Genomic DNA, 112,117 nt, shown 5'->3' with positions numbered 1-112,117 from the left:
ACACGCAGCGGCTCACTGCCATCCTTCGCCGCTAGGACCGGGAACTATCCCGAAAACACGCGTGGCCGCCGCCCTCCGGGGCGGCGGCCACGCTCACTTAAGCGGCTTGGCGGCTAGCTTCCGGGGTAGCGCGACGGTTCCGCCTTCGCCCCCACGGCGGCCGCCGCCTCGCTGGCTCCTGCCGCAGCGGTGAGGTCCCGTCCGGTCACCTGCCCGCCTGCGTCATGCGAGGTGTAGCGGATGAAGACGCGGTTGTAGCGCCAGTCCAGGTCCGGGTGGTGGTTCTGTTCCTCAGCAATGCGTCCGACGGCGGCAATCAGCTCGAGTGCGGCAGCCGCCGTCGGCGTCTTGAAGACGGTGACCAGCCCGCCGTCGTGGTACCGCCAGTCGGGCAGCCCGGCGAGGGCCTGGTGGATCTGTTCCTGGGGAAGGGCATCTTTGCCGGCCACTGCTGCTCCTTGCTTGAGGGGCATCAGCCGGCACGGTCCCGGCCTAGAGGAACTCGGCCCGGCCTTCCATTGCCGACGATGCCAGCGCGTGTTCGCGGCGGGGAATGCGGCCCGCCGCTTTCGCCAGCCTACCGGCGATGACGGCGTGTTTGAATGCCTCCCCCATCAGGGCCGGATTCTGCGCCCGCGTGACCGCCGTGGCCAGCAGCACGGCGTCGCAACCGAGCTCCATGGCCAGGGCGGCGTCGGAGGCCGTACCGATCCCGGCGTCCAGGACCACCGGGACGGAGGCGCGGGAGACGATCAGCTCGATGTTGTGCGGGTTCAGGATTCCCAGTCCCGTGCCGATGGGCGCTCCCAGCGGCATCACGGCGGTGGCGCCGAGGTTCTCCAGCCGCAGCGCCAGGACCGGATCATCATTGGTGTACGCAAACACCTTGAAGCCGCGGTTCACCAGCTGTTCGGTGGCCTCCACCAGCTCGACGGCGTCGGGAAGGAGGGTGTGCTCGTCGGCAATGACCTCGAGCTTCACCCAATCCGTTTCCAGCGCCTCGCGGGCGAGTTCGGCAGTGAGGACGGCGTCCCGGGCAGTGAAGCAGCCGGCGGTGTTCGGCAGTACCCGGATGCCGTGGTCCACCAGGAGCTGGAACAGCGAGCCCGTCTCCGCCGTCGAGTAGCGCCGCATTGCCACGGTGGTCAGGGACGTGCCGGAGGCCAGGAGTGCTGCGCCAAGCCCGTCGAGGCTCGGGGCGCCCCCAGTCCCCATGATGAGCCGGGACGCCAGGGGCACCCCGTCGATAACCAGGGCATCGTCCAGGTTGGCAACGGCCGTGGTGGTCAGGGTATCGGATTCGGTCATCGTGTCAGCCTCCCTGCACTGCCGTGACAAGCTCGACGTCGTCACCGTCGGCGAGCGCCGTGGCGAACCATTGGCTCCGGGGAACAACCTGTGCGTTGTGCGCCACGGCGACACCCAGCCTGTTCCCGTCCTTGGCCTGGCCGTCAGCCCCCACGGTACGGCCGGTGACCTCGCTGATGAGGGTGGTGATGGAGGCCCCCTCAGCCACCGTATGGTGGTTTCCGTTCAGGGTGATATTCATGCTGTCTCCTTGATGTTGACGCTTGCAGCGGAGGTTTCGCGGCCGGAGAAGCGGCCAGGGTCGAACGTTTTCCAGCGGGGGTCCGCGGTGCCGTCCATCAGGTCCCGGCAGATGGCGCCGGCTGCGGGTGACAGGAGGACGCCGTGCCGGAAGAATCCGGTGGCCATGATCAGGCCGGCGATGTGCCCGCCCGGGTTGGAGCCCGGAGCGGCGGGCACCCTGCCCAGCAGCGGGGCGTTGTCCGGGGTCGCCGGCCGGGCCCGCGCCGTACATTCAAGCAATTCCAGCTCGGCCACGGCCGGGACCAGGACCTGCGCGTCCCGGAGTAGCTGATAGACGCCGCCTGCGGACACCGTTCCGGCAGCGGACCGGAGGGCTTGCGGGGGTACGGCACCGGCCCCGGCGAGGGCATCCTCACGCTGGGTGGCTCCGATCACCACCGTTCCGTCCTCCCGGGGGACGATGTACACCGGCACGCCGCGGACCAGGCCGCGGACGGTGGCCGTCACCAGCGGCCGGAGGTGCTGCGGTACGGCGAGGCGGAGGATGTCCCCGTAGACCGGCCGCAGCGGCAGGTGCAGGCCCGCGGGCAAGTCCATCAGCGCAGCGGCATCCAGTCCATTGGCCACCACGGTTTCTCCGGCCAGCACTGTGCCGCCGCCGGCGAGCCGGGCTCCCGCAACAGTGCCATCAGCCCACAGCAGGCCCAAGGCCCTGTCCGGCACCGCGTAGCCTTCCGCTGCGCCCGCAACTGCGGGGCCGCGGCCGGCGGCTTCCCCGGCGAGGGCGTTGCGAAGGCAGGACACCAGGAGCCGGGGATCCACCTGGTGGTCCGCGGGGGTGTCGAGGGCACACGCGATGGCGGGGCTGAGCAAAGGTTCCCGCCGCCGCGCCTCGCGGACGGTCAACGGCTCAACAGCCAGGCCATTGGCCTGCTGGACCGCGCGCAGGTCCATCAAAGCCCGGCGGTCGGCGGCGTCGGCACCCACGGCGAGGGTCGGCGTCGTCAGGTACCCGGTTTTCTCCCCGGACGCACAGGCCAGGTCCGCGATGAAGCCGGGCCACCGGGCGGAAGAGGCCAGCATCAGGTCCAGGAGGTCCTCTTCCTGGTAGTGCAGCTCGCTCACCGGTGCGAGCATCCCGGCGGCCGCCCAGCTGGCGCCGGAGCCGGGGGCGTCGTCGATCAGCGCGACGCTGCGGCCTGAGCGCTGTGCTTCCCAGGCGATCGCGTGGCCCACCACTCCGCCGCCGATGACTGCGACGTCGGCCCTGATGGTGCCGTTGGGGGGCTGCGGGGGTGCTGTGTTGGGGGTGCCCATGTGTCTCCTTCCCTACGCCGGAATTACCCGGATCAGGTCAAGCGGTCGGCTCTGACGCCCTCTCAGCCCGGCGCTTTATGACAGCTGCCGCAGGCTCCCGCAGTACGAGGCAAGTGTAGAGGAACTAGGCTTGCAGCCATGAATGTGTCCCACTCCGCTGCCGCTGCCGGCGCCTCCGCAACCGATGCCTTCACCACCGCCGAGGGAACCGCAGGGCTCAAGTCTGCCCGCCTCTATCTGTGTACTGACGCCCGCGCTGACCGCGGTGACTTCGCGGATTTCGTGGATGCCGCCTTCACCGGCGGAGTGGACATTATCCAGCTCCGCGACAAGACCATCGAGGCTGCCGAGGAGCTGGAACTGCTGGCCGTCCTCAGGGAGGCTGCGCAGCGCCATGGCCGGCTGTGGGCAGTGAATGACCGCGCCGACGTCGCGGTGTTGTCCGGCGCGCCGGTGTTCCACATCGGGCAAAAGGACCTCCCCCTGCCCGCGGCACGCACCCTGCTGAACGGCAACGCCGCCATTGGACTCTCCAGCCACACCCCGGAACAGGTTGATGCCGCACTCGTTGCCGCCGCAGGGCCTGCCGGATTGGACTATTTCTGCGTGGGGCCGGTCTGGGCCACCCCCACCAAACCGGGCCGGGCCGCCGTGGGACCGGAGCTGGTGAAATACGCTGCGGCAGCCGCGGCCAAAGCCGGCAACGAGGTGCCGTGGTTCGCCATCGGCGGCATCGACCACTCCAATATCAGCGAGGTGGTGGAAGCGGGAGCCCGGAGGATTGTGGTGGTGCGGGCCATCACCGAAGCGGCGGATCCCGCCGCGGCGGCGGCCTCACTCCTGGCCGTTTTGGACGCTGCCGCGTCCTGACCTGCCGGTGGGGCAACACGGCCCTGCCTTCTATCCCGCCAATGGCCTGCATATTCGGCGGTCTTCGGGCTAGGCTGATTTTCGTGTCACACCATCGGCTGGCTCCCAACGTCCATGAGCACAACAACGCGCTGGAAGAGGCCCTGGGCGCGCTGCGGACCGAGCTGGAGCTGCCCGGGCCATACCCTGAGCACGCGGTCCGGGACGCCGAAGCGGCCGTGGCCGCGCTGGAGCTTCCGTCCCACGACCTGACCGGGGTCGAATTCATCACCATCGATCCGGCCTCGTCCACGGACCTGGACCAGGCGCTGTTCATAGAGGCCGACGGCGACGGCTACCACGTGTTGTACGCCATCGCCGACGTTCCGGCCTTCGTGAAGCCGGGCGGACCGCTGGACCAGGAAACGCGGCGCCGCGGGCAGACCTTCTACGCCCCCGACGGCCGGATTCCGCTGCATCCGGAGGTCATCAGCGAAGGGGCGGGGAGCCTGCTGCCTGGCCAGGAGTGCCCGGCCTTCGTCTGGGACTTCCGCCTGGACGGCAATGCCGAAGTCACCTCTGCCACAGTCAGACGGGCACGGATGCGCAGCCGCGCCAAGCTGAGCTACAAGGGCGCGCAGGCCCAACTTGACACCGGTACCGCATCCCCGGTCCTGCAGCTGCTGAAAGAGGTTGGCCTCAAGCGCGTGGAGCTGGAACGCGCCCGTGACGGCGCCAGCCTGAACATGCCGGAGCAGGAGATCGTCCAGCTCCCCGACGGCGGATACCGCATCGCCGCCGCGCCGCAGCTGCCCGTGGAGGACTGGAACGCCCAGATTTCGCTCATGACGGGCATGGCTGCCGCGCAGCTCATGCTGGACGGCAAGGTGGGCATCCTGCGGACCATGCCCGCGCCGGACGAACGCTCCCTGAACCACTTCAAACTCCAGACGGAGGTGCTGGGGAAACCGTGGGACGGCGAGGTCAGCTACGGCGAGTACCTGCGCAGCCTGGACCCCACCGAACCGCGGCAGCTGGCAATCATGCACTCGGCGGGGATGCTGTTCCGCGGAGCCTCCTACACCGCTTTTGACGGCAGCGTACCGGAGGCTGCTGTGCAGGCCGCCATCGGCGCGGCCTACGCGCACACCACCGCTCCCCTGCGCCGGCTGGTGGACCGCTTTGTGCTGGTGATCTGCGAGGCTCTCAGTAACGGCGGCAACGTTCCTGGCTGGGCGCGGCAGGCCCTGCCGACGCTTCCCGAGATCATGGCCGGCTCGGACCAGCTGGCGTCCCGGATGGAGCGGATGGCGCTGGATACCGTGGAGGCCGCGCTGCTGGTCAACCATGTGGGCCAGGAGTTCGATGCCATCGTCATCTCCGGCTCGAAGCCCCAAAAGGACAACGGCAACGGCGGCAGCCCCCGCAATGGGAATGGGAAGAACGGAAACGGGAAGAACGGAAACGGCAACGGCGGTTCCGGCATCATCCAGATCGCCGAACCTGCCGTAACAGCCCGCTGCGCCGGCGACCTGGAGTCCGGCACCAAGGTCCGCGTCCGCCTGCTTTCCTCCGATATTGCCACCCGCGAGGTCCACTTCGAACTGGTCGCCTGACGCCCGTTGCGGGCCCGGCTTCCCGCCCCGAAGGGTGCAAAAGCCGGTATTGCGGCACTGTACGGCTAGACTGGAGAAGTAGAAATGGATGCCCGGTCGTTGATTTCCTTGATTTGAAACCAACAAGCCCGCCCCTACGCGATCTTGAGATTTGCCCGCTGGTCACCAGTGCCAGCATTAGATAGCCCGCGATCGGCTTCCACTGGAAATGCTTGTGCGCCCGAGCGTGCTCCGGACCGGCCTTGCGGCCGGCCCGTCGAGCAGGCAGCGCCAATGCCCAAATGAATAAGGAAACTCCCTGTGAGTGAATTGCATACCCACCAGCTTCTGACGGACGAGACCGGCACCGAGGTGATTGAGCCGGAAGAGACCATCATCTCGGACGAGAAGCCGCACGAAATCGCGGAGAAGTCCTTCTCCGACTACAACGTCCGCGAGGACATCGTCGAATCGCTTGCCGACGCCGGGATCACCCACCCCTTCCCCATCCAGGCCATGACCCTGCCGGTGGCACTGTCCGGGCACGACATCATTGGCCAGGCCAAGACCGGCACCGGCAAGACCCTCGGTTTCGGCATCCCCGCCCTGCAGCGCGTCATCGGCCAGGACGACCCCGGCTACGCCAAGCTGGCGGTCCCGGGTGCACCACAGGCCCTGGTGATTGTCCCCACCCGCGAACTGGCAGTCCAGGTGGCCAACGACCTGCAGACCGCATCCCGCAAGCGCAACGCGCGCATCGCCACTATCTACGGCGGCCGTGCCTACGAGCCGCAGGTGGAAGCGCTGAAGCAGGGCGTGGAGGTTGTGGTGGGCACCCCCGGGCGCCTTATCGACCTGTACAAGCAGAAGCACCTGAGCTTGAAGAACGTCAAGATCGTGGTCCTGGACGAGGCCGACGAGATGCTGGACCTCGGGTTCCTGCCCGATGTCGAGACCCTCATCGCCGCCACCCCGGCCGTCCGGCAGACGCTGCTGTTCTCCGCCACCATGCCCGGCCCGGTCATCGCGATGGCCCGGCGATACATGACGCAGCCCACCCACATCCGCGCCGCCGATCCGGACGACGAGGGGCTGACCAAGCGCGATATCCGCCAGCTGATCTACCGCGCTCACAGCATGGACAAGACCGAAGTGGTGGCCCGCATTCTGCAGGCCCGGGGCCGCGGACGCACCATCATCTTCACCAAGACCAAGCGCACCGCCGCCAAGGTGGCAGAGGAACTGGTGGACCGCGGCTTCGCCGCCGCCGCCATCCACGGCGACCTGGGCCAGGGTGCCCGCGAGCAGGCCCTGCGCGCCTTCCGCAACAACAAGGTGGACGTCCTGGTGGCCACCGACGTAGCGGCCCGCGGCATCGATGTGGAGGACGTAACCCACGTCATTAACTACCAGTGCGTGGAAGACGAAAAGATCTACCTGCACCGGGTGGGCCGCACCGGCCGCGCCGGCAACAAGGGCACCGCCGTCACCTTCGTGGACTGGGACGACATGCCGCGCTGGGGACTGATCAACAAGGCCCTGGGGCTGAGCGTGCCCGAGCCTGTCGAAACCTACTCCTCCTCGCCGCACCTCTACACCGACCTGGACATTCCCGAAGGCACCAAGGGCCGGCTGCCGCGCGACAAGCGCACCCTTGCCGGTGTGGACGCCGAGGTCCTGGAGGACCTGGGCGAAACCGGGAAGAAGAACAGCCGCGGCGGCGGCCGCGGGGACGGCCGTGACCGTGCCGGGCGCGGACGCCAGGATTCCGGCAGCCGCGAAGGTGGCCGTGAAGGTGGCCGTGGCGGCGAGCCCGCTGGCCGCTCCGGTGAGCGCCGTCGTCGTACGTCAGGCCCGGCGGCAGCCTCCGCGCCCGCCGGCGAAGCTGGACAGAACGACGGCGAGCAGCCCACGCGTGCCCGCCGCCCCCGTACCCGCACCCGCCGCCGCAACGGCGAAGTGGTTGCCGGCACTGACAAGGGCGCACAGCCTGGCACCGAGGGCTAACTGCCCCGATGACTGACACTGTTTGGGCGCCGGACGGCGGCAGCCTGGTGGTGCACGCGGACAACGCGGAGTACCTCCCCACGCTGCCGGACGGCGCCTTCACACTGATTTATGTGGATCCGCCCTTCAACACCGGCAGGCCACAACGGCGCCAGGAAACCAGGATGGTGGCCAACGCCGAGGGCGGCGGCGACCGCGTGGGCTTCAAGGGCCGCTCCTACGACACCATCAAGGGTGCTTTGCACCGTTACGACGACGCGTTCAGCGACTACTGGTCCTTCCTGGAGCCGCGGCTCGTGGAGGCGTGGCGACTGTTGGCCGAGGACGGGACGCTGTACCTGCACCTCGACTACCGCGAGGTGCACTACGCCAAGGTGATGCTGGATGCCATCTTCGGCCGGGAATGCTTCCTGAACGAGATCATCTGGGCTTATGACTACGGCGCCCGCGCCAAAAACCGCTGGCCCACCAAGCACGACAACATCCTTGTGTACGTCAAGAACCCCGCCAAGTACCACTTCGACAGTGCCGAGGTGGACAGGGAACCGTACATGGCTCCCGGCCTCGTCACCCCCGCCAAACGGGAACTGGGCAAGCTGCCCACGGACGTCTGGTGGCACACCATCGTCTCCCCCACCGGCAAGGAAAAAACCGGCTACCCCACGCAGAAGCCGGAGGGCCTGGTCCGCCGCGTCGTCGCCGCTTCAAGCCGTCCCGGCGACTGGTGTCTGGACTTCTTCGCCGGCTCCGGAACCCTGGGTGCGGTGGCGGCCAAGCTGGGCCGCAAGTTCGTCTGCGTGGACCAGAACCAGCCCGCGGTGGACATCATGGCGAAACGGCTGGGCGCGCACGCCACGCTCGTCAGCCGGCAGCCCGGCTAAGCGTCAGGAACGGACGACGGCGGTCCCCGTACCCAGTTCCTCGATCCTGGCCAGGGCTTCCGGGGACGTGAGGTTCTCGCCCAACAGGTTGGGTTTGCCGGTGCCGTGGTAATCGGAGGAACCGGTCACCAGCAGGTCGTGCTTCGCGGCCAGCCGCCGGAGGAAGGCCCGCCCTTCCTCCGCGTTGTCCCGGTGGTCGATCTCCAGGCCTGCCAGGCCGGCGTCGATCATCTCCAGGTAGGTGCGCTCCCCCACGGTCCTGCCCCGAGCGGTCGCCACCGGATGGGCAAACACCGGGACGCCGCCGGCGGCGCGGACAAGTTCGACGGCGGTGGCGGGGTCGGGCGCGTAGTGCTGGATGAAGTAGCGCGACCGCGAGGTGAGGATGGTGGCGAAGGCCTCGGAGCGGTCCTCCACCACACCGGCGGCCACGAGGGCGTCGGCGATGTGGGGACGGCCGAGGGTGGCGCCAGGCGCCACATGGTGTATGACGTCGTCCCAGGTGAGCGGATAGTCCTCGGCAAGGAGCGTGACCATCCGCTCGGCACGCGTGAGGCGGGCGTCCTTGGCCTTGGTGATTTCCTCCAGCAGGCCGGCGTGTGCGGGGTCGTGCAGGTAGCTCAGGAGGTGAACGCTGATGCCTTCAGCGGTCCGGCAGGACACCTCCATCCCGGGCACCAGGGCCACGCCATGCTCAACAGCCGCCGCGGATGCTTCCTCCCATCCGTCTGTGGAGTCGTGGTCAGTCAGTGCCACCACGTCCAGCCCGGCGCGGGCGGCGGAGGCCACCACGTCGGCGGGTTTCTCCGTGCCGTCGGAAACATTGGAGTGGGCATGCAGGTCAATCCTCACCTGTCCAGACTAGTAGACCCGGCACCGCCCCCGGCGGAAGCCCGTTCGCATCGCCGCGGAGCTGGTGAGACGATGGTCCCGTGAACGATGCCGATAACACCCTGAACTCTGCTTCCCAGCCGTTGGAAGAGCGTGTCAACAACCGCTCGCAGCGGCCCAGTTCCGACGCCTTCAAGGCCTTCATGGCCAGCAACTGGGCACCGGCCAGCGAGGAGCTGCCGGGTCGTGATGCTGTTGCTGCTTATGCCGCGACCCGCCGCAAGACCATTTCCGCCAAGTTCAAGGGCGAACGCCTGGTGATCCCCGCGGGCCCGTTGAAGGTCCGCTCCAACGACTGCGACTACCGGTTCCGCCCGTATTCCGGTTTCGCGCACCTGACGGGCCTGGGCCTGGACCACGAGCCGGACGCCGTCCTGATCCTTGAGCCAGTTGAGGAGGGAAAGGGCGACGACGGCGGGCACCACAGTGCCACGCTCTACTTCCGTCCGTTGGCCGGCCGCGACACGGAGCAGTTCTATGCCGACGCGCGGTCAGGGGAATTTTGGATCGGCGCCCGGCCCACGCTGGCCGAGTTTGAGGCACGCTTGGGCCTGGCGACGGCCCACATCGACCAGCTGGAGACGGCCGTCACCAAGGATGTTGGCGCCCCGGAAATCGGCGGCATCTCCATCCGGCTGGTTCGCAAAGTGGATGAAAATATTGACGCGCTTGTGGACACCGCCCGGTACAACACCGCCAGGGATCCGGAAAACCTGGATCTGGGCGTGTTCGACGCCCTGGACGAAAAGCTCAGTGAGGCCCTCTCCGAGCTGCGCCTGCTCAAGGACGAGTGGGAGATCGAACAGATGAAGACTGCGGTGGCAGCCACCGTTGAAGGTTTCGAGGAAGTGGTGAAGTCACTGCCCCGCGCCCTTACCCATGCCCGGGGTGAACGGGTGGTGGAGGGAGCCTTCTTCGCCCGGGCACGCGAGGTGGGCAACGAAGTGGGCTACGACACCATCGCGGCAGCCGGCAACAATGCCACCGTGCTGCACTGGACCCGCAACACCGGGAAGGTCCACGCCGGCGAACTGCTGCTGCTGGACGCGGGCGTGGAGGTGGATTCCCTGTACACAGCGGATATCACGCGCACCCTGCCGGCCGGCGGGGTTTTCAGCGACGTGCAGCGCAAGGTCTACCAGGCAGTGCTGGACGCCGCGGATGCAGGGTTCGCCGCGGCCCGGCCCGGCACCAAGTTCCGCGACATCCACACTGCCGCCACCACCGTGCTGGCCGAACGGCTGTCCGAGTGGGGCCTTCTGCCTGTCAGCGTGGAAGAGGCCATCAGCCCCGAAGGCCAGCAGCACCGGCGCTGGATGCCGCACGGCACCAGCCACCACCTGGGTCTGGACGTCCACGACTGTGCCCAGGCCAAGCGGGAACTCTACCTGGACGGCATCCTCACCGAAGGCATGGTGTTCACTATCGAACCCGGCCTGTACTTCAAGGCCGAAGACCTGGCGATCCCGGAGGAATACCGCGGCATCGGTGTCCGGATCGAGGACGACATCCTGATGACCGCCGACGGCCCGGTCAACCTCAGCGCCGCCCTGCCCCGCAAGCCGGAGGACGTGGAGGACTGGATGGCCGGGATCTATCGCGACGCGGAAAGCGGCCAGTAGTACCGATCAACAAAAGCGGGGCCACCCGGCGGGGACTGGATCAGTCCTTCACCGGGTGGCCCCGCTTCTTGCTAAAGGGACGGGCCTACTGGCGCGGATCCGCCGGCCGCTGCGGGCCCTCGGCGCCCTGGCTGCCCTCGGTGCCCGGCAGGTTCTCACCCTGGGCTGTTTCGTCAGGTTGTCCGGACACGGGAGCGGTACCGGGCTCGGCGGCGGGAGCCTGGGGCAGCCGCACGCCGTACTGGGGCCGGCCATCCGGGAGGTCCGGGTAACGGACCGAACGCGCAGGCGCAGGGGCGGGCGTCTCCTCCTGGCGCGGGCCGCCGTCGTAATTCTGGCCGCCCTGCTGCTGGCCGCCGGGGTAGCCGCCGTTCTGCACGGAAGACCCCGTGGACTGGCCGTACGGGTCCTGCCAGCCGGACGGGCGCGCAGGCCCCTGCCCCGGCTGCTGGTGGTGCTGGTCCTGCTGGTACGGCTGGTTGTAGTAGTCACGCTGCGTGTACGGTCCGCTGCCCGCTGCCGCATCGGAACGGGTCATCGGGAGCTGCTGCAGGAGCCGGCGGGCCTCATGGGCGGCCTCCGGCGAAACGACGACGTCGTAACTGGTGGCAACCACCTGGCTGGTGGACGTGAAGTCCCGCTTGCCGCGCTGCATGGCGTAGGTGACGATGCCAAACAGCATGAAGAACGCGGCGCCCATCAGGACGGAGGTAAGGATGGAGAAGTACCCCGGCGACGGCGCGAAGAAGGACAGCAGCACACCGACGAACAGGCCGAACCACATGCCGCTCAGCGCCCCCGAGAGAGCCACCCGGGGGTAGCTCAGGCGCCCCGTCACCCGTTCCACCATCTTCAGTTCGTTGCCCACGATGGATACCATCTGAACCGGGAACTGCTGGTCGGCGAGGTAGTCCACCGCCTTCTGGGCATCCAGGTAAGAGGTGTAGGAGCCGACGGTGTCGCCGGTGGGAACGGCCCTGGCTTCGTCCATGCCGTTGGGGCCACCTGCCTTGGGAGCACCAAAAATGTTTGCCATACCCCCATTCTTGCCCATCACCATGGATGCTGCCTGGGAATTCAGCTAAAAGAGAGCAGACTCGGTAGCCTGTAGGAGTGAGCACAACACCTACCCGAGTCTTCGTTGCGCGCCTGCTTGGACTCGACGTCTTCGACCCGTTGGGTGACCGGCTGGGCCGGCTGCGCGATGTTGTTGTGCTGTCCCGCGGAACCCAGGGAGCCCCGCACGTGGTGGGCATCGTGGTGGAGGTTCCGGGAAAGAAGCGTGTGTTCGTTCCGATGACGCGCATTACCTCCATCGACCAAAGCCAAATCATCTGCACCGGCCTGGTGAACCTGCGGCGCTTTGAGCAGCGCGGCGCGGAAACGCTGGTGGTGGCCGAGATGTTCGACCGCCGCGTTACTCTGCGTGACGGCAGCGGCGATGCCACCATCGAAGACATCGCCATGGACCAGAGCCGTTCCGGTGACTGGTTCGTCAGCAAACTGTTCGTCCGGCGTGGACATTCGCTGTCCCCCCTCAGCCGGCTGCGCCGCAACGAGACCCTGATCATTGACTGGGCAGACGCGCTGCAGGGCCCGCGCACGGAGCCGCAGGCCGCCACCCAGTTCGTGGCAAACCACGAGGACCTCAAGCCCGCGGACTTCGCCGAGGCCCTCCAGGAAATGAGCGACAAACGCCGCTTCGAGGTGGCCAGCGAGCTTCAGGACGAGCGCCTGGCCGACGTCCTGCAGGAACTGCCCGAAGACGACCAGGTGGAGATCCTCTCCGCCCTGGACGTCCAGCGCGCCGCCGATGTGCTGGAAGAGATGGACCCGGATGACGCCGCCGACCTTCTCGGCGAGCTTCCCTCCGCGCAGGCGGAGGAGCTCCTGCAGCTGATGGAGCCGGAGGGCGCCGAGGACGTCCGGCGCCTGCTGGAATACGACGAGGACACCGCGGGCGGCCTGATGACGCCGGTGCCCGTCATCCTGCCACCGGAGGCCACCGTGGCAGAGGCGCTGGCCCATGTCCGCCGGGAGGAATTGTCTCCAGCCCTGGCCTCCTCCATCTTCATTTCCCGGCCGCCGTTGGAAACCCCCACCGGACGTTTCCTGGGCGTGGTGCACATCCAGCAGCTGCTTCGCTTTCCCCCGTACGAGCCCCTGGGAAACCTGGTGGACAAGAACCTGGAGCCTTTGTCCGACCAGGCGCATATCAGCGAGGTGGCCCGGACCCTCGCAACCTACAACCTGAACTCCCTCCCGGTGGTCAACCACACCGGCCGCCTTGTGGGGGCGGTGACTGTTGATGACGTCCTTGATCATCTGTTGCCGGATGATTGGCGCGCCCATGATGGCGAAGCCCCGATAAGAAAGCTCGGTGGACGCATTGGCTGACAACAGCGCTCCAAAGAACCCCAACCAGAGGGTCCCCGGCCGGGGTGCGGCAAAGGGCGGCAGCCTGGACACGCCGCTGAGTGGACGCCAGCGGATCCTGCCCAAGTTCTCCCCGGATCCGGACGCCTTCGGCCATGCCACCGAAGGTTTCGCCCGTTTCATGGGAACGCCGCAGTTCCTGGTGTACATGACGGTGTTCGTCGTCGTCTGGCTTGCCTGGAACACGTGGGCGCCCCTGGAGTGGCAGTTCGATTCCAAGGACCTCGGGTTCACCCTGCTGACCCTGATGCTGTCGCTGCAGGCCTCGTACGCGGCGCCGCTGCTGCTGCTGGCCCAGAACCGGCAGGACGACCGGGACCGGGTCTCCCTGCAGCAGGACCGCCAGCGTGCCGAACGCAACCTGTCCGACACCGAGTACCTCACCCGGGAACTGGCGTCGCTGCGGATCGCACTGCGTGAAGTGGCCACCCGCGACTACGTCCGGGCCGAGCTGCGGTCGCTGCTCGAAGACATCCTGGACGCGCAGGAAGAACTGCGCAGCCACGACCAGACGGGCCCGGGCAGCCACGAGTCCCCGAAGGACAAGCTGCGGGAGCAGCGCGACCGGCAGCGCAATCCCAGGACGCAGCAGATCCCCAGGATCAAACCCGGCCACTCCAACCAGGACCGTTAATGAATGAACGTACCGCCAGCCCCGGGTTGGCCGAAGCAGTCACGGCTGCGCTTTCCACCGTCATCGACCCCGAGTTGAGGCGTCCCATCACGGAACTGGGAATGGTGGACTCAGTGAAGGTCTCCGACGACGGCCGGGTCAGCCTGACCGTCCTGCTCACGATTGCCGGCTGCCCCCTCAGGGATACCATCACCGCCGACTCCGAAAAGGCGCTGGGTGCTGTAGCGGGTGTCACCGCCGTCGACGTGGACCTGAAAGTCATGGACCAGGCGCAGCGGGACGCACTGAAGGAAAAGCTCCGCGGCGCCGGCGGTCAGCGTGGCATCCCTTTCAACCAGCCCGAGTCCCTCACCAAGGTCTTCGCCGTGGCAAGCGGAAAAGGCGGTGTGGGGAAGTCCTCGGTCACTGTGAACCTTGCCTGTGCCATGGCCGCGCAGGGCCTGCGGGTGGGCATCGTGGACGCGGATGTCTACGGCTTTTCCGTTCCTGCACTGATGGGAATCAGCCAGGCGCCCACGCGCGTGGACGACCTGATCCTGCCGCCAGTCGCCTACGGCGTGAAGGTGATCTCCATCGGCATGTTCGTCACCGGCAACCAGCCCGTGGCCTGGCGCGGGCCCATGCTGCACCGCGCCCTGGAGCAGTTCCTCACGGACGTCTACTTCGGCGACCTGGATGCGCTGTTCCTCGACCTTCCGCCGGGCACCGGGGACATCGCCATTTCGGTGGCCCAGCTGCTGCCCAAGGCCGAGATCCTGGTGGTCACCACTCCCCAGGCCGCTGCAGCGGACGTCGCGGAACGCGCCGGCGCCATCGCAACCCAGACGGGCCAGAAGGTGGCGGGCGTCATCGAGAACATGTCCTACCTGGAGATGCCCGACGGCGGCCGGATGGAATTGTTCGGAAGCGGCGGCGGCGCGGTCCTCACCGAAAGGCTGACGGCCACCGTGGGTGCGGAGGTGCCGCTGCTCGGACAGATTCCCCTCGATATCCAGCTCCGTGAAGGCGGCGACACGGGTGTTCCGATCGTTATCGGCCAGCCCGGAACTCCTGCGGCTGCTGCGCTGTCAGGGATCGCCGGCCGGCTGGCATCGGTGCCGCGGGGCCTGGCGGGCATGAAACTCGGGCTTCAGCCGCGCTGACCGGCTGGCCGGTTCCTGGCCCTGGCAGGGGCTACGCGCGGGTGGATTCCTAGGTGGCTTCGGTATCGTACGGCGCAGCTTCGCCTGCGGGGAGGGACTGCACCACTCGCTGCGGCCGTGCCGGAGCCCCCTCCACGGCGGCAACGGCGGCCGCCCCTGAGACAGCAGCCACTGCGGCGGGTGCTCCTGCGCTGACGGGTTTGGCATCGTCCTCGAGCAGCGCTTCCTTGATGATGCGCCGGGGATCGTACTGGCGGGGATCGTACTTCTTCCAGTCGACATCGTCGATGTCGATGCCCACTTCTTCCTTGATCTGCTCACGGGCGCCGGACGCCATGCGGCGGACTTCCTTTACCAGGTTCGCCAGTTTCTGGGTGTATTCGGGCAGCCTTTGGGGGCCGATCACCAGGATGCCGATGAGCAGCAGAAGAAAAAACTCCGGGCCGTTGATTCCAAACACTTTAGGAAGATTACCCTCTCCGGGCTGCCGGTGACGATTTCCGTCCCGCGGGTACGGACCATGCCTGTGTCACCGGGTAAAGAGGGCCACGATGTTGTTGATCCCGCGCTGCATCCGGGCGCCCAGGGACTCCTCCGGCCCGGACCCGTCCGGTTCGTGGACCGCGGCGGCCACCCCGGCAGTGGACTGGCTGGCCAACCGCTGCAGGATCGGCACGGCGTCGTCAGCCTGGTCTGCCGGAAGGTTGGACTCGTATGTGAAGGTGCGGGCGGGTGTCCTGTAGGTGGCCGTCCACGGGGAGGTCCCGCCCAGCTGCAGCGGGCTGTCCAGCTGGGCGGATACAGCCTGGCCCTGCGTGCCGGTAGCGTGCTGCTCGGTGACGGTGGCGTAGTGCGATCCGTCGGTGAGTCGAAGTGACACAGCGGGCTGGCCGTCGATGACCACGGCCCTGGCCGATTCGAGCTGGAAGCCCATTGCCTCCAGTTCCGGGCAGGCCCAGCCCTCGGCGCGCAACCTGCCGAGCTGTTCCTTCGTGAGCGTACGGCCATCCGCGGGGGTCTGCGAGGAGACTTGGGAAAGCGCCGCCGAGGTAGCTGCCCCTGCTGCGGTTTCGGGGTCGCCGGCGGCAGCAAAGGCGCCCACGGCGAGGACGCCGGCGGCGGCGACGGTACTTCCGGCCGTCACGGCCAGCATCCGGACTGCCGTCCGCGGCGGAGGAATGTGGGCGGCGGCAGGCAGTGGCTCTGCAGCCAGCACCGATGTGCGGGCCAGTAGGCGCGCCGTCAGGTCGTCACTGGCCGGGGGGATGGGTGCCTGGCGCAGCCGCTCCAGGTACTGGCGTTCGCGGCGCATGGCCGAGGCACACTCCTGGCACTCCGAAAGATGGCCGGGGGTTCTCTGGTGCCTGCCGCCGAGAGGGAAACGGGACCTCATGCGCCGATCAGAGGATGCCCGCTATGCGCGGCATGGAAAGCTTGCGCCGCGTCTGCTGCGGACGCGGGTCCCGGTGGGCAAGCTTTTCCCGCAGCATGGTGCGGCCGCGGTGGATGCGGGACCGGACGGTTCCGAGCTTCACGCCGAGCGCCTCCGCTACCTCGTCGTAAGAGAGCCCCTCCAGGTCGCACAGGACCACGGCGGCCCGGAAGTCCGGCGGCAGTTCTTCCAGCGCGGCCTGGACGTCCAGGTCCAGGTTGTTCAGCTCAAAACTCTGCTCCGGTCCCGGCTCTCGCCCCGGCAGGCGCGACTCCGCGTCTTCGGCCAGCGCATCGAACCGGATGCGGGTCTTGCGCCGCGCCTGGTCGAGGAACAGGTTGGTGGTGATGCGGTGCAGCCAGCCGTCGAGTGTTCCAGGCTTGAAGTTGTCCAGCGACCGGAACACACGGACGAACACCTCCTGGGTGAGGTCTTCGGCGTCGAACTTGTTGCCGGTCAGGCGGTAGGCAAGCCGGTACACTTTGGCCGAGTGGTTGGTGACTACCTCTTCCCAGGTGGGACGGACCCACTCGGTGTCGGGATTGTTTGTTGCAGGGACAGGTGCCACAACTGAAGATGACATCGTCCACTCCCCTCGTGGAATGCTAACGCCCGGATACTGTTGACATCACTGATTCGGCGCCGATCACCTTTTGGATGAGCGGATAATAATCATTTCAAACTTGGCTGGGAATTTCCTGACTGCCGGACATTTCAGCCGTGGGCGCAACAGCCCGGTTCCACTGCCGTTTCGCCCGGACACAGTAGGCTGTAGGAGACATTCCCCCCTTCCGCCCAGAAAGCGAATATTCATGAGCGCCGACAAGTCCATCAGCTGGTCCTATGCAGAAGATCTGCCCGCTGAGGATGAGGTCATGCTTCGGGCACGGGAGCGCTCCTTCGAACTGGGGGTCACTGCCATCGGGCCGGGAGTCGGTGCTGTCCTCACCGTCCTCGCTGCCGCCTCCAAGGCGCAGACCGCCGTCGAAATCGGCACCGGCGCAGGGGTGTCCGGCGTATGCCTCCTTCGCGGGCTGGGGCCGCAGGCAGTCCTTACCACCATCGACGTCGACGTCGAACACCTCAAGGCTGCCCGTGAGGCTTTCACTGAGGCCGGCAGCCCCGCCAACCGCACCCGGACCATTTCGGGCCGCGCCGGTGACGTGCTGCCGCGGCTGACGGACGCGGCCTACGACCTGGTGTTCATTGACGCGGACAAGCCGGGCCTGCCCGGATACGTGGAGCAGGCCATCCGGCTCCTGAAGCGGTCCGGACTGCTGATCATCAACGATGCGCTGGACAAGGACAAAGTGGCGAATCCGGCCGGACGTGAGGCAACCACGGTGGTCCTCCGGCAGGTGGGTAAGGCCATCCGCGATGACGAACGGCTGGCCTCGGCAATGCTTCCCACCGGAGACGGCCTGCTGGTGGCCGTCAAGAAATAACGTCCGGGGCAGACCCAAAGGAAAGGACAGGGTCCGCAGCCCGGAGCTGCGGACCCTGTCCGGCACGATTATTCGGTAACGCCTACCAGGCATTCCTTGAGGTTTGCCGCTTCGGCAGCGTTCAGTTCGACCACAAGGCGCCCGCCGCCTTCGAGCGGGACGCGCATGATCAGGCTGCGGCCCTCCTTGGTGACTTCCATTGGGCCGTCGCCGGTGCGTGGTTTCATCGCCGCCATGAGGAATTCCCCTCCAATTTGTCCCAGGACTGATCAGCCCGGGCGGGCTGTGTCCGCATGTCGATCAAGCCGCTATGGCGGGTTGCTTTTACCGCCAAGGCTGCGCGTATTCTGAATGCTTTTTGTCCTTGCTTACTTATCATTATCGCGGAATTACCCGCACGTAGCTAATCGATGGACATTTTCGGTATGCCTATATTCCCGTCCTGACCTGCAGGGAGTTTCCGGAACTAGGGCGGGTAGTCGCCGCCGCCCGGCAATGGCGCCCAGGCCCACAGCCAGACGATCCATACGATCTGGAGCAGCAGGAACATGGTGACCACCGTGCCCCGGTAGGCCCTTGACCTGGACAGCAGCACCGCCCCGAGCGCCAGCGGAAACAGCGGAAGCAGCATGCGGAAGGTACTGGTTTGGGGATGCAGGAATGCCAGAAGGTAGCCCATGTAGGAGGCGCACCACAGCCGGAGTTCGACGCCGAGGCGCACCACGGGCGGAAGGAACAGCATCAGCCCGAACAGGGCAACGAAAACAAATGGCGCCAGGAGCCCGAGCACAGGACCGAAAAGGTCGACGCCGGTATCGAACCACGGCTTGAACGGCACCAGGTCGTGTCCCCGCCAGGCCGTTTCGGTCTTGGTGTAGGCCCCGAAGTCGCCGGTCGCGGCCCACGCCGCTGCCGGCCAGGCCAGGGCCGCCACTCCTGCAACGGCCGTCAGGACAGCCAGCGCCGCCAGGTCCCCCGCGGAGTGCGCTTCCCCTGCACTTCCGGGTGAATTCGCTCCGCGGAAACGCCCGGAGAGGGGAAACCGCTGCAGGAACCGGAAGCACAGTACCAGCCCAAGCATGAGCGCGAAGGGAACGCCCACGGGACGCGACAGGCAGAGCAGCACCACCACCGGAACCGCCCACAGGTACTGCCGGCGCACCACCAGCAGCAAGGCGCCCGCCAGGAGCAGCAGGGACAGCGACTCCGCGTACGGCACCTGCAGCACTGCCGATACCGGGAACGTGGCGAAGAAGGCAACACCCCAGAGCGCAGCCACGTGGGGGGCCCTGTGGCGGAACAGGGTGTAGACCAGCAGTGCCGCTCCCCAGCCGGCCAGCATGGCAATGACGGTGAGTGAGGCAGCCGGGCTCAGTCCCGTGAGGCGCCCCAACCCTCCTGCGAGTGCGGGAAACAGGGGGTAGAAAGCCCAGGCGTTTTGCTGCACATCGCCGGTGGTGTCTGTGGGAAGGAGCGACGGATAGCCGTTGGCGATCACCTCGCCATACCACCGGGCGTCCCAGATGTTGATGAAGTTCCAGTAGTCCGGCTTGGCCGCGAACCAGGGGTTGGGCCCCTGGTGGAGTGCGGCCGCCATGAAGATGCAGGCGCTGGCCAGCCTGGCACTGACGTAGATGGCAGACACCTGGACCCACCAGGGCCAGCTGCGCATGGCTACTCCGGCCCGGCCCGCGAGCGCGTGGGCGGAAGAAGCGATGCCCGTCCTGCGCCGGGCCACGGTACTCACAGGCTGCCCTCCCCGGAAGTGGCCTTCCCGCCGTCGGGCGCTCCGGCGGACCCGCCGTCGTCCAGTCCCCCGTCGCTGGCGCGCGGATGCTGCTCACATGCCTGCAACCGGGCGCGCAGCTCCTGCACCTCCTGCTGCGTGGCTGCCAGCTGGTCGCGCAGCTCGTCCAGGACCTGGTCCACCTGGTCCATCCTGTAGCCCCGAAGGCCCAGCGAGAAGCGGACGCGGTCCACATCCTCGGGGCCGGCACCGGCCGGCAAAAGCACCGGGGGAAGATTGGCGGGCGGTTGCTCGAACCCGCCGTCCAGCAGCCCTGGCAACGGCCGGTCACCGGCACCACTGGCACGGCGCCCCAGGCTGGCCCAGGCAACTGCCCCCACCAGCACTATGGCAAGGAAAACCAGAAAGAAGCTCACTGTTCCATCGTGCCAGACCGGGCCCGCCGTACCGGACTGCTTGGAAAGCTACTCCGGCCGCTGCTCGCCGTTCAGGGACGGCGTAATGCCCGCCTGCAGGACGCGGTTCACGGCTTCGGCGGGATCGTCCACGAGCTGGATCAGGTCCAGGTCCTTTTCGGAAACCATTCCTTCGGCCACCAGGGTTCCGCGGATCCAGTCGATCATGGGGCCCCAGAATTCGACGCCGAGCAGCACGATGGGGAAGGACGTCACCTTCCGGGTCTGCACCAGCACCATGGCCTCGAACAGTTCGTCAAGGGTTCCCAGGCCGCCGGGGAGCACGATGAACCCCTGGGCATACTTGACGAACATGGTCTTGCGGGCAAAGAAGTACCGGAAGTTGATGCCCAGGTCCACCCACTGGTTCAGGCCCTGCTCGAAGGGAAGCTCAATCCCCAGCCCCACGGAAACGCCGTTGCCTTCAACCGTGCCCCGGTTGGCGGCCTCCATGGATCCGGGTCCCCCGCCCGTGATGACGGCGACGCCGGCCTCCGCCAGCTTCCGGCCGACCTCGACGCCCATCTCGTAGTAGGCGCTGCCCGGTTTGGTGCGGGCCGATCCGAAGACGCTCACCGCCTTGCCGATGTCCGCCAGCGCACCGAACCCCTCGACGAACTCGCTTTGGATTCTCAGGACACGCCACGGATCCGTATGAACGAACTGCCCGGGCCCCTTGGTATCAAGCAGATGCTGGTCCGACATTTCCACCGCTGCCTGCTTGCGGCGCAGTTCGAGGGGCCCCTTACGGCGCGGCTGGGAGTTCTTGGCCGGATCTGCGTTGATGCTCATTCCCCTAGGCTAACCTCCCGCGGCAGGTATCTCTTGAATCACGATCCGCAGGAAGTTGGGGTGATTCCCGTCATAAGGACCCGCAGTTCGCTAGATTCTTCCTATGACTACTCTTGTGCCCGGCGATACCCTCGTTTCCCTGCAGGCCGTCAATAAGCATTACGGCCAGTTGCACGTTTTGAAGGACATTAATCTGCAGGTCCGCAAGGGCGAGGTCGTTGTGGTCATCGGTCCTTCCGGCTCCGGCAAGTCCACTCTGTGCCGCGCCATCAACCGGCTTGAGACCATCGAGGGCGGGACCATCAGCATTGATGGGAAGGTGCTTCCGGAGGAGGGCAAGGAACTCGCCCAGCTCCGTGCCGACGTCGGAATGGTTTTCCAGTCGTTCAACCTTTTCGCACACAAGACCATCCTGGAGAACGTCACCCTCGGCCCCATCAAAGTCAAGGGTGTCGCCAAGGCCACCGCGGACAAGGACGCCATGGCGCTCCTGGAACGCGTGGGCGTGGGGCATCAGGCGCCCAAGCTGCCGGCCCAGCTCTCCGGCGGCCAGCAGCAGCGCGTCGCCATCGCCCGTGCCCTGGCCATGAAGCCCAAGGTGATGCTCTTCGACGAGCCCACCTCGGCACTGGACCCCGAGATGATCAACGAAGTCCTGGATGTCATGATCCAGCTCGCCAAGGAAGGCATGACCATGATCGTGGTCACCCACGAGATGGGCTTCGCCCGCAAGGCCGCGGACCGCGTTGTCTTCATGGCGGACGGCCAGATCGTCGAGGACGCCACCCCGGAGGAGTTCTTCACGAACCCGAAGAGCGACCGGGCCAAGGACTTCCTGTCCAAGCTCCTAACGCACTGAAACACGTTCGCCACTCAACAACCCGAACAATCACACTCAAGTTCGCACCCAGGCCGTGACCCACGGCCACCAATGAAAGGAATGTCATGAAGGCATTTATGACCCGGCGGAAGTCATTCTTCGTGGCGGCTACCGCTGCCGTCGCCCTGTCCCTGAGCGCCTGTGGCGGCGGCGACGCCGGAACCACCAGCGATCCGACCGTGGCCGAAACGCCCACCTTCGCCCCCGGCACCACCATGGAGAAGCTTTCTTCCGCCGGAACCATCAAGATCGGCACCAAGTTCGACCAGCCGCTCTTCGGCCAGGTGGGCCTTGACGGCAAACCGGTGGGCTTCGACGTCGAAATTGGAAAGCTAATTGCAGCAGAGCTGGGCATTGCCGCGGACAAGATTGAATGGTCCGAGACCGTCTCCGCCAACCGCGAACCCTTCATCGAGCAAGGCAGGGTCGACCTGGTCATCGCCACCTACACCATCAACGACAAGCGCAAGCAGGTTGTTGACTTCGCCGGCCCCTACTACGAAGCCGGCCAGGCCCTGATGGTCAACAAGGACAACGACACCATCAAGACCCCCGAGGACGTCAAGGGCAAGAAGGTTTGCTCCGTGACGGGTTCCACCCCCGCTGCCACCATCGTGGATCAGTACGGTGCGGAGCTGGTCCCCGCCGCCACCTACTCCGCGTGCCTGGAGCCGCTGCGCAACAAGCAGGTTGAAGCCGTCACCACCGACAACGTGATCCTCGCCGGCTTCGTGGACAAGGAACCGGACGCCTTCAAGCTCGCCTCGGACGAAACCTTCACCAAGGAGCCCTACGGCATCGGCCTGAAGAAGGGCGACACGGAGTTCCGTAACTGGATCAATGACCAGCTGGAGAAATTCGAAGAGAACGGGTCCTACGAGAAGGCCTGGGAGGCCACTGCAGGTTCAGTCATCAAGACCGCGCCCGATCTGCCCACGCTTGACCGCTACTAAGGCAAACAAGCGTTGCCGGGGTTGCCGGGGCCGGTTCGCCGGCCCCGGCAACTTTCCGCCTTCCCTCCCGTCCACGCCGACAGCCGAAGGATCCTATGGACGTCATTCTTGAAAACCTGCCCCTGTACTGGGAAGGCTTTCTCCGCACCCTATTCCTTTCAGCAGTATCCGGGATCATCGCTTTGGTACTCGGTACCCTTCTTGCGGCCGCCAGGGTTTCGCCGGTAGCAGCGTTGCGCGGTTTCAGCACCGTCTACGTGGAGGTTCTCCGGAACACGCCGCTCACCATCGCGTTCTTTTTTGCCGCCGTCGTCCTTCCGCGGCTTGGCGTGACCTTCGAACAGTTCGAAGTCGCGGCCATCATTGCCCTCAGCACCTACACCGCTGCGTTCATCGCCGAAGCTGTCCGCTCAGGTGTAAACAGCGTCCCGGTCGGCCAGGCCGAAGCCGCCCGCAGTATCGGCATGAAGTTTGGGCAGGTCCTGAACCTCATCATCCTCCCCCAGGCGCTGAGGACAGTGATCCCGCCGCTCATCAATATCCTGATCGCCCTGGTGAAGAACTCCTCCGTAGCGGGTGCGTTCTTTGTCCTTGAACTGTTCGGCTACGGCCGCCAGCTGGCCAACGCCAACGGCGACGCCGTGATCGCCGTACTGCTGGGCACCGCATTCTTCTATCTGCTCCTCACCGTTCCGCTGGGCATCCTGGCCAGCACGGTGGAACGAAAGGTGGCAATTGCCCGATGAGTTCAGTCCTTTACGACGTCCCCGGACCGAAAGCCCGGCGGATCTCCCTGATCGGCTCCATAGCCGGTTCCCTCCTGATCCTGGGCCTGCTGGCGTGGATCATCATGACCCTTGGCCAGCAGGGCATCTTTGAAGGCCGCCGCTGGCAGATTTTCACCCGGGCGGACGTCTGGACGCTCCTGGCCAATGGCCTCGGCGCGACCCTCAGCGCTGCCGCCCTCGCAGCGGTTATCGCCTTCCCCCTGGGACTGGTGCTCTGCCTGCTGCGCATATCAGACTCGGCCTTTATCCGGGTCCCGGTGAGGGTGGTTCTGGAGTTCCTCCGCGGCATGCCCGTGGTCCTGATGATGCTGTTCGTCCTCCTGGGCTTCGGCACCTCCCCGTTCATCGCCGTCGTGACGGGCCTTGTCCTATATAACGCGGCGGTGTTTGCCGAAATTATCCGCGCAGGCATTCAGTCTCTGCCCCGCGGGCAGCGCGAAGCGGGCTTGGCCATCGGCCTCACCAGCTTCAAGTCGCGCATGCTCATCGAGCTTCCGCAGGCCATCCGCCGGATGATGCCATCCCTGGTGGCACAGATGGTGGTGCTCCTGAAGGACACCTCGCTCGGCTACATCGTGGCATACGGCGAGCTGCTGCGCGCCGTGCAGGTGATGGCGGACTTCCTGGGCACGCAGTTCCTGTTCCCCATCTTCTTTGTTGCCGCGGCAATCTATATCGCCATCAACATCCTCGTGTCCAGGCTTGCCGTCTGGATCGAGCGCCGCGGCTCCAAGAAGGCAGCCGGAGGTGTCGCCAAGGCTGAACCTGAAAAGGCCGAAGCCCCAATTCCCTAACGGTTCCAAACGAAATGGCCCGGACCAGCAGGTCCGGGCCATTCCCGTTTAACCCGGAAGGCTTCTATCGCGCGCTTGGCCCCGCCAGCCAATCCTGCAAGGCCGCGAGGCATCTGCGGATGGCGTCGGCATGGACGTGCTCATTGTCCTTGTGCGCCAGCAGCGCATCCCCGGGGCCGAAGTTCACTGCCGGAATGCCCAGCTCACTGAAGCGTGCGACGTCGGTCCAGCCGTATTTCGGCTTGGGTTCGCCTCCCACAGCGGCAATAAAGGAGGCCGCGGCCGGATGCTGGAGTCCCGGCCGGGCGCCTGCCGCGGCGTCGGTACGGACAACGTTGAAGCCCTCCAGCAGGCCGCGCACCACCGCTTCTGCCTGGTCGGGCGTCTTGTCCGGGGCAAACCGGTAGTTGATCTCCACCACGCACCGGTCCGGGATGACGTTGCCGGCGGTTCCCCCGTTGATCCTCACGGCGTTGAGGCTTTCGCGGTAATCAAGGCCGTCAACCGTGATGGTCTGCGGTTCGTAGGCTGCCAGCCGGGCGAGGATGGGCGCCGCGGCGTGGATGGCGTTGCTGCCCATCCACGCCCGGGCCGAGTGTGCCGCCTCCCCCACGGTTGTTGCTTCGAAGCGGCTGGTACCGTTGCAGCCGCCTTCCACGGTGCCGTCCGTGGGTTCCAGCAGTATGGCAAAGTCACCGTGCAGCAGCGGCCCGTGATTGCGGACCAGGCGGCCCAGGCCGCTCTTCACCGCTTCCACTTCCTCGTTGTCGTAGAAGACGAACGTGACGTCCCGCCCGGGCTGAGCGCCGCCGTCGAACATGGTTGCTGCCAGTGCAAGCTGCACCGCAACGCCGCCCTTCATGTCGGTGGCACCGCGGCCGTACAGGACCCCCTCGCCCGGGACGCCGGACTCCCAGGTGCAAGGCACCGTGCCTTTCGCGCCCTCGGCAAGCGGCAGCGGGACGGTGTCGAGGTGCCCGGCCAGGATGACCCGCTCGGAATGCCCCAGCTCGGTGCGGGCGATGATGGCATCACCGTCGCGGACAACGGTGAGCTGGGGGATCTGCAGGAGGGCCGCTTCGACAGCGTCCGCGAGTTCTTTCTCGTTCCCGGAGACGCTGTCTATGTCCATGATGGCCGCGGTCAGCAGCGCGACGTCCTGCCGCAGATCCAGCCGGGGTGGCACAACTTGCCGGCTGGATTCCTTGGTAGAGAGGGTGGAAGCGGGGTCCGGAGCGGTTTCGGCAGTCACGAAGCCAGTCTAGTTCGAACCCGGAGCCCTGCCCTCGATAGACTGGAGCACATGACTGAGACCGCTTCTTCCGCCGTGCCCGAAACCCTGAACTCCCCCACCGACGAACGCTCCGCCTATGGCTTCGGCGTGGCCACCATCGCCACCGCCAACGGCGAGGCAACGGTGCTGGACGTCTGGTTCCCCGCACCGGCCCTCGGCGTTGCCGCCGAAAACCTGCGTTCAGTGGAGAACGCCGACGAGGCCCTGACGCAGATCGCGGAAAACGGCACCGACGAGGACCGCGGCACAGAGCAGAAAGTGGTCTTCGTCCAGGTCAACCTCGACGAGGCTCCTGCCGACACAGCCGACGCCTACCTCCGGCTCCACCTGCTCTCACACCGCCTCGTCCGGCCCAACACCATCAACCTGGAGGGCATCTTCGGCAAGCTGCCCAACGTCGTCTGGACAAACTTCGGCCCCGCCGCAGTGGAGGGCTTCGAATTGACCCGCGCCCGGCTCCGCCGCCGCGGCCCCGTCACGGTCTATGGCATCGACAAATTCCCGCGCATGGTGGACTACGTGGTCCCCCCCGGTGTCCGCATCGCCGACGCCGACCGCGTCCGCCTCGGCGCCCACCTCGCCGCCGGCACCACGGTCATGCACGAAGGCTTCGTGAACTTCAACGCCGGAACACTGGGCACCTCCATGGTGGAGGGCCGCATTTCCGCAGGCGTTGTCACCGGTGACGGCAGCGACGTGGGCGGCGGCGCCTCCATCATGGGCACGCTCTCAGGCGGCGGCAAGGAAAAGATCACCATTGGCGAGCGGGTGCTGTTGGGCGCCAACTCCGGCGTCGGAATCAGCATTGGTGACGACTCCGTGGTGGAGGCCGGACTGTACGTGACAGCAGGAACCCGCGTCCGGGTACCGGGTCCCAAGGACGAGGTGGGTGAGGACACCACCAAGATCGTGAAGGCCGCGGAACTCTCCGGGGTCCCCAACCTGCTGTTCCGCCGCAACTCCACCACCGGTGCCGTGGAGGTCCTTCCCCGCGAGGGCCAGACGGTGGAACTGAACGACGCCCTCCACGCCAACTGACTTCCGGTGGCACGCAGACGCGGCCTGCACCGCCTGGCGGTGCTCCTGCTGGTCCTCGCCCTGGTGGTCGGCGGCATCTACTCGGCTGTGTTCTTCGTGCAGCGCTCCGAGACCCTCGTCTCGGAGCGCTGCACTGCCGTGGTCGGCGAGCGGAGGGCTGAGCTGGCTCCCGACCAGGCCGTCTATGCCTCGCTGATCACCGCCGTCGCGGTCCAGCGCGGGCTGCCGCCGCGGGCGGCAAGCATTGCCCTGGCCACGGCCATGCAGGAGTCCAAGCTGCGGAACATCGGCCACGGCGACCAGGCCGGTCCGGATTCACGGGGGCTGTTCCAGCAGCGGCCGTCGCAGGGCTGGGGCACTGAGGAACAGGTCATGGACCCCTACTACGCCGTCAACGCCTTCTATGACGCGCTGGTCCGGATTCCGGGCTACGAAACCATGGAAATCACCGACGCCGCGCAGCAGGTCCAGCGTTCCGCGTACCCCACCGCCTACGCCCAGCACGAGGACATGGGCAGGTTTTTCGCCTCGGGCCTGTCCGGCCAGACACCGCAGGCTGTGCACTGCACGCTGCGTTCCACCGAATCAGCCGGTGACGCCCCAGCTGTCTCCGCCGAACTGGACCGTGCCTATGGTTTCCTGGGCAGCAAGGTTGAGGGGCAAACCGTGGTGGTGGAAGCCACCGGCAGCCAGGCCTGGTCCGTGGCGCACTGGGCGGTGGCAAACGCCAAGGGCCTGGAGGTAACCCAGGTGGAAGTGGCAGGACGCAGCTGGGACCGCGCGGAACGCAACGGCTGGCAGGAATCTGCGGCCCCCGAGGGCGAGGTCCGGATCACCGTGGCGGCGCAGGACGCGTGAAGCTCCAGCCGCTCCGGCTAAACTTCGGCCACCCCGGCTAAACGAGAATTTCGACCACGGGCTGCACGTAACTCCGGAAGAGCTCCGGCTGGCTCATGAGCTTGCGGCTCATGATGATCTTGTCCGGTTCCAGGTACCACGCGCGGTCCTCGTTGAGCGGCAGCTCAATGATGCTCAGCGTGAAGTCTCGTGAATCCCGGCCCACCTCCAGGAGCCGGTCATCCACCATGTCCTCCAGCAGCTGGTTGGTTCCGCTGGCAACCCGTTCCGCCTCCAGCTCCGCGTATTCGCTCCGCCGTTCACGGGCCCAGGTGAGGGCTGCGCCAAAATGTGCCTGCAGGACGCGCTGGAGTGCCGGTGAGTTGCCAAACGCCGCGAAGTCGGGCGGCGTGAGTTCGGGCGAAGTCTGGGGATAGGCCTTGAGGAGCTGCTCCCACCACGCCTCCCACTCCGTCTTGAGGGCACTGATGCCGCCCACGTCAGCCGTCAGGTGTGTATGGTCGGCGGGACGGATCTTGGGCGAGGCATGCGACAGTGCCGGGTGGCCGGCGCCGTTCAGTCCAGCGGTATCGCGGACGTACAGTGCGATCATCATGGGCCCGGACGTGTCCGTGGTGATCCGCCAGCCTGTACCCGTTGCCTGATGCATCCCAAATCCCTTCCCTGACGCGCCTCTGCCGGGTCTGGTGATCCGGTTCTGCGCCCTCTCCCGGCTATCAGTCTATTCCCGCTCCCTGCCCACGTTAACGCCCCTGGGCTTCCAACCCGTCAAGGTGCCGCTCCAAAACGCCGCCGACAATCTGCGCGGTTATCCACCCGGGGTGGAGCAGGGCGTGCAGGCACAGCCCGTCCAGGGTGGCCAGCAGGCGCTCGGCTTCCAGCACCAGGCTGTCTTCCGCTTCCCCCTCCGGCACCAGAGTGGCCACCACTTGGCCAATGATGGCGGCCACTTCCCGGTGGCTCCGGTCCGCAACCGGGGCGAGGAAAGGCCTGATCCTGGCGGCGTTGCGGAAGGCCAGCCAGGCACAGGCGTCGAGTGCCCGCGCCTCGTCCAGGGGCAGGGCGCCGCCAAGCAAGGCCAGTACCGCCGCTCGCTGCCCGGTGCTGCCGTGGGCCGCCGCCGTGAGGTGCGCCGCGCCGTTTCGCTCCGCCCCACGATGCGGTCCACCACTGTGCCGAAGGAGTAGGCGAGCAATTCGTCACTGTTGGCGAAGTAGTGCCGCACGGAGCCGACGGCCAGGCCGGCCTCGTCCGCAACTTCTCGAAGCGATGCCCGTTCCAGCCCGTCCACTGCGATGATCCGCAGGACCGCTTCCACAACATCCTGGCGGCGGGCATGGGCGTCCACGATTTTAGGCATCCCTCTTATGTAGCACAGTTGTGCTTCCAAGATTGGCTGGGCCGACCTGGCCTGCCCGGCATCCGGAACGCGACGGCGGCAGTACGTCCCGTGGGATAGCGTGGAGGCATGAAGATTCTGGTTACCGGGGGCACCGGTTACATCGGTTCCCACACTGTTCTTTCCCTGCAGGAAGCCGGCCATGACGTGGTGGTCATGGACAACCTGGTCAACTCCAGCGAAGAGTCCCTGCGCCGGGTGGCCGAACTCAGCGGCAAGGCCGCCGAATTCCACCAGGTCGACCTGGTGGACGAAGCCGCCGTGGAACGTGTCTTCGCCGGCAGCGCCATCGACGCCGTCATCCACTTCGCCGGCCTGAAGGCCGTGGGGGAATCAGTCCAGGAACCGCTGAAGTACTACTACAACAACCTGGTGGGCACCCTGAACCTGATCCGGGTCATGGAGCGGCACGACGTCCGCTCCTTCGTGTTCAGCTCCTCCGCGACCGTCTACGGCGAGCACAACCCCATCCCGTACGTCGAGAAAATGGAAATCGGCGCCAACAACCCCTACGGCCGCACCAAAGAACAGATCGAGGACATCCTCTCCGACCTCGGCGCCGCGGACCCGCGCTGGCACATAGCACTGCTGCGCTACTTCAACCCCGTCGGCGCCCATCCCTCCGGCCGGATCGGCGAAGACCCGCAGGGCATCCCCAACAACCTCGTCCCGTTCATCGCCCAGGTCGCCGTCGGCCGGCGCGAGAAGCTGATGGTCTTCGGCGGCGACTACGACACCCCGGACGGCACCTGCCTGCGCGACTACATCCACGTGGTGGACCTCGCCCAAGGCCACGTCGCAGCCCTGAACCACGTCGCAGACCGCGCCGGCGTCTTCCGCTGGAACCTGGGCTCCGGCAAGGGCTCTTCCGTCCTGGAAGTCCTGCGCTCCTTCGAGAAGGCAGTCGGCAAGCCCATCCCCTACGAAATCACCGCCCGCCGCGCCGGGGACCTGCCCGCCTTCTGGGCAGACGCCACCTCGGCACTGGCCGACCTCAGCTGGTCCACCACCAAAACCGTAGACGAAATGTGCGAAGACCACTGGCGCTGGCAAAAGAACAACCCCAACGGCTACATGTCCTGATTTCGCAGCCCCACTTACCCCAGCACAACGAAACGGCCGCCCACCTGGAGAGGTGGGCGGCCGCCGTCTTAATGGGCCCACAGCGGCGAGGGACCCGAACCGAGCTTGCGAGGTTTGGGAGCCGGTGGATGGGCCCACACCGGCGAGGGACCCGAACCGAGCTTGCGAGGTTTGGGAGCCGGCGGATGGGCCCACACCGGCGAGGGACCCGAACCGAGCTTGCGAGGTTTGGGAGCCGGTGGGGACTAGCGTGCCGGGTAGTCCCGGGCCGGTTCGCCGATGTAGAGCTGGCGCGGACGGCCGATCTTGGTGTTGGGATCGCTGATCATTTCCCGCCACTGGGCGATCCAGCCGGGCAGGCGTCCGATGGCGAACAGAACGGTGAACATCTTCTCCGGGAAGCCCATGGCCTTGTAGATCAGGCCGGTGTAGAAGTCCACGTTCGGGTAGAGCTTGCGCTGGATGAAGTAATCATCGTTGAGCGCCTTCTCTTCCAGGCGGAGGGCGATGTCCAGCAGTTCGTCGTTGCCGCCGAGCTTGCTGAGGATCTCGTGCGCGGTGGCCTTGACGATCTTGGCGCGCGGATCGTAGTTCTTGTAGACGCGGTGCCCGAAGCCCATGAGGCGGACGCCGTCTTCCTTGTTCTTGACCTTCTCCATGTAGTCCTCGGGCTTGAGGCCCTCGGCCTGGATCTGGCGGAGCATCTTCAGCACGGCTTCGTTGGCACCGCCGTGGGCCGGACCGAAGAGGGCGTTGATGCCTGCCGAGACGGAGGCGAAAAGGTTGGCGTTGGACGAGCCCACCAGGCGAACGGTGGAGGTGGAGCAGTTCTGCTCGTGGTCCGCATGCAGGATCAGGAGCAGGTCCAGGGCCTTGGCCACAATTGGATCAACTTCGTACTGCTCGGCCGGCAGGCCAAAGCTCAGGCGCAGGAAGTTCTCCACCAGGTTGTGGGAGTTGTCCGGGTACAGCATGGGCTGGCCGATGGACTTCTTGTGCGCGTAGGCGGCGATGACCGGCAGCTTGGCCATGAGCCGGATGGTGGATACTTCCACCTGCTCGGCGTTGAACGGATCCAGCGAGTCCTGATAGAACGTGGACAGCGCGGACACGGCGGAGGACAGGACGGGCATCGGGTGGGCGTCGCGCGGGAATCCGCCGAAGAAGCCCTTCAATTCCTCATGCAGCAGGGTGTGGCGGCGGATCTTCTGGTCGAACTCTTCCAGCTCCGTGGGGGTGGGCAGGTTGCCGTAGATCAGGAGGTAGGACACCTCGAGGAAGCTGGAGTGCTCCGCCAACTGCTCGATGGGGTATCCGCGGTAGCGCAGGATGCCCGCATCGCCATCGATGTAGGTGATGGCCGAGGTGGTTGCCGCGGTGTTCATGAAGCCGGGGTCAAAGGTGACTGCACCCGTCTGCTTCAGCAGCTTGGAAACGTCGAATCCTTCGTTTCCTTCAATAACCGGGATGCGCGGGAGCTTGAGCTCGCCACCTGCATGCAGCAGGGTCGCAGCGTTGTTGGTCTCAGTCATGGAGTCCCCTTCATGAGGCTTCTGGGCCTCTGTCGAAAGCTTGATCCAATATCAGGTGAGCCGCGCACTGACCCTGAGGACACAGGTTCCAACACCCGGGCTGCCTTCTTGTAGAAAGCCACCATTGATCAGTTAAAAAGTACCGCCCCTTGGCGGGTGTCACTAATCCGAGACAGCCCGATTTCCCCTAAAATACCCACGATGTGGCGCGAGTCACATGATTGTTACGGGGATTGGATGCGCTCCCGCCTAGCGGAGGCGGTCCACCGCAGCGTCGATCCGTTCATCGGTTCCGGTCAGTGCAACCCGCACATAGCCGTTACCGGCATCGCCGTAGAAGACCCCGGGCCCCACCACAATGCCCCGCTCAGCCAGCCTTGCCACGGTGTCCCACGTGTTCTCCCCCGCCGTAGACCAGAGGTACAGCCCGGCGTCGGAATCTTTGATCTCCAGGCCGAAGTCCAGGAGTGCGGGCACCAGCCGCTCCCGGCGCCCGCGGTAAAGGTCTTTCTGGGCCTCGACGTGGGCGTCGTCGCCAAGCGCCACCCGCATGGCTTCCTGCACGGGATAGGGAACGATCATGCCAGCGTGCTTGCGGCTGTTGACAAGGTTGGGCATCAGGTCCGGATCGCCGGCCACAAAGGCGGCGCGGTAGCCTGCGAGGTTGGACTGTTTGCTGAGCGAGTAGACGGCGAGGAGGCCCTGGTGCGAGCCTCCTGCCACGCGCGGGTCCAGGATGCTGGGCACCGGCTGGCCGCCGCGCTGGACGTCCCAGGTTCCCCAGCCGAGTTCGGCGTAGCATTCGTCCGACGCCACCACGGCGCCCAGTTCGCGCGCCTGCGCCACGAGCGTCTTCAGCGAGTCGGCGTCGCGGACACTGCCGGTGGGATTTCCGGGGGAATTGACCCAGACCAGGCGAACCCGCGAGCGGGTGGCGTCGTCGAGCTCGTCGAGGTTGTCCGTCGCCACAGAGGACGCCCCTGCCAGCGTTGCACCGATATCGTACGTCGGGTAGGCCACCCTGGGGCGCACGACGACGTCCCCCGGCTTCAGGCCAAGCAGCAGCGGCAGCCACGCGACGAGTTCCTTGGAACCGACCGTGGGCATGATGTTGCGGGGGTCCAACCCGGCCACGCCGCGGCGGCGCTCGAACCAGCCCGCGATGGCTTCCCGCAGCGCGGGCATGCCGTGGACGGTGGGGTATCCCGGTGCGTCAGCAGCAGCCTTCAGCGCATCCTGGATAAGTGCCGGAGTGGGGTCCACCGGCGTCCCGATGGACAGGTTAACCACTCCGCCAGGGTGCTCCGAAGCCTTCACGAGGTACGGCGCCATGGCCTCCCACGGGTAATCGGGCAGGTCAAGGCCGAACGAATTCACTGCTGCAGTCACCTTCCCGCGGGCGTCAGTGGTCTTGGTTCTGCGGCGGCAGGGCGGCGATCATCGGGTGGTCCTTGCCGGTGTTGCCGATCTTGGCGGCACCGCCCGGGGAACCGAGGTCGTCGAAAAACTCCACGTTGGCCTTGTAGTAGTCGGCCCACTCGTCCGGAGTGTCGTCCTCGTAGTAAATCGCCTCAACCGGGCATACGGGTTCGCAGGCGCCGCAGTCCACGCATTCGTCCGGATGGATGTACAGCGAACGCTCACCCTCATAGATGCAGTCGACGGGGCATTCTTCAATACATGCCTTGTCTTTGACATCTACACACGGCTGCGCGATTACGTACGTCACGTCCCTGGCCTCTCCACGTTGGTTCCGGCAACCCGCCGGTTCTTGCATCCGGCAGCTGCGGCCGGACTCTTGACATCTGAGCCTATTATCTCCCAGCCCGTTCCCGCGAACCTAGCCGGGACCCCTAGTATGAACTGGTGAGTCAGCCGCCTACCCCTGCAGGGTTCCTTGCCGCAGCCGAACCCGGAACACGGGTGGTGGTCCGCTACCGGGTCGAGGACGGCCTGACGGACGCACTGGGCCATCTGGTCTCCTGCGACGCCGGCACCTGTACAGTCCGTACCCGGCAGGCCGACGTCGTGATTCCCCTTGACCTTGTGGTGGCTGCCAAGCAGGTGCCACCGGCGCCCGAACGCCGCAAGCCACGCGCCTAAGGCATCCTCACGCCGCCGTCGTACCGGGACGGCGGGGTGACCCGATTAAACGGAAAAGCCGGGACGTGCGGCGGTAATACCGTAGTACCGCCTGCCGTCCCGGCTTTTCCAACAGAGTTTTGTCCAGATATGGCGGACTAAACCGCCTGGAAGTGGCCGTATCTGGACAAAAACTCCTTAGGCCTTGGCGCGGGCGCGGTTAGCCTTGGCGCGCTCGTTGGTGTCCAGGATGACCTTGCGGATGCGGATGGCCTCCGGGGTTACCTCAACGCACTCGTCCTCGCGGGCGAATTCCAGCGACTCTTCGAGGGTCAGGTCACGCGGCGGCGTCAGGTTCTCGAAGGTGTCGGAGGAAGCGGCACGCATGTTGGTGAGCTTCTTTTCCTTGGTGATGTTGACGTCCATGTCGTCGGCGCGGGAGTTCTCGCCCACGATCATGCCCTCGTACACCTCGGAGGTGGGCTTGACGAAGAACGAGCCGCGCTCCTGCAGGTTGATCATGGCGAACGGGGTGACCACGCCGGCGCGGTCAGCAACCATGGAGCCGTTGGTACGGTACTCGATGGGGCCGGCCCACGGCTCGTAGCCCTCGGAGATGGACGCCGCGATGCCGGCACCGCGGGTGTCCGTGAGGAACTTGGTGCGGAAGCCGATCAGGCCACGGGCCGGAACAATGAACTCCATGCGGCACCAGCCGGTGCCGTGGTTGGCCATGTTGGTCATGCGGCCCTTGCGGGCTGCCATGAGCTGGGTGACAGCGCCGAGGTACTCTTCGGGCACGTCGATGGTCATGTGCTCCATCGGCTCGTGGATCTTGCCGTCGATGGTTTTGGTGACAACCTGCGGCTTGCCGACGGTCAGCTCAAAGCCTTCGCGGCGCATCTGCTCAACCAGGATGGCGAGGGCGAGCTCGCCACGGCCCTGGACTTCCCACGCGTCGGGGCGCTCGGTGGGGAGCACCTTAATGGAGACGTTACCGATCAGTTCCTTGTCCAGGCGGTCCTTCACCTGGCGGGCGGTGACCTTGGCACCCTTGACCTTGCCGGCCAGCGGGGAGGTGTTGATACCGATGGTCATGGAGATCGCGGGATCATCCACGGTGATCAGCGGCAGCGGCTGCGGGTTCTCGACGTCGGTGAGGGTTTCACCGATGGTGATGTCCTCGATGCCTGCGACGGCGACGATCTCACCGGGACCTGCGGATTCAGCCGGGACGCGCTCAAGCGCCTTGGTGGCCAGGAGCTCGGTGATCTTGACGGTCTTCAGCTCGCCGTTCTGGCGGGCCCAGGCAACCTGCTGGCCCTTGCGGAGGGTGCCGTTGTAGATGCGAAGCAGGGCGAGGCGGCCCAGGAACGGGGAGGCGTCCAGGTTGGTGACGTGCGCCTGCAGGACGCCTTCGGGGTTGTACGTCGGCGCGGGGATGTGGTCGATGATCGCCTTGAACAGCGGCTCGAGGTCCTCGTTGTCCGGGGCGGAGCCGTTGGCCGGCTGTTCCAGGGAGGCGCGCCCCACCTTGGCTGCGGCATAGACCACGGGAACTTCAAGGACCTTGTCCAGGTCCAGGTCAGGAACTTCATCGGCGAGATCCGATGCCAGGCCCAGGAGCAGGTCCATGGATTCGTGGACCACTTCGTCGATGCGGGCGTCGGGGCGGTCGGTCTTGTTGACCAGGAGGATGACCGGCAGGTGCGCGGCAAGGGCCTTGCGGAGCACGAAGCGGGTCTGCGGCAGCGGGCCCTCGGAGGAGTCCACGAGCAGCACAACGCCGTCGACCATGGACAGCCCACGCTCTACTTCACCGCCGAAGTCGGCGTGGCCCGGGGTGTCGATGACGTTGATGGTGATGGTCTCACCGTTGGAGGACGGACCGTTGTAGGCCACGGTGGTGTTCTTGGCCAGGATGGTGATGCCCTTTTCGCGCTCCAGGTCACCGGAGTCCATCACGCGGTCTTCAAGGTGGTTGTGCTCGGCAAAGGAGTTGGTCTGCTTGAGCATGGCGTCGACCAAGGTGGTCTTGCCGTGGTCAACGTGGGCCACAATCGCGACGTTGCGCAGGTCACTGCGCGATGCAGTGGCTACCGCGGTGTTGGTGGTGGTTTCAGACATGCGTAATGGCTCGATTCAGTGGAGTCAGCTGTTGTATCGCGCCAATTCCTAACCGGAACGCACGACGGATCAGGCCCTTTGCACAGGGCGCCTTCCCCTATCTTACCGGCACCAGCATTTATTGGCCTAAAAGGGAAAGCTGGCCAACCGGAACAGTATCCAAACAGGTACCGGATGCCTTACCGGCCGCGGCATCAAAAGTTATTGGATTAACCCGCATACATGCCGCATGATTACTGTTGATGAGCAGCGAGAGTCCCGGGAGAGGCAGGTCCGTCCTGCGCCGGGTGCTGGTGCGCAGTGTAGTCCTCGGACTGGCCGCCACGATTGTCCTCGTTGCCCCGGGACAGCCGTCGATGCCCGTCCCCGCAATCCCCGGCGGTGTGCGGGTTGCAGTCCAAACCGGTGCAATGCCCGAGGGCACGCCGCCCCGACTGCTAAGGGCCGTGCCGGTTCCCGGCCAGCCGGCCGCCGCTCCCTACCGGCCGCATCTGGACTTGCCCAAGTTCGTCGAAGGAATGTCGATCCCGCTGCCCGGCTCCATCTACCGGAATCCCATCAGTGGCCGCAACGAGGTGGTTGTGCCGAACATCAGCAGGACTGCTGTGCTCATAGGCGACTCCCAGTCGGCGCCGGCGCACGGATGGCCAAGGCAGGCACTCGCGGCGTTGGGCTACCATGTCCACTTTGCCGGATTAGGCGGGACGGGTTACGTCAAGGCAAATGGCGGCGTCGGCAACTATATCGACGCCCTCGAGCGTGGTGACTGGCTGCTCCCGGTGGGCACGCCGGCCCTGGTGGTTGTCCAAGGCGGCGGGAACGATGCCGGGAGCGGGGCAACGGACGCCCAGATTACCGGCAACGCCAACAGGCTTCTTCACGCCTTGAAGTCCAGGTATCCGGCCACGCAAATCGTCGTAATAGGGACGCTGGGGCGCGGAGCGGGCAACGGCGGCGGGCGACGAACCCAGGTCGATGCGCTGCTGGGAACCATTGCTGCCCAGCATGGCCTCACATTTGTCAGTGTGGGCGACTGGGTGAGCAGGTACAAGTTGACCAGTCGCCTGGCAGATGCAGTACACATGAGCGTCGAGGGACACAACGCCCTTGGAGTCCTCCTGGCGCAGCGGCTGAGGGAACTGAAAATCCGGGACCTTGCGGCAACCAAGGGCACCATGTCCGCCCGTTCGGGCGACCATGAAACGATGGGCTGATGCCGCCTGGAAACGGCGGCATCAGCCCAGTCAATCCAACCGCTACGCCACTTCGGGCGGCAGCATCAACTTCGCGCCCGGGATGGCATTGAGGAGGGCCTTGGTGTAGTCCTCCCGCGGCGATTCGAAGACCTCGTCGGTGGAACCGGTCTCCACCAGGCGTCCCTTTTCCATGACGCACAACATGATCCGCGATCTGGCGGACCACGGCGAGGTCGTGGGTGATGAAGAGGTAGGTCAGCCCGAGGTTCGACTGCAGATTCGCAAGCAGGTTTAAAACCTGCGCCTGGACCAGCACGTCCAGGGCGGACACCGCTTCGTCACAGATGATCACTTCGGGGTCCAGCGCCAGGGCGCGGGCGATGGCAACACGCTGCCGCTGCCCGCCCGAGAGTTCGTTCGGGTACCGCTGCATGGCGGACTGTGGCAGCGCCACCTGGTCCAGCAACTCCCGGACCTTCTTCTCCCGGGTGGCACTGTTGCCGATCTTGTGGACCCGCAGCGGCTCCTCGATGGTACGGAAGATGTTGTACATCGGATCCAGGGAGCCGTAGGGGTCCTGGAAGATCGGCTGAACCCGGCGCCGGAACTTGAACAGCTCTGCCGCCTTGAGCTTCGAGGTGTCAGGCGGCGAGGGAAGGCCTATCCAACTCGCCGCAACTATCCGGCCAGGCGCCAGTCCCACACATTCCACCAGACGCCCAGCGGGCCGGAGCTTGATTTCACGCCGGCAATTCGGGGGCCGAAGGCGGTGGTGCCGATGGTTTGGTAGAGCGGGAGCCCGTAGGCGTTCTCCCAGATCTGCTTGTCGATTTCTGCGAGCAGTTCGTCCTGCTTGCCGAGGTCAGTGGTCCGTGCGAGCTCTTCCATGGCCTTGTCCGCGTCCGCGTCCGAGAAGCCGTTGAAGTTACTCCCTGCGCCCGTCCGGAAGATCTGTGGCACGCGGCTCACACCGGCGCTGCTGCCGATCCAGCCCAGCAGTGCGGCGTCGTGGCCGTCCTCGCCCAAGGACCGGGCCCAGTCGGCGCTGCTTTGCCCGCCGTCCTCCACCCGGAATCCTGCAAGCGCCGCCGAGTCCCGAATCAAGGCGAATGCCTGGGCACGGTTGGGGTTGTCCCTGTTGTAGAGGATCCGAACCGTGGGTGTTTCCCCGTCCAGGAGCTCCTTTGCGGCCTCGATGTCCACTTCGGCGAATTCCGAGGATCCGTTGTTCCTGGCGGTGTCCTCATACTTGGGCTGCACCGGCAGGAAGACATGGGAGTTGAGCGGCTTTGCGTCCGGCTGCAGGTTCCCCACGACGGCTTCGACGATGGCCTGGCGCGGGACGGTCTTGAGGAATGCCTCACGGACATCCCGCCTGGCAAACGGGCCGGAGAAGTTGAGGTCCAGGTGGTCATAGCCGGACTGGTCGTACCGTTCGAGGGTATTGCCCTGCTCCGCCAGGCCTTCGAACACATCCTCGTTTCCGGCTGAGGGCTGGGGCGAGATAATGTCCGCTTGCCCGTTCCGCAGGGCGTCGACCGCCGCCGGGAGGGCACCGGTGAACCGGACATTGATCTCATCCAGCCACGGTTCTGATCCCCAGACGTAATCCCGGTTGCGGACAAGCCTCATGGAGACTTCGGGAACGATGTCCACCACGATGTACGGGCCGCTGGAAAGGTACAGGGCAGGATCGTCGGGAAGGGCCTTGGTGTCGAAGCCCGAGTTCCAGAAATCGCTGACCGCCTTCAGTTCCGTGTTGACCGCGGGCTTTTCGGGATCCCCCCGCGGTGAGTCGCGAATCAGTTCAACAAGGTCTTCCTCATCGTTCAGCCCGCTCTTGGCGGCAACGACGTGAGCCGGGAGGCCGACGTCGAAGGCTACTTCCCAGTCAGCGTAAGGGGTGGCGTACTCGAGGGTGATCGACCGCCCGTCTCCCCCCAGTTCGGGAAAGACCGTGCCGGCCAGCCCGCTGGTGTCCGATGCAGTGGAAAAGTACCTGGTGCCGGTGCCCGATATGGGGTCGGCGTCGTCGAAGTAGCCCGAACCTGCCGCCCAGCTGAGGAGGAGGTCACCGGCATCGATGGCCTCGCCGTCGGACCATTTGACGCCCTCGTTTACGGTGTACTTCACCTTGAGGGGCTCGTCCGACACCTTCTCGAACCGGCCGAACTTGTCATTGCGCACCACCGCGGCCTTGTCGTCCAGGTAGTAGAACCCGGAGTGGGTGATGTAGCCGATCTTGGAATTGATGTCCGTGTTGCCGTCGGCGCTGTACGGGTTGAAGGAAGAGAACGCGTTGACTTCGGCCACGGTGGCAACGCCGCCCCGCTTCGCCTCCCCCACGATCACAGGGGCGGTGCCGCCGCCGCCGGAGCAGCCCGAAAGCACCACCACAGCCGCAAGGGCTGAAGTGACATAACGCATCAGACGCCCGACCGGCATGCCGCCTCCTTGTGTTTTCCCTCTGGGGGAAGGGGACCTGGAGCTGCCAGGATCACGCCCTACATAGTCAGGATAAGGTGTCCGCGCAGGCAGACGCCGGACCGGCTCAGACGTTGAAGCGGAACTCCACCACGTCGCCGTCGGCCATGACATACTCCTTGCCTTCGATGCGCACCTTGCCGCGGGACTTGGCCTCGGCCATGGAACCCGCCTCGACGAGGTCCTCGAAGGAGACCACCTCGGCCTTGATGAAGCCGCGCTGGAAGTCCGAATGGATGACGCCCGCTGCCTGCGGCGCGGTGTCCCCCTGCTTGATGGTCCAGGCGCGTGCTTCCTTGGGGCCCGCCGTGAGGTAGGTCTGCAGGCCCAGTGTGTGGAAACCCACCCGTGCCAGCTGATCGAGGCCGGACTCGTCCTGGCCGTTCATTTCCAGCATTTCCCGGGCTTCTTCCTCGTCCAGTTCCACGAGGTCGGCCTCGAGCTTGGCGTCCAGGAAGATGCAGTCTGCGGGGGCAACCAAAGCGCGGAGTTCCTCCTGCTTTTCCGGGCTGCCCAGGATTGCCTCGTCCGCATTGAATACGTAGATGAAGGGCTTGGCCGTCAACAGGCCGAGCTCCTTGAGGTGTTCCATCTCCAATTTGTCGCTCTTGATCGAGGAGTAGATGGTGTCGCCGCGTTCAAGGACCGCTTGGGCAGCCTTGATTGCCGCGAGCTCTGCGGCCTCCCGCTTCTTGATCTTGACCTCTTTTTCGATCCGGGGGATGGCCTTCTCGATGGTCTGCAGGTCGGCGAGGATGAGCTCGGTGTTGATGGTTTCCATGTCCGAGCGCGGGTCCACCTTGCCGTCGACGTGGACGACGTCGGGATCGTCGAAGACGCGGACTACTTCGGCGATTGCCTCAGCTTCACGGATGTTGGCCAGGAACTGGTTGCCGAGCCCTTCGCCTTCGGACGCGCCCTTGACGATGCCGGCGATGTCCACGAAGGAGACCGCTGCGGGCAGGATACGCTGCGAACCGAAGATGCCGGCCAACTTGTCGAGGCGGGGGTCGGGCAGGTTCACGACGCCGACGTTCGGTTCGATGGTGGCGAACGGATAGTTCGCGGCCAGGACCTGGTTGCGGGTAAGCGCGTTGAAGAGGGTTGATTTGCCGACGTTGGGCAGTCCGACGATGCCAATAGTAAGAGCCACGAGCATTGATTCTACCCGCAGGGCGTCCCCCGCCTGTACCCGCGGATGTCACTGCCCTACATTGTCCGACCCCCATGCCACAGTGAGGGCATGGATGTTTTTGCGTTGATTCTGGCCTTGTTCATGCTGCTGCTCGGCGCCCTTGCCGGTGCTGCTGCCACCTACTTTGTGCTGCGGAAAAGCTCCCATGCCCTGGAGGCGGACTTCGACGCTGTCTCGTCCAGGCTCTCAGAGGTCAGCGCGCAGTTCGCAGCGGCCGACGCCGAGCGCCGGCTTTTGGCGGCACAGAACCGGGAGCTTGGCGAGGCACGGACGCAGGACGGCAGCGTGCTGCGCGCGCTTGCGCCGGTGGCGGAGAAGCTGTCGGCGGTACAGCAGCAGGTGGCCCTGTTGGAGCGCGACCGGGTGGAACAGTACGGCCAGCTTGCGCAGCAGCTGCGGGAGGCCCGGCACTCGGATGAACAGCTGATCAGGTCCACGCACGCGCTGGAGTCGGCATTGCGCTCAAACAGCGCCCGCGGACAGTGGGGCGAGGTGCAGCTGCGGAGGGTAGTGGAAGCATCGGGGATGCTCCGCCATGTCGACTTCGTTGAGCAGCTTCACAGCGCCGGCAGCGATTCGTCTGTCCGCCCTGACCTTGTGGTCCAGCTTCCCGGCGAAAAGCAGCTGGTGGTGGACGCCAAGGTTCCGCTGTCGTCCTACCTGGAGGCCCAGCAGCTGGGTGCAGTGGATTCCCGGCCCGGGCAGCAGGGGCGGACGGTGCAGGCGGATGGCCGGTCGCAGCAGGTGCTGCTGGCTGCCCACGCGAAGGCTCTCCGTGCGCACGTGGATGCCCTCAGTAACAAGAAGTACTGGGATATCCCGGGCAACTCGCCAGAACTGGTGATTTGCTTTATCCCGGCTGAATCCATCCTGGCAGCTGCCTTGGCCGCTGACGCAGAACTCCTGGACCATGCCTTGTCCAGGAACGTGGTCCTGGCCTCCCCCAGCACTCTCCTGGCTGTCCTGAAATCAGTTGCCTTCACGTGGCGGCAGGATGTCCTGACGGACAGCGCCCGGGAACTGTTCGACCTTGCCCGGCAGCTCTACGACCGGATGGGAACGCTCGGCGAAAACGTCAGCAAGCTGGGCTCATCCCTGAAATCGTCGGTGGACCGCTACAACGCGATGGTGGGAACCCTCGAGGCGCGGGTGCTGCCTACGGCACGGAAGCTGAACTCCCTGGAGGAGTCCGGCCTGGCTGCTCCGCCGGCAGTGGAAGCCACGCCGCGTGCCCTCTCGGCTCCTGAGCTTCAGCAGGACGAGGCTGCAGCCTAGGAAAGGCCAAGGCAGCCTGGGAACGGCAAAAAGAACCGGAGCGGGCCCCGCAGCTGTAAGCTGCGGAGCCCGCTCTATTCTCTGAAGCGCCGTTGTTTCAGCTGCGCGGCCTGCGCCCGCCCAGCGCACGGCTGACATCCCCGGCCTGCTTGAGTGTTGCGCGGAGTTCCTTGGGCAGCGAGAACAGGAGGTCCTCTTCAGCGGTGACTACTTCCTCCACTGTGCCGTAGCCGTACTCGGCCAGCAGCCGCAGCACGTCCTGCACCAGGACTTCGGGAACGGATGCCCCGGAGGTTACGCCCACGGTAGCCACGCCCTCGAACCAGGCCTCGTCAACCTCGTTGGCGAAATCCACCCGGTAGGAAGCCTTGGCACCGTATTCGAGGGCCACCTCTACGAGCCGGACGGAGTTGGAGGAATTGGCGGAGCCGACGACGATCACCAGATCCGCCTGCGGCGAGATTTTCTTGATGGCCACCTGCCGGTTGGTGGTGGCGTAGCAGATGTCGTCGCTGGGCGGATCCTGGAGCGTGGGGAAGCGTTCCTTCAGCAGCCGGACCGTCTCCATGGTCTCGTCAACGCTGAGGGTGGTCTGCGAGAGCCAGATGACTTTTTCCGGATCCCGCACGGTGACCTTGTCCACCTCGTGCGGGCCGTTGATGATCTGGATGTGCTCCGGCGCTTCGCCTGCCGTGCCTTCCACTTCCTCATGCCCGTCGTGGCCAATCAGGAGGATGTCGAAGTCATCCTTGGCAAACCGGACGGCTTCCTTGTGGACCTTGGTCACCAGTGGGCAGGTGGCATCGATGGTGCGCAGCCCGCGCTCCTCGGCTGACTCGACCACCGCGGGAGAAACGCCGTGCGCCGAGAAGATGACCAGGGCGCCCTCAGGCACCTCATCGGTTTCATCCACGAAGATGGCGCCCTTTTCCTCCAGGGAGCTGACAACGTGGACGTTGTGCACAATCTGCTTCCGCACATACACCGGCGGGCCGTAGTGTTCGAGGGCCTTTTCGACGGCGATGACAGCGCGGTCCACGCCCGCGCAGTAACCGCGGGGCGCGGCCAGCAACACTTTCTTGGTTCCCAGGACAGGGGCTGCAGCTGCTACTTCCTCCGGAGAGCGGCGCCGACGCGGGATGGTGGGCATCGAAAGGGAAACAGCTGAGGAGGTCATTTCTCCATGCTACCGGGTTGTCCCCGGGCGCCTCCGCGATGCGATCCCGGCCACAGCGCCCAGCAGCACCAGCACGCCGCCGGCGTGGGCTGCAGCAACGGTCCAGCCTGTGAAGTCTGCGGTGGCCGCGGCCACGAATTCGTTCCGGAACATGTTGGCCACCTCGTTGCCGGTGTCCGTGGCCAGTGCCCGCGCCGAACCTATCTCCGCACCGAGGGCCCACAGCCCCGCGAGCACCAACCCGCCGAGCCCGGCGCCCACCAGTACCGTCCAGCGCCGGCGGGCCGCGACAAGGGCAAGGAGGAAGGCGATGCCCGAGCCTGCTGCAAGCACGTAGCCCATGGGGGCGTACGTAGCCAGCCGCTCCGTCCATTCCCGCTGTTCGGGCTGGCCAACGTTGATCAGCGTCTCCCCCGGCGGATCCAGCGGCAGCCTGGTGGCACGCGAGATCTCCTCAACCCCCAGTGCCACCAGCGGTCCTACGTCCAGGGTCAGGGAGGACACGGATCCGGTAGCGCCGGGGTCCGCAGGAGCCTGCGGGAAACTCAGCCGGTGGCTCTTGCGAAGGGTCTCTTCCCAGGCCGCCGGATACCCCGGCAGGCCGGCCAGTGACGTGGCGGCATCCTCCAGCACCGGCTGGACAAGGTCAGCGAGGAACCCGGGGACTGCGCTGGTGTCAATGGTTCCTACAGCCGCCGTGGCCAGCTGCTGCTGGAACTCCGAGTTCTTTCCCAGCGGGGCCGCCAGTTCCACGAAACCGTCCTCCTGGACGAGGTTGCGGTCAAGCCAGATGGCCGGGACGGCCACGGCTGCCAGCAGGACACCCAGCACGGTGGCCACGGCGGAAACAAAAGTGCGCACAGCAGGTCCTTCGTCGTTGTTGGCGGTAGACCCATCCTAGGCAAGGATCCTGGCGGGATTCTGTCGGTCCCGCATGCTACAGCTTATGGATAAGGTTGAATGACCGCCGTACAACAGACGAAGGACCCCATGCCCGCAGCTCCAGCCCCGCAAGGGCGTTTGCATGTCTGACCAGGCTTCCCTTCCCGGCACCGCACCCTCCACGCTGCCCGCGACGGCTGCTGAAACCACCCCGGACAACCCCTGGCCGCTGCAGTTGCTCTCGCAGAAGCTCAAGGCCCACATCGACAGGACCCCGTCCGCGTGGGTGGAAGGCCAGGTCATCGAGCTGAACCGGCGGGGAAGCAACGCCTACCTGACGCTGCGGGATGTTGATGCGGAAGTTTCCCTGCCCGCCTCGGTCTGGACCAAAGTACTGGAACGCCAGAACCTGCCCCTTGAACGCGGATCCCGGGTGGTAGCCCTGCTGAAACCCGAATTCTGGATGAAGACCGGCCGGCTCAACATGCTGGTCCGCGATATCCGGCCGGTGGGCCTCGGTGACTTGCTGGCCCGGATTGAACGGCTCCGGCAGGCCCTCTCCGCCGAGGGGCTCTTCGCCGATTCCCGGAAGAAACCCCTCCCCCTGCTGCCGCACCGGATCGGCCTGATCACAGGCCGAGACTCGGACGCCAAGAAGGACGTCCTGCGGAACGCTGCGCTGCGTTGGCCTGCGGTGGAGTTTGAAATCAGGGAAGTGGCCGTCCAGGGCAACACCGCTGTCTCTCAGGTGGTCCGTGCCCTCCGCGAGCTCGATGCCCACCCCGTGGTGGATGTCATTGTGATCGCACGCGGCGGTGGCGCGCTCGAGGACCTGCTTCCGTTCAACAGCGAGGAACTCATCCGCGCCGTGGCGGCGGCGGCCACCCCTGTGGTGAGTGCCATCGGGCATGAGGCGGACCGGCCGCTGCTGGATGACGTCGCCGATCTGCGTGCCTCCACGCCCACGGATGCAGCCAAGCGGATTGTTCCCGAGGTCTCCGAGGAACTGGCAGGCGTCCGGCAGGCACGGGAACAGCTGCGCCGCTGCATGGAACGCCTGGTGGACCGGGAATCGGACAGGCTGACCTCGTTGCGCTCCCGCCCCGTCCTGGCGTCTCCGGAAGGACTGGTCACCGTCCGGGCCGAGGAGATCGAACGGCTGCTGCGGCGGTCGTCGGCTGCCGTGAACTCCACGGTTGTCCGGGCCGCGGACCAGTTGGAGCATCTCAAGGCGCAGGTGCGGGCGCTGTCGCCGCAGAAGACGCTCGACCGCGGGTACGCCGTCGTCGAGCTCGCTGGCTGGCAGGCCGCACCCACCGCGGTCGCCGGCCACGCTGTGGTCCGCCGCGCGGTGGACGCCCCGGCAGGCTCTGCGCTTTCCATCCGCGTGGCGGAGGGGCGTTTCGGCGCCACCTCCACCGGGACGCGCAACCCCAAGACGCAAACGGACGTAATGCAGGAAGGAAACGCTCATGAGTGAGCAGACAACAGATGCCGCCATCGCGGGGCTGAGCTACGAGGAGGCACGCGAGCAGCTCATCGCCGTCGTGGGCCGGCTCGAGGCGGGAGGCGCCAGCCTGGAAGAGTCACTGGCGCTGTGGGAGCGGGGCGAAGCCCTCGCCGCCCGCTGCGAGGAATGGCTGGAAGGGGCAAGGAAACGGCTGGCCGCTGCCCGCGACCAGCCGCTGTAACAGGCAGGCTCAGGAGCGCAGGATCAGCTCCCGTTCGGTGGGAACGTCAAAGTCCGCTTTCGGCCATTGAAGGTTTAGTTCGGCCAACGCACCAATGAGCAGCTGCTGCACGGCGATGCGGGCATACCACTTCTTGTTGGCCGGGACTACGTGCCAGGGGGCTTCCCTGGTACTGGTTTCGTCGAAGGCCGCCTGGTATGCATTCATATAGTCTTCCCAGAACGCCCGCTCATCGAGGTCGCCACGGTTGTATTTCCAGTGCTTCGCCGGGTTGTCCAGGCGGGCCAGCAGCCGCTCTTTTTGTTCCCCGCCGCTGATGTGGAGCATCACCTTCACCACCTTGGTTCCCGATTCGATGAGCCGCCCCTCGAACTCGTTAATGGCGACGTAGCGCCTTTTGATCTCCTCGGGACTTGCCCAGCGGTGGACGCGGTGGATCAGGACGTCCTCATAGTGGGACCGGTCGAAGACCCCCACCATGCCGACGGCAGGCACTTCCTTCTCGATCCGCCAGAGGAAGTCGTAGGACTTCTCCTCGGTGGTGGGAGCCTTGAAAGCCTTGAACTGGACACCCTGCGGATCCATCGCCCCCATGACGTGCTTGACGATGCCGCCCTTGCCGGCCGTGTCCATGGCCTGCAGGATGAGCAGGATCCTCTTGCGGCCGCCGAAACGGGATTCGGCGAACAGTTTTTCCTGCAGGTCGGCCAATTCGTCGTCCATGTCCGCCAGCAGTGCCTTGCCGTCCTCCTTCGTGCCGTTGTAGCCCGGGGTGGCATCCGGGTCGACGTCGGACAGGGCAAATCCGTCGCCTACACGCAAAGTTTCAGAAGGAAGCTGCTCGAACCGAGTGACGCCGGCCATGGGGAATCCTTTCCGCGAAGTGCCACGGGCCTCATAGCCCGTGTGCACAGGCTAGTTCCCCTGGTACCTGCTCAGGAAGTCCCCCATCCGGCCAACAGCTTCCTCGATGTCCTTGACGTTGGGCAGCGTAACCATGCGGAAGTGGTCCGGGCGCACCCAGTTGAAGGCACGGCCGTGGGACACCAGGATCTTCTGCTCCCTGAGGAGGTCCAGGACGAACTTCTCGTCGTCCCGGATGTGGAAGACCTCTGGGTCAAGCTTCGGGAAGAGATACAGGGCGCCCCGGGCCTGCTGGGTGCGCACGCCGGGGATGTCATTCAGCATGTCGTAGGCCTTGTTGCGCTGCTCCAGCAGGCGGCCGCCGGGCAGGATCAGGTCGTTGATGCTCTGGTATCCGCCAAGGGCGGTCTGGATGGCGTGCTGCGCCGGGACGTTAGCGCACAGGCGCATGTTGGCCAGCAGGCTGATGCCCTCAAGATAGTCGGCGGCGTCCTTCTTGGGTCCCGAAATGGCCATCCAGCCGGCGCGGTAGCCGCACACCCGGTAGGCCTTGGACAGCCCGCTGAAGGTCAGGCAGAGGACGTGGTCGCCGGTGAGCGCGGCGAGGTTGATGTGGACGGCGTCCTCGTACAGGATTTTTTCGTAGATCTCGTCGGCGAAGATCACCAGCCCGTGCTTCTCGGCCAGGGCAACGATGCGCTTGAGCGTCTCCTCCGGGTACACGGCACCGGTGGGGTTGTTCGGGTTGATCACCACGATGCCCTTGGTCCGGGGCGTGATCTTGGATTCGAGATCCTCCAGGTCGGGCTGCCAGGCGGATTCCTCGTCGCAGAGGTAGTGCACGGGTTTTCCGCCGGCCAGCGCCACGGACGCGGTCCAGAGCGGATAGTCCGGGGTGGGGATGAGGACTTCGTCCCCGTCGTCCAGCAGCGCCATCAGGGACATGGTGATGAGTTCGCTGACGCCGTTGCCGAGGTAGATGTCGTCCACGTGGATGTTCTGGATCCCGCGGGTCTGGTAGTACTGCGATACGGCCGTCCGCGCCGAGAAGATGCCGCGGGAATCGCTGTAGCCCTGCGCATGGGGCAGATGCCGGATCATGTCCACCAATATGGCATCGGGGGCTTCGAAGCCGAACGGCGCGGGATTGCCGATATTCAGCTTGAGGATCCGGTGGCCCTCCGCTTCCATCTGCTGGGCGGCCTGCAGGATCGGTCCACGGATGTCATAAAGGACGTTGTTGAGCTTCGTGGACTGCCTGAATTCTGCCATTCCTCAAATATGCCACAGGAAGGATGCACGGCCGCTGAGACCTCGCCCACACGAACGACGGCGGCTGCCGGACTTCGGAAAGTCCGGCAGCCGCCGTCGTGACCACCGTGCGGATGGCCCGGCGGGCAAGCTGCAGGCTCCTACTTGAGGATGCCCTTGTCCTTCAGCCAGGCTTCGGCTGCTTCCTTGGCACCCTGCTTCTGGCTGCCGCTGACGGCACGGTTGAGGTTGATCAGGTCCTCGGTGGTCAGCTGGCTGGACACGTTGTTCAGCGCCTCCTTGGCCTTGTCTGTCATCGTGGCCTCGTTGTACAGGGGGATGACCTGCTGGGCGATGAAGTTGTTCTTCGGGTCCTCGAGGACCACCAGGTCGTTGTCCGCGATGGACGGGGTGGTGGTGTAGATGTCGGCCACCTGGACCTGGTCCTCGAGCAGCGCCTTCAGGGTCAGCGGGCCGCCGCCGTCGCTGAAGGGCTCCAGCTTCTTGGGCTCGCAGTTGTAGTTCTCCTTCAGGCCGGGCAGCCCGTAGGCACGTTCGGCGAAAGTGGCAGGTGCCCCGACAGTAATCTCGCTGCAGACCTTGGCGAGGTCCTCGATGGACTTCAGCTGGTACTTCTCAGCCGTTGCCTTGGTGACCACCATGGCGTCCTTGTTTTCCGCCTTGGACGCGTCCAGCACGGCCAGGCCGTCCGGCAGCTTGTCCGGAAGGGCCTTGGCGATGTCCTCGGCCGACTCCTCCGTGGCTTCCTTGTCGACGTGCAGCAGCAGGTTGCCCGTGTAGTCCGGGACAACGTCAACGGAACCGTCCTGGACGGCCTTGAAGTAGACCTCGCGGGAGCCGATGTTCGGCTTGGTGGTGGCGGTGACGCCGGCGGCGTTCAGTGCCCCCGCGTACAGTTCGGCGATGATCTGGCTTTCCGGGAAGTCGGCCGAGCCGACCACCAGGGAGGTGGTCCCGCCCGTGGAACCGCCGGTGGTTTCCGGAGCCTCGCTCAGGGGATCTGACGAACCGCCGCACGCGGACAGCGCCATTGCCAGGCCGAGTCCTGCGGCCAGCCCGCCAAATGCCCGCCTTCCCAGGCGCGGGTGATGGCTTAGTTTCATGGTTTACCTCCTTGGACAACAGTCTCCGTAAGCACGGGGTCTGTGAGATCGGCCGCAGCCTGCTGGCTGCGGCGGGACTGCCCTGCTGCCCCTGGTGTCAGGAACAGCCGCTGGAACAGGGACAAAACAAGGTCGACGGCGATGGCCAGCGCTGCGATGAGCAGTGATCCGCCCAGCATTTGCGGGAAGTCGCTCAGGACCAGCCCGTCGAAGAGGTACCGGCCCAGGCCGCCCAGGTTGATGTAGGCAACCACCGAGACGGTGGCAATCACCTGCAGCACGCCGGTCCGGAAACCGCCAAACATCACCGTCAGGGCGTTGGGCAGCTCAGCGCGGAACAGGACCTGGAGCTCTGTCATCCCCATGGCGCGGGCAGCGTCCACCACGTTCCGGTCCACGCTGGAAATCCCGGCGTAGGTCCCGGCCAGGAGCGGCGGCACGGTCAGGATCACCAGCGCCCACACCGGGGGCATGAGTCCGATTCCTGCGAGCAGGACGAAGAGTGTCAACAGGCCGAGTGTGGGCAGTGCCCGCAAAGCCCCGGCCAGCGCCACGATCGCCACCCGGCCCCTGCCGGTGTGTCCGACGTAGAGGCCCACCGGGACCGCGATGGCCGCGGCGATCAGCATCACCAGGCCGGTGTACTGGAGGTGCTCACCCAGCCGTGCCGGGATACCGGCGGACCCGGTCCAGTGTTCCGGGTCGGCCAGCCAGGCAAAGGTATTGCTGAAGACGCTCACGCGTTCCCACCCCCGGTCTTCGGAGCAGCGGGCCTCCCGGCCGCGGCTGCAGGCTCAAGCGTGCCGGCGGCCAGGGGTTGCGGGCCGCGTCCCTTGCCGGTCCGCTCCCACGGCGTGAGGATGCGCTCCAGCAGGACCAGCAGCGCGTCCATCACCAGCGCCAGGAAGAGGATGGCAATGATGCCCACCACCACTTCGGTCACGAAGTCCCGCTGCAGGCCTGAGGTGAACAGCATGCCGAGGTTTCCGATGCCCAGCAGGGCGGCGACGCTGACCAGGGAGATGTTGCTGACGGAGACCACCCGCAGGCCGGCAAACAGGACCGGAAGGGACAGTGGCAGGTCAACCTGCAGGAACCGTGCCAGCGGTTTGTACCCCATGGCAACGGCGGTCTGGCTGATCTCAGCATCCACGGAATCGAAGGCGTCCAAAGCTGCGCGGACCAGCAGCGCGACGGCGTAGATGGTCAAGGCCACCACCACGTTGAGCGGATCCAGGATCCGGGTGCCCAGGATGGTAGGCAGGATGATGAAGAGGGCCAGCGACGGAATGGTGTACAGCAGCGAGGATGCAGTCAGCACCACGGAGCGGAGTGCGCGGTGCTGCCGGGCGAGCTGGGCCAAGGGGATGGAAATCATCAGGCCCAGGACCATGGGCACAATGGCCAGCACCATATGCTGGCCTGCGCGTTCGAAGACCATGCCGCTGTTGGCGAGGAACCACTCCATCAGAGCGCGGCCTGCCGCAACTGGCGTGCTTCCTCGATCAGCGCCAGGACCTCCCCGCCCCGGACGGCGCCCAGCACCCTGCCTTCGGAATCCACCGCCACGCCCAGGCCCGACGGCGACGACAGGGCCGCGTCGAGCGCTTTCCGCAGGCTTTCGCCGGGCCGGAACAGGGAACCGCCGGGTATCAGCCCGGTGTCGGTGCCGGGGGTCGACCAGCCGAGCGGGCGCATGTCCTGGTCCACCACCAGCTGCCACCCGCCGGCGGTTGCCGGATCGGAGACAGGGCCGGACGGGCCGCGGACGATGGTCGGCACCGGGTGGAGTGTGACGCCGTCGGACGGGGTGAAGCCCAGGTGCCGGAAGCCCCGGTCCCGCCCCACGAAGGAGGCCACGAAATCGTTGGCCGGCGCCCGGAGGATCTCCTCCGGCGTGGCGTACTGGGCCAGCCTGCCGCCCACGGCGAAGACCGCCACCCTGTCCCCCAGCGTGGTGGCCTCGTCAATATCGTGGGTGACGAAGACGATGGTTTTGGCCAGGTCCTTCTGCAGCCGCAGCAGTTCCTGCTGCAGTTCGTCGCGGACCACGGGGTCCACAGCGCTGAAGGGTTCATCCATGAGCAGGACCGGCGGATCCGCGGCGAGGGCGCGGGCCACGCCGACGCGCTGCTGCTGGCCGCCGGAAAGCTGGGAGGGGTACCGCTTGGCAAGGGGTCGGGCCAGGCCCACCACGTCCAGCAGTTCCTCGGCGCGCCTGCGGGCGTCGGCCTTGGACACCCCGTTCAGCCGGGGCACTGTGGCGATGTTGTCCAGCACCGAGCGGTGCGGCAGCAAACCGGCGGACTGCATCACGTATCCCATGGACCGCCGCAGCTCCGCGGCCGGCACCGAGGTGACATCCTTGCCCCCAACGGCGATGGTGCCGCTGGTGGGTTCCACCATCCGGTTGATCATCCGCAGCGAGGTGGTCTTGCCGCAGCCCGATGGTCCAACGAAAACCGTGATGGCGCCTTTCGCGATGGACAGCGAGAGGTTGTCCACGGCCGGCTGCCCGCCCTGGTACTGCTTGGTAACGCTCTGGAACTCGATCATCGCCTGGTCCATGGTGCGGACTTACCTGTTCTGTTGGACGGCATCTGATTGCACGCGACATTGTCATCAGCACGCTGATAGTTACGGTAACCCAATCCGGGGCCGGCATCACCGGTAGCGGCACCTAATCCGCGCAAAGGATTTCCTACTGTGACCATTCGGAGCCGCACGCGATCCGGACGGGCGCAGGACCGGATCACGGGCCGCGAAGTTAAGCACTGACCGCCCCGGCCGCACCGGCCTACAGTTGGAGGGTGACCAACTTGGAGATCTCACCCCAGCAGGAAGTCTGTCCGCCGGCGAGCGCCGAGGGGAGTTCGGGACCATGCCTGCAGCTGTGGCCGGAGCGTGAGGTCCCGCTGGGCGGGGTGCGAGCCATGAACGTCCAACGGACCCTTCCCCAGCGCGGCCTTCCCACCATCGGGGCGTGGTGCTTCCTGGACAGTTTCGGCCCGGACCGGACGGCAATGTCCGTCCTGCCGCACCCGCACATCGGGCTGCAAACGGTCACGTGGCCGCTTGCCGGCCACGTCCGCCACCGGGACAGCGTGGGCAGCGATGTTGTGGTCCGCCCGGGCGAGCTGAACATCATGACCGCAGGGCACGGCGTCTCCCACTCCGAGTTTGCTGTGCTCCCTCCTGCCGGCGGGGAATTGCCGCTGCAGCGCGGCCTCCAGCTGTGGGTGGCGCTGCCCAACGGCGAGCGGCACCGCGGGCCGGCGTTCGAGCAGCACCGCGACTTGCCCCGGGTAACCGGGGACGGCTTCACCGCAACCGTGATGGTGGGCGAGCTGGCCGGCGTGGCCTCCCCCGCCACCATGTACTCGCCCATCGTGGGAGCCGACGTGTCCTGTGAAGGCACCGCGGTGCTCCCGCTGAATGGGGACTTTGAGCACGGCATCCTGGTGCTCGACGGCGGGCTGTCGCTGGACGGGCAGGAACTTCGTCCCGGACCGCTGGGCTACCTTGGCACGGGCCGGCAGGAACTGCGGCTGCAGGCACTTCCGGGCACGCGCTTCCTGCTGATCGGCGGCGAGCCGTTCCAGGAGGAACTGCTGATGTGGTGGAACTTCGTGGGGCGGACCCACGAGGAGGTGGAGCAGGCCCGGGAGGACTGGGAAGCGCAGGCCGCATTGTCCGGAACCGATGCGTATTCCGCCAGGTACGGCCTGGTGCCCGGCCACGGCCCCGATGCGGGCGCCGAAGCCGGGCGCATCCCCGCTCCCCCGCTGCCGGCGGTGCGGCTAACGCCACGGAAGCGGGCCGTCTGATTCGCCGGAACCGGCGTCAGGCCGGCTCCGCCAGCAGCTGCAGCACCCCGAACACGGGCTCCTGGTCCAGGACCCGGACATCGGCGGCGCCGGCACTGGAAAGATGGTGGCGGAAGGAATCCTGCAGTGGTTCCACGTTCATGCCCAACCCGCCGCCCAGGATGACAGGGCCATCGAGCCCGAGCTGGCGGAGCACCTGCAGCGCCAGGTCTGCAAGATCGCGGCCGGCCTGGTCCAGCATGGCCTGGCTGCCGGCGTGCCCTGCGGCTGAAGCCGCCACTACGTGGCGCGCCTGCTGGGCCCAGAAACGGCGTCCGGTGTCCGTGGAGTGGAACAGCGCGATGAGCCGGTTGGGGTGGTCCACCCCGCAGGATTGCAGCAGCGCGGTGGTGAGTTCGTCTACGGGCAGTCCCTGGTTCATCCGCCGGAGGCTGTGCCTCACGGCTTCGCGGCCCAGCCAGTACCCGCTGCCTTCATCGCCCAGCAGGTAGCCCCAGCCGCCTGCGCGGGCCTCACCGCCGTCGGCGTTCCTGCCCCAGGCGGCCGAACCGGTCCCGGCGATCACTGCCACCCCGGTGCTGGCGTGGCCGGCCGCGAGCAGGAGGCGCGAGTCGTGCACCACGGTGACCAGGGCATCGGGAACGTGCGGCTGGATCAGCGATGCCAGGGCGGCCGCGTCCTCATCGGTGTCGATCCCGCCCGATCCCGCGTAAACCCGGGAGACTGCACCGCCGCCGATCCGGCCGAAGAGGTCCGCGATATTGCGGGCCGCCTCCTCCCGGCTGACATTCTGCACATTTGAGCTGCCCGCGGACTCGTCTGCAACCGGCACGCCGCCCTCGAAGCGGATGCCGTGGGTCTTGGTGCCTCCGATATCAAGGCCAATCACGACGCCGGCGAGCGGGCTGGGTGCGGACGCCACAGTCTTGTCGGTGGGCAGTGCGGAGGGGTTTTCGGTGTTGGTCACGTCACTAGGGTACTGGCCGGCACAGGCGCCAACCTGGCCGGGACCGGCCCTGGCTCCGTCATGTCTGTCCCCTCCTCCCGCTCAGCGGATACGCTGCCTGGCCAGTCCTGCCAGCAAGTGGGGTCCCTCACCAACCACCATGTCCCGGAAAAGCCGCACCGGCACTGGTTCGGCGCCGGCTTTCCTGCGGCGCCAGCTCAGGCCCACTTCCCTGAAGGCCAGCGGTGAGTCGAGTGGAACCTCCGTCCAGCCAAGGTTTCCGGTCTCCGGGCTGACGGTCCTGCCGGGCGCATCCCCTCCCGGTGGCAGGATGCTCACGCCCAGCCCAGCGGACACCAGCCCCCGGACGGTATGCGAATCCTGGCTTTCAAAGGCTATGCGCGGCCGGTACCCTGCCTCGCGGAACAGTGCATCCGTCAGGGAACGCATGCCGTACCCCGGCTCGAGTGCCACAAAGGGTTCCGTCCTGATGTCAGCCAGCGCCGCCGACCCCCGGCCGGCGAGCTGATGGCTGTGATGCACCACCAGGCGCAGCGGTTCCCGGTACAGCGGCGCGGACTGCAGGTTCGTGCCGTCCGCTCCCACCGGCGCCGTGAGTGCCAGGTCTGCCTCCCCGGCCGCCAGCTCCTCCAGGCAGGAATTCCGCGAACCCTGGCTCAGGGTAAAGACCGCGCCGGGATGCCGGCTCCGGAAGGCACTGATCAGCAGCGGCAGGGTGGCCTCGCCGAAGGTGTGCTGGAACGCCACGGAGATCCTGCCCCGGACCACCGACGATTCCTCGCGTACCAGGTCCAGTCCGGTCTGGAATTCGCTGAGTGCCTGCTCGATGTAAGGCAGGAGCGTCCGGGCTGCCGGGGTGAGCCGGACTCCCCTGCCGTCCCTCACCAGCAGTTCCGTGCCGACGGCGGCGCTGGCCCGTGCCAGTGCCCTGCTCACCGTGGACTGGGGCACTCCGAGAAGTTCGGCTGTTTCAGTGACGTGCTCCGTCCTGCCCAGCTCGGCGAGCACAGGCAGGAGGGGAAGAAGCTGCGCCAGCTGCCTGTGGTCTGTCTGCATGTCCTGGCTCCTCGCTGTGCCGTGCTTCAATCCGCTTCTGCTATCAGTTCTTCACAAATTATGCATTGGAGGCATGTATAGGCCCGGGCCTAGGCTAACGGAATGGCCTGTGAAGAAAGGGTGACCGGCAACCAATCGCCGCCCCGCTGGGACGGGCACGCCAAGGGATCCCGGGCCTACGGCCGGATCCTGGCCGGATTGTCCTTCGCCGGGGTGGCCACCTTTGCCCAGCTCTACTCCACCCAGGCCGTCCTGCCCCTGCTCGCGGCTGACCTGCACATCACCGCGGCCGAGGCTGCGCTTACCATCTCGCTGGCCACCGTGGGACTCGCCGTCACGGTGATCCCGTGGTCCTTCCTGGCCGACCGGATCGGACGGGTCAAGGCCATGACCTGGGGCATTTCGATCGCCACTGTCCTCGGCCTGCTGGTGCCGCTGTCCACGAGCTTCGGGATGCTGCTTGCCTTGCGGCTGCTGGAAGGCATGGCTCTCGGCGGAATCCCCGCCATCGCGATCGCCTACCTCAACGAGGAAGTGACCAAAGCGCACGCGGCGCTGGCGGCAGGCAGCTACGTCGCGGGCACCACCCTCGGCGGGCTTGCCGGCCGGCTCGTGGCAGGACCGGCCGGTGAGCTGTGGGGCTGGCGTGCTGCCGCTCTGGCCGTTTCCATCCTGGCCACCCTCGCCGCCGTCGCCTTCCTGGTCCTGGTGCCGGGGGCACGGGGCTTCGTCTCCTCACCGGGGGCAGGACTCGGCAGCGCATTCCGGACCCTCGGCGGGCACCTGCGCAACATCCGGCTGCTCGCCCTGTACGTCCAGGCGTTCCTGATGATGGGCGGTTTCGTCGCCGTCTACAACTACCTGGGCTTCCGGCTGTCCGGCGCGCCCTTCAGCCTGCCTGCCACGCTGATCAGCCTCATCTTCCTGGCCTACCTCTCCGGAACCGTGTCCTCACGCTGGGCCGCCGGGCTGACCACACGGTTTGGGCGGCGGAACGTCCTACTGGCCGGGCTGGCCCTTTCGACGGCGGGACTTGCCCTGACGCTTGTTCCCTACCTTCCGCTGATCCTGGCGGGCCTGGTGGTGTTCACGGGCGGTTTTTTCGCCGCGCACAGCATCGGCGCCGGCTGGACCGGAGCGATCGCCAGCACGGGCCGTGCGCAGGCAGCATCCCTGTACAACCTCGCCTACTACCTGGGGTCAAGCATCATCGGGTGGGCCGGCGGACTCGTTTTCCAGTCCTTCGGCTGGGTGGCCCTGGCGGCAGGGGTGATGGTCCTTGCCTGCCTGACCGGGGCGGCCGTCGCCGTCGTGCATCCGCGGACGCAAGGTGCAGGCGCCTGACCGGCTGGGACGGGCCCCTACGGCTCTACGGGCAGCGAATTAACTGCTCCGGCTGGAGGCAGTGTCGGTGCTGATATTCGGCGGGACCCGCGGCCAGGGGCGTCTTGGCGCAGATACAGCGGTCTAGGATGAATGCAGGACCGTTGGAAGGAACAGCAGTGACCACGAATCCCAGGAACATCAGGCCGGGAGCGCACCTGGAGCCGCTGGATGCTATTGACGAGCGGCTGCTCGAAGCCCTGGTGAACGACGCCAGGATCTCCAACAAGCAGCTTGCCGAACTGGTGGGGATCGCCCCTTCCACCGCCCTGATGCGGACCCGCGCGTTGTCCGAACGGGGCATCGTGCAGGGCTACGAGGCGAAGCTCAACCTCTCTGCCATCGGCCGGTCCGTCCAGGCACTTGTTGCCGTGCGGCTCCGCGCCCACGACCGCGACCAGATCGACCGTTTCACGTCCCGCGTTCCGCATCTGCCGGCTGTGCTGTCCACGTTCCACACCTCAGGCTCCGTGGACTACCTGCTGCACATCGCCGTCGGCAGCACCGAGGACCTCCGGGACTGGGTGCTGGACAACCTTGCCACGGACCCGGTGGTGGGGCATACCGAGACCACCCTGGTGTTCGAACACATCCAGGGCAACCACGGGCCGCTCCCGGAGTAGCGGCTTACCGGCCTAGCCGGACCGGCCGTGCCGCCGAACCGCCCGGACCAGCGTCAGGACGGCCAACGCAAGCGCGGCCGTACCGCAAACAAGGACGAAGCCGGCCACGGCAGCTTCCTGCCCGGCAAGTCCGGCCAACCAGCCAAGGCCAAGGACCGGGACGGCGCTGCCTAAGTAGGTGATGACGTAGACCGTGCTGACAGTTTGGGCGTGACGGGCCGGCTCCACCATGGCGGCAACCTCATTGAATGTGGTCCTGAAGGCCAGTCCCTGCCCGGCACCGGCAAAGACGGCAGCAACCACGAGCAGCAGCGGGCTGTGCCAAGCGCCCGCGGCCCCCAGCAGGAAGACGGATCCGCCGAGGACTGCCAGCCCTATAGGGATTGTGTAGCGTCCGCGGAGGGTCAGCACCTGGCTTAGTGCGGAGGCTCCAAGCGGCAGGGCGGCCAGCAGGCCGATCAACGGCCGGGATTGTGTGTCCAGCACCTGGGCGAAGTAGCCGGGCGCCAGGGAAAGGCAGAAACCGAATACTGCGAAACTGAGGAAGCCCACGGCCGATGCAAGCCAGAAAGCGCCCCTGGCGTTCCGCGGCACGGCGAGGGGCCGCGGCGCCAGCGCCTGCAGGGGCCGGGACACTGCCGGAAGCATGATGGCCGGCCGTGCCCGGATCAGGTAGAGCGGCACCAGGAGCGCCGCGAGGACCACCGAGTACACGGTGTAGGGGGCGGTGGTGGCACCGGGCAGCAGGGACAGCAGCCCGCCCAGAACAGGGCCGGCCGCTACTCCGCCGGCAGAGGCCAGCAGCGTGAAACGTGACGCCCACTCCGGACGCGAGGGCAGCAGCTCGCGCAGGGCGGCAGCACTGGCACCCGTGGCGAGTGCCACGGCAATGCCCTGCAGGGCCCGTCCCGTGCAGAGGGCGGCGAGCGTGTCCGCACCCGCGAACACCCAGCCGCCAGCCAACCCGGTCAGCACGGCAAGCAGCAGCGCAGCGCGGCGTCCGATGTGGTCGGACCAGTGCCCGGCCAGCATCAGGGTGGCCACCAGCGAAAGGACGTAGCTGGCGAACGCAGCGGACACATCCAGCGAGCTGAGTCCCAGCTCCGCCTGCAGGAGTGGATACAGCGGCGTAGCGAGATTGGCGCCCACCAGCAGGACGAAAATGACGGCGCCTGCCATCACAAGCCGTGCCGTGGTGGACGCGTCCCACCCGGCAGATGTGGCAGGGGCCGGGCGCATCCGGAGTTCGCTGAAGACCGTCATGGTGCCGCCTTTGGTTCTGCCGCGGCAGGTGGTCCCTTGTGGGAGCCCGGCGCGGAGTGGATATGCGATGGTTCCAGATTGGGGTATTACTGCTCGATTGGTGCGAAATCAGTGACAGGATTGAGCAGGATCATCAAAAGTTCTGTACCGCTGTGATGGAGAGTGACCATTTGAACAATCTGGACCCCACTGACCTCAGGATCCTGCTGGCACTGATCCGGGACCCCCGTATCCAGATCGGCGATTTGAGCGAATTGGTGGGCGTGGCCCGCAACACCGCCCAGTCCCGGGTCCGCCGGCTGATCCGTGCGGGTGTGCTGCGCCCGGGCGGCCGGGAAGTGGATCTTGAGGCCGTGGGCTATGACGTGGTGGCTTTTGTGACCATTGAGGTCTCGCACCGTGAACTGGATGGTGTGGTCGCCGCGCTGCGGCTGATCCCCCAGGTCCTGGAAGTCCATGAAATTTCCGGACGCGGCGACGTTTGGTGCCGGGTGGTGGCCACGGACACCCACAACCTGCAGGCATCGCTGCGGCAGGTCCTCCGCATCAAGGGCGTCATCCGGACCGAAACGGTGCTGGCGCTGCACACCCATATTCCCTACCGGACCGAGCCCCTCATTAGCGGCCTCACCAAGTCGACGGGCGGCTGATACCGGATCCGCTGCGGCGCCTCGGGACCTGCCTCCCCTTCCGGCCGGCTCCGGACGGCTAGGATTTCTTGAATGGATTGGCTCTCTTACGTCTCACAGATCAACTGGCTCGCGGTCTTGCTGGCTTTCGTGGCCAGCATGGCCATTGGCTTCATGTGGTACATGCCGGCCGTCCTGGGCAACCGGTGGATGGCCGCCATCGGCAAGACCGAGGAGGATCTGAAGAACATCGGTGGCGGAGCAGGAATCTGGCTCCCCATGATGCTGGCTTCGGCGCTGACCGTCATCCTCCTGGCCGTCCTCATCAGCAAGCTGGGGCTGGATAGTGCCCTGGCAGGAGCCTGGTTCGCGCTGGTGTTGGGACTTGTCTTCCGTGCCGGAGGCCATGTGATCCACAACGGTTTTGCAGGCCGCCCGGCTGCAGTGACAGTGATCGACGCCGGCCATGACCTGGTGGCGATGGCCGTGTCCGGCGCCATTATCGGAGCGATGTCCTGACCATCGTGAGCACGTACAGCGAAGGCACCTGCGCATGACCATCATCGACAATGCCGTCTACGTTGACGGCGTCCGCCATGCCGAGCCGGAAAACCTGGAGCAGACATTCGAGACGCTGGCGCACCACGGCGGGATGGCGTGGATTGGGCTGTACCGTCCCACCAAGGTTGAGATGGCCGCCGTGGCCGCGGAGTTCGGGCTCCACGCCCTCGCGGTGGAGGATGCCATCTCAGCCCACCAGCGCCCTAAGTTGGAGCGCTACGGGGACAACCTCTTTACCGTCCTCCGGCCGGCACGCTACCTGGACGCCAGTGAAACAGTGGAATTCGGGGAACTCCACATCTTCACGGGAAAGAACTTCGTGGTCACCGTGCGGCATGCCGAGACGGCCGGTGTGGCCCGCGTAAGGAAACGGCTCGAAGGCAGGCCTGACCTTCTCCGGCACGGCCCTGAAGCGGTGCTGTACGCCCTCCTGGACGCAGTGGTTGACGATTATGCCCCGGTAGTCGCAGGGCTTGAGAATGACATCGACGAGATCGAGGACCAGCTCTTCAGCGGCGATTCCACCGTCTCCCGCCGGATTTACGAACTGGCCCGGGAAGTGATCCAGTTCCAGCGCGCCATCCATCCCTTGCCGGACATGATGCACCAGCTCAAGCGGGGCTTCGCGAAGTACGGTGTGGAAAGCGAGCTCCAGCACAGCCTGCGCGACGTGGAGGACCACGTTGAACGGGTGATCTCCCGGGCAGACTCGTTCCGGGACCTGCTGCAGAATGCCCTGACGCTTGACGGCACCCTGACGGCCAACCGCCAGAATGAGGCCAGCGCCGCGCAGAACGAGCAGGTCAAGAAGATTTCCTCCTGGGCCGCCATCTTGTTTGCGCCCTCGTTCGTGGCCGGGATCTACGGCATGAACTTCGACTACATGCCCGAGCTGCACTGGGCCTTTGGCTACCCGATGGCGATCGGCCTCATGGCGGCGGTGGGGGTGGGAATGTATGGCATCTTCAAAAAGAAGGGCTGGCTGTAGGGTCCTGGCCATCCCGCCTCCCGAGAGAACTGGCAATTACTGGCCATCAAAGGGCGCGGCACAGGGTGGACTGGCAGATCCGGGATTCCAAAGAAGAACACCTCGGTCCGAAGACCGGGGTGTTACCGAGGACAGAACCATCCCAGAAGGACGACCCCACTCCTCACATTTGTGGAGCTAAGGGGATTCGAACCCCTGACCTCTTCGATGCGAACGAAGCGCTCTACCAACTGAGCTATAGCCCCGGAACGGCCACTTGGTGCAGGTGCTGGACCGGTGACCCTAGGCTACAAATTTTCCCGTCCCAATGCCAATCCGCACCCTGGTGAGGGGCAGCAGCACCCCGGATGCCGCCGTCGTACCGCCCGCCAAGGTTTATGCGCGGCGGCGCTGCAGGACGTCGTCGAGGTTGCTCAGTGCGCTCTGTGCCTTGCTGAGCTGCTGGGCTTCTGCAGCCGGTGCAGCAGCGGCAGGCGTCCCTGCTGCACCCTGCTTCAGGGACGGCTTGCCCACTGCCTTCGGCGCGGCCGGCAGCTCAAGCGGCTCAGGCTCTGGGCGTTCGGCCTTGGCGGCATCAACGTATACAGGCTTCGGAACCTCTACCGGCTCCCAGGGGGTACCGGCGGGAGTCCCCGATGCCGCCGCAGCCGCACTCGGATCACCCGCCGCAACGGCAACGGCCAGGGCTGCCTCGCGAAGTTCCTGGGCTGTCAGCTGCTGGACCTTCGGCTGGTGGGCCTCGGCGTCAAAGAGCGGGCTTTCCCGGGGAGCGGGGGCCGACTCCGGCTTCGGCGGAATCCTTTCGGATACGTGTCTAACCGGCGGTGCGCTCATAGCCGAGCGAAAAGCCGCGTTGACCTTGGCCTTGCGGTCGCGGACAGCCAGCCAGCGCAGGATGGCGACGGACACCGCCGTCAGTGCCGCACAGGCCAGCGGCAGGAAAGGTGAGCCGAGGCCAAAAGGCAGCAGAATTGCGGAAACCAGTGACGTCATCAAAGACAGGAGTCCGGCAAGCGCCAGTGCGGTCCGGCCGTAACGGATCCGGAGGCGGCCGGCGGGTGCCGGGCCGGCAGGCTTGGCGGAGGGTCCGGCGCTCTTCCTGGCTTCCATGGGCTTCTCCTGCTGGGCGGCGACGTTCAGTACCAGACCGGCTGGCTGATCCGGTCTTTCCTCGGCTGGGGCGTCTGCCAGAAAATCACCGGCGGGCTGGAACTGGTGCCGGCGGTTCCGGAGGACGTAGGGGGCAACCCACACAATCCAGAGCACGACGGCAACCACAAGGATCACTGAGCTGCTAAGGGGGAAGTCCACACTCAAAACCGTATGAGCATCAGGCCTCCTGCTGCGGCATTAGCCGCGGTGTGTCGCAGGCCGGGGAGCAAATGAGTGGATTTATGACGGCCTGGTGGCGAGCCAGCGTGTCAACAGGCCTTCCGGGACCTCTTCCGATGTCAGGGCGAACGACCGGTGGTCGGCCCATTCGCCGTTGATGTGGAGGTAGCGGGGCCGGTAGCCCTCGTCCCGGAAGCCCAGCTTCTCCACCACCCGCAGGCTGGGCGCATTTTCAGGCCGGATGTTGATTTCCATCCGGTGCAGCCCCAGGGTCTGGAAGCAGTGGTCGGTCACCAGGGCCACTGCAGTGGGGGCGATTCCGCGCCCGGCCCTGGCCTGGTCCACCCAATATCCCAGGGTGGCCATCATCGCCGACCCCCACACGATGGAGGAGACCGTCAACTGGCCGATGATTGGCGGATTTCGCAGCCCCGGAGTTCTCTCCGTGATCACGAAGGGCAGGGCGGTGGCCTGGGCGGCCTGCGTATTCAACGAACGGACCATCTGCCGGTAGTCCGGAAGGCCTGCGCGCGGGTCCGGGTTGGACGCCTCCCACGGTGCAAGCCAGTCGCTGTTGCGGGACCTGACCTCCGTCCACTCCTTTTTGTCCCGGTACCTGATGGGCCGCAGGACCAGGTCGCCGCACTCCAGGGTTACGGGCCAGATGGGGCCGAATCGCACAGCTGCTACTTGGACAGGCCGTCGGTGAACCCCGGCAGCCACTCCCGCAGGCCCGGGCCGAGGTCCTCGCTGTCGATGGCGAGCTGCAGGCATGCCTTGAGGTAGCTGAGCTTGTCGCCCGTATCGTAGCGGCGTCCCCGGAACACAACACCGTAAACGCCGCGGCCTTCGCCGCTCCCGGTGGCGAGCTCCTGCAGTGCGTCCGTCAGCTGGATCTCTCCGCCGCGTCCGGGGCCGGTGCGCTCCAGAACTTCGAAGACGGACGGATGCAGGACGTAGCGGCCAATAACAGCAAGGTTTGACGGCGCTTCATCAGCGGACGGCTTCTCGACCAGCCCGTTGACCCGCACAAAGCTTTCGCCGTCGATGTCCTGGATGTCCGCACAGCCGTAGGAGCTGATCTGTGACGGTTCCACCTCGATGAGGGCGACCACAGACCCGCCGGTCTTGGCCTGGACATCGATCATGGTGCTGAGCAGTTCGTCACGGGCATCAATGAGGTCATCCCCCAGCAGCACGGCGAAGGCTTCATCGCCAACGTGCTGCTTGGCCCGGAGGACGGCGTGGCCCAGCCCATTGGGATCGCCCTGGCGCACGTAATGGATGTCGCCAAGGTTGCTGGCCGCCTGGATGGACGCCAGTTTCTCAGTGTCCCCTTTGTCGGCAAGCGTTGACTCCAAGGCCGGGACCCGGTCAAAGTGGTCCTCCAGAGCCCGCTTGTTACGTCCCGTGATCATCAGAACGTCATTCAGCCCCACCTGCACGGCTTCCTCCACCACATACTGGATGGCAGGCTTGTCCACCACAGGCAGCATTTCCTTGGGCATAGCCTTGGTGGCAGGAAGGAACCTGGTGCCCAGACCGGCAGCGGGGATGACGGCTTTGCGGACTCTCGGGTTACGGGTACTCACCGGACTAATCTAACGTCAGCGTCAAGCATTCAGTAATCAACGGACCGGCGGGCAGCCGCGCCGGAACCGGCGTACCAACCCCCCAGCACGGGTAATAAGGAGACACAATGACCCAACAGCAAGCCACCGCCAAGGACGACATCCGGACAGCCCACCGCCGGCGAAGGGCAGCACTGACCCCTGAAGAACTGGAAGCCGCCGGCGCTGCCCTGGCCATGCATGGTGCCGCCTGGGCCGAATCCATGTCCGGCGGAAGGCCGGCGACGTTCTGCGTGTATCTCGGTACTGGCGTCGAGCCGCCCACGCTGCCCCTCATCGCCGCCCTCCACGGCAACGGCCACAAGGTCCTGCTCCCCGTTTGCGAGCCGGGCCGTGAGTTGAGCTGGGTTATCTGGGGCCCGGACAGCACCCTGGAACGCAGCAGGTACGCACCCATCATGGAACCGGTTGGGCCCCGCCACGGACCGGATGTTGCCGGCGAGGCCACAGCACTGTTCATCCCTGCTACCGCCGTGGATCTCGACGGCAACAGGGTGGGCCAGGGCGGCGGCTACTACGACAAGTTCCTGGGCCACCTTGCCACCGCCGGGAAGGAAATCCCGCTGGCCGCTGTTATCTATGACGATGAACTCCTCCCGGCGGGCCGGATTCCTGCCGAGGAGTTCGACCGTCCTGTTCCCGCCGTCCTTGTCCCGTCGGGGCTTAGGCCGTTGGGCAAGATCGCATAAGTCAGGCGGGTGGCCGCAACGGGATGATAGAATTAGCACTCAGGCCCTGCGACTGCTAATGGATTACCAGGTGGCAGCACGGGACCTCTCGTTTGCCCAAGAGGAGGAGCACCAGTGCCAACATATGCTTACGCCTGCAAGGATTGCGGCCACGCCTTCGACATCGTCCAGTCGTTCTCGGACAGCTCACTGACGTCGTGCCCGGAATGCCAGGGCGCGCTGCGCAAGAAGTTCAACAGCGTGGGTGTCGTGTTCAAGGGCTCCGGCTTCTACCGGACCGATTCCCGGGACTCCAAGGGCAACACCGTCTCCGCAGCGCCGGCTTCTTCCACGCCTGCTCCGGCAGCGGCACCTTCCGCTCCCGCTCCGGCAGCTGCGGCTGCCGCCAGCTGATTCCGGCTTCCGCCGTTACGACGGCGGCCCTGCACCGATGGGACATTGTCCACATAGGTGCGGGGCCGCTGTCTTTTGCATATTTGGGGCGCCTAGCGTGGCGGCATGCCTGCTCATCCCTTCCGTGCCCGCCGGGAAGCTTCCGGATTCCTTCGACGTCCCGGCCGGCCGGTTCCCTCCGGCCGCTCCATTGCCCGTCCCAATGCCAGGTTTGGCGGCTGGCTGAGCCGCAACCGCCGACTTGCCATTGCCCTGTTGCTGTGTGCAGCGGCGGCACTCACCGTCCACCAGCTCACGCCGGCACCGGTCCACACCGTCACCGCACTGGCCGCCGCCCGGGACCTGCCTGCCGGGTCTGCCCTTGCGGCCACTGACCTTTCCGCGATCCAGGTTCCTCCGGGCATGCTCGCGGACGGCGTCCTGCGCGAACCCGGCGAAGCGTCCGGCAGGCAGCTGGCTGCCCCGCTGCGCAAGGGCCAGCTGCTGGCGGATGCCCAGCTGCTGGGGCCCGGCCTCCTCACCGGCAGTCCTGCCGGCTCAGCTGCAGTGCCCCTTCGGATGGCGGACCCGTCGTCCATCCAGTTGGTTTCCCCCGGGCAGCTGGTGAACGTGGTGCTGACCGGGGGGAACGGTTTCGACCAGCAAACACCGTCCGAAGTCCTGGCCGCGGCGGTGCCCGTGCTGTGGACCTCGGCAACCGGCGGGCAGGGCGGGCAATGGCTTGGCACGCAGGAGACTGACGGCCTGATCGTCGTGGCCGCCAACGCGGAACAGGCGGCCCGGCTGGCCGGTGCCTCCACGCAAGGCAAGCTGTTCTTTGTCCTGGTCGGACCGCCGTAACCGGCTGCCTCCTTCAGGCGGCGCCGGGGCCTACGAAGGTGTCACCCCCAGTGCGGCGGCTTCTGTTCCTTCAGCCATGCGTCATGGTCATCGTCACGGTCGCCCCACGCCCGCGGATCATCCTCGGCAGCCCGGGCGGGCAGGATGCCCTCCGCCGGCTTCTGGCCGGCACGGGCGGCCGACGCAGGCGCTTCCGCTGTCTCGTCACCGTCTGCGGGCGGCGCTTCGCTGTTGGTGCTGTTGGTCTTCTCGTCGCTGCCCACCGGGGCCGCCTCCTTGCTGTCCTGCCGGTCCGCGGCGGCTGCCTGATGACCGGCACGTGCTGCGTTGCCGGCCCGCCGTCCGGAAGCCGGGCCCGGGAAACGCGTAACGTTCGATGCCGGAGCGGACTCCGCCACGGCATCAATATCATTCAGCGCCTGGTCGACGTCGTCGTCAAGGAATCCGGGCGAAGCCACCCGTCCCGGAAGTACAATCTTTTCCAGTCCGAGGTACTTGGCGATCCGGTCTGCACAGGCGGACGGATCGGTGAAAACCTCGATGGTCCACAAGGGCATGTACCGCCAGCCAAGCCGTTCGAGCAGCTGGGGACGCAGCCTGCTCCGCTCCCGGACACTCATGGTGCGGTACTGTTCCGTGCCGTCGGACTCGATAGCCACCGGCCAGGGAAGATCGGCGTCGTCCTGGCCCATGGTGTTCAGCGGATCGGCGGCGGCCACCACGTCGATGGCGCCGTCGTACTGGTGCCAGACCCGCGCACCGCGTGCCCGCAGCCGGTCGCCCAGGTCCGCCACGAGCGGGTCGGCGCCGAGCGCCTGTTCGCTGGCGGCAGCGCGGGACGCGGGCGTACCGAGATCCGTGTTGCCCGAGATTTCCCGGTCCAGCAGGGCATACAGGTCCACTGCCCCGTGCGTGAGCCGGGTGTGGTCCAGGTCCTCGGGCCGGAAGCACGTCAGAACGTGCATCGAGCGCCGGGCGCGGGTCATCGCGAGGGCGAACTTTTCCCGCCCTCCCTCGGCGGACAGCGGCCCGAAGCTGTGCAGGGCGCGCCCATGCGGTGTCCGGCCGAAGCCCGGTGAGAAAATGACGTGGTCGCGCACCAGGCCCTGGGCCCGCTCAAGGTCCACCACCCGGAACGACTCCGGGCCCGCGCCGAAGAACCCGGCGAGTCCGGGGTGGTTGGGCAGCTGGAGCCTGATGGCCTCACCGATCCGGGCAGCGTGGCGAAGGCTGGCGGTCACCACGGCCAGCGAGGTGCGCGGGCGCAGGCGGGCGTGTTCGAAGACCAGCTCCACCACCCGGTTGACCTCGGCCACCACGGATTCAACACCTTCATGGTCGGCGCTGGGCAGCCCGGTTCCGTCCGGCAGGTACTCCACCAGCAGGGACCGGTCCAGCCCCGTGGCCGACTGTCCCTCCGGCAGCCGGCGGAGCCCGCCGTCGTAGAAGTTCTTGCTCAGCTGCAGGACCAGGTCCTCGTCCACCGCTCGGTAAACGAAGTTTAGCCGCCACACCGGCAGCACGGCGGACAGCGCGGTGAAGGCACTCTCCACCCGCTGATGCGCTGATTCACCGGGCGCCAGCCGCTCCACACCCACTGTGAAGGTGCGCGGGCTGGCGATGCGGGCGTCACCGAAGGCAATCACCTGGCGTGCGCGCGCAATGGAGGGAAGTACCGCCTGCAGCGAGGTGGCTTCGGCGTCGAGGATGACCACGGCGTCGAAATGTTGCTCTGCCGGTAGCAGCCCGGTCATCAGGTACGGGCTGACGGACCACACGGGCACCAGGGTACCGATCAGGTCCGGGGCCTGGGCGGTCAGCGCCGGCAGCGACACGCGGCCGTCTTTGAGCAGGCTGCGCAGGAGGTCGGCCTGGCGGGGCTGCCCGGCGATCGCGGCGCGCCAGCGCTCGGCAAGGTCCCAGCGGAGCCGGGCCGCCCCGCTGGCTATGTGCGCATTGTCCGCGAGCCGGTACTCGGCTTCGAGCTGCCGGAGGGCGTCGCCGTCGGACATCGCCAGGTAGTCGTCACCGCTGATCATCGCCTCAAGCGCAGACTGCCACCAGGCGAGCTCCAGCTCGGCGGCGACGGAAGCGGCGGGTACTTCCCGCTCGGCCAGGTCAGCCAAAAGCTCCCCCAGCCCGTGCTCACGCATGTTTTCCACCAGCAGCGTTCGTTCCGGCAGGGTCTTGAGCGTGTCCGTATCCGCCACCAGCCGCTCAAGGCGGTCCATGAGTTCCCCGTACCGGACCGTGGAGAGCGAACCGCCCGCCTCGGTATGCTTCAGGGCCTCTCCCAGCTGGGTGAGCTCTCGGTCCAGTTCCCGGTACATGGCGTTCATCTCGGCAAGCCCGGACGGAACAGCCGGGTGCCGCTGGGTGGTGGCGTAGCCTGCCCACAGGGCCCGCTGTTCCTGAACCAGGACCAGGGAGCTGTGCAGGTCGGCGATGTGGACGCCGGGCCGGACGTATTCCTTGGCGACCCTGCGCAGCCTGGACCGCTGCATGGAGGTCATCTCGATGCCGCGTTCCCGCCGCCAGGCGGAAGGGGCGGTGGCGGAGATGAGGTCGGTCACCGGCCGGTCGAAGATGTCCGGGGTGAACTTGTCCAGGCTGCCGCGGACTGCCACCAGCAGTTCCAGCTGCTCGCCCCATTCGGCGAAGGATTCACCGAGGCGGATCTCGGCGTGCTCTGCCACGGCATTCATGCGCTCCCGCAGGGCAGGCAGGCTCTTCGCCACGGAACGGACCAGCTCCTGGGCTTCCTCGGTTTCCTTCCGGGTGAGGAGCCGTGCCCCATGCCAGGGGCTGGTGGTTGCGGCCTTGCTGAAGCTGCCCAGTTCCGCCGCACGGCGCAGCCTTCCGGCCAGTTCGTCACGGTCGCGGATGCTGTCCAGGACGCTCCGCTTGAGCCGGACCGTGGTGGCCGGGGCGGGGTGGATGGAAGTCAGTTCCGCCAGCGACTGCATGGCTTGGTAAGGCGAGCATCCCCACCGCTGCCGGACATTGTGCAGCGAGGCCACGTGGTCCATCAGCGCGTGGCGGTGCTCGGTCAGGGTGGCGTGGAGGTTGCCGAGCTGTGGTTCCAGCGACTTCTCGTTGCGGACGATGGCCCGGACCAGCTGGCCTTTCAGCTGCTGCGCGGTGACGTTCCCGGAGAGCTGGAACAGGATGGATTCAAGGCCCAGGGACTCCAGCTGGCCGGACACCTCGTTGAGGCTGGCGCGGCGGTCACCCACTACCAGGACGGTCTTGCCGGCATCCACCAGGGCGCCGATGGTGTTGATGGCCGTCTGCGTCTGCCCTGTGCCCGGCGGGCTGCTGACCACCAGGGAATCACCGGCGCGCGCAGCATCAATGACGTACTGCTGGTCCGTGTCCGCATCCAGCAGGAGCAGCTCGTCCTGGGGGTGCCGGCTGTCCAGTGGCGGGAAACGGGACGGATCCGGTTCCGCCACGTCCACCACTTCTCCTCCGGCTGCGGTAGCCAGGGCAGACACGATGGGATTGGAATCGTTGATCCAGGGGTCGTCCAGGTTGCCGGACAGGTCCGCGAAGGTGGACACGAGCAGGTTGTGCTGGGCCTCGGCGCCATGGATGGGCCGGATCAGGGTGCCCAGCCGGTCCAGTACAGGCTGCGGGTCGAAGCGGGCGGTGCTGTAGGCCAGCCGGGTGACGGCGTTGACGTCGAACACGATGCCGTGGATGGTCTTCAGGTGCCGGACCAATGCCGGGTTGATGTGCGCCTGCTCCGTCAGCTGGAGCTCGTAGTCGTCTTCGCCCGGTCGGACGGTCAGGGAAATCGCGGTGAGCATGACGGGCGCCGAGATACGCTGCGGCTTGCCGCCGACGGCGGACGTCCACACCACCGTGCCGGCCGAGAGGTAGCCGGCGTCGATCCCGCGGTCGTTGGCGAGTTCGAAAATCTTGGAGCGGATGTTGCGTGAGGCCCGCGCCGCCACGAGGTACTGCTGCCGGTCCCGGATCAGGGTGGACAGGCGGGTGCGGCGCCCGGCCATGAGCTGGGCAAGACCGGACGGGTGCGCGTGGGTCAGGTCAATGGAGCCCTCAGGGGTCTTGGTGAAGCGCAGCATCGTGTCTGCACCCGTGACGGGTTTGAGCCCGGACAGCCATTTGCGAAGCTCTTCCGAGCCTTCCGGGTGGCCTTGACCAACTGACACTACTGCCTTCTTTTCTGCGCTTGCGCGTGACGCCCTGGACCATACCGGCATACGTTCGAGCGTAGCCGCTCCGGCGCCGGACTCGAGAGACCGCAACACTGGAGTGCCCGAAATTGCGGAGATTTGATCCGGAAACAGGAGTGGCCGGCCTCCGTATCGGAGGCCGGCCACTCAGAACGCTATTCCCATTCGATGGTTCCCGGCGGCTTGCTGGTGACGTCCAGCACCACGCGGTTGACGCCGTCCACCTCGTTGGTGATCCGGTTCGAAATCCTGGCCAGGAGGTCGTACGGGAGCCGCGACCAGTCAGCGGTCATGGCGTCCTCGGAGGAGACAGGGCGGAGCACGATGGGGTGGCCGTAGGTGCGGCCGTCACCCATGACGCCCACGCTGCGGACATCGGCCAGCAGGACCACGGGCATCTGCCATACGTCGTTGTCCAGCCCGGCAGCGGTCAGCTCGGCCCGGGCAATGGCGTCGGCCTTGCGCAGCAGGTCCAGGCGCTCCTTGGTGACTTCGCCGACGATCCGGATGCCCAGGCCTGGTCCGGGGAACGGCTGGCGGCCCACGATCTCCTGCGGCAGCCCAAGCTGGGCGCCGACGGCGCGGACCTCGTCCTTGAACAGTGCCCGGAGCGGCTCGACGAGTTCGAACTGCAGGTCCTCGGGAAGCCCGCCCACGTTGTGGTGGCTCTTGATGTTCGCCGCACCTTCGCCGCCGCCGGATTCGACGACGTCCGGATACAGTGTGCCCTGGACCAGGAACTTGATCTTCTCGCCGTGTGCCGCGGCCTCGGCGATGATGGCCAGCTCGGCCTCTTCGAAGGCGCGGATGAACTCGCGGCCGATGATCTTGCGCTTGGTTTCGGGATCGCTGACGCCGGCGAGGGCGGACAGGAAGCGCTCCTGCTCGTTGGCGACGTAGAGCTTCACGCCGGTGGCGGCAACGAAGTCCCGTTCCACCTGTTCGGCTTCGCCTTCACGCAGCAGGCCGTGGTCCACGAAGACACAGGTGAGCTGGTCACCCACGGCGCGCTGCACCAGGGCAGCGGCGACGGCTGAGTCCACGCCGCCGGAGAGGCCGCAGATCACGCGGGCGTCCCCCACCTGCTGGCGGATGCGCTCCACCTGTTCCTCGACAATGTTGCCGGTGGTCCAGTTGGCTTCGATCTTGGCGCAGTTGAACAGGAAGTTCTCAAGCACCTGCTGGCCATAGGCGGAGTGCTTGACCTCGGGGTGCCACTGCACGCCGAACAGGCCCTTTTCCTCGTTGGCGAAGGCAGCCACTTCGGCGCCCGCCGTCGTCGCCAGCACCTCGAACCCCTCCGGGGCCAGGTGGACGGAGTCACCGTGGCTCATCCAGGTCTTCTGGTGCTGGGGCATGCCCTCCAGGACGGAGCGTCCCTCGCCAAGGATGGTGGTTTCCGTGGAGCCGTACTCCCGCAGGCCGGTCTTGTCCACCTTGCCGCCCAGGGCGTTCGCCATGGCCTGGAAGCCGTAGCAGATGCCGAAGACCGGCACACCGGCCTCGAAGAGGTCGGCACCTACGGTCGGGGCGCCGTCGGCGTAGACGCTGGAGGGCCCGCCGGAAAGGATGATGGCGGCCGGATTCTTGGCGAGGAGCTGCTCGGTGGAGTAGGTATGCGGAACCACTTCCGAATACACGTTTGCTTCCCGGACGCGGCGTGCAATCAGCTGCGCGTACTGGGCACCGTAGTCAACTACCAGCACCGGCTTTTGGGAAGTCTGGGATGCAGTGGGAGTAGTCACCGTAATAGCCTACTTTGCGCCGTTGCACCGGCGCACCTTGAGAGGCGGTGCTGTGACGGAGCAGACGTCCGACGGCGGGCGGTGGCCCGGGCGCCAGGGACTAGTACCGCTGCGGTGCCTGCGGGTTGGCGGCCAGCTCGGCCTCCACCTCGGCGTGGAACTTTTTCTCCACGATGAAGGACAGGAATGGGATGACGCCGCCGAGGGCGAGCAGGATCAGCTTGAGGAACGGCCAGCGCATGAGCGACCAGAGCCGGAAGTTGGACATCAGGTACACCACGTACATCCAGCCGTGCACGATCAGGACGGTGACGGACAGGTTGACCCCGTCCAGCACGCCCGGAGGCTCGGCGTCGGCGAACCCGAAGCCGAAGGGCTGCCCCGTCACGGCGTTGGTGCCGCCGGCGAACAGGTATTGGCCGAAGCCGTACCGGGCGATCAGTTCGGCGCAGAGCAGGAGCAGCATGGCGCCGGTGAGGTAGGCCAGCACCTTGTAGAACTTCAGGGCCGAGCGGATCTGCGACTCGGTGCCGCCAAAGCGCCGCTTCTTGCCTGCGGCCTTGCCGGCTGTGTTGCCGCCTGCTGCGGAGGCGGCGGGTTTCGGTTCAATCATGGCTGTACCTTTTGCTGGGTCGGTTCCGGGTGCTGGTTCTGGTCAGGCTGCTGTCCGGGGTCCGGGCCGGCCTCGTGGTGTTCATCGTCAAGGCCCTCTTCCAGGTCCCGGTGGTAGTCGTCCTTGACCAGCCGCCACCAGATGAACAGGGCGAACCCGGCGAAGACCACCCATTCGAGGGAGTAGAAGAGGTTGAGCCAGTTGATCTGCTGCCCGGGCGGCTGCGGACCGATCTCCAGGGGCAGCAGATCGCCGGGCACGGCGGCCGGGCTGACGTCCGCTCCCCCGGCCACTTCGGCGGTGGCGGCCACGAAGCCCGGGTAGCTGCTGATCTCCCAGTAGTTGATGAGTTCGGCCACGGAGACGGCGGTTGCCTGGCCCGGCTGCGGCGCCGTTTTGGCGAGGGGGGCCTCGGACGGCAGGAGCCGCCCGGTCAGTTCAACAGCGCCTGACGGCGGCGCTGGCGCGTCGGCGGGGTCGGCCACCCATCCGCGGGCCACGGGGATCCAGGTTTGCGGCGAGGCCGCAGCGCCGGTCAGCGCCGGGGCGCCGTCGACGGCGAAGGCGGCAACCACCCAGTAGCCGGTTCGGCCTTCGTGCAGGCGGCCCGGGACCAGGACCTGCTTGTCCGGGTCGTAGCTGCCCCGCGCGCTGACCATCTGGTCGGCGTCGGTACCGTGGAAAAACTCGCCCGGCTGGAGGGTATCGGTCAGCGGCTGGACCTGTTCGGTGGCAGGGTTGACCGGGGCCTCGGGCTGCGTGGAGCGCCCGAACTGCCACTGGCTCAGCAGCACGAAGACCCCGGAAATGGCGATCGCAAAAACAAATCCAGCGATCCAGCGGGGTTTAAGGGCAGTTTTCCACACGTGTTAACCGTACTTCGTACCTTTGTAGAACAGCTAAACGCCGACGCCGGCGGCATCTGCGGCGGGCACCGGATCAGTGGTCGAAAAAGACCAGGCTGGAGTTGATCAGTTCGGAAATGATGTCGGCGTCGTAGGCGCGCCGCAGGGATTCGCGGAACGATTCCTTGGACAGGGACCTGGCCAGGGTCGCCAGGACTTCAAGGTGGTCGGAGAAGGAGCTGGCGGGGGTGGCAATCAGAAGGATCAGCGTTGCGGGGCCGTCGGCTGCACCGAAGTCCAAGGCGGAGCCGTATTTGGCGACGCCCACCGCAATGGACGTGCGGGTCACGAACTCGCTGCGCGCGTGCGGCAGGCCGATTCCACCCGGAAGTCCGGTGGCCAGCTGGTGCTCGCGGGCGTTAACGTGCTGCAGGAACCCCTCAAGGTTCGAGACGCGCCCGGCGGCGTAGAGCCGTTCCGCGAGCTGGGTTGCGGCGTCGGCCTTGTCCGATGCCTCCATCTCCAGGATCACCATCTCGGGGGTGGTGAGGTCCGCATCATACGGGTCAAGTGCTTCCGCCAAGGCGTTTCCCTTCAGTCGGCAGTACGGGGCATCCGGCCCCTCAGCGCAAGGGCACGATGTCTTCCACACCCAGGCGGGCGGCGTCTGCGGATTTGTCGTCCGGCTGTTGCTGGCTGAGGCGTTCGGCCTCCACGCGCGCAATGTAGTGCCGCACCTCATTTTCGCGCTGCGCGTCGCTCCAGCCGAGGACGTCACCCATCAGTTTAGCGACAACCGGGACCGCGGACACACCGCGGTCCCACGCTTCAATCGAGATCCGCGTCCGCCGGGTCAGCACGTCGTGCACGTGCCGCGCCCCCTCGTGTGTTGCCGCGTAGACGGCCTCGGCCTGGAGGTAGTCGTCGGCTCCCGGAATCGGCTCGGCCAGCGCCGGGTTCTCTTCGATGAGGGCCAGCACCTCCGGGATCAGGGACCCGTACCGGTTGAGCAGGTGCTCGATCCGGGCCACATGCACGCCCGATTCCTCGGCGGTCCGGTTCCGCCGGTTCCATGCCGCGCGGAAGCCGTGGGCCCCAAGCAGCGGGATGGTTTCCGTGCAGCTCGGCGGGACCCGCTCGTCCATGGTGCGGGTGGCCTCGTCCACGGCGTCCTTGGCCATCACCCGGTAGGTGGTCCATTTTCCGCCCGCGACGACGACGAGGCCGGGGACCGGGTGCGCCACCACGTGTTCGCGTGACAGCTTGGCGGTGGTGTCGTTTTCGCCGGCAAGGAGGGGCCGCAGCCCGGCGTACACGCCTTCAACATCTTCGCGGGTGAGCGGCCGCTTGAGGACCCTGTTGACGTGCTCGAGGATGTAGTCGATGTCTTTGCTTGATGCTGCCGGATGGGCCTTGTCCAGATTCCAGTCGGTGTCCGTGGTGCCGATGATCCAGTGCCGGCCCCACGGGATGACGAACAGCACCGATTTTTCGGTGCGCAGGATCAGTCCCACGGTGGACTGGAAGCGGTCGCGGGGCACCACCAGGTGGATCCCCTTGGAGGCCCGCACCTTCAGCTGGCCGCGTTCGGTCACCATCGCCTGTGTTTCGTCGGTCCAGACGCCGGTGGCGTTGATGACCTGCTTGGCGCGGATATTGAACTGCGTGCCGTCCTCACGGTTGACCACCTTGGCCCCCACAACGCGTTCGCCTTCGCGCAGGAAGTCCACCACGGCCATCTGGTTGACGGCGTGGGCACCGTAGTACGCGGCGGTGCGGACCAGGTTGGCGACGTACTTGGCGTCATCCACCTGCCCGTCGTAGTACCTGATGGAACCCACGAACGCATCGTTCTTCAGGCTCGGGGCGGCGCGCAATGTGCCGCGCTTCGACAGGTGCTTGTGGAAGGGAACGCCGCGGCTGTGTCCGCTGGAGATGGACATGGCATCGTACAGCGCGATGCCGGCTCCCACATACGGACGCTCGATGAAGGGTTTGGTGAGCGGATACAGGAAGGGCACCGGCCGGGCCAGGTGCGGCGCGAGCTCGGAGAGCAGCAGCCCGCGCTCCTGCAGGGCTTCCTTCACCAGCGCGAAGTCGAGCATTTCAAGATAGCGCAGGCCGCCGTGGATGAGCTTGGAGGACCGGGATGAGGTCCCGGCTGCCCAGTCACTGGCTTCGACGATGCCAACGCTCAGTCCCCGGGTGACGGCGTCGAGGGCTGCTCCGGTGCCGACGATGCCGCCGCCGACAATGAGGATGTCTAGTTCCTGGCCGGGCCGTGAGGTATCACGAAGCCGCTGGATGGCTGCTTCCCTGGCTGCCGGGCCGAGTGCCCCGCCATGAGCAGGAACAGTCTTCATCGAACGCCTCCAGTGCCTCTAGTGCCGGTAGTAGGACCACACTACTTGCTGGGGGCCCGCTTGGGAGGAAGGCCAGGGACGGACGCCGCCCCTGGCCTTCCCTTGCGGGTCAGTTCCCTTCGTAAGGGGATACGACGACGTCGACCCGCTGGAATTCCTTGAGGTCCGAATAGCCCGTGGTAGCCATCGAACGGCGGAGGGCCCCGATCAGGTTGGACGTTCCGTTGGTGTGGTGGCCCGGTCCGAAGAGGACTTCCTCCAGCGGGCCGACCGTGCCCACGTTGACCCGGTCCCCGCGCGGGAGTTCCAGGTGGTGCGCTTCCTGCCCCCAGTGCCAGCCCTTGCCGGGTGCCTCCTCGGCCCGTGCCAGGGCGCTGCCCAGCATGACGGCGTCGGCGCCCATGGCGATGGCCTTGACGATGTCGCCGGAGGCGCCCATGCCGCCGTCGGCGATCACATGCACGTACCGGCCGCCGGACTCGTCCATGTAGTCGCGGCGGGCGGCGGCAACGTCGGAGATGGCGGAGGCCATGGGCGAGTGGATGCCCAGCGCGCGGCGCGTGGTGGTTGTGGCGCCGCCGCCGAAGCCGACCAGCACGCCGGCCGCACCGGTCCGCATGAGGTGCAGTGCAGGGGTGTAGCCGGCCGCGCCTCCCACGATGACGGGGACGTCAAGCTCGTAGATGAACTGCTTCAGGTTCAGCGGCTCGTGGTCCTTGGACACATGCTCCGCCGAGACGGTGGTTCCCCGGATTACGAAGATGTCGACGCCCGCGGCCACCACGGTCTTGTAGTGTTCCTGCGTGCGCTGCGGGGTCAGGGAGCCGGCAACAGTGACGCCGGCGTCGCGCATCTCGGCGAGGCGGGTGGTGATGAGTTCGGGCTGGATGGGTGCCTGGTACAGCTCCTGCATCCGACGCGTCACAGCAGGGCTGTTGGTCTCGTCCTGCAGTGCGCCGATCTCGTCCAGGATGGCCTGCGGATCCTCGTAACGCGTCCAGAGGCCCTCAAGGTCAAGCACGCCCAGGCCGCCAAGCTTGCCGAGGGTGATGGCGGTTGCCGGGGACATGGCCGAATCCATGGGTGCCGCAATGACGGGCATGCTGAACTGGTAGGCATCGATCTGCCAGGAGACGGAGACGTCCTTGGGGTCGCGGGTACGACGGTTGGGGACGATTGCTATGTCATCCAGGGAGTAGGCACGACGCCCACGCTTGCCACGGCCGATCTCGATCTCATAAGTCACTGCTCTAGGTTATCCCAGCCCGCGTGCCGCCCTTGGCTAGAGTGGCCTGATGGGCAGGCGGTGGATTTTCGAGGAACCCTAGACCCCGCCTGCTTCCTCAGGGCCCACGCCAGCAGGGTTCCCTGGCCGAGCTTGCGAGGTTAGGGGGCTGGCGGGGATCTGGGATTCGAACATGCGGAAGTAGCGGCCGCGGAGTGCCACCAGTTCCCGGTGGGTGCCCTGCTCCACGATGCGGCCGTCCTCAAGCATGTAAACGATGTCCGCCTTCTCGATGGTGGCCAGCCGGTGGCTGATGGCAATGATCGTGCTGCTGCGGTCCGCGAAAAGCCGCGTGAAAATCCGGTGCTCAGCGAGCGCGTCGATGGCGGAGGTGGGTTCGTCCATCACCATGAACGAGGCGTCGCGGTAGAAGTTCCTTGCCATCGCGAGCCGCTGCCATTGCCCGCCGGACAGGCCGCTGCCCTTGCGGCCGCGGGGGTCCTCCATCCAGTTGCTGACATGGTTGTCCAGGCCGTTGGGCAGCTTGTTGATGAAGTCCAGCGCCTCGGCGTCGGCAGCGGCCCGGCGGATTCGCGCGTCATCGCGGGAACTCTCGACGTCGCCGAAGTAGATGTTCTCGGCGGCCGTTGCGAACTCGTACTTGAGGAACTCCTGGCTCAGCACCGCCAAGCGCCGGTGCCAGGACGTAACGTCGAGGGCGGCAAGGTCGACGCCGTCGAGCAATACCTGCCCCGAGTCCGGCCGGTAGAGCCCGGCCAGGATCCGGATCAGGGTGGACTTTCCCGCACCGTTCTCCCCCACGATGGCGATGTGCTGGCCCTCGCGGATGGTCATGCTGATCCCGCGGATGACCTCAATGTCGCTCCCGGTGTAGGTGAAGCGGATGTCCCTGAGCTCCACTTCCCGGGGCGCGGCCAACAGCGGCGGCGCGTGTTCGGAGTGGACGGGCAGGGCCATGAACAGCTCGTAGTCCTTGAGGTTGGCCAGGTCCTCGTCAATCGAGCTAAGGGAGGAGACCAGGTTGTTCGCGGTGGACAGCGCCCGGCTGACGATCTGCTGGACGTAGAGGAACTGGCCAACGGGCTGGGCGCGGGCGATGATCTGCCCCACCACCCAGATCAGCGAGACCACCTCCGCCCCGTACTGCAGGGCGTCGGCAGCCAGCTGCTTGGGAATGTACCGCCGCTGGAAATCGAGCCGGCGGCGCTCGTCCGCGTCCCGGAGCCTGGACCGGAGATCCATCAGGAAATTGACGATTCCGTAGAGGCGCATTTCCGCGATGTGCTGGGGCCGGAGGAGGTTGGTCTCGATCATCCGGCGCTGCCGCCGGGAGTCCACCTGGGTGTTCCAGTGCGCGATCTGTTCCCGGGAGAGCTTGAACTGCAAGTAGACGCTGGGCACGATCGCCACCAGGACGATGACCGCGATCCACCAGCTGACCAGCAGCAGGGCTCCCACGGCCAGGATCACCGAGACGAGCTGGGTGAAGATGCCGGCGATCCGGTCGAGGACGCGGGCATAGGAATCGGAGAACCGCTTGGCACGGTCGTAGAGGTCAACGGTCTCTTTGTCGTCGTACCGCCAGAACTCGAGGGCCAGGAAGCGTTCGTACATCTGGTCGCCTACGATGGCCCCTACCTTGAAGCTCATGAGCTGCTGGATGTAGCGGTCGACGCTTGTGAAGGCGCCCCAGAAGAGGCCCAGCGCGGCGGTGATGATGACGTAGACGATGGCCATCTGGCCGGCACCGGTATCACCCGTGTAGGCAGCCGCCAGGGCGGTGGTGGTCAGGGCCGCGAAGTAGGTGGTGACCAGGGGCAACACCGCTGAAATGAGCGAGCCGAGCACCTTCATGATGACCGCGCCCGGGGAGGCGTGGAAACTGACCCGCAGGACCTGGGCAACAGCCCTCGCGTAGGGGCGCAGGGCCAGCCGGCGCTGGGGATCGCGTTTGGGTTGCAGTTCGGCCGGGTGGCCAGATGCGCGCATGCCTCAAGCCTAGGGCGCGCCAGTTCTTTGCCGAAGCCCGTGGAGCCGTTCGGTGCAGCCAGCAACCGTTGCCACTTGCTGCCGCCCGGCGCGGGGCCGGTTCTGCGGCTCCGTGAATTCGTTGACTTGTCTTCCGGACTTAACTTAGGCTCCGTCACGTATTGACATCGTTGTCATAAGTAACGCGCGATGAAGGGCGATTCACAAAATGCACGGAAGACAAAAGGAAAGACTGCAGGTCCTTTCGGCCATGACGCTGGCCGGTTTGGTGCTGACCGGGGCGTTGGCCGGAGCCGGACCGGCGATGGCAGAGAAGTCCGGCGGGAGCCCTCCTGCCGGACCAAGCACGGGCAGCACTTTGGGCCAGGAAACGTATCGGCCGGCGTACCATTTTTCGCCCGTAAAGAACTGGATGAACGATCCCAACGGAATGGTTTACCACAAGGGGATCTACCATCTCTTCTTCCAGCACAACCCGTCCGGGAACACGTGGGGCAACATGTCCTGGGGACATGCCTCCTCCACTGACCTGGTTCACTGGCAGGAGCAGCCGCTGGCCATCTCCACGGATGACCAGGAGGATGTGTTCTCGGGCAGCGTTGTGGTGGACAAGGACAATTCTTCCGGTCTCGGGACTACGGAGAACCCGCCACTGGTTGCGATTTACACCAGCGCCTATAAAGACGCTTCGCCACACCGCGGGCTGCAGGCCCAGTCGCTGGCCTACAGCCTGGACGACGGGCAAACGTGGACCAAGTACAGTACGGATCCTGTCCTGACCCGGAACTCCGCCAACTTCCGCGACCCCAAGGTCTTTTGGTACACCACACCCGACGGGAGCGGTTATTGGGTGATGACCGCCGTCGAAGCCACCGACCACAAAGTGCTGCTCTATAAATCCACCAACCTCAAGGACTGGACTCCCCTCAGCGAGTTCGGTCCCGCCAACGCCACCGGCGGACTCTGGGAATGTCCCGACCTCTTCCCCCTTGCCGTGGACGGCGACCCAAACAACGTCAAGTGGGTCATGGTGGTCAACATCAATCCGGGCGGCGTGGCGGGCGGCTCCGCAGGACAGTATTTCGTGGGCAGCTTCGACGGCACCACGTTCACATCCGAAAGCACAAAGCCCCTGGATTCCCTGCCCCCTGGAGCTTCGATCGCTGGCTTCAACGACGGCACCTATAACGGCTGGACCGTCAACAACGAACCCGGCAACTGGAAGAACGGCCCCTTCGCGCACGCTCCCGCCGCCGGAACACTGCCCGGCCAGAACATCGTGAGCGGCTTCGCCGGTGCAGGGCTGGTCAACTCCTTCAACGACGGCGACTGGCCTTTGGGAACAATCTCCTCGTCCGATTTCACCGTGGACAGTGACTACATCAACTTCCTTGTCGGGGGCGGCCAACACCCCCGAGTCTCCGACAAACTGGACAATACGCCGCCGCCGGGAGACCTGTTGTTCAATGGCTTCGAGGTTCCGGACGGCAGTACCCTCGCAGAAGCCGGCTGGACCGGAAGTGGCGACCTCGCGCCGTCGTACCAGCCCGCCACTGCGGGAGGCGACTATTACCTCGGCGCTAAACGCATCAACACCTTCGAAACCGGCGGCGCTCCCGGCGATGACCGCCAAGGCGTACTGACCTCCCCCGAGTTCACCGTGTCACGGAACTTCATCAGCCTGCTGGTTGGTGGTGGACACCGGGCACCGGAAACAGGACAGGTCCTGGAGGCGCAGCTGATCGTCGACGGTGCCGTGGTCCGGACAGTGGCAGGGAACGACGCCGGCCAGCTCAACTGGAAGGGCTGGGACGTCTCCGAGTTCGCCGGCAAGCAAGCCCGGCTACGCATCGTGGACCAGGCAACCGGAGGATGGGGACACCTCACGCTTGACCACATCATGCTCACCGACCAGGCTGCCGTGCCCCGCTCCGACGAAACCACCGTCAATCTGGTGGTCGACGGCCAAGTGGTCCGTTCCACCACCGGCGCGAACAGTGAGGTGCTGGACTGGGCGTCCTGGAACGTGGCGGAATTCCGGGGCCGCCAGGCCCAAATCAGGATCGTGGACAACAACCGCTTCGGGTGGGGGCACATCCTGGCCGACGAGTTCACCGCTTCCCCGCAGGCGGCCCAACCGCGCATCAACGGTTATGAGTGGCTGGACTATGGCCGCGACTACTATGCCGCGGTTTCGTTTGGCAACATGCCGGAGGACAAGCGTGTCATGCTCGGCTGGATGAACAACTGGGACTATGCCAACAGCATCCCCACCTTCCCGTGGCGCAGCGCCATGTCGCTGCCCCGCGAGGTGGGTCTCACGCAGACTCCGGCCGGGCCCCGGCTGACGCAAAAGGCAGCCAAGCAGGTAGACAGGCTTGCCGGTGCCCCCGGCTACACTGACACAGCTGGCAGGGCCATCAGCCCGGGAACACATGCCCTGCCTCCCGCGGCGTCGGGACAGGCCCAGCGCATCGACGTCACCTTCAACCCGGGGACGGCAGTGAGGTCCGGTATCACGGTCCTCGGTGACGGGGCGTCGTCGACTGTGATCGGCTATGACGCCGCGGCACAGGAGGTGTACATCGACCGCGGAAACTCAGGCAACGTGGGCTTCCACCCGCTGTTTACCTCGGTCGATTCGGCGCCGGTGACGGTGGACGCGCAAGGAAACGTGACGCTTCGGATCTATGTGGACAGGTCCTCGCTGGAAGTCTTCGCCCAAGGCGGACTGCGGACGATCACGGATCAGGTCTTCCCCGCGGACGGAGCCCAGGAGGTGGCGCTGTTCGCCGAGGGCGGCATTGCGCACCTGAAGTCGCTCACCGTCACCCCGATGAAACAGGCCATGTTCCTGGAGTCCCTCAAGGCGGTCAACGCCGGAGGGAAGGCCCGGGGCTGAGCAAGCGGGGTTCAGCAGGCTCAGCCGCCGGCGTCCGGTGGCTGAGCCTGCTGAAGCCCCCGGCGAAACTACTCCGCCGGTTGCAGCCAGGTCAGGACTGACCCGTCCTCTTCGATGTGCCGCGCCAGCTCGGCATTGAATGTGGCTCCGTAATCGGCGGTGATGTGGTCCTGGAAAGCGTCGTCGTCCCGGTACACCTCGAACACGAAGTATTCCCGAGGGTTGGATTCCCGGGTATAGGGGAGGAAATGTACGTTGCCCGGTTCGCGGCGCACGTGCTCCGTCAGATCCCGCATCATCTCCGCGACGCGTCCCTCGCTTCCGGGCTTGACGGTGAATTCTGCATACAGTGTTTTGGCCATGGATTTCCTTCTTTCTGTGGTTGGTCAGTTCGACGGCGGCAGCTCGCCCGAGCCGCGCTCAATCAGTTCGGAGGGGACGACGAAAGTCTGCGGAGCGGCGTCGTCGCCGTCCATGCGGGCGAGCAACCGCTCAGCGGCGAGCTTCCCGATCCGTTCAGGATGCTGCGCGATGACGGTGATGCCGGGCTCCATCATGTCGGCGAGCGTGAAATCGTCGAAGCCCACCAACGCCACCCGGTGGCTGGCTCCCCTTTCACGCAGTGCCCGCATGACGCCGAACGTCACCAGGTTTTGGCTGGAGAAGATGGCCGTGGGCGGGTTGCCGGAGGCGAGGAGTTCATGGGCAGCGAGCCGCGCTGATTCTTCGTCGTGCAGGCCATCGCGAAGCGGAACAGAAGCGGTGGCGACACCGGCCCTGCCGAGTTCCTCCATGAAGCCCCTGCGGCGGTCACGGGCAGTCTGGATATCAAGGCGGTCACCCAGGTAGGCAAGCTTCGAATGGCCGTGCTTGAGGAGGTGGGCCGCAGCACGGGCAGAGCCGGCAGCATTGTCAGTCACCACGGCGTCGGCCTCGATCCCCACCGGTTCGCGGTCGATGAAGACGAGGGGCAGGTCCCGCGAGTGCTCGGGGATCACGTAGGCCTGGCTCCTGGCGATGGGTGTCAGGACCATTCCATCCACCCTGCGCCCGAGGAACGCTGCCACCAGGGCTTTCTCCCGCTCGGGGTCGTCATCGAGGCTGGCAGCGAATACGGCGATTCCGCGCTCCGCGAGGGTATCCTCCAGCGCGCGGTGGATCTCGCTGCTGAACGGGTTGGCAACGCTGGGCAGCAGCAACCCGATGGACAAGGTCCTTCGGCCCGCGCGGCGCAGGCTCCCCGCCGCCATGTCCAGTTGGTAGTTCAACTGCTGGGAAGCTCCCAGCACGCGCTGGCGCGTCGCCTCGGAAACGCCGGGCTCGTCATTCATCACCCGGGAAACAGTCTTGATCCCGACGCCTGCCAACGCTGCCACATGGCGCATGGTGGGTCGGTTCGTGCCGGCCTCGGATTGGTAACGATTAGACATCGTTGTCAGAACCTCGCTCTTCATCATCGATTCACGCTTGACTCTACCCTGTGACGTTGATTACATGAGCCGTGACATCGTTGTCAGGCACACCTAGTGCCCTGAGACCAGGAGATTCAATGTTGAGTTCCAAGACCCCCCGGCACACCGTCAACCGTTTGCTCGCCATGGGTGCAGTCCTGACCCTGGGCGCCCTCAGCCTCTCGGCCTGCGGAGGCGACTCTTCCGCAACAGGATCCACCGACGGCACGTCCTCGGAAAAAATCGGTGTCTCGCTGATCGTGAAGACCACGTCGAACCCGTTCTTCGTCTCCATGCAGGACGGCGCGAAGAAGGCGGCGGCAACGGACGGCGTCGACCTCAAGCTCGCGGCCGGAAAGGCCGACGGCGACGAGGATACCCAGATCCAGGCGATTGAGAACGCCATCTCCAAGGGCGACAAGGGCATCCTGATCACGCCGAACGGACCGTCCGTCGTCGACGCCCTCAAGAAAGCCAAGGACGCCGGCTTGTTCGTCATTGCCCTGGACACCCCGCCGGACCCCGCGGACGCCGCCGACATCACCTTCGCCACCGACAACTTTGCCGCCGGTGAGCTGATCGGCAAGTGGACCGCTGCCCAGCTTGGCGGCAAGAAGGCCACCATCGCGCTGATCGACCTCTTCGACGACAAGATCGTCTCCGTTGACTACAACCGCGACCAGGGGTTCCTGACCGGCCTGGGCATCGACACCGCGGACAAGAAGAAGAACGGCGACGAAGCCAAGACCGGCAAGTACACCGGCGGCAAGGGCGGCGAGTACGAAATCGTCGGCAACCAGGCCTCCCAGGGCGCCGAAGACGGCGGCCGCACCGCCATGGAAACGCTGCTCTCAAAGAACCCCAACATCAACGTCGTCTACACCATCAACGAGCCCGCTGCCGCCGGTGCCTTCGAAGCGCTGAAGTCGGCGGGCAAGGAAAAGGACGTCCTGGTGGTTTCGGTCGACGGCGGTTGCGCCGGTGTGGACAACGTCAAGTCGGGTGTCATCGGCGCTACCGCCCAGCAGTACCCGGTCAAGATGGCCGAACTTGGAGTCAAGGCGATCGTGGACCTGGCCAAGACGGGCAAGAAGCCGGAAAACTCGCCGGGCCTGGACTTTTACAACACCGGCGTGGAACTGGTCACCGACAAGGCGGCCGACGGTGTCAAGAGCATCACCACGACGGACGCCACCCAGATCTGCTGGGGCAAGTAGGTCCGGAGAGTGACAGGAGCATCAATGACCCAGCAACAGACGGCCGGACCGCCGGCCACGGGACCCAGCACTGACCTTGCCGAGGAATTCCTCGACCGGCAGACCCCGCTCAGCCGTATCCGCAACGTCCTGCACCGCTATCCCGCGCTCAGCCCGGCGATCGTGCTGTTGGTCGCGGTTGTAGTGTTCGGCCTCCTCAATGACCGCTTCCTGCGGTTCGAGAACCTTTCCCTGATCACCCAGCAGGTTTCCGTCGTCGGGACCCTGGCCATCGCCCAGACGCTCATCATCCTCACGGCGGGGATCGACCTGTCCGTGGGCGCGGTAATGATCCTGGCCTCCATGGTGGTGGCCCAACTGTCCGTAAACAACGGCGTGCCGGCGCCGCTGGCGCTCCTGGCGGGACTCGTCGTCGGGCTCGCCTCCGGGGCCCTCAACGGCTTCCTGGTGACCCGGTTCAAGCTCCCCCCGTTCATTGTGACGCTGGGAACACTGAACATCTTCATCGCCCTGACCCTGCTGTACTCCGGCGGCTCCACGGTACGCGGCTCGGCAATGCCGGACGTGCTCACCTGGATGGGCAGCACCTTCCCGCTGGGCCCGGTCAGGATCTCCACCGGCGTGGTCATGATGCTCCTGCTCTACGTGGCGGTCGCCTTCATCCTGGGCAAGACAGCCTGGGGCCGGCACGTTTACGCAGTAGGTGATGATAAGGAAGCCGCCCGCCTGGCCGGCATCCCCGTCAACCGGGTCCTGATGAGCGTGTACCTTGCAGCCGGTGCCGTCCTGGCCATCGGCGCCTGGATCCAGATCGGCCGCACCAACGCAGCCAGCCCCAACGCGGGCGTGGACCTGAACCTGGACTCCATCACCGCCGTCGTGATCGGTGGAACCAGCCTCTTCGGCGGCCGCGGCTCAGTATGGGGCTCCCTCCTCGGAGCGCTGATCGTGGGCGTGTTCCGCAACGGGCTGTCCCTGGCCGGGCTGGACGTGCTGTTCCAGACCCTCGCCGTGGGCGTGCTCATCATTGTCGCTGTGTCCATCGACCAGTGGATCCGAAAGGTAAAGTCATGACCTCCACCGGGCTTGAACGCCCCGTCACGGAAACCCGGCAGCCGATCCTCAGGGCACGCAACCTCGTCAAGACCTTCGGCAAGGTCGTGGGCCTGGACGGTGTCAGCCTGGACCTTTACCCGGGCGAGGTGCTGGCCATCATCGGGGACAACGGAGCCGGCAAGTCCACCCTTATCAAGTGCCTTACCGGTGCCGAGGTCCCGGATTCCGGCGAGCTGCACGTCTCCGGACAGCAGGTGCATTTCAAGCGGCCGCAGGACGCCCGCGCCCATGGCATCGAAACCGTCTACCAGAACCTTGCAGTCTCCCCCGCCCTTGATGTCGCATCCAATCTTTTCCTCGGCAGGGAGGAACGCTTGCCCGGACCATTCGGCAAGGTCTTCCGTGTCCTGGACACCAAGGGCATGCGCCGCAAGGCGAGGGAGGAGCTTACCCGCCTCGGCATTTCGACGCTCCAGGATGTCACCGTTCCGGTCGAGAACCTTTCCGGCGGCCAGCGCCAGGCCGTGGCCGTGGCAAGGGCGGCAGCGTTCGGTTCCAAGGTAGTAGTGCTGGACGAGCCGACGGCGGCACTCGGCGTCCGCGAGTCCAACCAGGTCCTCCAACTGGTCCGCGACCTTCGCGACCGTGGCTTGCCGGTCATCCTGATCAGCCACAACATGCCCCACGTGTTCGACGTCGCGGACAGGATCCATATCCAGCGGCTCGGCAAGTGCGCGGCCACCATCACACCAAAATCGCACTCCATGACCGACGCGGTAGCGATCATGACAGGCGCCGCAACCGCCTGATCCTCCCAGGCTGCCCGCTGCCTCCAACCGTCCCTTCAACCGTTCCATCCCTCCCTTCCGCGGACCTGTCGGCGCCAGCCTGCAGGTCCGCGGACGGCTTCACGAAAGATAATCCGATGCCCCAAGACCACACCAACAGCCCTCACCCGGCGAGCCTCGATGTCATCGTGATCGGCGAAGCGCTGATCGACGTGGTGAGCACCTCCGAAGGCACGGTGGAGCACCCCGGGGGATCCCCCGCGAACGTGGCCTACGGCCTGGGGCGCCTGGGAATCAGCACCGGCCTCCTGACCTCTATCGGCGAGGACGAGCGCGGCGCCACCATCGCGAGGCACTTGGCGGGCGCCGGCGTCGCACTACTTCCCGGTTCCACCTCCGCCGGACGGACAGCCTCGGCAACAGCTACCCTGGCGCCCGATGGCTCGGCCCACTACGACTTCGACATCAGCTGGGACTTGCAGCCGGTCCACCCTGCCTATCTTCCAAAAGTGCTGCACACCGGCTCTATCGCGAGTTTCCTGGCGCCCGGGGCCGCTTCCGTCAAGAGCCTCCTGGAACGGGCGCACCGTGAATGCCTGGTTTCCTACGATCCCAATATTCGCCCGGCGCTCCTGGGCAGCCATGCGGAGGCCCTTGCTGTTTTCGAAGACCTGGTTCCCCTGACGGACGTGGTGAAGCTGAGCGACGAGGATGCCCGGTGGCTCTACCCCCGGCTGACGTTCGAGGACGCCGCCGCGCGGATCCTGGAACTCGGTGCGGGCCTGGCGGTGGTCACCATGGGTTCGGCGGGCTCGTTTCTGGCAACACCCGGCACGCGGGTGCAGGTTCCGTCCGTCCAAACCGTAGTGGCGGACACCATCGGGGCCGGGGATTCCTACATGGCAGCCCTGATCTACGGCCTGCTCTGCCGGAGTACAGATGGTTTGCCACCTTCCGTCCTGGAAACCCTGGGCAGGACGGCATCGAAGGCTGCCGCCATTACGGTCGGCCGGCCCGGGGCCAATCCTCCCACCATCGAGGAGCTTACGCCGGACCTGCAACCGGCAGCATAGGGGCTTAAAAACGGAAGGAGGTGGGGGAATTTCCCCACCTCCTTCCGCGGCATCAAACCACCAGGATCATCGTGACCCGTAGTTCGGCGCCTCAACGGTCATCTGGATATCGTGCGGGTGCGATTCCTTGAGCCCGGCCGGGGTGATCCGGACGAACTTGCCGCGGGCCTTGAGTTCGGGGATGGTCGGCGCGCCGGTGTAGAACATGGTCTGGCGCAGGCCACCCACCAACTGGTAGGCCACGGAGGCCAGCGGGCCGCGGTAGGCCACCCGGCCCTCGATGCCTTCGGGGATCAGCTTGTCGTCACCGGACACGTCGGCCTGGAAGTAGCGGTCCTTCGAGTAGGACGTGTTCTTGCCGCGGGACTGCATGGCGCCAAGGGAACCCATGCCGCGGTAGGACTTGAACTGCTTGCCGTTGACGAAGATCAGTTCGCCCGGAGACTCGTCGCAGCCTGCCAGCAGCGAGCCGAGCATCACGGTATCGGCACCGGCTACCAGCGCCTTGCCGATGTCGCCGGAGTACTGCAGGCCGCCGTCGGCGATCAGCGGCACGCCGGCCGGGATCGCAGCCTTCGCGGATTCGTAGATCGCGGTGATCTGCGGGACGCCGACGCCTGCCACCACGCGGGTGGTGCAGATGGAGCCGGGGCCCACGCCCACCTTGATGCCGTCGGCGCCGGCGTCGATCAGGGCCTGGGCGCCTTCGCGGGTGGCGGCCTGGCCGCCGATGATGTCCACGTGTGCTGCCACCGGATCGGACTTGAGCCGGCGGATCATGTCCAGCACGCCCTGGGAGTGGCCGTTGGCAGTGTCCACGAACAGGGCGTCGACGCCGGCATCCACCAGTGCCATGGCCCGCTCCCAGCCGTCCCCGAAGAAGCCGATGGCAGCACCCACGCGCAGGCGGCCTTCGTCGTCCTTGGTGGCCAGCGGGTACTGCTCCGCCTTGGTGAAGTCCTTGGTGGTGATCAGGCCCTTGAGCCGGCCCTGCTCGTCCACGAGGGGAAGCTTCTCGATCTTGTTGGTGGCCAGCTTGTGCGAGGCCTCCTCGCGGCTGATGCCCACGTGGCCGGTGACCAGCGGCATCTTGGTCATGACGTCGCTGACCAGCCGGATGGGGTAGTCGGACTCCGGCACGAAGCGGGTGTCGCGGTTGGTCACGATGCCCAGGAGGCGGTTCTCCTCGTCCACCACGGGCAGGCCGGAGACCCGGTACTGGGCGCACAGGTTGTCCAGCTCAAGCAGGGTTGCTTCCGGCCGGATGGTCAGCGGGTTGGTGATCATGCCGGATTCACTGCGCTTCACCCGGTCCACCTGGTCAGCCTGGTCCGCGATGGACAGGTTGCGGTGGATGACACCCAGGCCGCCCTGCCGCGCCATGGCAATGGCCATGCGGGATTCGGTGACCGTGTCCATCGCTGCGGACAGCAGCGGCGTGTGAACCGTGATCCTCTTGGAGATCCGGGAGGAGGTGTCGGCGTCGGACGGGATGACGTCCGTGTGCCCGGGCAGGAGCAGGACGTCGTCGTAGGTCAGGCCGATGAAGCCAAAGGGGTTGTGTTCGGGCTCGGTCATGAGTGCGCCTCTTACCTTGGTTGCTGGGCGGGTAGGGGTTGCAGCCGATGACCAGCCCGTCATTACGGGTCTGGCCTGTGCAGGGGATCAGGAACCCCGCATGCGGCGTTCCGGGGGCAGGAAGTATTGAGTAAATATTAGAACCTCTGCGCCGATCCCCCTATTCCACGCGTGCAATGTGAGCAACTGCACGAACTGTCTCCCGGCGGACTCAGCGCCAGCCGGTGGCAGCCAGCAGCCGCTGCTCGAACATGGGGATCATGCTCTCCACATAGGTCCTGGTCAGGTGGTTGTCGTCCTTGTACACGTAAACGTTGCCCACCACCGCGGGGCAAACCCCGCGGACACAGATGAAGTCGCTCATGTCCATCAGGTGCAGCCCGTCCAGCTTGCCGCGGTAACCGTCCAGGGGTGAGGGATCAACGAGCGATTCGCTGAGGGACGGGTTGCACTCGGGAGCGTCGGCGCCGTGCCGCTGCACGCACTCGGGCATGTTGAAGGTGAAGCGCGGGTTGTCCCGGATGCCCACCACCTCGATGCCGGCCTCGGTGAACGGACGCACGCCGTCCAGGTAGCCCGGCACGTCGGTCTCGAAGGGCGCTTCCTCATGCGTCAGCGAGGCGACGGTGAAGACGGCGTCCGGCCGGCGCTCCAGGACGTATGCCGAGGCCGCGATGTTGTACGCATTGCATTCTGCACTCCGGGTGTCCGATTCTGCGCCGAACCGACAGGCCGGCATCAGCAGGGTGACCAGTTCCCAGCCCCTGGCCTCGGCGATCGGTGCCAGCGCGCCGAGGTACTGCTGGGAGTGCGAGTCACCCAGCACTACGATCCGCTTGCTGGCCCCCTCGGCGGGCACCGCCTGCCGGCACCCCTCCAGGATGGGGTCCGCCGTGGCGTTCGCGCCGGTGCAGGCGGCGTGGATGCCAGCCCAATCCTGGTCCAAGGCGGAAGGGCCGGGAATGAACTTGGCCTCGGGTGCCGGCATTCCGGCATTCTCGGGGTTGAGCGCCGCGGCCCCCGGTGTGAGCTCCCGCGGCTGCGCCGCCGTCGCGGCTTCCTCGGCTGTGAGCGTGGTTTGCCAGATGGCTACCGGACCTGCCAGCACCGCACCGCAGGCGGCAATCACGACGGCGGTGCGCCAGGCCCGCCGTTTCGGCCAGTGCCAGTCGCGCAGCGGTTTTTCCACGAAACGGGTGGTGAGGACAGCGAGCACGATTGAGGCGCCCACAATCGCAAGGCCCTGGACAAGGTTGGGTTGTTCCACGCCGGTGGCGGCGAGCGCCAGCACCAGCACGGGCCAGTGCCACAGGTAGAGGGCGTAGGAATTGTCGCCCAGGGCCACGGCGGGCCTGCTGCTCAGGAAACGGTCCACACCGAACCGGCTCCCGGTCTGCCCCGCCACGATGATGGCCGCGGCAGAGAGCGTGGGCCACAGGGCGACAAAGCCGGGGAAAGACCGGTCCACCGTCAGCAGCAGGCCAACGGAAACCATGCCCGCCAGTCCGGCCCAGCCCAGCACCAGGCGCAGGGCCCGGCCGGGCTTGAGGTAGGGCAGGGCAAGGGCGAGCAGGGAGCCCAAGGCGAATTCCCAAAGCCGCGCCCTGGTATCGAAATAGGCGTACGCCTGGTTGGTGGCGGTCTGCTCCACCGACAACGCCAGCGACGCGGCGAACACCGCTCCGAACACCAGCGCCAGCAGTCCCCGGTAGGTCATTCCGTTCAGCGCGGTGATGCGCCGCAGCAGCGCCAGCAGTGCTGCGCTCCCGGCAAAGATGAGAGGCCACAGGATGAAGACCTGGCCCTGGATGGACAGCGACCAGAAGTGCTGGAGGGGGCTGGCGCCTGCGTGGTCCTGGGCGTAGTAGTCCACCGCGGTGTCGGCGAGCAGCCAGTTCTGGCTGTAGAGCAGTGATGCCCACGCCTGGTCCAGGACCTGCGGCCACCGGCCTTGCGGGAGGATCAGCCAAGTTCCTGCCAGGACGCCGAGGATGACCACGACGGCGGCAGGCAGCAGCCGCTTGAACAGGTGCAGCCAGTGCGCCAACAGCCCGAACGGCCTGCCCGATTCGGCCTTCCGGACGAAGGAGAGCGTCAGCAGGAAGGCGGAGATCAGCAGGAAGATATCGACGCCGCCGGACACCCGTCCGAGCCACACGTGGTAGGCCACCACCATCAGGACGGCCAGTGCGCGGAGCCCCTGGACCTCGGGACGGAACGTCGGTTTCCGGCTCTTGGCGGCTGCTTTCGGCACCGGGCCGCTGGAGAAGCTGGTTTTTGTCATGCCCGGTCCCCGGATCCCCATCCGGTCAACGCAAGAAACTCCTGCTCAAAGAATGGAGCCAGGGTCATGAGATAGGACCGTGTGACATGGTTTTCGTCCTTGTACACGATGACGTTGCCAATGACAGCCGGACAAACGCCGTCCATGCAGAAATAGCGGGTGAGGTCAAGGAAATGCGTATCCGGAAGTTGGTCGTCCACTGCATCCGTGTCGGGTACAGGGCTGAAATTTTCCGCCGCGCTCCCGTTGCAGGCGGCAGGGTTGGATGGGTTTTCTTCCAGGCAGGCCGGCACGTGCAGGGGCATCCGCGGAGTGTCCCGGACTCCGACGACGGGAATGCCTGCATCGTTGAGCCTGCTGGCTTCCCTGATCCAGGAACTTTCGAGGATGTCCGTAACGGTGGGATCTGCCACGGTCCGGGTGCTGGTTGTCAGCACGAGATCCGGCTTCAGTTCCAGCACTTGTTCGAAGCTTTTCTTGTTGAACTCAATGCACTCCTCAGAGATGCCGGGTGCCAGCTCGTCAGTCAGGGGACAAAATCCCTTGGTGATGGATGTGACACGCCAATGGTGTTTTTCGGCCATCATGAGCACTGGCGTATTGAGCACGAAGGCGTGGGAACTACCCATGACGACAATATGTTTGGCAGCGCCCTCAGCCCCGTTGGTACAGATGCTCGCGTACTCGCCTGCGCCTATGCAGGGCTCCGGAAAGACTGGCCATTCCTCGGCGATAACTTCGAGTTTGGGCACCGGCGGGGCTTTCGGGTCCGGGGTGAACTGGTAGCCGTCGCCCAACGCCAGGGCACCGGGGTACCGGGGATCGTCGAGTCCAATGGCCGAGATCGAATCAGCCTGCAGGATGGAATGGCGCCAAAGGGCCAGCGGTGCAGAGGCAACTGCCACGGCAATAGCCACCGCCACCGCAGCCCGCCGCCTCTTGGCTTCGGGCCATTTCCATTCACGCCACGGCTTCTCGACGAAGCGCGTGGTGACATAGGCGAAAACCAGCGAGGTGACAATGATCGCAGTGCCGGACAGCCAGCCCGCGTGCTCCTTGCCGCTCCACGCCAGTGCGATCACCAGGACGGGCCAATGCCAGAGGTACAGGGCGTAGGAATTGTCTCCCAGCTTTACCAGGGGCTTTGAGCTGAGGAACCTGTCAACCCCGATGGAACTGCCCGTCTGGCCCGCCACGATGATGAGCACCGCCGCGAGAGTGGGCCAGAGCGCTGCGAAACCGGGAAATGCCGCCTGGACATTCAACACGATTCCGCAGCTGACCATCGCTACGAGGCCTACCCAACCCAGCACAACGCGGGTCCGCCGTCCCGGCCGCAGGCCAGGCAGAAGCAGTGCCACCAACGTGCCGAGTGCGAACTCCCAGAGCCGGGCGCCAGTATCGAAGTAAGCCTGTACCTGGTTTGTGGCAGTGAAGTAGACCGAATATGCCAGCGATAAGACAAAGACCGCGGAGAATACGTATGCCAGCAGCGGCCGGTAGGCGAGCCTGAACCGGCTGGCAGCCCACGCGGCGCCTGCAAAAATAATGGGCCAGAGGATGAAGACCTGCCCCTGGATAGACAGCGACCAGAAATGTTGTAGAGGGCTGGCCAGGCTGTTGCTGGCGTAGTAGTCCACCGTCTTCTGTTGCAGCAGCAGGTTTTCCGAGTAAAAGAGTGAGGCCCAGCCGTGTTCTATGACCTCCAGCCAGCGGCCGCGCGGAAGAAGCAGGTAGGAGGCCAGCAGCGTGGCCAGGATCACCGTAACGGCAGCGGGAAGCAGGCGCCGGAAGAGGTGCAGCCAGTGCTTCAGCAGGGCAGTCGGCTCCCGGCGCCCGTACCGGCCGGTGAACTGAAGGGTCATGAGGAATGCTGACACCAGGAGGAATATGTCAACCCCTCCGGAGACCCGTCCGAACCAGACGTGGTACGTCACGACCATGAGGACAGCCAGCGACCTCATACCTTGAATTTCCGGGCGGTAAGCACTCTTGCGGTACTTCTGCGAGGGGTCGGCCGGGCGGGCCGCGGCCTCGGCGGTCCATGATGTCGACACAAATAACCCTTCGGAGCGCGCAATGAACCATCAAGGTTACCCGAGCTGGCGGGCAGCTCCCCAATCCGAAGTTTTCTTCGAAGGCATCCTCCGGGCCAGGTAGCGGGCGTCCCTGACGGTTCCCGTTACCGTTGCGGACGCCGCGGCATACATGAAGTTGTTACCGAGAAAGTAGAGGCCGGGCGGGTCCAGGGCCACTCCCCTGTGCTGCCGGGGATCGCCTGAGGAGCCAAGGAGACCGGGATCGAGCCAGCCGAATTCCTCCCGGAAGCCGGTGCACCAGATCACGTTCGCCACGTCGGTGCGGGTTCCGTCCGCCAGGACGGGCAGGCCATCCTCAACCCCTGCGACGCGTGGAACGAAGTGCACCCCGGCCGCTGCAAGATCTTTCGCTTTGGTCCGGATCAGCGGAGCGCCATGCCCTTTCACCGCCGGCGCGGCCTTGCGGCCAACGGGGGTGGCCAGGGTCAGGACATGCAGCCCGGCGAAGCGGACCACCGGGAGGAAGAAGCGGGCAGCCGTCCTGCCGTGCTTGACCGGAATTTCGCTGGCGCGCCTCGCGGCCACGAACGTGGCATGGGTGCGGGCTACTTCACGCGCAATTTCTGCGCCGGAGTTTCCCAAGCCCACCACCAGGACAGGCCCGTCCTGCAGCTGGCCTGGATTCCTGTACTCGCTTGAGTGGAACTGGATGATGGAAGCGTCCAGCTCCCGGGCGAAGGGCGGAAGCTTGGGCTTCCGTTCGGCTCCAGTGGCCACCACCACGTTCCGGGCTTCCCACCTGGTGCCGTTGGAGACGGCAATGTACCGGTCCCCCTCATGCCACAGGCGTTCCACCCGGATGCCGGTCTTGATGGGCAAGTCCAGCGCCGCGGCGTACCGTTCGAGATAGTCGGCCATCGCGTCCTTGGTAGGGAAGGACAGCGGATCCGCGGGAAATGGGACGCCGGGCAGCCCGTTGTACTTCGCCGGCGTGAACAGGCGCAGGGAGTCCCAGCGCAGCCGCCAGCCGTCACCGATCCTCCGGCTGGCGTCAAGGATCAGGAACTGCCTGCGCTGGCGGGCCAGGAGGGAACCCATCGCGAGTCCGGCCTGTCCGCCCCCGATCACCAGTGTGTCCAACACTGTGCCGGTCCCGTTGGTGCTGCTGTTGTGGTTGTTCATGGCCGTACTCCTAGTTACTTGCAGTTTCCTGGACTGAACCTCCCTGTGGACCGCCAATTCGCGCCTGTCCCGTTTTCGGACCGCCGTGGCCGTACCGGATCCACCAGACGAGCATCAGCGCTGACGCGAGGACGTAGGCCAGGTGGAGGGCCCAGATGGGCCCGGCGGGAAGGTTGAAGACGTAGACGGAATGGACGGCGTTGGCCACATTGCTCAACACCAGGCTGCCTGGGCTGTAGGACGCCAGGTCCCGGGTGCGGGCAGCCTTGACCAGCATTGGCAGCATGCCAACAGCAAACAGCACCGTGGAGAGGGTGCCGGCCAACATGGGAAGGTTCATGTTCTGAGGCTATTGGCGGGCCCTGGGCCTGCGCTTCGGCCAAAACATGCAACCTTTCGTCCCACCGGCATGGGTATTAATGCCCATGCCGGGGTGCGCGCCTATCCTGCCAGGCCGTGTTCGTAGGCGTAACTGGTGGCCGCCGCGCGGGAGGCCACGCCAAGCTTGAGGAAGATATTGCTCAGGTGCCTGGCCACCGTCTTCTCACTCAGGTACAGCTCGGCGGCAATGGCACGGTTTCCCTTTCCGGACGCCACGAGCCGGAGCACCTCGAGCTCCCGCGCCGTCAGGGGACCGCCCTGCGCGTTGGGTGAGCGCTGGATCAAGGACGCCGCCCAGGCCGCTGCCGGGGCTGCACCAAGTTCCAGGAATTCGGCGTGGGCAGCCTCCAAATCCATCACGGCGGACGACTCATCCCCGAGTTCCCGGCAGGCGCATGCGATCAGCACCCGGCACCGCGCGGCCTCATGCGGCACCTGGAGTTCGTACCACAGGCGCCAGGCCTGGCGCAGCGACCGCGACGCCGCTGCAGCGTCCCCTTCTGCCAAGTGGATGGTGCCCCTTGCCTGGCAGGCAACTGCGGTCACCATAGGCATTGGGCATTCGCTGGCGAAGGCGTCCAACTCATCTGCTCCCCCGCGTGCTGCTGCCAGGTCTCCGGCGGCCACCTCAATTTCCACCAGGGCAGGCAGCAGGTGCCGCCGGGTAGCAGTATCGGCAACGCTCGCTGCCCTGCGAATCATGGACTGCGCCTGGCCAGCGTCTCCGCGTCCCAGTGCCAGGAGCGCCAGTCCGGGCTGGGGTTCGTAGCCGCTCTCTGCGGCTTTCCGGTAGGACTCCTCCGCGGCGGCGATGTTGCCCGCCACCCTGTGCACTTCGCCCTGCTCGTAACAGCCGCCGAAAAGCGCCTGGGGGTCACCCCTGGTTGACCGGTCCTGGGCAGCGGCCGCCGCTTTCAGCGCTTCGGCCCAGGCGCCGTGCAGCCGGAAGAGCTCTGCCCGGTGGGCCTGGCACTGCCCGCTGAACGCCACCATGTCCGGCCTTGCGGCGCACCAGCGGTCCAACGCGATAGTCCATTGCATGGCCCTCGCCAGGTCATAGGCCAGGTGGCAGTTGCCGATGACGGCGCAGTAACCGATGCCGGAAGGTATCGGAGACAACTCGCCTGAGGTGACAGCCACCATGACCTCGTCGAGGATCTCCAGGCCCTCGTTTGGCCGGCCGAGCATGAGGTTGGCTTGCCCCGTGCCAAGGAGTGCCAGGGCAGCCACGTCCTTGTCCTGCGCCAGGCGGGCAATCTCAGCCGCCCGGTTGAACACCTGCAGGGCGCCCGCGGGGTCACCGCCGTAGAGCTTGCCCAGCCCCTGGGGCATGAGCAGGAGCCCTTGCACGGCGTGGATCGCGTCAAGCTCCTTCGCCAGCCGTTGCCCGCGGGCCAGCCAGCCGCCGGCGCGTGCCATCTCACCGAGGTTGCTCAGCTGGATGCCCATCCAGCCGGCGCACCGGGCTGCGCCGGCGACGTCTCCAACTTCCAGGAATTCCTCGTGCGCACGGGTGAGCGTTTCAAGGCCTGCTGTGGTGTTGCCGGTCAGGATCTCCGCGGTGGCAAGCCTCTCGAGGTCCGCGGCCGGAAGTCCGCCCCGCCGGTCGGCGTCAAGGAAGTTCTCGAAGGCATCTGTCCAGCGGTGCTCGCGGAATGCAGCCCGGCCCTGGTCAATACCTGTTTCAGCGGACACCCGGCCTCCTTTCGGATACCCCGCCCAGCCGGCCCGCCGTCGTCGTGCTTGTGCAGTGGCGGTCCCTAAGCGTCACCGTACGCCCGCCGGCGCACGGGCACAAGCGGCGCCGTCAGGAGCGCAGCAGGGCGCGCAGCGTCTGGATGGTGTCGGCTTCGGCGGGCATTTTGTCGTCGCGGTAGCGCTTGACCCGGGCGAACCGGAGGGCGATGCCGCCCGGATAACGGGGGGACTGCTGCACGCCGTCGATAGCGATCTCCACCACCGTGACAGGCTCAACCCACACCGTGTTTGCCGTCCGCCGCACTTCGATCTCCTGGAACCGTTCAGTCTGCCAGCGCAGCAGTTCGTCCGTGAGGCCCTTGAAAGTCTTCCCAACCATCACGTACCCGCCGGGTTCGCCGAACTCGCCGGCGGGGTCGAGCGCTCCGAGGTGCAGGTTGGACAACATTCCCGACCGCCGCCCCGACCCCCATTCGCAGGCCAGCACCACCAGGTCATACGTCAGCACCGGCTTGACCTTGATCCAGTTGGACCCGCGCCGGCCGGCGGCGTAAAGGGACCCCACCGCCTTCACCACTACCCCCTCATGCCCGGCGGCGAGCGCGGCACGCGAGACGTTCTCGGCAACCGCCGGGTCCGCGGTGATCTCCCCGGGGACCCGGTGGCCGGGCGCGATACGTTCGAGCACCCCGAGGCGCATGACCAGCGGCTCGTCCAGCAGGTCGCGGCCGTCGATGTGCAGGACGTCGAAGAACCACGGATGCAGCAGGGTGGAGCGCGCCTGGTCCGCCCCGAACCGTGACATGGTCTCCTGGAACGGCCGCGGGGCGCCGTCCTCGCCCAGGGCGAGGGTCTCGCCGTCGAGGATCACGTCCCGTACCGGCAGGCTCCGCACCAGCTCCACCACCTCGGGCAGCCGGTGGGTCACCTCCGCCAGTGTGCGCGTATAGATACGCACCTGCTCCCCGGAGCGGTGCACCTGGATGCGGGCGCCGTCGAGTTTGTATTCCACGGAGGCCTCCCCCGTCGCCTCGAGCGCCGCACTGGCACTGGACGCCGTTGCGGCGAGCATGGGCTGCACGGGGCGGCCCACGACGAGGCCCACCGCGTCCAGCTCGGCGGCCGTCCCGGTCATGGCCAGCAAGGCGGTGCCGCCGAGGTCGCCGGAAAGCATCGCAGCCCGCCGGACGGACTCCACCGGCCGGCCGGCGGCGCGGGCGACGGCGTCCGTCAGGACGCCTTCCAGGGCTCCGGTGCGGAGCTCACCCAGGAGAACTCCGGCGATGAACGCCTGCTCCCGTTCGGTGGCGGCGGACAGAAGCGTCCGGAGGGTGGCGGCACGCTCCGCCGCGGATCCGGTGCCGGCCGTGCCGAGGAGGCGGTCCAGGGCGGCGTCGACGTCGGCCACCGTCAGGGTGCGCTCTTCGGCCGGTTCCCCCTTGGCTGCCGACATTCCGCTCCAGCCCACTCCCACGCGCCCCTGCCGCGGTTTTGCGATGAGCAGGCCGACGGCAGTGGCAATCTCCCCGGGTTCAAGCCGGCGCAGCAGGTCCGCGAGTGCCTCGACCTTGGCGAGCCGGGAGCGTGTGGAGGCGACCGCATCAGTGGTTTTCACGAGCTCGTCGAGCAGCATGGCTTTAGTCTTCCACGCGGGGCGTCAGAGGAGCTGAGGCGGCAGCTGCCACCTCCTTGATGCCGTCCAGGAGATCCTGCAGGCCCGGCTCTTCCAGCGGGAAGTGGCCGCAGCCGCCCAACGTCCGGCTGGTGGCAGGCCCAGGCAAGGTCCTCAGGGTGCTCTCACTCAGGACCCCCGGCGTCCAGTCATCAAGTTCCGGGTGCATAAGGTGCACCGGGAGGGAAACCCTGCGGGCTTCCCGGTGCGGGTGGTGCATGAAACTTGCGAGGAACCCAAGTGGAACCCAGGCGGCTCCCCCGCGCCGATCCGTCGAGCACAGCTGGCCCAGGCCGGGATCGCGGCCCATGCGCCTGAGATTAGCCACCCAGGATACTTTGACCGGAATCCTAGAGAAGGGACCGCGGACTCCCCTGAGCAATGGCAAAAAAGGCAGGGCGGCCTTACCGAACCTTGTCATAGCGGCACGGGCCTGCTTATCCAACGGGTCGAGCAGGCATGTGGCGATGACGGCGGCAACTCCACGGGCACGCGCCCCTGCTTCCACCGCCAGCAGGCCGCCGATGCTGGCCCCAAGGAGGACCACCGGACGGCCGTCATCTTCGGCTGCAAGGAGGTCCGCCAAAAGGCTTATCCAATCCCCGTAGGTCACTGATCCCCGCGATGCCGTCACCGTCCAGCCGTACAGGGGCATATCGACGGCGGCAATGTCGATCCCGCACCCCGCCAGCTGCGACGCCACGGGCCATAGTGCGGAAGCGTGTGCTCCGGCCCCATGGACCACAAGTAGCCGGACCGGGGCAGTGGCGTCGCGCAGCCGAAGCATGTGGATGCGGTGGTTCTTCCAGGGCCACCAGTCCGCCACCGGCTCGGCAAGGGAATCCCTCCTGGTGGAAGGCAGGAAACCCCCGTAGTCCGCCATGGCACTTACGGTGTGCGGGTCCGACGCCATGGGTCCCCTTCCTGCTTCAGCAGCCGTGAGCAGTCTAGCCTGCAGCAGGCAGGCCGGTCTCTGGACAGGGTCCGGACGGAGTTCCACAATGGGCGGATGGGCATCATCGTCGCGAACCTGTTCATGACCCTCGACGGCGTCTACCAGGCGCCCGGCGGACGCGAGGAGGATACCGAGGCCGGTTTCGCCTTCGGCGGCTGGCAGTTGCCGGTGTCCGATGACGAGTCCGAAGCCGACATCGAGGCCGGGATCGGCCGCATGGACGCCCTCCTGCTGGGCCGGAAGACCTATGACATCTTTGCTGCGTACTGGCCGCACCAGTCAGGCGACATCGGCGCCACCCTGAACCGGGTGCCCAAGTTCGTGGTCTCCGGATCGCTGGCCCACCCCGGCTGGGCAGGCACCACGGTGCTGCCGGATGCCGCGGCCGCGGGCAGGCTCCGCGAGGAGTACGGGGAGGTGCACATGTTCGGCAGCGGGGCCCTCATCCGCTCCCTGCTGCAGGCGGAAGTGCTCGACCGCCTTAGCATCTGGCTGTATCCGCTCACCCTGGGTCAGGGGAAGCGGCTCTTCGACGCCGGGATCATTCCGGCCACCTTCCGCCTCGCCGAACCGGCACGGTCCTTTCCAAAAGGAGCGGTGCGGCTGGTTTATGAGCGTGCCGGCGGGGTGGAGACGCAGGACATGCCGGGAACTTAATTCCAGCCGTACCCGAAGATGCAAAAACCGGCCCGGCGGATGCCGGACCGGTTTCTTGTTCGCACAGTTTCCTGCCAACGGCAGGTTAGTGGCTGTGGCCTGCGTGCTGGTCTTCTTCAGCGGGCTTCTCCGCAACCAGGGTCTCAGTGGTGAGAACCAGGGCTGCGATGGAGGCTGCGTTGCGCAGGGCGGCACGGGTGACCTTGACGGGATCGATGACACCGGCAGCGATCAGGTCCTCGTATTCGCCCGACTTGGCGTTGAAGCCGTTGTTGGTTTCGAGCTCGGCGACCTTGGCGGTGATGACGTAGCCGTCGAAGCCGGCGTTCTGGGCGATCCAGCGCAGCGGCTGCACCAGTGCGCGGCGGACAATGCCCACCGCAGCGGCGGCGTCGCCTTCCAGCGCCTTGACGGCGGGGTCCTCATCCAGTGCCTTGAGGGCGTGGATCAGGGCGGAACCGCCACCGGCCACGATGCCTTCTTCGAGGGCAGCGCGGGTGGAGGACACGGCATCTTCGATGCGGTGCTTCTTTTCCTTCAGCTCAACCTCGGTGGCAGCACCAACCTTGATGACGCCGATGCCGCCGGCCAGCTTGGCCAGGCGTTCCTGGAGCTTTTCGCGGTCCCAGTCGGAGTCGGTGCGGGCCAGCTCGGCACGCAGCTGCGCGACGCGTGCGGACACGTCCTCGGCAGAGCCTGCGCCGTCCACGATGGTGGTGTTGTCCTTGGTGACCGTGATGCGGCGGGCAGTACCCAGCACCTCCAGGCCAACGGTGTCCAGGCTCAGGCCCAGCTCCGGGGAGACAACCTGTGCACCGGTGAGGGTGGCAATGTCCTGCAGCATGGCCTTGCGGCGGTCACCGAAGCCGGGAGCCTTGACGGCAACGACGTTCAGGGTTCCGCGGATGCGGTTGACGATCAGCGTGGACAGGGCCTCGCCGTCGACATCCTCGGCGATGATGAACAGCGGCTTGGACGCCTGCAGCGCCTTCTCCAGGAGCGGCAGGAATTCCTGCAGCGAGGAGATCTTGCCCTGGTTGATCAGGATGAGGGCGTCCTCGAGGACTGCTTCCTGGCGGTCCGCGTCCGTGATGAAGTACGGGGACAGGTAGCCCTTGTCGAACTGCATGCCCTCGGTGAGGACCAGTTCGGTCTGGGTGGTGGAGGATTCCTCGATGGTGATTACACCATCCTTGCCCACCTTGCCGAAGGCCTCGGCCAGGAGCTCGCCGATTTCTTCGCTCTGTGCCGAGATGGCAGCCACGTTAGCGACCTGGGTGCCCTCGACGGGGCGGGCGTTCTCCAGCAGCCGTGCGGCGACGGCTTCAACCGAAACCTCGATGCCGCGCTTGATCTGGCCGGGAGCAGCGCCGGCAGCTACGTTGCGCAGGCCTTCCTTGACCAGTGCCTGGGCCAGGACCGTTGCGGTGGTGGTGCCGTCGCCTGCTACGTCGTTGGTCTTGGTGGCAACTTCCTTGGCCAGCTGGGCACCAAGGTTCTCGTACGGGTCGTCCAGTTCCACTTCGCGGGCGATGGTGACGCCGTCGTTTGTGATGGTGGGCGCGCCCCACTTCTTGTCCAGGACAACGTTGCGGCCGCGGGGGCCGAGCGTTACCTTGACGGTGTTGGCGAGCTTATCGATGCCGGCTTCAAGAGACCGGCGGGCAGCGTCGTTAAACGCAAGCTGCTTTGCCATGGTTTTGTCCTTTCAAGACAGAACCCCGCGCAGCTGGCCAGCAGAAGGCATGACCAGCGGCACGGGGATCCGGGAAGTTACTTTACGACGATCGCCAGGACGTCGCGGGCGGACAGCACGAGGTACTCGGTGCCGCCGGTCTTGACTTCGGTTCCACCGTACTTGGAGTAGATCACGACGTCGCCCACGGCTACGTCGACCGGTACGCGGCTGCCGTCTTCGAAGCGGCCGGGGCCTACTGCAACAACTTCGCCTTCCTGGGGCTTCTCCTGTGCGGAGTCCGGGATAACCAGGCCGGAAGCCGTGGTCTGCTCGGCTTCGAGCGGGCGGACAACAATACGATCCTCAAGAGGCTTAATAGAGACCGACACTCGGACCTCTCCTTTTCGTCAGCAAATTCGTGGACTTGGAAAGCTTTCCGCCCTGGCTGGCAACCGTCGTCGCGGTGCCGGCAGCAGCCTGGTGGCAGCTCTTCATGTGTTAGCACCCTCCTAGGGAGAGTGCTAATGAAGACTCTATGTCCGCGTTAGCACTCGGTCAAGGCGAGTGCCAGCGTTTCGTCCTCGGCGGACACACGTGCCATGTACATTGAAGCGGTGCGAGCTGCCGTGTACCTGATCCTTGCGAACCTGTTCTGGGCCGGAAACTTCGTGGTGGGCCAGTCGGCCATGAAGACCATGGACCCGCTCCAGCTGACGTTCTGGCGCTGGGCCCTGGCCGCCGCGCCGCTGCTCCTCCTGGCACACGTCGTCGACAGGCCGGACTGGAAGGCGGTGCTGCGCCGCTGGCCGGTCCTGCTGCTGCTAAGCGTGCTGGGGATGAGCGGCTATACGCTGCTGCTGTACAGCGCGCTGCAGCACACCTCGGCCCTGAACGCCTCCCTGGTCACTGCCGCCAACCCGGCGCTGATCATGGTGCTCGCCGTCGTCCTCCTTCGGGACCGGCCCCGCCCCGTGAGCTGGCTGGGCATCGGCCTGGGCCTGGCCGGGGTCCTCCTGGTGCTTACCGGCGGTGACCTGCAGCGGCTGGTCACGTTCTCCATCAATGCCGGTGAACTGCTGATCCTGGCCGCCATCACGGTATGGGGCTTCTACACCATCATCGCCCGCAGGCTGTCCCTGCCGGCCATCACGGCCACTGCGGTGCAGGTTGCCCTGGCAGCCGTGGTCCTCGCCCCCGTGGCGGTGGTGAGCGGCGCCGGGCTGCCGTCCACACCCGCCGAAAGCTGGTCGCTGGCGTTTATCGCGGTGTTCCCGTCCCTGGGCTCCTACCTGCTGTGGAACCTGGCCCTGAAACGGACCACGGCCGCGAACGCGGGCAACTACCTGAACCTGATCGCCGTCTTTACCGCTATCATCACGGTGCTGCTGGGCCAGCCCATCACCATCGCGCAGGTTATGGGCGGCATCCTGGTGATATCAGGCGTACTGCTCACCAGCGCTGGGCAGCAGCCTCAGCGGCCCAGATCATCGAAGTCAACGTCCTCGCCGCCGTCGGAATCCCGCGTCCCCTGATTCCTGCTGCGGTACAGCACAGCGGCTGCGGCGGCCGCGGCCAGCAGGGAGGCGACCAGGAACACAATGCTTCCGGTCCGTGCCCCGGCGTACAGCCCGCGGATATCCCGGGCCTCCTGGGTATCGTCCTCGATGCTGTTGCCGCCCACCGAATAGACGGTGGCGTTGAACGTGTCCAGGAAGAAAATGATCACCAGCAGCGCCAGGCACACCACCGCCACCACGGCCGCCGCGATCAGCGCCGGGCGGGCGTACTTGGCAGGACCCCGGTCCGTGGGCTGCTGTTCTCCGGACTGCTGGGGGCCTGCGCTGTCTTCCATGGTTTCAACCCTATCGGCATCCCGCAGGACGCTCCTCCACTAGGCTGGAACGCATGCCCAACGCTCCCCAGGACCAGATCGCGCCGCTGCTCACCCCGGAAGGCTGGGAACTGCTGGCCTCCCTTGGACCCTACCGTGATGACGCGTCGTTCGGGTTGAATTCCGCGCTGCGCAAGGCCGGACACTCCCCCGAACTCGTGTCCGCTGCCCTCACGCAGTCACGGCTCCGCACCAGGGCCGAGGCCAAGTTCGGCGAGTTTGCCCGCCAGATGCTGTTCACCCAGGCCGGGCTGGAGCAGGCCACCCGCCTGAGCGTTGCAGCCCGCCACGCGCAGCGCTTCGCCGAAGCGGGCGTCAGCCACGTCGCAGACCTGGGCTGCGGGCTCGGCGCCGACTCCCTTGCGCTGGCTTCCCTGGACCTCACCGTCACCGCGGTGGAAAAGGACGAGACAACTGCCGCCTGCGCCACCGTGAACCTTATCCCCTTCCCGAACGCCACCGTGGTCCACGCGGACGCCACCGCGGTCCCGCTGGATGGCATCGACGGCGTGTGGCTGGACCCCGCCCGCAGGGTCACCTCCAGCTCCGGCACCACGCGCATCTGGGATCCCGAAGCCTTTTCGCCGCCGCTGTCCTTCGTGGAGTCCCTCGCGGCATCCGGAAAGGCCGTGGGGGTGAAGATGGGGCCGGGGATGCCGCATGATTCCGTGCCCGAAGGCTGTGAAGCCCAATGGGTGTCCGTGAACGGGGACGTCACCGAGGTGGCCCTGTGGTTCAACGCCGTGCGCCGCGCCGGCGTCCGCCGCTCAGCCCTGGTGCTGGGGCCAAACGGAGCAGCCGAGCTTGCCAGCGCCGATGAGTTCGGAGCCGGGCCCGCGGCGCCGGTGGGTCCGGTGGCGGGCTACCTCTACGAACCGGACGGCGCCGTCATCCGGGCGGGACTCGTGGCCGACGTCGCAAAGGAGCTCGGGGGCCACCTGGTGGACGAGCACATCGCCTACATCTGCTCCCCCGCACTTGCAGACACCCCGTTCGCGCGTGCCTACAAAGTGCTGGATGTCATGCCCTACAACGTCAAGGCGCTCAAGGCCTGGGTTAAGCAGGAACGCATCACGGTGCTGGACATCAAGAAGCGCGGCACCGCCGTCACCCCGGAGGAACTGCGGAAGCAGCTGCTGCCCGGCGGCAAGAATGCCGGCAAGAAGGGCGCCGGGAAGACAGCCACCCTGGTCCTGACCCGCATCGGGGAGGACCGGGTGGCCATCGTGGTGGAGCCGATGGCAGCCGGCACCTGAGCACCAGGTGCTACTGGGCGCGCATGAACTCCTCGGCGGCCCGCACCTGCTCAGGGGTGGGCCGCACGCCCGTGTAGAGCACGAACTGTTCCAGCGCCTGGATGGTGGCCACCTCCGCACCGGTGATCACCGGCTTGCCCGCGGCGCGGGCCGCCCGGATCAGCGGGGTCTCCGCGGGCAGCGCCACCACATCGAAGACAATCCTGGCGGCGTTGATGGCCTCGGCAGGGAACGCCACCGTTTCCGCGTCCGCCCCGCCGGCCATCCCCAGCGGGGTGACGTTGATGATCAGGTCCGCGGTGCCGCCGTCGAGCGCTGCCCGCCATTGGAAGCCGTACTGGGCGGCGAGCGCGCGTCCGGCGGCCTCGTTCCGCGCAATCACCGTGACGTCCTTGAAGCCGGCGTCCCGGAGTGCCGCCGCGGTGGCCTTGGCCATGCCGCCGGCGCCCTGGACCAAGACCGAGTAGCCGGTGGGTACCGAATTGCTGGCGAGCAGCTGTTCGATGGCCGTGTAGTCGGTGTTGTAGGCCTTGAGGTGGCCGTCCGTGTTCACGATGGTGTTAACCGAGTCGATGGCCTTGGCGGAGGGGTCCATCTCGTCAACGAGGGCGATGACGTCCTCCTTGTACGGCATGGAGATGGCGCAGCCACGGATGGCCAGCCCGCGGACCCCGGCGATGGCCTGTTCCAGGTTGGTGGGGGCGAACGCCTTGTAGATCCAGTTGAGCTCGAGCTGGTCATACAGGTGGTTGTGGAACCTGGTCCCGTTGTTGCTGGGACGGGCCGAGAGCGAGATGCAGAGAGTCATGTCTTTATTCAGAATGGGCACCTGACCATTAAACGCGCTCAGGCGGGGCAGCCCGTTCCGGCCGGTATGTTCCCGACGGCGGCAGGCAGCTTTCCGGGCGCCGGCGCCTTTCCTGCCAGCACGGCGGCGAGAGCGTCGAACGCGGCATCGCTGCGGCCGTAGAGCGCCAGCCGGACCGGCGCCGGGGAGGCCTGCAGCGTCCATGGGACGTCCAGCGCCACCTCGATGTCTCCTCCGGCGGGCCGCCCGCCGTGTCCGATGAGGTTCACCACCGGCCCCGATCCCAGGCTAAGGCCTGCCCGGGTGGCGGCGGCCTCGAAGCGTTGCCGGTCCCCCGGCCCGCCGCCTGCCACCCGGACAGCCCCCGGAACCAGCGGTCCGCTGCAGGGCCCGGAGACCACCGTGACGGCCGAGGCCGAGACCCGGGCGGAGACTGGTGCCGCGCTGCCGGCCGGCGTCCCTGCTGCAGGGCCTCTCCGTCCCTGCCAGACCATCATCGTGGCCACCCGCCGGGCGGCCTCGTCCAGCCGTTCAGCGGGGAGCGTTCCTGATTTCACCGCCGCAACGATGGCGGCATGGGCCTGGGCGACGTCGGCGGGCATCAGCAGCAGGTCGGCACCCGCTGCGAGCGCCATTACCGCGGCGGTTCCGCCGGGGTACTGCTTGGTCACTGCGCCCATGTTCAGGGCGTCCGTCACCGCCACACCCTTGAATCCCAGTCCGCGCAGGGCGGCATAGGTGGGAGCAGAGAGCGACGCCGGGACGCCGGGTTCCAGCGCGGGCACGGCAATGTGCGCGGTCATCACCATCGGAGTTCCGGCGGCGATGGCGGCCTGGAAGGGCTTCCAGTCCCTGCCGCGGAGTTCCTCCACGCCTGCGGGCTGGACCGGCAGGTGGTGGTGGGAATCGGCGGTGACGGAACCATGCCCGGGGAAGTGCTTCACCGTGGGCAGAACACCAGCGGCCAGCATGCCCTGCGAGAACGCCACCCCGTGCACCGCGGCCGCGGCAGGGTCGGCGGACATGGACCGCGCCCCGATGGTGGGGTCCTTCGGGCCCATGGTGACGTCCGTGTCCGGGGCGAAGTCAACGTTGAAGCCCAGCGGCACCAGCTCGCCGGCCAGGCCCTGCCCCGCCTCCCTGGTCAACGCTTCGCTGCCTGCCGCGCCGTAGCTCATGGGCGCGGGCCACTCTGTCAGCGGCGGGCCGAGGCGGGCTACCAGGCCCCCTTCCTGGTCCACCCCGATCATCCCGGGCCAGGGGTTGCCGTCCGCCACGGCGGCCTGGGCGAGCCGCTGGTTGATGGCGCCCATGCGGGCAAGGTCAACCTTCCCCTGCGGGTCGCGGGGAACGTTGTCACCCATGACGATGGACCCCGCCAGGTGCAGCCGTTCCACGGTGGCCGCGTGCGCCTCCACATTGAAGCCCTGGAAGAAGGGCATCAGCACCTGGCCCGCCTTCTCCTCCGGCGTCATGCCTGCCACGGCCGCGGCGGCGGCGTCCTGGTCGCGCTGTTCCGGGCCCCAGCCCAGGGGCCGGGAACCGGGGTCGGGTGCGGGGGACGCCGAGGCGGGCGCCGCCGTCGGGCTCGCTGACGCCGACGGTGACACGGTGGCGGACGGCGCCGCGGGGGACGGCGTCGACGACGGGACGGGGCCGGGCGCGGCGGTGCAGGAGGCCAATGCAACGGCGGATAATGCTGCTAGGAGGGGGAAAGTTTTGTGTGGACTGTCACGCAGGTGCTGGAACGGGGACATCATAATGATGCTACCCCTGAGCTATAGACTTGAAACACCCGTTCGCCTGCCGGCAGCAGCCCGTGAGCGGCGCCCGCCAGCCGCAACAGGACAGTAAGGAAACGCGTGAAGATCGACTTCGCTTCATCGAGGCAGTCAACCCTCGGTGTCGAATGGGAACTCGCGCTGGTGGACGGCAAAACCGGTGAGCTCGCATCCGTGGCCAATGAGGTGCTGCGCGGTGTGGTGGACCGCCATCCCGAACTGAACGAGGACGACGAGCACCCGCACATCAAGCAGGAACTGCTGCTGAATACGGTGGAACTCGTCACCGGAATCTGCGAGACGGCCGCGGAGGCAAAACAGGACCTGAGCCGATCCCTGGCGGCCGTCCGGGAGATCACCGACCCCATGGGCGTGGAACTGTTCTGCGCCGGCAGCCACCCGTTCAGCCCGCCGCAGCTGCAGCCGGTGACGGACAAAGCCCGCTACGCCAAGCTGATTGATCGCACCCAGTGGTGGGGCCGGCAGATGGTGATTTACGGCGTGCATGTGCACGTGGGGCTGGACCGGCGCGATAAAGCCCTGCCGGTCTTGGACGGGCTGGTCAACTACTTCCCGCACTTCCAGGCGCTGTCCGCTTCCAGCCCGTTCTGGGGCGGCGAGGACACCGGCTATGCGTCCCAGCGTGCCCTGATGTTCCAGCAGCTGCCCACCGCCGGCCTGCCGTTCCAGTTCCCGTCCTGGGCGGAATACGAGTCCTACGTCCAGGACATGTTCACCACGGGCGTGATCGACACCCTTTCCGAGATCCGCTGGGACATCCGTCCCGTGCCGAACCTGGGCACCATCGAAATGCGCATCTGCGACGGCCTGGCAACCCTGGAGGAAGTGGGCGCCATCGCCGCCCTCACCCAGTGCCTCGTGGACGAATTTTCCACCATCCTGGACAACGGCGGCAGCCTTCCCACCATGCCGCCGTGGCACGTCCAGGAGAACAAGTGGCGGGCCGCCCGCTACGGCATGGACGCCATCATCATCCTGGACGGCGCCGGCAAGGAGCAGCTGGTGACCGACCACCTGCTGGAAACGCTGAACCGGCTGGAACCGGTGGCCGCGAAGCTGCGCTGCTCCGACGAACTGGCGGACGTTGAAAAGATCATCCGCCGCGGGGCCGGCTACCAGCGCCAGCGCAGGGTGGCAGCCGAACACGGCGGGGACCTCCAGGCCGTGGTCCTGGACCTGGTCAAGCAGATGCGGAACGGCCCCACCGCCTGACCCGCCCCGAAACGCGGCACTTCGGCACGGACACGCCGGCCGTCGTCGTGATTTCCGACGGCGACGCCGCCAAAGTGCCCCGCGACGGTTCGCCGGGCCAACCGCGGTCAGGCCGGGAGGGACACCGAAGTCACCGGCAGGGACGAGTCCGGGGCGAAGCCGATTCCGCTGGGGGCAATGCCTGCCATCACCAGCTGCGCGCCGAGGGCGGCCACCATGGCTCCGTTGTCCGTGCAGAGATCCAGCGGCGGCACGTAGAGCCTGATGCCGGCCGAGGCACAGCGCTGGCCGGTCAGCTCCCGGAGCCGTGAGTTTGCCGCCACCCCGCCGCCCAGCAGGACGTCCTTGATGCCGTGTTCCCGGCAGGCCAGCACGGCCTTGGACGAAATGATGTCTACCACGGCTTCCTGGAACGCGGCGGCGATGTCCGCCACCGGGATCTCCTCGCCGCGGGCTTCGAACTGCTCAACGCAGCGGGCCACGGCGGTCTTCAATCCGCTGAAGGACCAGTCGTAGCGGTGCGGGCCCGGCTCTTCGGCGGTGCCCATGTACTTGGGCTGGCTGAGGCCACGGGGAAAACGGATCGCCTTGGGGTTGCCGGTGCGGGCCACCTTGTCGATGACCGGGCCGCCGGGGTAGCCCAGGCCCAGGATGCGGGCCACCTTGTCGTAGGCCTCCCCCGCGGCGTCGTCGATGGTGGAGCCCAGCAGGACCACGTCATCGGTAATGCTGTTGATTCTCAGGATCTCCGTGTGCCCGCCGGACACCAGCAGCGCGCCGAGGTTTTCCGGCAGCTGCGGCGCCTCGCCGTCTTTGCCGTCCAGCAGCCCCACGCCCACGTGCGCCACCAGGTGGTTGATGGCATACAGCGGTTTGCCGGTGGCCACGGCCAGGGCTTTGGCGGCGCAGACCCCCACCATCAGGGCGCCGGCGAGTCCGGGTCCGGAGGTGACTGCGATGGCGTCCACCTCGTCCAGGGTGACCCCGGCGTCGGACAACGCCTGCTCCAGCGTCGGAACGAAGGCGTCCAGGTGCGCCCGCGAGGCGATTTCGGGGATGACGCCGCCGAAGCGGACGTGCTCGTCCATCGACGAGGACACGGTGTTGGTCAGGAGGGTGGTCCCCCGGACCACGCCGACGCCGGTCTCGTCGCAGGACGACTCAATGCCCAGGACCAGTGGCTGGGTGCGGTTCATGGCTGGTTTCCTTCGTGTGTTTCCGCGTCGCCGGTGAGCTGGAGCCGCATTATCAGGGCGTCGACGCCGTCGCGGTAATAGCGCGGGCGGATGTGGATCTGCTCGAATCCGAAGCGCAGGTACAGCCGCTGCGCGCGGGGGTTATCGGCCCGCACCTCCAGGAGGACGTCCGCCGCGTTCCGGCGGCGTGCCTCGTCAATGAGGCCGGTCAGCAGCGTGCTGCCGATGCCCCGTCCCTCATAGCCGGGAACGACGGCGATGGTCTGGACGTCCGCGATGGGTTTAATGCACATAAGCCCGGCGTAGCCCACGATGCCCTCTTCGCTTTCGGCCACGAAATACCGCCGGGTCTCCGGCTGGGCCAGTTCGTCGAGGAACATCTGCAGCGGCCACGCATCCACGGGGAAGAGCTGCTGTTCCAGGGCATTCACGGCCGGCACGTCGTCGAGGGTCATGTCGCGCACGGTGACGCTTGAGGCTTCGTTCACAGGGCCCTCTTCCTGGGTCCGGGGACCTGCGCATCAGACTCGCGGAGGTACAGCGGCGTGGAGTCCAGGAGGCCGTTGCCGGCGGCCAGACGGGCCAGCGCGAACTGGCCCAGGTACAGGGCGTCGGGCTGTTCCTGCGCGAAGTCCGGGTCCGCCTGCAGGGTGCCTGCATAGAGACCCGCTCCCGCCCCAAATGCCGGCAGGTCCGGCAGGTCCGCGGCGAAGTTCACGTGCGGCCCGTCGTCGAGCCGGGGCAACTGCCCTTCAGCCAGGGTGTAGCGGGCCCAGTAGACCTCCTTGCGGCGGGCGTCCGTCACCACCAGGAATTCGGCCGGGGCCGCCGTGGATTCCGCCACCTCCAGGGCCACGGCGTCCAGGCTCATCAGCCCGTGCAGCGGTTTGCCCCAGACGAAGGCGAGGGTGCGTGCTGTCGCGATTCCGGACCTGAGGCCGGTGAAAGGACCGGGCCCCACACCCACCACCAGGGCGTCGATGTCCTGCCCGGTGACGCCGGCCGTGGCAAGCATGTCCTCGATCCCCGGCGCCAGCACCTCAGCGTGGCTGCGGGTGTCCTCCGTGGAGAAGCTGGCCACCACGCCCTCCAGCGCGTCATCGGAGACGAGCGCGGCGCTGGCCACGGCGGAGGTATCGATCGCAAGGATCAGCATCAGTTGTTCCCTTCGGCGGTGCCCAGCCCGGGCGGGGCCGGCCAGCGCGGGCCGTATCCGCGCATGACGATGGTGCGCGGCTCGTCCGTGTCGTCGGTGTCGAAGTCGAGGTCCCCCGCGGCGGAGGGCCTGGGGGCGGCCAGCCCGATAGCGCGGTGCAGGACGATTTCCAGCCGGCTTTCGCTCAGGTGCTCCACCCGGTCGTGGCCCCACTCCACCACCGTCACGGACGAATCCATGGTGTTTTCCAGGTCGATGTCGTCGATCTCCGCGGCGGAGCCGAGGCGGTAGGCGTCCACGTGGACCAGGTCCGGGCCGCCGGGCCGTGGGCCTTCGGGCAGGTTGGGGTGGATGCGGACCAGGACGAATGTGGGCGAGATGATGCCGGCGCGGACGCCCAGCCCCTCCCCCAGGCCCTGCGTGAAGGTGGTCTTGCCGGCACCCAGCTCGCCGGAGAGCACCAGCAGGTCCCCGGCCTCCAGTTGCCCGGCAAGCCGGGCGCCGAGCGCATGGGTCTGGTCCGCCGTCGCCGCGGTGAAGGTCTTTTCCCAGTTGGGCAGTGTGGCCTGTTCGACGGCGGTCACGCGGCTCCCCCGGTCTGCAGGGCGGCCGCGTGCCGGCCCCCGGACGTGTCCTGTTCGTTGATGAAGCGGCGCGGAACCCGGGGGCTGATCCGGGTCACGATCTCATAGTTGATGGTCCCGGCGGCGCGGGCCCAGTCATCGGCAGTGGGACCGCCGTCGTCGCCGCTGCCGAACAGTTCGGCTTCCGCACCCAGCAGCGCGGCACCGGCGGGACCCGTATCCCCAAGGTCGATCACCATCTGGTCCATGGCGATCCTGCCCACCACGGGATAGGTCCGGCCGGCCACGCGGACGGGGCCGCCGGTGGCGATGCGGGGGATGCCGTCGGCGTAGCCCACGGGGATCAGGGCCAGGGTACTGCGGCCGGTGGTGTGGTAGCGGAGGCCGTAGGAGACGCCCTGTCCGTCCGGCACTTCCTTGCACTGGGACACCAGGGTCCGGAATGTCATGGCCGGCCGCAGCCCGAATTCCGCGGAAGTCTGGCCGTCGAAGGGTGAGAGCCCGTAAATGCCCAGGCCGGCGCGGACCAGGTCGAAGTGGGTGTCCGGCCGGGAAAGCGTGGCGGGGGTGTTGGCCAGGTGGCGGACCTCGGGGTCCACCCCGGCGTCCTCGGCAACAGCCAGGGCCTCGCGGAATGCCGCCAGCTGCTGGTCCGTTTCGGGCCGGTCCGGTTCATCGGCCACGGCCAGGTGGGAGAAGATGCCCACCACCCGCAGCAGGCCCTGGTCCTGGTATTCCATGGCCTCGCCCACCAGCTGGTCCCAGGTCTCGAGCGTGGCGCCGTTGCGGCCCAGGCCGGTATCGACTTTCAGGTGCACCCGGGCCGGGCGTTCCTGCTCCCGGGCGGCCGCCACAATGCGGTCCAGTTCCCAGCCGGAGCACCCGATATCGACGCCGGCGGCCACCGCAGCGCCGAAGTTGCTGTCCACCGTGTGCAGCCAGGCGAGCAGCGGGGCCTCAATACCGGCGGCCCGCAGAGCCAGGGCCTCCGAGATGTGGGCCACGCCCAGCCAGGAGGCACCCGCTTCGATGGCTGCGCGGGCCACGGGAACGGCGCCATGTCCGTACGCATCGGCTTTCACGACTGCCATGACCTTCGCCGGGGAGGCGGCGGCTGCGAGCCGGCGGACGTTGTGCCGGACGGCGTCCAGGTCGATCACGGCGGACCGCTCGTGGCGCGGGTCCCGGCCGGGGGCACCGCTGAATTCACCGGTTGTTGCGGGGTATGTCACCTTAGTGATTCTAGTGCGGGCGGTTCCGGCCGAATAATCACGGCGGTGCGGGCGGGTTTCCCGGAACCGGTTGGGGCGCCGGGGGCCTGCCGGTTCGCCGCCGTCGGGGGCTAAGCGTCCGAGAGGTGGGCGATGGTGGCCGAGGCCCTCCGCTGGGCGGCGAGCGGGACGTCCTGGATGATCTCCGCGAGGAACCCGAAACGGCGAAGCCACTGGCTCATTTGCCGCTCGGGCCGCGCGTTGGCGCGCTTCCACCAGTCGGCGATGTCGCCCCAGCCCGGGGCGGCGAGCGAGCCGCCCACTTCCTGCACCGCGAGCGAGGCGCACAGGTTCGCGAACCGCAGCCTGTTCCCCAGTGGCCAGCCGGCCAGGCTGCCCACAATGAACGCGGCGTCGAAACAGTCACCTGCGCCGGTGGGAT

104 protein-coding genes, 1 tRNA gene, 2 pseudogenes and 1 riboswitch (2 of these 108 cut by a window edge) are annotated in these 112,117 nt (G+C 66.5%); of the genes and pseudogenes, 40 read left to right on the top strand and 67 right to left on the bottom strand.

Annotation, left to right across the window (positions count from 1 at the left end):
• Positions 1 to 35: the 3' end of a hypothetical protein gene (locus tag AC5RT3_RS02150; RefSeq protein ID WP_494123371.1), read on the top strand. It extends 268 nt beyond the left edge of the window; only the last 35 of its 303 coding nucleotides appear in the window; the start codon falls outside the window, past its left edge; it ends in the stop codon at positions 33 to 35.
• A 78-nt stretch (positions 36 to 113) separates the two neighbouring features.
• Here the strand turns inward: AC5RT3_RS02150 and AC5RT3_RS02145 are convergent, their stop codons facing one another.
• From AC5RT3_RS02145 to thiO, 4 genes are all read right to left on the bottom strand, one after another.
• Positions 114 to 449, bottom strand: a complete 336-nt coding sequence (locus tag AC5RT3_RS02145) for a 4a-hydroxytetrahydrobiopterin dehydratase (RefSeq protein WP_494008791.1) — start codon at positions 447 to 449, stop codon at positions 114 to 116.
• A gap of 43 nt (positions 450 to 492) precedes the next feature.
• On the bottom strand, positions 493 to 1,308 hold the full coding sequence (locus AC5RT3_RS02140; protein ID WP_494008792.1) for a thiazole synthase: 816 nt from the start codon (positions 1,306 to 1,308) through the stop codon (positions 493 to 495).
• A 4-nt stretch (positions 1,309 to 1,312) separates the two neighbouring features.
• A complete protein-coding gene (gene thiS, locus AC5RT3_RS02135; protein WP_494008793.1) occupies positions 1,313 to 1,549 on the bottom strand; it encodes a sulfur carrier protein ThiS in 237 nt (78 codons plus the stop codon).
• Complete coding sequence (thiO, locus tag AC5RT3_RS02130) at positions 1,546 to 2,868, bottom strand: glycine oxidase ThiO (RefSeq protein WP_494123370.1); 1,323 nt, start codon at positions 2,866 to 2,868, stop codon at positions 1,546 to 1,548. The genes thiS and thiO overlap by 4 nt, the downstream gene beginning before the upstream one ends.
• Positions 2,861 to 2,979: riboswitch (TPP riboswitch) on the bottom strand. It overlaps the preceding gene by 8 nt.
• A 27-nt stretch (positions 2,980 to 3,006) precedes the next feature.
• Here thiO and thiE point away from each other — a divergent pair.
• From thiE to AC5RT3_RS02110, 4 genes are all read left to right on the top strand, one after another.
• On the top strand, positions 3,007 to 3,738 hold the full coding sequence (thiE, locus tag AC5RT3_RS02125; protein ID WP_494123369.1) for a thiamine phosphate synthase: 732 nt from the start codon (positions 3,007 to 3,009) through the stop codon (positions 3,736 to 3,738).
• 83 nt (positions 3,739 to 3,821) lie between these two features.
• Positions 3,822 to 5,333 (top strand): RNB domain-containing ribonuclease, encoded by a 1,512-nt coding sequence (locus AC5RT3_RS02120; RefSeq protein WP_494123368.1) that lies wholly within the window; start codon positions 3,822 to 3,824, stop codon positions 5,331 to 5,333.
• 300 nt (positions 5,334 to 5,633) lie between these two features.
• The gene (locus tag AC5RT3_RS02115) at positions 5,634 to 7,319 is read left to right on the top strand and encodes a DEAD/DEAH box helicase (protein WP_494050882.1); all 1,686 of its coding nucleotides are present in this window, start codon (positions 5,634 to 5,636) and stop codon (positions 7,317 to 7,319) included.
• Between the two features lie 8 nt (positions 7,320 to 7,327).
• Positions 7,328 to 8,200 carry a DNA-methyltransferase gene (locus AC5RT3_RS02110; protein WP_494050883.1) on the top strand — a complete coding sequence of 291 codons (873 nt, stop codon included), beginning with the start codon at positions 7,328 to 7,330 and terminating at the stop codon, positions 8,198 to 8,200.
• 3 nt (positions 8,201 to 8,203) lie between these two features.
• On the opposite strand, the gene AC5RT3_RS02105 is transcribed toward AC5RT3_RS02110, so the two are convergent.
• Entirely contained in the window at positions 8,204 to 9,052 is an 849-nt protein-coding gene (locus tag AC5RT3_RS02105; protein ID WP_494008799.1) for a PHP domain-containing protein, read from the bottom strand.
• Positions 9,053 to 9,132: 80 nt separating this feature from the next.
• Here AC5RT3_RS02105 and AC5RT3_RS02100 point away from each other — a divergent pair, with 80 nt between their 5' ends.
• Entirely contained in the window at positions 9,133 to 10,713 is a 1,581-nt protein-coding gene (locus AC5RT3_RS02100; RefSeq protein ID WP_494123367.1) for an aminopeptidase P family protein, read from the top strand.
• 85 nt (positions 10,714 to 10,798) lie between these two features.
• On the opposite strand, the gene AC5RT3_RS02095 is transcribed toward AC5RT3_RS02100, so the two are convergent.
• Positions 10,799 to 11,749, bottom strand: coding sequence for a YflT domain-containing protein (locus tag AC5RT3_RS02095; RefSeq protein ID WP_494050885.1), 951 nt, complete (start codon positions 11,747 to 11,749; stop codon positions 10,799 to 10,801).
• A 77-nt stretch (positions 11,750 to 11,826) separates the two neighbouring features.
• On the opposite strand from AC5RT3_RS02095, the gene AC5RT3_RS02090 reads away from it, so the two are divergent.
• The 3 genes from AC5RT3_RS02090 to AC5RT3_RS02080 are packed head-to-tail and all read left to right on the top strand — an operon-like array spanning position 11,827 to position 14,925.
• The gene (locus AC5RT3_RS02090; protein WP_494008802.1) at positions 11,827 to 13,110 is read left to right on the top strand and encodes a magnesium transporter MgtE N-terminal domain-containing protein; all 1,284 of its coding nucleotides are present in this window, start codon (positions 11,827 to 11,829) and stop codon (positions 13,108 to 13,110) included.
• Positions 13,094 to 13,783: a DUF1003 domain-containing protein gene (locus AC5RT3_RS02085; protein ID WP_494103002.1), complete on the top strand. Its 690-nt coding sequence runs from the start codon at positions 13,094 to 13,096 to the stop codon at positions 13,781 to 13,783. Before AC5RT3_RS02090 ends, AC5RT3_RS02085 begins: the two co-directional genes overlap by 17 nt.
• Positions 13,783 to 14,925 (top strand): Mrp/NBP35 family ATP-binding protein, encoded by a 1,143-nt coding sequence (locus AC5RT3_RS02080; protein WP_494123366.1) that lies wholly within the window; start codon positions 13,783 to 13,785, stop codon positions 14,923 to 14,925. The genes AC5RT3_RS02085 and AC5RT3_RS02080 overlap by 1 nt, the downstream gene beginning before the upstream one ends.
• 49 nt (positions 14,926 to 14,974) lie before the next feature.
• Here AC5RT3_RS02080 and AC5RT3_RS02075 read toward each other — a convergent pair whose 3' ends face one another.
• From AC5RT3_RS02075 to sigE, 3 genes are all read right to left on the bottom strand, one after another.
• The gene (locus AC5RT3_RS02075) at positions 14,975 to 15,385 is read right to left on the bottom strand and encodes a twin-arginine translocase TatA/TatE family subunit (RefSeq protein WP_494050887.1); all 411 of its coding nucleotides are present in this window, start codon (positions 15,383 to 15,385) and stop codon (positions 14,975 to 14,977) included.
• A gap of 69 nt (positions 15,386 to 15,454) precedes the next feature.
• Positions 15,455 to 16,237: an anti-sigma factor gene (locus AC5RT3_RS02070; protein ID WP_494050888.1), complete on the bottom strand. Its 783-nt coding sequence runs from the start codon at positions 16,235 to 16,237 to the stop codon at positions 15,455 to 15,457.
• An 88-nt stretch (positions 16,238 to 16,325) separates the two neighbouring features.
• Entirely contained in the window at positions 16,326 to 16,940 is a 615-nt protein-coding gene (gene sigE, locus AC5RT3_RS02065; protein WP_494008807.1) for an RNA polymerase sigma factor SigE, read from the bottom strand.
• 229 nt (positions 16,941 to 17,169) lie between these two features.
• On the opposite strand from sigE, the gene AC5RT3_RS02060 reads away from it, so the two are divergent.
• Positions 17,170 to 17,802 (top strand): O-methyltransferase, encoded by a 633-nt coding sequence (locus AC5RT3_RS02060; protein ID WP_494008808.1) that lies wholly within the window; start codon positions 17,170 to 17,172, stop codon positions 17,800 to 17,802.
• A gap of 68 nt (positions 17,803 to 17,870) precedes the next feature.
• Here the strand turns inward: AC5RT3_RS02060 and AC5RT3_RS02055 are convergent, their stop codons facing one another.
• The 4 genes from AC5RT3_RS02055 to AC5RT3_RS02040 form a co-directional block, all read right to left on the bottom strand.
• Positions 17,871 to 18,038 carry a DUF3117 domain-containing protein gene (locus AC5RT3_RS02055; RefSeq protein WP_009357720.1) on the bottom strand — a complete coding sequence of 56 codons (168 nt, stop codon included), beginning with the start codon at positions 18,036 to 18,038 and terminating at the stop codon, positions 17,871 to 17,873.
• Between the two features lie 230 nt (positions 18,039 to 18,268).
• Positions 18,269 to 19,549, bottom strand: coding sequence for a hypothetical protein (locus tag AC5RT3_RS02050; RefSeq protein WP_494050889.1), 1,281 nt, complete (start codon positions 19,547 to 19,549; stop codon positions 18,269 to 18,271).
• Positions 19,546 to 19,965, bottom strand: a complete 420-nt coding sequence (locus AC5RT3_RS02045) for a DivIVA domain-containing protein (RefSeq protein WP_494123365.1) — start codon at positions 19,963 to 19,965, stop codon at positions 19,546 to 19,548. The genes AC5RT3_RS02050 and AC5RT3_RS02045 overlap by 4 nt, the downstream gene beginning before the upstream one ends.
• 48 nt (positions 19,966 to 20,013) lie before the next feature.
• Positions 20,014 to 20,796, bottom strand: coding sequence for an LOG family protein (locus AC5RT3_RS02040; protein ID WP_494008811.1), 783 nt, complete (start codon positions 20,794 to 20,796; stop codon positions 20,014 to 20,016).
• A 103-nt stretch (positions 20,797 to 20,899) separates the two neighbouring features.
• Here AC5RT3_RS02040 and AC5RT3_RS02035 point away from each other — a divergent pair, with 103 nt between their 5' ends.
• From AC5RT3_RS02035 to AC5RT3_RS02020, 4 genes are all read left to right on the top strand, one after another.
• Positions 20,900 to 21,655 carry an amino acid ABC transporter ATP-binding protein gene (locus AC5RT3_RS02035; protein WP_494123364.1) on the top strand — a complete coding sequence of 252 codons (756 nt, stop codon included), beginning with the start codon at positions 20,900 to 20,902 and terminating at the stop codon, positions 21,653 to 21,655.
• Positions 21,656 to 21,741: 86 nt separating this feature from the next.
• Positions 21,742 to 22,629, top strand: coding sequence for a glutamate ABC transporter substrate-binding protein (locus AC5RT3_RS02030; RefSeq protein WP_494008813.1), 888 nt, complete (start codon positions 21,742 to 21,744; stop codon positions 22,627 to 22,629).
• A gap of 95 nt (positions 22,630 to 22,724) precedes the next feature.
• The gene (locus AC5RT3_RS02025) at positions 22,725 to 23,375 is read left to right on the top strand and encodes an amino acid ABC transporter permease (protein WP_494008814.1); all 651 of its coding nucleotides are present in this window, start codon (positions 22,725 to 22,727) and stop codon (positions 23,373 to 23,375) included.
• Entirely contained in the window at positions 23,372 to 24,211 is an 840-nt protein-coding gene (locus AC5RT3_RS02020) for an amino acid ABC transporter permease (protein WP_494123363.1), read from the top strand. Before AC5RT3_RS02025 ends, AC5RT3_RS02020 begins: the two co-directional genes overlap by 4 nt.
• Before the next feature lie 64 nt (positions 24,212 to 24,275).
• Here AC5RT3_RS02020 and dapE read toward each other — a convergent pair whose 3' ends face one another.
• Positions 24,276 to 25,463, bottom strand: a complete 1,188-nt coding sequence (gene dapE / locus AC5RT3_RS02015) for a succinyl-diaminopimelate desuccinylase (protein ID WP_494123362.1) — start codon at positions 25,461 to 25,463, stop codon at positions 24,276 to 24,278.
• Between the two features lie 51 nt (positions 25,464 to 25,514).
• Between dapE and dapD the strand changes: the two genes are divergently transcribed.
• A complete protein-coding gene (dapD, locus tag AC5RT3_RS02010) occupies positions 25,515 to 26,543 on the top strand; it encodes a 2,3,4,5-tetrahydropyridine-2,6-dicarboxylate N-succinyltransferase (RefSeq protein WP_494123361.1) in 1,029 nt (342 codons plus the stop codon).
• A 6-nt stretch (positions 26,544 to 26,549) separates the two neighbouring features.
• A complete protein-coding gene (locus tag AC5RT3_RS02005; protein WP_494050895.1) occupies positions 26,550 to 27,401 on the top strand; it encodes a transglycosylase SLT domain-containing protein in 852 nt (283 codons plus the stop codon).
• A gap of 37 nt (positions 27,402 to 27,438) precedes the next feature.
• Here the strand turns inward: AC5RT3_RS02005 and AC5RT3_RS02000 are convergent, their stop codons facing one another.
• Positions 27,439 to 28,050, bottom strand: a complete 612-nt coding sequence (locus AC5RT3_RS02000; RefSeq protein ID WP_494008819.1) for a hypothetical protein — start codon at positions 28,048 to 28,050, stop codon at positions 27,439 to 27,441.
• Between the two features lie 94 nt (positions 28,051 to 28,144).
• A pseudogene (locus tag AC5RT3_RS01995) lies at positions 28,145 to 28,761 on the bottom strand (TetR/AcrR family transcriptional regulator).
• A 108-nt stretch (positions 28,762 to 28,869) separates the two neighbouring features.
• On the opposite strand from AC5RT3_RS01995, the gene galE reads away from it, so the two are divergent.
• Entirely contained in the window at positions 28,870 to 29,883 is a 1,014-nt protein-coding gene (gene galE / locus AC5RT3_RS01990) for a UDP-glucose 4-epimerase GalE (protein WP_494050897.1), read from the top strand.
• 245 nt (positions 29,884 to 30,128) lie between these two features.
• Here the strand turns inward: galE and AC5RT3_RS01985 are convergent, their stop codons facing one another.
• The 3 genes from AC5RT3_RS01985 to fdxA all read right to left on the bottom strand — a co-directional run bounded on the left by AC5RT3_RS01985 (position 30,129) and on the right by fdxA (position 33,144).
• Positions 30,129 to 31,415, bottom strand: a complete 1,287-nt coding sequence (locus tag AC5RT3_RS01985; protein ID WP_494123360.1) for a citrate synthase — start codon at positions 31,413 to 31,415, stop codon at positions 30,129 to 30,131.
• A gap of 249 nt (positions 31,416 to 31,664) precedes the next feature.
• Entirely contained in the window at positions 31,665 to 32,804 is a 1,140-nt protein-coding gene (gene dapC, locus AC5RT3_RS01980; RefSeq protein ID WP_494123359.1) for a succinyldiaminopimelate transaminase, read from the bottom strand.
• A gap of 13 nt (positions 32,805 to 32,817) precedes the next feature.
• The gene (gene fdxA / locus AC5RT3_RS01975; RefSeq protein ID WP_009356972.1) at positions 32,818 to 33,144 is read right to left on the bottom strand and encodes a ferredoxin; all 327 of its coding nucleotides are present in this window, start codon (positions 33,142 to 33,144) and stop codon (positions 32,818 to 32,820) included.
• A 137-nt stretch (positions 33,145 to 33,281) separates the two neighbouring features.
• Between fdxA and AC5RT3_RS01970 the strand changes: the two genes are divergently transcribed.
• Entirely contained in the window at positions 33,282 to 33,518 is a 237-nt protein-coding gene (locus AC5RT3_RS01970) for a putative acetyltransferase (protein WP_494123358.1), read from the top strand.
• Between the two features lie 177 nt (positions 33,519 to 33,695).
• Here AC5RT3_RS01970 and typA read toward each other — a convergent pair whose 3' ends face one another.
• Positions 33,696 to 35,624 (bottom strand): translational GTPase TypA, encoded by a 1,929-nt coding sequence (typA, locus tag AC5RT3_RS01965; RefSeq protein WP_494008825.1) that lies wholly within the window; start codon positions 35,622 to 35,624, stop codon positions 33,696 to 33,698.
• Positions 35,625 to 35,866: 242 nt separating this feature from the next.
• Between typA and AC5RT3_RS01960 the strand changes: the two genes are divergently transcribed.
• The gene (locus AC5RT3_RS01960; RefSeq protein WP_494050901.1) at positions 35,867 to 36,838 is read left to right on the top strand and encodes an SGNH/GDSL hydrolase family protein; all 972 of its coding nucleotides are present in this window, start codon (positions 35,867 to 35,869) and stop codon (positions 36,836 to 36,838) included.
• Between the two features lie 42 nt (positions 36,839 to 36,880).
• On the opposite strand, the pseudogene AC5RT3_RS01955 reads toward AC5RT3_RS01960, so the two are convergent.
• The 3 genes and pseudogenes from AC5RT3_RS01955 to ychF all read right to left on the bottom strand — a co-directional run.
• A pseudogene (locus AC5RT3_RS01955) lies at positions 36,881 to 37,463 on the bottom strand (ABC transporter ATP-binding protein); the annotation flags it as partial.
• A 35-nt stretch (positions 37,464 to 37,498) separates the two neighbouring features.
• A complete protein-coding gene (locus tag AC5RT3_RS01950; RefSeq protein WP_494050902.1) occupies positions 37,499 to 39,265 on the bottom strand; it encodes an ABC transporter family substrate-binding protein in 1,767 nt (588 codons plus the stop codon).
• A 106-nt stretch (positions 39,266 to 39,371) separates the two neighbouring features.
• Positions 39,372 to 40,457 carry a redox-regulated ATPase YchF gene (gene ychF, locus AC5RT3_RS01945; protein WP_494008831.1) on the bottom strand — a complete coding sequence of 362 codons (1,086 nt, stop codon included), beginning with the start codon at positions 40,455 to 40,457 and terminating at the stop codon, positions 39,372 to 39,374.
• Positions 40,458 to 40,547: 90 nt separating this feature from the next.
• Between ychF and AC5RT3_RS01940 the strand changes: the two genes are divergently transcribed.
• On the top strand, positions 40,548 to 41,774 hold the full coding sequence (locus tag AC5RT3_RS01940; protein WP_494050903.1) for a DNA recombination protein RmuC: 1,227 nt from the start codon (positions 40,548 to 40,550) through the stop codon (positions 41,772 to 41,774).
• 97 nt (positions 41,775 to 41,871) lie between these two features.
• On the opposite strand, the gene AC5RT3_RS01935 is transcribed toward AC5RT3_RS01940, so the two are convergent.
• Positions 41,872 to 42,951: a 4-hydroxy-3-methylbut-2-enyl diphosphate reductase gene (locus AC5RT3_RS01935; protein WP_494008833.1), complete on the bottom strand. Its 1,080-nt coding sequence runs from the start codon at positions 42,949 to 42,951 to the stop codon at positions 41,872 to 41,874.
• 9 nt (positions 42,952 to 42,960) lie between these two features.
• Entirely contained in the window at positions 42,961 to 43,812 is an 852-nt protein-coding gene (locus tag AC5RT3_RS01930; RefSeq protein WP_494123357.1) for a hypothetical protein, read from the bottom strand.
• Positions 43,813 to 43,975: 163 nt separating this feature from the next.
• Here AC5RT3_RS01930 and xseA point away from each other — a divergent pair, with 163 nt between their 5' ends.
• On the top strand, positions 43,976 to 45,313 hold the full coding sequence (gene xseA / locus AC5RT3_RS01925) for an exodeoxyribonuclease VII large subunit (protein WP_494050905.1): 1,338 nt from the start codon (positions 43,976 to 43,978) through the stop codon (positions 45,311 to 45,313).
• On the top strand, positions 45,306 to 45,524 hold the full coding sequence (locus tag AC5RT3_RS01920) for an exodeoxyribonuclease VII small subunit (protein WP_494008836.1): 219 nt from the start codon (positions 45,306 to 45,308) through the stop codon (positions 45,522 to 45,524). Before xseA ends, AC5RT3_RS01920 begins: the two co-directional genes overlap by 8 nt.
• A 9-nt stretch (positions 45,525 to 45,533) precedes the next feature.
• Here the strand turns inward: AC5RT3_RS01920 and AC5RT3_RS01915 are convergent, their stop codons facing one another.
• From AC5RT3_RS01915 to AC5RT3_RS01890, 6 genes are all read right to left on the bottom strand, one after another.
• Positions 45,534 to 46,388 (bottom strand): polyphosphate kinase 2 family protein, encoded by an 855-nt coding sequence (locus AC5RT3_RS01915; protein ID WP_494050906.1) that lies wholly within the window; start codon positions 46,386 to 46,388, stop codon positions 45,534 to 45,536.
• A 51-nt stretch (positions 46,389 to 46,439) separates the two neighbouring features.
• Positions 46,440 to 47,660: a pyridoxal phosphate-dependent aminotransferase gene (locus AC5RT3_RS01910; RefSeq protein ID WP_494123356.1), complete on the bottom strand. Its 1,221-nt coding sequence runs from the start codon at positions 47,658 to 47,660 to the stop codon at positions 46,440 to 46,442.
• Positions 47,661 to 47,800: 140 nt separating this feature from the next.
• Entirely contained in the window at positions 47,801 to 48,763 is a 963-nt protein-coding gene (locus AC5RT3_RS01905; protein WP_494050908.1) for an ABC transporter substrate-binding protein, read from the bottom strand.
• The gene (locus AC5RT3_RS01900) at positions 48,760 to 49,503 is read right to left on the bottom strand and encodes an ABC transporter permease (protein WP_494050909.1); all 744 of its coding nucleotides are present in this window, start codon (positions 49,501 to 49,503) and stop codon (positions 48,760 to 48,762) included. Before AC5RT3_RS01900 ends, AC5RT3_RS01905 begins: the two co-directional genes overlap by 4 nt.
• Complete coding sequence (locus tag AC5RT3_RS01895; protein WP_494050910.1) at positions 49,500 to 50,231, bottom strand: ABC transporter permease; 732 nt, start codon at positions 50,229 to 50,231, stop codon at positions 49,500 to 49,502. Before AC5RT3_RS01895 ends, AC5RT3_RS01900 begins: the two co-directional genes overlap by 4 nt.
• On the bottom strand, positions 50,231 to 51,331 hold the full coding sequence (locus tag AC5RT3_RS01890) for an ABC transporter ATP-binding protein (protein WP_494050911.1): 1,101 nt from the start codon (positions 51,329 to 51,331) through the stop codon (positions 50,231 to 50,233). The genes AC5RT3_RS01895 and AC5RT3_RS01890 overlap by 1 nt, the downstream gene beginning before the upstream one ends.
• Before the next feature lie 242 nt (positions 51,332 to 51,573).
• On the opposite strand from AC5RT3_RS01890, the gene AC5RT3_RS01885 reads away from it, so the two are divergent.
• Positions 51,574 to 52,590 carry a pirin family protein gene (locus tag AC5RT3_RS01885; protein WP_494123355.1) on the top strand — a complete coding sequence of 339 codons (1,017 nt, stop codon included), beginning with the start codon at positions 51,574 to 51,576 and terminating at the stop codon, positions 52,588 to 52,590.
• 16 nt (positions 52,591 to 52,606) lie between these two features.
• Here the strand turns inward: AC5RT3_RS01885 and AC5RT3_RS01880 are convergent, their stop codons facing one another.
• Positions 52,607 to 53,557 (bottom strand): N-acetylglucosamine kinase, encoded by a 951-nt coding sequence (locus AC5RT3_RS01880; RefSeq protein ID WP_494123354.1) that lies wholly within the window; start codon positions 53,555 to 53,557, stop codon positions 52,607 to 52,609.
• Between the two features lie 81 nt (positions 53,558 to 53,638).
• Positions 53,639 to 54,613 carry a LysR family transcriptional regulator gene (locus AC5RT3_RS01875; protein ID WP_494050914.1) on the bottom strand — a complete coding sequence of 325 codons (975 nt, stop codon included), beginning with the start codon at positions 54,611 to 54,613 and terminating at the stop codon, positions 53,639 to 53,641.
• A gap of 102 nt (positions 54,614 to 54,715) precedes the next feature.
• Between AC5RT3_RS01875 and AC5RT3_RS01870 the strand changes: the two genes are divergently transcribed.
• Together AC5RT3_RS01870 and AC5RT3_RS01865 are read left to right on the top strand one after the other, a co-directional pair.
• Complete coding sequence (locus AC5RT3_RS01870) at positions 54,716 to 55,957, top strand: MFS transporter (protein ID WP_494050915.1); 1,242 nt, start codon at positions 54,716 to 54,718, stop codon at positions 55,955 to 55,957.
• 158 nt (positions 55,958 to 56,115) lie between these two features.
• Complete coding sequence (locus AC5RT3_RS01865) at positions 56,116 to 56,619, top strand: Lrp/AsnC family transcriptional regulator (RefSeq protein ID WP_009356995.1); 504 nt, start codon at positions 56,116 to 56,118, stop codon at positions 56,617 to 56,619.
• A 12-nt stretch (positions 56,620 to 56,631) separates the two neighbouring features.
• On the opposite strand, the gene AC5RT3_RS01860 is transcribed toward AC5RT3_RS01865, so the two are convergent.
• A complete protein-coding gene (locus AC5RT3_RS01860) occupies positions 56,632 to 57,882 on the bottom strand; it encodes an MFS transporter (protein ID WP_494050916.1) in 1,251 nt (416 codons plus the stop codon).
• 170 nt (positions 57,883 to 58,052) lie between these two features.
• On the opposite strand from AC5RT3_RS01860, the gene AC5RT3_RS01855 reads away from it, so the two are divergent.
• The 3 genes from AC5RT3_RS01855 to corA all read left to right on the top strand — a co-directional run bounded on the left by AC5RT3_RS01855 (position 58,053) and on the right by corA (position 60,060).
• Positions 58,053 to 58,532 (top strand): Lrp/AsnC family transcriptional regulator, encoded by a 480-nt coding sequence (locus AC5RT3_RS01855; protein ID WP_494050917.1) that lies wholly within the window; start codon positions 58,053 to 58,055, stop codon positions 58,530 to 58,532.
• Between the two features lie 72 nt (positions 58,533 to 58,604).
• On the top strand, positions 58,605 to 59,030 hold the full coding sequence (locus AC5RT3_RS01850) for a DUF1761 domain-containing protein (protein WP_494050918.1): 426 nt from the start codon (positions 58,605 to 58,607) through the stop codon (positions 59,028 to 59,030).
• Between the two features lie 34 nt (positions 59,031 to 59,064).
• On the top strand, positions 59,065 to 60,060 hold the full coding sequence (corA, locus tag AC5RT3_RS01845) for a magnesium/cobalt transporter CorA (RefSeq protein ID WP_494008850.1): 996 nt from the start codon (positions 59,065 to 59,067) through the stop codon (positions 60,058 to 60,060).
• Between the two features lie 172 nt (positions 60,061 to 60,232).
• Here corA and AC5RT3_RS01840 read toward each other — a convergent pair.
• The 4 genes from AC5RT3_RS01840 to galU all read right to left on the bottom strand — a co-directional run bounded on the left by AC5RT3_RS01840 (position 60,233) and on the right by galU (position 62,984).
• A tRNA-Ala gene (locus AC5RT3_RS01840) sits at positions 60,233 to 60,305 on the bottom strand.
• Between the two features lie 130 nt (positions 60,306 to 60,435).
• Positions 60,436 to 61,347, bottom strand: a complete 912-nt coding sequence (locus AC5RT3_RS01835) for a hypothetical protein (RefSeq protein ID WP_494051345.1) — start codon at positions 61,345 to 61,347, stop codon at positions 60,436 to 60,438.
• Between the two features lie 105 nt (positions 61,348 to 61,452).
• On the bottom strand, positions 61,453 to 62,073 hold the full coding sequence (locus tag AC5RT3_RS01830) for a GNAT family N-acetyltransferase (protein ID WP_494050919.1): 621 nt from the start codon (positions 62,071 to 62,073) through the stop codon (positions 61,453 to 61,455).
• A gap of 5 nt (positions 62,074 to 62,078) precedes the next feature.
• Positions 62,079 to 62,984, bottom strand: coding sequence for a UTP--glucose-1-phosphate uridylyltransferase GalU (galU, locus tag AC5RT3_RS01825; protein WP_494050920.1), 906 nt, complete (start codon positions 62,982 to 62,984; stop codon positions 62,079 to 62,081).
• Positions 62,985 to 63,091: 107 nt separating this feature from the next.
• Between galU and AC5RT3_RS01820 the strand changes: the two genes are divergently transcribed.
• The 3 genes from AC5RT3_RS01820 (at position 63,092) to AC5RT3_RS01810 (ending at position 64,945) form a co-directional block, all read left to right on the top strand.
• On the top strand, positions 63,092 to 63,712 hold the full coding sequence (locus tag AC5RT3_RS01820; RefSeq protein ID WP_494050921.1) for a 5-formyltetrahydrofolate cyclo-ligase: 621 nt from the start codon (positions 63,092 to 63,094) through the stop codon (positions 63,710 to 63,712).
• 114 nt (positions 63,713 to 63,826) lie between these two features.
• A complete protein-coding gene (locus AC5RT3_RS01815; RefSeq protein ID WP_494008854.1) occupies positions 63,827 to 64,105 on the top strand; it encodes an FmdB family zinc ribbon protein in 279 nt (92 codons plus the stop codon).
• Between the two features lie 105 nt (positions 64,106 to 64,210).
• Positions 64,211 to 64,945, top strand: a complete 735-nt coding sequence (locus AC5RT3_RS01810; RefSeq protein WP_494050922.1) for an RcpC/CpaB family pilus assembly protein — start codon at positions 64,211 to 64,213, stop codon at positions 64,943 to 64,945.
• Between the two features lie 41 nt (positions 64,946 to 64,986).
• On the opposite strand, the gene AC5RT3_RS01805 is transcribed toward AC5RT3_RS01810, so the two are convergent.
• The 8 genes from AC5RT3_RS01805 to AC5RT3_RS01770 form a co-directional block, all read right to left on the bottom strand.
• Positions 64,987 to 69,174, bottom strand: coding sequence for an AAA family ATPase (locus tag AC5RT3_RS01805; protein WP_494123353.1), 4,188 nt, complete (start codon positions 69,172 to 69,174; stop codon positions 64,987 to 64,989).
• A 128-nt stretch (positions 69,175 to 69,302) separates the two neighbouring features.
• Complete coding sequence (gene guaA / locus AC5RT3_RS01800) at positions 69,303 to 70,892, bottom strand: glutamine-hydrolyzing GMP synthase (RefSeq protein WP_494008857.1); 1,590 nt, start codon at positions 70,890 to 70,892, stop codon at positions 69,303 to 69,305.
• 100 nt (positions 70,893 to 70,992) lie between these two features.
• Entirely contained in the window at positions 70,993 to 71,505 is a 513-nt protein-coding gene (locus AC5RT3_RS01795; RefSeq protein WP_494123352.1) for a DUF3817 domain-containing protein, read from the bottom strand.
• Positions 71,502 to 72,371, bottom strand: coding sequence for an SURF1 family protein (locus tag AC5RT3_RS01790; protein WP_494123351.1), 870 nt, complete (start codon positions 72,369 to 72,371; stop codon positions 71,502 to 71,504). The genes AC5RT3_RS01795 and AC5RT3_RS01790 overlap by 4 nt, the downstream gene beginning before the upstream one ends.
• Before the next feature lie 73 nt (positions 72,372 to 72,444).
• Complete coding sequence (locus AC5RT3_RS01785; protein WP_494008860.1) at positions 72,445 to 72,933, bottom strand: PTS sugar transporter subunit IIA; 489 nt, start codon at positions 72,931 to 72,933, stop codon at positions 72,445 to 72,447.
• Positions 72,934 to 72,973: 40 nt separating this feature from the next.
• Complete coding sequence (locus AC5RT3_RS01780) at positions 72,974 to 74,713, bottom strand: glycerol-3-phosphate dehydrogenase/oxidase (protein WP_494050927.1); 1,740 nt, start codon at positions 74,711 to 74,713, stop codon at positions 72,974 to 72,976.
• Between the two features lie 109 nt (positions 74,714 to 74,822).
• A complete protein-coding gene (locus AC5RT3_RS01775; RefSeq protein WP_494008862.1) occupies positions 74,823 to 75,959 on the bottom strand; it encodes a GuaB3 family IMP dehydrogenase-related protein in 1,137 nt (378 codons plus the stop codon).
• A gap of 78 nt (positions 75,960 to 76,037) precedes the next feature.
• A complete protein-coding gene (locus AC5RT3_RS01770; RefSeq protein WP_494123350.1) occupies positions 76,038 to 77,948 on the bottom strand; it encodes an ABC transporter ATP-binding protein in 1,911 nt (636 codons plus the stop codon).
• Between the two features lie 412 nt (positions 77,949 to 78,360).
• Here AC5RT3_RS01770 and AC5RT3_RS01765 point away from each other — a divergent pair, with 412 nt between their 5' ends.
• Positions 78,361 to 80,850: a GH32 C-terminal domain-containing protein gene (locus tag AC5RT3_RS01765; RefSeq protein ID WP_494123349.1), complete on the top strand. Its 2,490-nt coding sequence runs from the start codon at positions 78,361 to 78,363 to the stop codon at positions 80,848 to 80,850.
• A gap of 68 nt (positions 80,851 to 80,918) precedes the next feature.
• On the opposite strand, the gene AC5RT3_RS01760 is transcribed toward AC5RT3_RS01765, so the two are convergent.
• Both AC5RT3_RS01760 and AC5RT3_RS01755 read right to left on the bottom strand, forming a co-directional pair.
• Positions 80,919 to 81,212, bottom strand: a complete 294-nt coding sequence (locus AC5RT3_RS01760; RefSeq protein WP_494050930.1) for a putative quinol monooxygenase — start codon at positions 81,210 to 81,212, stop codon at positions 80,919 to 80,921.
• Positions 81,213 to 81,236: 24 nt separating this feature from the next.
• On the bottom strand, positions 81,237 to 82,235 hold the full coding sequence (locus tag AC5RT3_RS01755; RefSeq protein WP_494051346.1) for a LacI family DNA-binding transcriptional regulator: 999 nt from the start codon (positions 82,233 to 82,235) through the stop codon (positions 81,237 to 81,239).
• Between the two features lie 164 nt (positions 82,236 to 82,399).
• Between AC5RT3_RS01755 and AC5RT3_RS01750 the strand changes: the two genes are divergently transcribed.
• The 4 genes from AC5RT3_RS01750 (at position 82,400) to AC5RT3_RS01735 (ending at position 86,435) form a co-directional block, all read left to right on the top strand.
• Positions 82,400 to 83,518 (top strand): substrate-binding domain-containing protein, encoded by a 1,119-nt coding sequence (locus tag AC5RT3_RS01750; RefSeq protein ID WP_494050931.1) that lies wholly within the window; start codon positions 82,400 to 82,402, stop codon positions 83,516 to 83,518.
• 24 nt (positions 83,519 to 83,542) lie between these two features.
• Positions 83,543 to 84,592, top strand: coding sequence for an ABC transporter permease (locus AC5RT3_RS01745; protein WP_494123348.1), 1,050 nt, complete (start codon positions 83,543 to 83,545; stop codon positions 84,590 to 84,592).
• Entirely contained in the window at positions 84,589 to 85,383 is a 795-nt protein-coding gene (locus AC5RT3_RS01740; protein WP_494050933.1) for an ATP-binding cassette domain-containing protein, read from the top strand. The genes AC5RT3_RS01745 and AC5RT3_RS01740 overlap by 4 nt, the downstream gene beginning before the upstream one ends.
• Positions 85,384 to 85,499: 116 nt before the next feature.
• Positions 85,500 to 86,435: a carbohydrate kinase family protein gene (locus AC5RT3_RS01735; protein ID WP_494050934.1), complete on the top strand. Its 936-nt coding sequence runs from the start codon at positions 85,500 to 85,502 to the stop codon at positions 86,433 to 86,435.
• A 66-nt stretch (positions 86,436 to 86,501) separates the two neighbouring features.
• Here the strand turns inward: AC5RT3_RS01735 and guaB are convergent, their stop codons facing one another.
• The 8 genes from guaB to AC5RT3_RS01695 form a co-directional block, all read right to left on the bottom strand.
• Positions 86,502 to 88,013 (bottom strand): IMP dehydrogenase, encoded by a 1,512-nt coding sequence (guaB, locus tag AC5RT3_RS01730; RefSeq protein ID WP_494008864.1) that lies wholly within the window; start codon positions 88,011 to 88,013, stop codon positions 86,502 to 86,504.
• 211 nt (positions 88,014 to 88,224) lie between these two features.
• Positions 88,225 to 90,297 (bottom strand): acyltransferase family protein, encoded by a 2,073-nt coding sequence (locus AC5RT3_RS01725; RefSeq protein ID WP_494050935.1) that lies wholly within the window; start codon positions 90,295 to 90,297, stop codon positions 88,225 to 88,227.
• The gene (locus AC5RT3_RS01720; RefSeq protein WP_494050936.1) at positions 90,294 to 92,354 is read right to left on the bottom strand and encodes an acyltransferase family protein; all 2,061 of its coding nucleotides are present in this window, start codon (positions 92,352 to 92,354) and stop codon (positions 90,294 to 90,296) included. Before AC5RT3_RS01720 ends, AC5RT3_RS01725 begins: the two co-directional genes overlap by 4 nt.
• 36 nt (positions 92,355 to 92,390) lie before the next feature.
• Entirely contained in the window at positions 92,391 to 93,518 is a 1,128-nt protein-coding gene (locus AC5RT3_RS01715; protein WP_494050937.1) for a flavin-containing monooxygenase, read from the bottom strand.
• 10 nt (positions 93,519 to 93,528) lie between these two features.
• Entirely contained in the window at positions 93,529 to 93,858 is a 330-nt protein-coding gene (locus tag AC5RT3_RS01710; protein ID WP_494050938.1) for a hypothetical protein, read from the bottom strand.
• A gap of 101 nt (positions 93,859 to 93,959) precedes the next feature.
• The gene (locus tag AC5RT3_RS01705) at positions 93,960 to 95,594 is read right to left on the bottom strand and encodes a LuxR C-terminal-related transcriptional regulator (protein WP_494050939.1); all 1,635 of its coding nucleotides are present in this window, start codon (positions 95,592 to 95,594) and stop codon (positions 93,960 to 93,962) included.
• 112 nt (positions 95,595 to 95,706) lie between these two features.
• A complete protein-coding gene (locus AC5RT3_RS01700; RefSeq protein ID WP_494050940.1) occupies positions 95,707 to 97,230 on the bottom strand; it encodes an ATP-dependent DNA ligase in 1,524 nt (507 codons plus the stop codon).
• A 4-nt stretch (positions 97,231 to 97,234) separates the two neighbouring features.
• On the bottom strand, positions 97,235 to 98,182 hold the full coding sequence (locus tag AC5RT3_RS01695; RefSeq protein ID WP_494050941.1) for an alpha/beta hydrolase: 948 nt from the start codon (positions 98,180 to 98,182) through the stop codon (positions 97,235 to 97,237).
• A gap of 96 nt (positions 98,183 to 98,278) precedes the next feature.
• On the opposite strand from AC5RT3_RS01695, the gene AC5RT3_RS01690 reads away from it, so the two are divergent.
• Positions 98,279 to 98,881 carry a dihydrofolate reductase family protein gene (locus tag AC5RT3_RS01690; protein ID WP_494050942.1) on the top strand — a complete coding sequence of 201 codons (603 nt, stop codon included), beginning with the start codon at positions 98,279 to 98,281 and terminating at the stop codon, positions 98,879 to 98,881.
• Between the two features lie 85 nt (positions 98,882 to 98,966).
• Here the strand turns inward: AC5RT3_RS01690 and groL are convergent, their stop codons facing one another.
• Together groL and groES are read right to left on the bottom strand one after the other, a co-directional pair.
• Complete coding sequence (gene groL, locus AC5RT3_RS01685; RefSeq protein WP_494050943.1) at positions 98,967 to 100,577, bottom strand: chaperonin GroEL; 1,611 nt, start codon at positions 100,575 to 100,577, stop codon at positions 98,967 to 98,969.
• Between the two features lie 77 nt (positions 100,578 to 100,654).
• The gene (groES, locus tag AC5RT3_RS01680) at positions 100,655 to 100,948 is read right to left on the bottom strand and encodes a co-chaperone GroES (RefSeq protein ID WP_377992281.1); all 294 of its coding nucleotides are present in this window, start codon (positions 100,946 to 100,948) and stop codon (positions 100,655 to 100,657) included.
• A gap of 210 nt (positions 100,949 to 101,158) precedes the next feature.
• On the opposite strand from groES, the gene AC5RT3_RS01675 reads away from it, so the two are divergent.
• On the top strand, positions 101,159 to 102,091 hold the full coding sequence (locus AC5RT3_RS01675; RefSeq protein ID WP_494050944.1) for a DMT family transporter: 933 nt from the start codon (positions 101,159 to 101,161) through the stop codon (positions 102,089 to 102,091).
• On the opposite strand, the gene AC5RT3_RS01670 is transcribed toward AC5RT3_RS01675, so the two are convergent.
• Complete coding sequence (locus AC5RT3_RS01670) at positions 102,031 to 102,411, bottom strand: hypothetical protein (protein ID WP_494050945.1); 381 nt, start codon at positions 102,409 to 102,411, stop codon at positions 102,031 to 102,033. The two genes, AC5RT3_RS01675 and AC5RT3_RS01670, sit on opposite strands and share 61 nt — an antisense overlap.
• A gap of 53 nt (positions 102,412 to 102,464) precedes the next feature.
• Between AC5RT3_RS01670 and AC5RT3_RS01665 the strand changes: the two genes are divergently transcribed.
• A complete protein-coding gene (locus AC5RT3_RS01665; protein WP_494050946.1) occupies positions 102,465 to 103,706 on the top strand; it encodes a THUMP-like domain-containing protein in 1,242 nt (413 codons plus the stop codon).
• A gap of 10 nt (positions 103,707 to 103,716) precedes the next feature.
• Here the strand turns inward: AC5RT3_RS01665 and AC5RT3_RS01660 are convergent, their stop codons facing one another.
• Both AC5RT3_RS01660 and AC5RT3_RS01655 read right to left on the bottom strand, forming a co-directional pair.
• Positions 103,717 to 104,535 carry a shikimate 5-dehydrogenase gene (locus AC5RT3_RS01660; RefSeq protein WP_494050947.1) on the bottom strand — a complete coding sequence of 273 codons (819 nt, stop codon included), beginning with the start codon at positions 104,533 to 104,535 and terminating at the stop codon, positions 103,717 to 103,719.
• 17 nt (positions 104,536 to 104,552) lie between these two features.
• Positions 104,553 to 105,989 (bottom strand): glycoside hydrolase family 3 N-terminal domain-containing protein, encoded by a 1,437-nt coding sequence (locus AC5RT3_RS01655; RefSeq protein WP_494123392.1) that lies wholly within the window; start codon positions 105,987 to 105,989, stop codon positions 104,553 to 104,555.
• Positions 105,990 to 106,376: 387 nt separating this feature from the next.
• Here AC5RT3_RS01655 and AC5RT3_RS01650 point away from each other — a divergent pair, with 387 nt between their 5' ends.
• Positions 106,377 to 107,528, top strand: a complete 1,152-nt coding sequence (locus AC5RT3_RS01650; RefSeq protein ID WP_494123347.1) for a glutamate--cysteine ligase — start codon at positions 106,377 to 106,379, stop codon at positions 107,526 to 107,528.
• A 107-nt stretch (positions 107,529 to 107,635) separates the two neighbouring features.
• Here AC5RT3_RS01650 and tsaD read toward each other — a convergent pair whose 3' ends face one another.
• From tsaD to AC5RT3_RS01620, 6 genes are all read right to left on the bottom strand, one after another.
• Complete coding sequence (gene tsaD, locus AC5RT3_RS01645; protein ID WP_494123346.1) at positions 107,636 to 108,724, bottom strand: tRNA (adenosine(37)-N6)-threonylcarbamoyltransferase complex transferase subunit TsaD; 1,089 nt, start codon at positions 108,722 to 108,724, stop codon at positions 107,636 to 107,638.
• Positions 108,721 to 109,179 carry a ribosomal protein S18-alanine N-acetyltransferase gene (gene rimI, locus AC5RT3_RS01640; protein WP_494123391.1) on the bottom strand — a complete coding sequence of 153 codons (459 nt, stop codon included), beginning with the start codon at positions 109,177 to 109,179 and terminating at the stop codon, positions 108,721 to 108,723. The genes tsaD and rimI overlap by 4 nt, the downstream gene beginning before the upstream one ends.
• Before the next feature lie 29 nt (positions 109,180 to 109,208).
• On the bottom strand, positions 109,209 to 109,880 hold the full coding sequence (gene tsaB / locus AC5RT3_RS01635; RefSeq protein WP_494050950.1) for a tRNA (adenosine(37)-N6)-threonylcarbamoyltransferase complex dimerization subunit type 1 TsaB: 672 nt from the start codon (positions 109,878 to 109,880) through the stop codon (positions 109,209 to 109,211).
• Entirely contained in the window at positions 109,880 to 110,464 is a 585-nt protein-coding gene (tsaE, locus tag AC5RT3_RS01630; protein ID WP_494123345.1) for a tRNA (adenosine(37)-N6)-threonylcarbamoyltransferase complex ATPase subunit type 1 TsaE, read from the bottom strand. The genes tsaB and tsaE overlap by 1 nt, the downstream gene beginning before the upstream one ends.
• A complete protein-coding gene (gene alr / locus AC5RT3_RS01625; RefSeq protein ID WP_494123344.1) occupies positions 110,461 to 111,696 on the bottom strand; it encodes an alanine racemase in 1,236 nt (411 codons plus the stop codon). Before alr ends, tsaE begins: the two co-directional genes overlap by 4 nt.
• Before the next feature lie 110 nt (positions 111,697 to 111,806).
• On the bottom strand, positions 111,807 to 112,117 hold the 3' end of the coding sequence (locus tag AC5RT3_RS01620) for a carbohydrate kinase family protein (protein WP_494008882.1). It continues 781 nt past the right edge of the window; the window shows 311 of its 1,092 coding nt (coding positions 782-1,092); the start codon falls outside the window, past its right edge; it ends in the stop codon at positions 111,807 to 111,809.

This window comes from Arthrobacter sp. Y3221159 (assembly GCF_059089885.1).
The sequence above is the reverse complement of the archived record's forward strand: the minus strand, read 5'-3'. Positions and strand labels throughout refer to the sequence as shown.

Coding starts and splice junctions, on each gene's coding strand:
- AC5RT3_RS02140 (WP_494008792.1), bottom strand. CDS start 1,308: ATGACCGAATCCGATACCCTGACCACCACGGCCGTTGCCAACCTGGAC.
- thiS (WP_494008793.1), bottom strand. CDS start 1,549: ATGAATATCACCCTGAACGGAAACCACCATACGGTGGCTGAGGGGGCC.
- thiO (WP_494123370.1), bottom strand. CDS start 2,868: ATGGGCACCCCCAACACAGCACCCCCGCAGCCCCCCAACGGCACCATC.
- thiE (WP_494123369.1), top strand. CDS start 3,007: ATGAATGTGTCCCACTCCGCTGCCGCTGCCGGCGCCTCCGCAACCGAT.
- AC5RT3_RS02110 (WP_494050883.1), top strand. CDS start 7,328: ATGACTGACACTGTTTGGGCGCCGGACGGCGGCAGCCTGGTGGTGCAC.
- AC5RT3_RS02095 (WP_494050885.1), bottom strand. CDS start 11,749: ATGGCAAACATTTTTGGTGCTCCCAAGGCAGGTGGCCCCAACGGCATG.
- AC5RT3_RS02080 (WP_494123366.1), top strand. CDS start 13,783: ATGAATGAACGTACCGCCAGCCCCGGGTTGGCCGAAGCAGTCACGGCT.
- AC5RT3_RS02070 (WP_494050888.1), bottom strand. CDS start 16,237: ATGCGCCGCGAACGCCAGTACCTGGAGCGGCTGCGCCAGGCACCCATC.
- sigE (WP_494008807.1), bottom strand. CDS start 16,940: ATGTCATCTTCAGTTGTGGCACCTGTCCCTGCAACAAACAATCCCGAC.
- AC5RT3_RS02060 (WP_494008808.1), top strand. CDS start 17,170: ATGAGCGCCGACAAGTCCATCAGCTGGTCCTATGCAGAAGATCTGCCC.
- AC5RT3_RS02055 (WP_009357720.1), bottom strand. CDS start 18,038: ATGGCGGCGATGAAACCACGCACCGGCGACGGCCCAATGGAAGTCACC.
- AC5RT3_RS02040 (WP_494008811.1), bottom strand. CDS start 20,796: ATGAGCATCAACGCAGATCCGGCCAAGAACTCCCAGCCGCGCCGTAAG.
- AC5RT3_RS02035 (WP_494123364.1), top strand. CDS start 20,900: ATGACTACTCTTGTGCCCGGCGATACCCTCGTTTCCCTGCAGGCCGTC.
- AC5RT3_RS02030 (WP_494008813.1), top strand. CDS start 21,742: ATGAAGGCATTTATGACCCGGCGGAAGTCATTCTTCGTGGCGGCTACC.
- AC5RT3_RS02025 (WP_494008814.1), top strand. CDS start 22,725: ATGGACGTCATTCTTGAAAACCTGCCCCTGTACTGGGAAGGCTTTCTC.
- AC5RT3_RS02020 (WP_494123363.1), top strand. CDS start 23,372: ATGAGTTCAGTCCTTTACGACGTCCCCGGACCGAAAGCCCGGCGGATC.
- dapD (WP_494123361.1), top strand. CDS start 25,515: ATGACTGAGACCGCTTCTTCCGCCGTGCCCGAAACCCTGAACTCCCCC.
- AC5RT3_RS02000 (WP_494008819.1), bottom strand. CDS start 28,050: ATGCATCAGGCAACGGGTACAGGCTGGCGGATCACCACGGACACGTCC.
- galE (WP_494050897.1), top strand. CDS start 28,870: ATGAAGATTCTGGTTACCGGGGGCACCGGTTACATCGGTTCCCACACT.
- AC5RT3_RS01985 (WP_494123360.1), bottom strand. CDS start 31,415: ATGACTGAGACCAACAACGCTGCGACCCTGCTGCATGCAGGTGGCGAG.
- typA (WP_494008825.1), bottom strand. CDS start 35,624: ATGTCTGAAACCACCACCAACACCGCGGTAGCCACTGCATCGCGCAGT.
- AC5RT3_RS01960 (WP_494050901.1), top strand. CDS start 35,867: ATGAGCAGCGAGAGTCCCGGGAGAGGCAGGTCCGTCCTGCGCCGGGTG.
- AC5RT3_RS01950 (WP_494050902.1), bottom strand. CDS start 39,265: ATGCCGGTCGGGCGTCTGATGCGTTATGTCACTTCAGCCCTTGCGGCT.
- AC5RT3_RS01940 (WP_494050903.1), top strand. CDS start 40,548: ATGGATGTTTTTGCGTTGATTCTGGCCTTGTTCATGCTGCTGCTCGGC.
- AC5RT3_RS01935 (WP_494008833.1), bottom strand. CDS start 42,951: ATGACCTCCTCAGCTGTTTCCCTTTCGATGCCCACCATCCCGCGTCGG.
- xseA (WP_494050905.1), top strand. CDS start 43,976: ATGTCTGACCAGGCTTCCCTTCCCGGCACCGCACCCTCCACGCTGCCC.
- AC5RT3_RS01920 (WP_494008836.1), top strand. CDS start 45,306: ATGAGTGAGCAGACAACAGATGCCGCCATCGCGGGGCTGAGCTACGAG.
- AC5RT3_RS01915 (WP_494050906.1), bottom strand. CDS start 46,388: ATGGCCGGCGTCACTCGGTTCGAGCAGCTTCCTTCTGAAACTTTGCGT.
- AC5RT3_RS01910 (WP_494123356.1), bottom strand. CDS start 47,660: ATGGCAGAATTCAGGCAGTCCACGAAGCTCAACAACGTCCTTTATGAC.
- AC5RT3_RS01905 (WP_494050908.1), bottom strand. CDS start 48,763: ATGAAACTAAGCCATCACCCGCGCCTGGGAAGGCGGGCATTTGGCGGG.
- AC5RT3_RS01895 (WP_494050910.1), bottom strand. CDS start 50,231: ATGGAGTGGTTCCTCGCCAACAGCGGCATGGTCTTCGAACGCGCAGGC.
- AC5RT3_RS01890 (WP_494050911.1), bottom strand. CDS start 51,331: ATGGACCAGGCGATGATCGAGTTCCAGAGCGTTACCAAGCAGTACCAG.
- AC5RT3_RS01875 (WP_494050914.1), bottom strand. CDS start 54,613: ATGCAGACAGACCACAGGCAGCTGGCGCAGCTTCTTCCCCTCCTGCCT.
- AC5RT3_RS01870 (WP_494050915.1), top strand. CDS start 54,716: ATGGCCTGTGAAGAAAGGGTGACCGGCAACCAATCGCCGCCCCGCTGG.
- AC5RT3_RS01860 (WP_494050916.1), bottom strand. CDS start 57,882: ATGACGGTCTTCAGCGAACTCCGGATGCGCCCGGCCCCTGCCACATCT.
- AC5RT3_RS01850 (WP_494050918.1), top strand. CDS start 58,605: ATGGATTGGCTCTCTTACGTCTCACAGATCAACTGGCTCGCGGTCTTG.
- corA (WP_494008850.1), top strand. CDS start 59,065: ATGACCATCATCGACAATGCCGTCTACGTTGACGGCGTCCGCCATGCC.
- AC5RT3_RS01820 (WP_494050921.1), top strand. CDS start 63,092: ATGACCCAACAGCAAGCCACCGCCAAGGACGACATCCGGACAGCCCAC.
- AC5RT3_RS01810 (WP_494050922.1), top strand. CDS start 64,211: ATGCCTGCTCATCCCTTCCGTGCCCGCCGGGAAGCTTCCGGATTCCTT.
- AC5RT3_RS01805 (WP_494123353.1), bottom strand. CDS start 69,174: ATGCCGGTATGGTCCAGGGCGTCACGCGCAAGCGCAGAAAAGAAGGCA.
- AC5RT3_RS01795 (WP_494123352.1), bottom strand. CDS start 71,505: ATGATTGAACCGAAACCCGCCGCCTCCGCAGCAGGCGGCAACACAGCC.
- AC5RT3_RS01780 (WP_494050927.1), bottom strand. CDS start 74,713: ATGAAGACTGTTCCTGCTCATGGCGGGGCACTCGGCCCGGCAGCCAGG.
- AC5RT3_RS01770 (WP_494123350.1), bottom strand. CDS start 77,948: ATGCGCGCATCTGGCCACCCGGCCGAACTGCAACCCAAACGCGATCCC.
- AC5RT3_RS01765 (WP_494123349.1), top strand. CDS start 78,361: ATGAACGATCCCAACGGAATGGTTTACCACAAGGGGATCTACCATCTC.
- AC5RT3_RS01760 (WP_494050930.1), bottom strand. CDS start 81,212: ATGGCCAAAACACTGTATGCAGAATTCACCGTCAAGCCCGGAAGCGAG.
- AC5RT3_RS01755 (WP_494051346.1), bottom strand. CDS start 82,235: ATGCGCCATGTGGCAGCGTTGGCAGGCGTCGGGATCAAGACTGTTTCC.
- AC5RT3_RS01750 (WP_494050931.1), top strand. CDS start 82,400: ATGTTGAGTTCCAAGACCCCCCGGCACACCGTCAACCGTTTGCTCGCC.
- AC5RT3_RS01745 (WP_494123348.1), top strand. CDS start 83,543: ATGACCCAGCAACAGACGGCCGGACCGCCGGCCACGGGACCCAGCACT.
- AC5RT3_RS01740 (WP_494050933.1), top strand. CDS start 84,589: ATGACCTCCACCGGGCTTGAACGCCCCGTCACGGAAACCCGGCAGCCG.
- AC5RT3_RS01735 (WP_494050934.1), top strand. CDS start 85,500: ATGCCCCAAGACCACACCAACAGCCCTCACCCGGCGAGCCTCGATGTC.
- guaB (WP_494008864.1), bottom strand. CDS start 88,013: ATGACCGAGCCCGAACACAACCCCTTTGGCTTCATCGGCCTGACCTAC.
- AC5RT3_RS01725 (WP_494050935.1), bottom strand. CDS start 90,297: ATGACAAAAACCAGCTTCTCCAGCGGCCCGGTGCCGAAAGCAGCCGCC.
- AC5RT3_RS01715 (WP_494050937.1), bottom strand. CDS start 93,518: ATGAACAACCACAACAGCAGCACCAACGGGACCGGCACAGTGTTGGAC.
- AC5RT3_RS01710 (WP_494050938.1), bottom strand. CDS start 93,858: ATGAACCTTCCCATGTTGGCCGGCACCCTCTCCACGGTGCTGTTTGCT.
- AC5RT3_RS01700 (WP_494050940.1), bottom strand. CDS start 97,230: ATGCTGCTCGACGAGCTCGTGAAAACCACTGATGCGGTCGCCTCCACA.
- AC5RT3_RS01695 (WP_494050941.1), bottom strand. CDS start 98,182: ATGGCGTCGGACCCGCACACCGTAAGTGCCATGGCGGACTACGGGGGT.
- AC5RT3_RS01690 (WP_494050942.1), top strand. CDS start 98,279: ATGGGCATCATCGTCGCGAACCTGTTCATGACCCTCGACGGCGTCTAC.
- groL (WP_494050943.1), bottom strand. CDS start 100,577: ATGGCAAAGCAGCTTGCGTTTAACGACGCTGCCCGCCGGTCTCTTGAA.
- AC5RT3_RS01675 (WP_494050944.1), top strand. CDS start 101,159: ATGTACATTGAAGCGGTGCGAGCTGCCGTGTACCTGATCCTTGCGAAC.
- AC5RT3_RS01670 (WP_494050945.1), bottom strand. CDS start 102,411: ATGGAAGACAGCGCAGGCCCCCAGCAGTCCGGAGAACAGCAGCCCACG.
- AC5RT3_RS01665 (WP_494050946.1), top strand. CDS start 102,465: ATGCCCAACGCTCCCCAGGACCAGATCGCGCCGCTGCTCACCCCGGAA.
- AC5RT3_RS01655 (WP_494123392.1), bottom strand. CDS start 105,989: ATGACGCCGGAGGAGAAGGCGGGCCAGGTGCTGATGCCCTTCTTCCAG.
- tsaD (WP_494123346.1), bottom strand. CDS start 108,724: ATGAACCGCACCCAGCCACTGGTCCTGGGCATTGAGTCGTCCTGCGAC.
- rimI (WP_494123391.1), bottom strand. CDS start 109,179: ATGACCCTCGACGACGTGCCGGCCGTGAATGCCCTGGAACAGCAGCTC.
- tsaB (WP_494050950.1), bottom strand. CDS start 109,880: ATGCTGATCCTTGCGATCGATACCTCCGCCGTGGCCAGCGCCGCGCTC.